General features: G+C 71.2%; 118 protein-coding genes and 1 tRNA gene. 66 read left to right on the forward strand and 53 right to left on the reverse strand.

The features are described 5' to 3' along the window. Both VHW64_RS11025 and VHW64_RS11030 read left to right on the forward strand, forming a co-directional pair. Positions 1-649 (forward strand): S1 RNA-binding domain-containing protein (locus VHW64_RS11025; protein ID WP_329650602.1); only part of this gene is annotated, 649 nt, incomplete at its 5' end. Continuing rightward, complete coding sequence (locus tag VHW64_RS11030; RefSeq protein WP_329650603.1) at positions 646-1,992, forward strand: pitrilysin family protein; 1,347 nt, start codon at positions 646-648, stop codon at positions 1,990-1,992. The genes VHW64_RS11025 and VHW64_RS11030, both read left to right, overlap by 4 nt. Positions 1,993-1,998: 6 nt before the next feature. On the opposite strand, the gene VHW64_RS11035 is transcribed toward VHW64_RS11030, so the two are convergent. The 3 genes from VHW64_RS11035 to VHW64_RS11045 all read right to left on the reverse strand — a co-directional run bounded on the left by VHW64_RS11035 (position 1,999) and on the right by VHW64_RS11045 (position 4,407). Continuing rightward, positions 1,999-2,727 (reverse strand): hypothetical protein, encoded by a 729-nt coding sequence (locus tag VHW64_RS11035; RefSeq protein ID WP_329650604.1) that lies wholly within the window; start codon positions 2,725-2,727, stop codon positions 1,999-2,001. Positions 2,728-2,731: 4 nt separating this feature from the next. Then, the gene (locus VHW64_RS11040) at positions 2,732-3,214 is read right to left on the reverse strand and encodes a sigma-70 family RNA polymerase sigma factor (RefSeq protein ID WP_329650605.1); all 483 of its coding nucleotides are present in this window, start codon (positions 3,212-3,214) and stop codon (positions 2,732-2,734) included. Between the two features lie 134 nt (positions 3,215-3,348). Next, on the reverse strand, positions 3,349-4,407 hold the full coding sequence (locus VHW64_RS11045) for a zinc-dependent dehydrogenase (RefSeq protein WP_329650606.1): 1,059 nt from the start codon (positions 4,405-4,407) through the stop codon (positions 3,349-3,351). A 165-nt stretch (positions 4,408-4,572) separates the two neighbouring features. Between VHW64_RS11045 and VHW64_RS11050 the strand changes: the two genes are divergently transcribed. Beyond that, entirely contained in the window at positions 4,573-6,591 is a 2,019-nt protein-coding gene (locus VHW64_RS11050; RefSeq protein ID WP_329650607.1) for a PTS mannitol transporter subunit IICBA, read from the forward strand. 71 nt (positions 6,592-6,662) lie between these two features. Here the strand turns inward: VHW64_RS11050 and VHW64_RS11055 are convergent, their stop codons facing one another. Beyond that, on the reverse strand, positions 6,663-7,178 hold the full coding sequence (locus tag VHW64_RS11055) for a class I SAM-dependent methyltransferase (protein ID WP_329650608.1): 516 nt from the start codon (positions 7,176-7,178) through the stop codon (positions 6,663-6,665). A 227-nt stretch (positions 7,179-7,405) separates the two neighbouring features. On the opposite strand from VHW64_RS11055, the gene dapB reads away from it, so the two are divergent. Beyond that, the gene (dapB, locus tag VHW64_RS11060; protein WP_329650716.1) at positions 7,406-8,143 is read left to right on the forward strand and encodes a 4-hydroxy-tetrahydrodipicolinate reductase; all 738 of its coding nucleotides are present in this window, start codon (positions 7,406-7,408) and stop codon (positions 8,141-8,143) included. A gap of 40 nt (positions 8,144-8,183) precedes the next feature. On the opposite strand, the gene VHW64_RS11065 is transcribed toward dapB, so the two are convergent. The 4 genes from VHW64_RS11065 to VHW64_RS11080 all read right to left on the reverse strand — a co-directional run bounded on the left by VHW64_RS11065 (position 8,184) and on the right by VHW64_RS11080 (position 10,112). Next, positions 8,184-8,495, reverse strand: a complete 312-nt coding sequence (locus VHW64_RS11065) for an AzlD domain-containing protein (protein WP_329650609.1) — start codon at positions 8,493-8,495, stop codon at positions 8,184-8,186. Continuing rightward, positions 8,492-9,217 (reverse strand): AzlC family ABC transporter permease, encoded by a 726-nt coding sequence (locus tag VHW64_RS11070; RefSeq protein WP_329650610.1) that lies wholly within the window; start codon positions 9,215-9,217, stop codon positions 8,492-8,494. The genes VHW64_RS11065 and VHW64_RS11070 overlap by 4 nt, the downstream gene beginning before the upstream one ends. Positions 9,218-9,244: 27 nt before the next feature. Further along, positions 9,245-9,466 (reverse strand): hypothetical protein, encoded by a 222-nt coding sequence (locus VHW64_RS11075; RefSeq protein WP_329650611.1) that lies wholly within the window; start codon positions 9,464-9,466, stop codon positions 9,245-9,247. A 103-nt stretch (positions 9,467-9,569) separates the two neighbouring features. Beyond that, complete coding sequence (locus tag VHW64_RS11080) at positions 9,570-10,112, reverse strand: GNAT family N-acetyltransferase (protein ID WP_329650612.1); 543 nt, start codon at positions 10,110-10,112, stop codon at positions 9,570-9,572. Between the two features lie 261 nt (positions 10,113-10,373). Between VHW64_RS11080 and paaA the strand changes: the two genes are divergently transcribed. From paaA to paaE, 5 genes are read left to right on the forward strand one after another with little or no spacing between them, the layout of a single operon-like run. Further along, positions 10,374-11,243, forward strand: coding sequence for a 1,2-phenylacetyl-CoA epoxidase subunit PaaA (paaA, locus tag VHW64_RS11085; protein WP_414690486.1), 870 nt, complete (start codon positions 10,374-10,376; stop codon positions 11,241-11,243). Beyond that, positions 11,240-11,551: a 1,2-phenylacetyl-CoA epoxidase subunit PaaB gene (paaB, locus tag VHW64_RS11090; RefSeq protein WP_329650614.1), complete on the forward strand. Its 312-nt coding sequence runs from the start codon at positions 11,240-11,242 to the stop codon at positions 11,549-11,551. The genes paaA and paaB overlap by 4 nt, the downstream gene beginning before the upstream one ends. Then, a complete protein-coding gene (gene paaC / locus VHW64_RS11095) occupies positions 11,551-12,291 on the forward strand; it encodes a 1,2-phenylacetyl-CoA epoxidase subunit PaaC (RefSeq protein WP_329650615.1) in 741 nt (246 codons plus the stop codon). Before paaB ends, paaC begins: the two co-directional genes overlap by 1 nt. Next, positions 12,288-12,782: a 1,2-phenylacetyl-CoA epoxidase subunit PaaD gene (gene paaD / locus VHW64_RS11100; protein ID WP_329650616.1), complete on the forward strand. Its 495-nt coding sequence runs from the start codon at positions 12,288-12,290 to the stop codon at positions 12,780-12,782. The genes paaC and paaD overlap by 4 nt, the downstream gene beginning before the upstream one ends. 3 nt (positions 12,783-12,785) lie before the next feature. Beyond that, positions 12,786-13,847 (forward strand): 1,2-phenylacetyl-CoA epoxidase subunit PaaE, encoded by a 1,062-nt coding sequence (gene paaE, locus VHW64_RS11105; protein WP_329650617.1) that lies wholly within the window; start codon positions 12,786-12,788, stop codon positions 13,845-13,847. Positions 13,848-13,865: 18 nt separating this feature from the next. On the opposite strand, the gene VHW64_RS11110 is transcribed toward paaE, so the two are convergent. Continuing rightward, complete coding sequence (locus VHW64_RS11110) at positions 13,866-14,474, reverse strand: DUF3043 domain-containing protein (RefSeq protein ID WP_329650618.1); 609 nt, start codon at positions 14,472-14,474, stop codon at positions 13,866-13,868. 130 nt (positions 14,475-14,604) lie between these two features. Here VHW64_RS11110 and VHW64_RS11115 point away from each other — a divergent pair, with 130 nt between their 5' ends. The 4 genes from VHW64_RS11115 to pspAB all read left to right on the forward strand — a co-directional run bounded on the left by VHW64_RS11115 (position 14,605) and on the right by pspAB (position 17,275). After that, entirely contained in the window at positions 14,605-15,423 is an 819-nt protein-coding gene (locus VHW64_RS11115; protein ID WP_329650619.1) for a PspA/IM30 family protein, read from the forward strand. After that, positions 15,420-15,698, forward strand: coding sequence for a PspA-associated protein PspAA (pspAA, locus tag VHW64_RS11120; protein ID WP_329650620.1), 279 nt, complete (start codon positions 15,420-15,422; stop codon positions 15,696-15,698). Before VHW64_RS11115 ends, pspAA begins: the two co-directional genes overlap by 4 nt. A gap of 69 nt (positions 15,699-15,767) precedes the next feature. After that, the gene (htpX, locus tag VHW64_RS11125) at positions 15,768-16,703 is read left to right on the forward strand and encodes a zinc metalloprotease HtpX (protein WP_329650621.1); all 936 of its coding nucleotides are present in this window, start codon (positions 15,768-15,770) and stop codon (positions 16,701-16,703) included. Continuing rightward, positions 16,700-17,275 (forward strand): PspA-associated protein PspAB, encoded by a 576-nt coding sequence (gene pspAB / locus VHW64_RS11130; RefSeq protein WP_329650622.1) that lies wholly within the window; start codon positions 16,700-16,702, stop codon positions 17,273-17,275. Before htpX ends, pspAB begins: the two co-directional genes overlap by 4 nt. Before the next feature lie 174 nt (positions 17,276-17,449). Here the strand turns inward: pspAB and VHW64_RS11135 are convergent, their stop codons facing one another. Then, positions 17,450-18,325, reverse strand: a complete 876-nt coding sequence (locus VHW64_RS11135; RefSeq protein WP_329650623.1) for a GNAT family N-acetyltransferase — start codon at positions 18,323-18,325, stop codon at positions 17,450-17,452. Positions 18,326-18,415: 90 nt separating this feature from the next. Between VHW64_RS11135 and VHW64_RS11140 the strand changes: the two genes are divergently transcribed. Then, entirely contained in the window at positions 18,416-19,501 is a 1,086-nt protein-coding gene (locus VHW64_RS11140; protein ID WP_329650624.1) for a glycerate kinase, read from the forward strand. Positions 19,502-19,629: 128 nt separating this feature from the next. Then, complete coding sequence (locus VHW64_RS11145) at positions 19,630-19,983, forward strand: iron-sulfur cluster assembly accessory protein (protein WP_329650625.1); 354 nt, start codon at positions 19,630-19,632, stop codon at positions 19,981-19,983. Between the two features lie 94 nt (positions 19,984-20,077). On the opposite strand, the gene VHW64_RS11150 is transcribed toward VHW64_RS11145, so the two are convergent. Beyond that, the gene (locus VHW64_RS11150) at positions 20,078-20,305 is read right to left on the reverse strand and encodes a hypothetical protein (protein WP_329650626.1); all 228 of its coding nucleotides are present in this window, start codon (positions 20,303-20,305) and stop codon (positions 20,078-20,080) included. Between the two features lie 109 nt (positions 20,306-20,414). Here VHW64_RS11150 and VHW64_RS11155 point away from each other — a divergent pair, with 109 nt between their 5' ends. The 6 genes from VHW64_RS11155 (at position 20,415) to VHW64_RS11180 (ending at position 27,052) form a co-directional block, all read left to right on the forward strand. Beyond that, positions 20,415-21,389, forward strand: a complete 975-nt coding sequence (locus VHW64_RS11155; RefSeq protein ID WP_329650627.1) for a carbohydrate kinase family protein — start codon at positions 20,415-20,417, stop codon at positions 21,387-21,389. Between the two features lie 286 nt (positions 21,390-21,675). Continuing rightward, a complete protein-coding gene (coxB, locus tag VHW64_RS11160; protein WP_329650628.1) occupies positions 21,676-22,440 on the forward strand; it encodes a cytochrome c oxidase subunit II in 765 nt (254 codons plus the stop codon). Continuing rightward, positions 22,437-24,185: a cytochrome c oxidase subunit I gene (gene ctaD, locus VHW64_RS11165; protein ID WP_329650629.1), complete on the forward strand. Its 1,749-nt coding sequence runs from the start codon at positions 22,437-22,439 to the stop codon at positions 24,183-24,185. Before coxB ends, ctaD begins: the two co-directional genes overlap by 4 nt. Continuing rightward, positions 24,182-24,580, forward strand: a complete 399-nt coding sequence (locus VHW64_RS11170; RefSeq protein WP_329650630.1) for a cytochrome c oxidase subunit 4 — start codon at positions 24,182-24,184, stop codon at positions 24,578-24,580. The genes ctaD and VHW64_RS11170 overlap by 4 nt, the downstream gene beginning before the upstream one ends. A gap of 126 nt (positions 24,581-24,706) precedes the next feature. Next, positions 24,707-25,924 (forward strand): L,D-transpeptidase, encoded by a 1,218-nt coding sequence (locus VHW64_RS11175; protein WP_329650631.1) that lies wholly within the window; start codon positions 24,707-24,709, stop codon positions 25,922-25,924. Between the two features lie 162 nt (positions 25,925-26,086). After that, positions 26,087-27,052 carry a hypothetical protein gene (locus tag VHW64_RS11180; RefSeq protein WP_329650632.1) on the forward strand — a complete coding sequence of 322 codons (966 nt, stop codon included), beginning with the start codon at positions 26,087-26,089 and terminating at the stop codon, positions 27,050-27,052. Positions 27,053-27,134: 82 nt separating this feature from the next. Here VHW64_RS11180 and VHW64_RS11185 read toward each other — a convergent pair whose 3' ends face one another. Genes VHW64_RS11185 through VHW64_RS11200 form a run of 4 tightly spaced genes read right to left on the reverse strand, consistent with a single transcriptional unit; the run spans position 27,135 to position 31,480 of the window. Continuing rightward, positions 27,135-28,886, reverse strand: a complete 1,752-nt coding sequence (locus tag VHW64_RS11185) for a ubiquinol-cytochrome c reductase cytochrome b subunit (RefSeq protein ID WP_329650633.1) — start codon at positions 28,884-28,886, stop codon at positions 27,135-27,137. Between the two features lie 2 nt (positions 28,887-28,888). Continuing rightward, positions 28,889-29,992: a ubiquinol-cytochrome c reductase iron-sulfur subunit gene (locus tag VHW64_RS11190; protein ID WP_329650634.1), complete on the reverse strand. Its 1,104-nt coding sequence runs from the start codon at positions 29,990-29,992 to the stop codon at positions 28,889-28,891. Continuing rightward, positions 29,989-30,858, reverse strand: a complete 870-nt coding sequence (locus tag VHW64_RS11195; RefSeq protein WP_349256878.1) for a cytochrome c — start codon at positions 30,856-30,858, stop codon at positions 29,989-29,991. The genes VHW64_RS11190 and VHW64_RS11195 overlap by 4 nt, the downstream gene beginning before the upstream one ends. A gap of 16 nt (positions 30,859-30,874) precedes the next feature. Next, positions 30,875-31,480 carry a heme-copper oxidase subunit III gene (locus VHW64_RS11200; RefSeq protein WP_329650718.1) on the reverse strand — a complete coding sequence of 202 codons (606 nt, stop codon included), beginning with the start codon at positions 31,478-31,480 and terminating at the stop codon, positions 30,875-30,877. Between the two features lie 110 nt (positions 31,481-31,590). Here VHW64_RS11200 and VHW64_RS11205 point away from each other — a divergent pair, with 110 nt between their 5' ends. After that, positions 31,591-32,022, forward strand: coding sequence for a hypothetical protein (locus VHW64_RS11205; RefSeq protein WP_329650635.1), 432 nt, complete (start codon positions 31,591-31,593; stop codon positions 32,020-32,022). 3 nt (positions 32,023-32,025) lie between these two features. Next, entirely contained in the window at positions 32,026-33,054 is a 1,029-nt protein-coding gene (gene trpD / locus VHW64_RS11210; RefSeq protein WP_329650636.1) for an anthranilate phosphoribosyltransferase, read from the forward strand. Between the two features lie 301 nt (positions 33,055-33,355). Here trpD and VHW64_RS11215 read toward each other — a convergent pair whose 3' ends face one another. From VHW64_RS11215 to VHW64_RS11235, 5 genes are all read right to left on the reverse strand, one after another. Further along, complete coding sequence (locus VHW64_RS11215) at positions 33,356-34,747, reverse strand: hypothetical protein (RefSeq protein WP_329650637.1); 1,392 nt, start codon at positions 34,745-34,747, stop codon at positions 33,356-33,358. A 67-nt stretch (positions 34,748-34,814) separates the two neighbouring features. After that, positions 34,815-35,519, reverse strand: a complete 705-nt coding sequence (locus VHW64_RS11220) for a glycosyltransferase family 2 protein (protein ID WP_329650638.1) — start codon at positions 35,517-35,519, stop codon at positions 34,815-34,817. A gap of 64 nt (positions 35,520-35,583) precedes the next feature. After that, positions 35,584-36,444: a DUF3097 domain-containing protein gene (locus VHW64_RS11225; protein WP_329650639.1), complete on the reverse strand. Its 861-nt coding sequence runs from the start codon at positions 36,442-36,444 to the stop codon at positions 35,584-35,586. Between the two features lie 50 nt (positions 36,445-36,494). Continuing rightward, positions 36,495-36,698 (reverse strand): hypothetical protein, encoded by a 204-nt coding sequence (locus tag VHW64_RS11230; protein WP_329650640.1) that lies wholly within the window; start codon positions 36,696-36,698, stop codon positions 36,495-36,497. A 97-nt stretch (positions 36,699-36,795) separates the two neighbouring features. Further along, positions 36,796-37,647 carry an MBL fold metallo-hydrolase gene (locus tag VHW64_RS11235; RefSeq protein ID WP_329650641.1) on the reverse strand — a complete coding sequence of 284 codons (852 nt, stop codon included), beginning with the start codon at positions 37,645-37,647 and terminating at the stop codon, positions 36,796-36,798. A gap of 111 nt (positions 37,648-37,758) precedes the next feature. Between VHW64_RS11235 and hrcA the strand changes: the two genes are divergently transcribed. Genes hrcA through VHW64_RS11250 form a run of 3 tightly spaced genes read left to right on the forward strand, consistent with a single transcriptional unit; the run spans position 37,759 to position 40,740 of the window. Continuing rightward, complete coding sequence (gene hrcA, locus VHW64_RS11240; RefSeq protein WP_329650642.1) at positions 37,759-38,775, forward strand: heat-inducible transcriptional repressor HrcA; 1,017 nt, start codon at positions 37,759-37,761, stop codon at positions 38,773-38,775. 45 nt (positions 38,776-38,820) lie between these two features. Further along, positions 38,821-39,990 carry a molecular chaperone DnaJ gene (gene dnaJ, locus VHW64_RS11245; protein ID WP_329650643.1) on the forward strand — a complete coding sequence of 390 codons (1,170 nt, stop codon included), beginning with the start codon at positions 38,821-38,823 and terminating at the stop codon, positions 39,988-39,990. Between the two features lie 12 nt (positions 39,991-40,002). Further along, the gene (locus VHW64_RS11250; RefSeq protein WP_329650644.1) at positions 40,003-40,740 is read left to right on the forward strand and encodes a 16S rRNA (uracil(1498)-N(3))-methyltransferase; all 738 of its coding nucleotides are present in this window, start codon (positions 40,003-40,005) and stop codon (positions 40,738-40,740) included. Between the two features lie 109 nt (positions 40,741-40,849). Here the strand turns inward: VHW64_RS11250 and VHW64_RS11255 are convergent, their stop codons facing one another. Further along, the gene (locus VHW64_RS11255; protein WP_329650645.1) at positions 40,850-41,896 is read right to left on the reverse strand and encodes a hypothetical protein; all 1,047 of its coding nucleotides are present in this window, start codon (positions 41,894-41,896) and stop codon (positions 40,850-40,852) included. Then, on the reverse strand, positions 41,893-42,432 hold the full coding sequence (locus VHW64_RS11260) for a SigE family RNA polymerase sigma factor (protein ID WP_329650646.1): 540 nt from the start codon (positions 42,430-42,432) through the stop codon (positions 41,893-41,895). Before VHW64_RS11260 ends, VHW64_RS11255 begins: the two co-directional genes overlap by 4 nt. Positions 42,433-42,561: 129 nt before the next feature. On the opposite strand from VHW64_RS11260, the gene VHW64_RS11265 reads away from it, so the two are divergent. The 4 genes from VHW64_RS11265 (at position 42,562) to VHW64_RS11280 (ending at position 45,838) form a co-directional block, all read left to right on the forward strand. Further along, entirely contained in the window at positions 42,562-42,900 is a 339-nt protein-coding gene (locus VHW64_RS11265; RefSeq protein WP_329650647.1) for an HIT domain-containing protein, read from the forward strand. 79 nt (positions 42,901-42,979) lie between these two features. Next, entirely contained in the window at positions 42,980-44,002 is a 1,023-nt protein-coding gene (locus tag VHW64_RS11270; protein ID WP_329650648.1) for a PhoH family protein, read from the forward strand. Beyond that, positions 44,002-44,529, forward strand: coding sequence for an rRNA maturation RNase YbeY (gene ybeY / locus VHW64_RS11275; protein WP_329650649.1), 528 nt, complete (start codon positions 44,002-44,004; stop codon positions 44,527-44,529). Before VHW64_RS11270 ends, ybeY begins: the two co-directional genes overlap by 1 nt. Before the next feature lie 7 nt (positions 44,530-44,536). Beyond that, entirely contained in the window at positions 44,537-45,838 is a 1,302-nt protein-coding gene (locus VHW64_RS11280; RefSeq protein ID WP_329650650.1) for a hemolysin family protein, read from the forward strand. 32 nt (positions 45,839-45,870) lie between these two features. Here the strand turns inward: VHW64_RS11280 and VHW64_RS11285 are convergent, their stop codons facing one another. Next, positions 45,871-46,386, reverse strand: a complete 516-nt coding sequence (locus tag VHW64_RS11285; protein ID WP_329650651.1) for a glycine cleavage system protein R — start codon at positions 46,384-46,386, stop codon at positions 45,871-45,873. 106 nt (positions 46,387-46,492) lie between these two features. On the opposite strand from VHW64_RS11285, the gene VHW64_RS11290 reads away from it, so the two are divergent. The 4 genes from VHW64_RS11290 to VHW64_RS11305 are packed head-to-tail and all read left to right on the forward strand — an operon-like array spanning position 46,493 to position 50,506. Then, positions 46,493-46,840 carry a cytidine deaminase gene (locus VHW64_RS11290; RefSeq protein ID WP_329650652.1) on the forward strand — a complete coding sequence of 116 codons (348 nt, stop codon included), beginning with the start codon at positions 46,493-46,495 and terminating at the stop codon, positions 46,838-46,840. A gap of 35 nt (positions 46,841-46,875) precedes the next feature. Further along, positions 46,876-47,763: an aldo/keto reductase gene (locus VHW64_RS11295; protein WP_329650653.1), complete on the forward strand. Its 888-nt coding sequence runs from the start codon at positions 46,876-46,878 to the stop codon at positions 47,761-47,763. 49 nt (positions 47,764-47,812) lie between these two features. After that, positions 47,813-49,198: an FAD-binding oxidoreductase gene (locus VHW64_RS11300; RefSeq protein ID WP_329650654.1), complete on the forward strand. Its 1,386-nt coding sequence runs from the start codon at positions 47,813-47,815 to the stop codon at positions 49,196-49,198. Continuing rightward, positions 49,199-50,506, forward strand: a complete 1,308-nt coding sequence (locus VHW64_RS11305; RefSeq protein ID WP_329650655.1) for a class I SAM-dependent methyltransferase — start codon at positions 49,199-49,201, stop codon at positions 50,504-50,506. Here VHW64_RS11305 and VHW64_RS11310 read toward each other — a convergent pair. Beyond that, positions 50,491-51,567 carry a phosphatase PAP2 family protein gene (locus VHW64_RS11310; RefSeq protein ID WP_329650656.1) on the reverse strand — a complete coding sequence of 359 codons (1,077 nt, stop codon included), beginning with the start codon at positions 51,565-51,567 and terminating at the stop codon, positions 50,491-50,493. The genes VHW64_RS11305 and VHW64_RS11310 overlap by 16 nt on opposite strands. 46 nt (positions 51,568-51,613) lie before the next feature. Between VHW64_RS11310 and VHW64_RS11315 the strand changes: the two genes are divergently transcribed. Then, on the forward strand, positions 51,614-52,375 hold the full coding sequence (locus VHW64_RS11315) for a siderophore-interacting protein (RefSeq protein ID WP_329650657.1): 762 nt from the start codon (positions 51,614-51,616) through the stop codon (positions 52,373-52,375). Next, the gene (gene era / locus VHW64_RS11320; RefSeq protein ID WP_329650658.1) at positions 52,368-53,315 is read left to right on the forward strand and encodes a GTPase Era; all 948 of its coding nucleotides are present in this window, start codon (positions 52,368-52,370) and stop codon (positions 53,313-53,315) included. The genes VHW64_RS11315 and era overlap by 8 nt, the downstream gene beginning before the upstream one ends. A gap of 58 nt (positions 53,316-53,373) precedes the next feature. Here the strand turns inward: era and VHW64_RS11325 are convergent, their stop codons facing one another. Continuing rightward, entirely contained in the window at positions 53,374-54,216 is an 843-nt protein-coding gene (locus VHW64_RS11325; protein WP_329650659.1) for a septum formation family protein, read from the reverse strand. 94 nt (positions 54,217-54,310) lie between these two features. Between VHW64_RS11325 and VHW64_RS11330 the strand changes: the two genes are divergently transcribed. Continuing rightward, on the forward strand, positions 54,311-54,877 hold the full coding sequence (locus VHW64_RS11330) for a GNAT family N-acetyltransferase (RefSeq protein ID WP_329650660.1): 567 nt from the start codon (positions 54,311-54,313) through the stop codon (positions 54,875-54,877). Between the two features lie 217 nt (positions 54,878-55,094). Here the strand turns inward: VHW64_RS11330 and VHW64_RS11335 are convergent, their stop codons facing one another. The 3 genes from VHW64_RS11335 to VHW64_RS11345 are packed head-to-tail and all read right to left on the reverse strand — an operon-like array spanning position 55,095 to position 58,062. Continuing rightward, positions 55,095-56,063: a GNAT family N-acetyltransferase gene (locus VHW64_RS11335; RefSeq protein WP_329650661.1), complete on the reverse strand. Its 969-nt coding sequence runs from the start codon at positions 56,061-56,063 to the stop codon at positions 55,095-55,097. Next, positions 56,060-56,818 (reverse strand): SAM-dependent methyltransferase, encoded by a 759-nt coding sequence (locus tag VHW64_RS11340; RefSeq protein ID WP_329650662.1) that lies wholly within the window; start codon positions 56,816-56,818, stop codon positions 56,060-56,062. The genes VHW64_RS11335 and VHW64_RS11340 overlap by 4 nt, the downstream gene beginning before the upstream one ends. Positions 56,819-56,877: 59 nt before the next feature. Further along, positions 56,878-58,062 (reverse strand): M48 family metallopeptidase, encoded by a 1,185-nt coding sequence (locus tag VHW64_RS11345; protein ID WP_329650663.1) that lies wholly within the window; start codon positions 58,060-58,062, stop codon positions 56,878-56,880. A 241-nt stretch (positions 58,063-58,303) separates the two neighbouring features. Between VHW64_RS11345 and leuA the strand changes: the two genes are divergently transcribed. Then, positions 58,304-60,055 (forward strand): 2-isopropylmalate synthase, encoded by a 1,752-nt coding sequence (gene leuA / locus VHW64_RS11350; RefSeq protein ID WP_329650664.1) that lies wholly within the window; start codon positions 58,304-58,306, stop codon positions 60,053-60,055. On the opposite strand, the gene VHW64_RS11355 is transcribed toward leuA, so the two are convergent. Beyond that, positions 60,039-60,587, reverse strand: a complete 549-nt coding sequence (locus tag VHW64_RS11355) for a GNAT family N-acetyltransferase (RefSeq protein ID WP_329650665.1) — start codon at positions 60,585-60,587, stop codon at positions 60,039-60,041. The two genes, leuA and VHW64_RS11355, sit on opposite strands and share 17 nt — an antisense overlap. A gap of 89 nt (positions 60,588-60,676) precedes the next feature. Here VHW64_RS11355 and recO point away from each other — a divergent pair, with 89 nt between their 5' ends. Together recO and VHW64_RS11365 are read left to right on the forward strand one after the other, a co-directional pair. Then, positions 60,677-61,405, forward strand: a complete 729-nt coding sequence (recO, locus tag VHW64_RS11360; RefSeq protein WP_329650666.1) for a DNA repair protein RecO — start codon at positions 60,677-60,679, stop codon at positions 61,403-61,405. Then, the gene (locus VHW64_RS11365; RefSeq protein WP_329650667.1) at positions 61,402-62,181 is read left to right on the forward strand and encodes an isoprenyl transferase; all 780 of its coding nucleotides are present in this window, start codon (positions 61,402-61,404) and stop codon (positions 62,179-62,181) included. Before recO ends, VHW64_RS11365 begins: the two co-directional genes overlap by 4 nt. Positions 62,182-62,189: 8 nt before the next feature. Here the strand turns inward: VHW64_RS11365 and VHW64_RS11370 are convergent, their stop codons facing one another. Further along, complete coding sequence (locus tag VHW64_RS11370) at positions 62,190-62,669, reverse strand: Lrp/AsnC family transcriptional regulator (protein WP_329650668.1); 480 nt, start codon at positions 62,667-62,669, stop codon at positions 62,190-62,192. Positions 62,670-62,858: 189 nt separating this feature from the next. On the opposite strand from VHW64_RS11370, the gene VHW64_RS11375 reads away from it, so the two are divergent. The 4 genes from VHW64_RS11375 to VHW64_RS11390 are packed head-to-tail and all read left to right on the forward strand — an operon-like array spanning position 62,859 to position 67,087. After that, positions 62,859-64,037, forward strand: a complete 1,179-nt coding sequence (locus tag VHW64_RS11375) for an ABC transporter ATP-binding protein (protein WP_329650669.1) — start codon at positions 62,859-62,861, stop codon at positions 64,035-64,037. Positions 64,038-64,042: 5 nt separating this feature from the next. Further along, positions 64,043-65,293 carry a spermidine/putrescine ABC transporter substrate-binding protein gene (locus VHW64_RS11380; RefSeq protein ID WP_329650670.1) on the forward strand — a complete coding sequence of 417 codons (1,251 nt, stop codon included), beginning with the start codon at positions 64,043-64,045 and terminating at the stop codon, positions 65,291-65,293. Further along, positions 65,293-66,168: an ABC transporter permease gene (locus tag VHW64_RS11385; protein ID WP_329650671.1), complete on the forward strand. Its 876-nt coding sequence runs from the start codon at positions 65,293-65,295 to the stop codon at positions 66,166-66,168. The genes VHW64_RS11380 and VHW64_RS11385 overlap by 1 nt, the downstream gene beginning before the upstream one ends. Next, positions 66,161-67,087, forward strand: coding sequence for an ABC transporter permease (locus VHW64_RS11390; RefSeq protein WP_329650672.1), 927 nt, complete (start codon positions 66,161-66,163; stop codon positions 67,085-67,087). Before VHW64_RS11385 ends, VHW64_RS11390 begins: the two co-directional genes overlap by 8 nt. A 109-nt stretch (positions 67,088-67,196) precedes the next feature. Here the strand turns inward: VHW64_RS11390 and VHW64_RS11395 are convergent, their stop codons facing one another. The 14 genes from VHW64_RS11395 to VHW64_RS11460 form a co-directional block, all read right to left on the reverse strand. Beyond that, a complete protein-coding gene (locus VHW64_RS11395; RefSeq protein WP_329650673.1) occupies positions 67,197-67,616 on the reverse strand; it encodes a transcriptional repressor in 420 nt (139 codons plus the stop codon). Next, positions 67,603-68,604 (reverse strand): metal ABC transporter permease, encoded by a 1,002-nt coding sequence (locus VHW64_RS11400; RefSeq protein ID WP_329650674.1) that lies wholly within the window; start codon positions 68,602-68,604, stop codon positions 67,603-67,605. The genes VHW64_RS11395 and VHW64_RS11400 overlap by 14 nt, the downstream gene beginning before the upstream one ends. Continuing rightward, on the reverse strand, positions 68,604-69,401 hold the full coding sequence (locus tag VHW64_RS11405; protein WP_329650675.1) for an ABC transporter ATP-binding protein: 798 nt from the start codon (positions 69,399-69,401) through the stop codon (positions 68,604-68,606). The genes VHW64_RS11400 and VHW64_RS11405 overlap by 1 nt, the downstream gene beginning before the upstream one ends. Continuing rightward, positions 69,398-70,324: a metal ABC transporter substrate-binding protein gene (locus tag VHW64_RS11410; protein ID WP_329650676.1), complete on the reverse strand. Its 927-nt coding sequence runs from the start codon at positions 70,322-70,324 to the stop codon at positions 69,398-69,400. The genes VHW64_RS11405 and VHW64_RS11410 overlap by 4 nt, the downstream gene beginning before the upstream one ends. 82 nt (positions 70,325-70,406) lie before the next feature. Then, positions 70,407-71,216, reverse strand: coding sequence for a GntR family transcriptional regulator (locus VHW64_RS11415; protein WP_329650677.1), 810 nt, complete (start codon positions 71,214-71,216; stop codon positions 70,407-70,409). A gap of 22 nt (positions 71,217-71,238) precedes the next feature. Further along, positions 71,239-72,006 carry a 3-oxoacyl-ACP reductase FabG gene (fabG, locus tag VHW64_RS11420; protein WP_329650678.1) on the reverse strand — a complete coding sequence of 256 codons (768 nt, stop codon included), beginning with the start codon at positions 72,004-72,006 and terminating at the stop codon, positions 71,239-71,241. Positions 72,007-72,027: 21 nt separating this feature from the next. Continuing rightward, positions 72,028-73,014 carry a phosphotransferase enzyme family protein gene (locus VHW64_RS11425; RefSeq protein WP_329650679.1) on the reverse strand — a complete coding sequence of 329 codons (987 nt, stop codon included), beginning with the start codon at positions 73,012-73,014 and terminating at the stop codon, positions 72,028-72,030. A 7-nt stretch (positions 73,015-73,021) separates the two neighbouring features. Next, the gene (locus VHW64_RS11430; RefSeq protein WP_329650680.1) at positions 73,022-73,714 is read right to left on the reverse strand and encodes a microcompartment protein; all 693 of its coding nucleotides are present in this window, start codon (positions 73,712-73,714) and stop codon (positions 73,022-73,024) included. A 2-nt stretch (positions 73,715-73,716) separates the two neighbouring features. Continuing rightward, positions 73,717-73,977: a BMC domain-containing protein gene (locus tag VHW64_RS11435; protein ID WP_422656607.1), complete on the reverse strand. Its 261-nt coding sequence runs from the start codon at positions 73,975-73,977 to the stop codon at positions 73,717-73,719. Positions 73,978-74,018: 41 nt separating this feature from the next. Then, entirely contained in the window at positions 74,019-74,333 is a 315-nt protein-coding gene (locus VHW64_RS11440; protein WP_329650682.1) for a EutN/CcmL family microcompartment protein, read from the reverse strand. Further along, positions 74,330-74,833: a hypothetical protein gene (locus VHW64_RS11445; RefSeq protein WP_329650683.1), complete on the reverse strand. Its 504-nt coding sequence runs from the start codon at positions 74,831-74,833 to the stop codon at positions 74,330-74,332. Before VHW64_RS11445 ends, VHW64_RS11440 begins: the two co-directional genes overlap by 4 nt. Next, a complete protein-coding gene (locus VHW64_RS11450; protein ID WP_329650684.1) occupies positions 74,830-75,483 on the reverse strand; it encodes a microcompartment protein in 654 nt (217 codons plus the stop codon). Before VHW64_RS11450 ends, VHW64_RS11445 begins: the two co-directional genes overlap by 4 nt. Beyond that, positions 75,476-77,113, reverse strand: coding sequence for an aldehyde dehydrogenase family protein (locus VHW64_RS11455; RefSeq protein ID WP_329650685.1), 1,638 nt, complete (start codon positions 77,111-77,113; stop codon positions 75,476-75,478). Before VHW64_RS11455 ends, VHW64_RS11450 begins: the two co-directional genes overlap by 8 nt. A gap of 25 nt (positions 77,114-77,138) precedes the next feature. Continuing rightward, positions 77,139-78,416, reverse strand: a complete 1,278-nt coding sequence (locus VHW64_RS11460) for an aspartate aminotransferase family protein (protein ID WP_329650686.1) — start codon at positions 78,414-78,416, stop codon at positions 77,139-77,141. Between the two features lie 226 nt (positions 78,417-78,642). Here VHW64_RS11460 and VHW64_RS11465 point away from each other — a divergent pair, with 226 nt between their 5' ends. The 6 genes from VHW64_RS11465 to VHW64_RS11490 are packed head-to-tail and all read left to right on the forward strand — an operon-like array spanning position 78,643 to position 85,922. Further along, positions 78,643-80,229, forward strand: a complete 1,587-nt coding sequence (locus VHW64_RS11465) for an APC family permease (RefSeq protein WP_329650687.1) — start codon at positions 78,643-78,645, stop codon at positions 80,227-80,229. Between the two features lie 17 nt (positions 80,230-80,246). Further along, a complete protein-coding gene (locus VHW64_RS11470) occupies positions 80,247-81,299 on the forward strand; it encodes an acetamidase/formamidase family protein (RefSeq protein ID WP_329650688.1) in 1,053 nt (350 codons plus the stop codon). Then, a complete protein-coding gene (locus VHW64_RS11475; protein WP_329650689.1) occupies positions 81,296-81,721 on the forward strand; it encodes a heme-binding protein in 426 nt (141 codons plus the stop codon). The genes VHW64_RS11470 and VHW64_RS11475 overlap by 4 nt, the downstream gene beginning before the upstream one ends. Continuing rightward, positions 81,714-83,975 carry a propanediol/glycerol family dehydratase large subunit gene (locus tag VHW64_RS11480; protein WP_329650690.1) on the forward strand — a complete coding sequence of 754 codons (2,262 nt, stop codon included), beginning with the start codon at positions 81,714-81,716 and terminating at the stop codon, positions 83,973-83,975. Before VHW64_RS11475 ends, VHW64_RS11480 begins: the two co-directional genes overlap by 8 nt. Further along, complete coding sequence (locus VHW64_RS11485; protein WP_329650691.1) at positions 83,972-84,340, forward strand: diol dehydratase small subunit; 369 nt, start codon at positions 83,972-83,974, stop codon at positions 84,338-84,340. Before VHW64_RS11480 ends, VHW64_RS11485 begins: the two co-directional genes overlap by 4 nt. A gap of 7 nt (positions 84,341-84,347) precedes the next feature. Further along, entirely contained in the window at positions 84,348-85,922 is a 1,575-nt protein-coding gene (locus VHW64_RS11490; protein WP_329650692.1) for a diol dehydratase reactivase ATPase-like domain-containing protein, read from the forward strand. A gap of 60 nt (positions 85,923-85,982) precedes the next feature. Here VHW64_RS11490 and VHW64_RS11495 read toward each other — a convergent pair whose 3' ends face one another. Further along, positions 85,983-87,377 (reverse strand): aminotransferase class I/II-fold pyridoxal phosphate-dependent enzyme, encoded by a 1,395-nt coding sequence (locus VHW64_RS11495; RefSeq protein WP_329650693.1) that lies wholly within the window; start codon positions 87,375-87,377, stop codon positions 85,983-85,985. A 61-nt stretch (positions 87,378-87,438) separates the two neighbouring features. On the opposite strand from VHW64_RS11495, the gene VHW64_RS11500 reads away from it, so the two are divergent. From VHW64_RS11500 to VHW64_RS11540, 9 genes are all read left to right on the forward strand, one after another. After that, positions 87,439-88,929 carry a CoA-acylating methylmalonate-semialdehyde dehydrogenase gene (locus VHW64_RS11500; protein WP_329650694.1) on the forward strand — a complete coding sequence of 497 codons (1,491 nt, stop codon included), beginning with the start codon at positions 87,439-87,441 and terminating at the stop codon, positions 88,927-88,929. 13 nt (positions 88,930-88,942) lie between these two features. Next, a complete protein-coding gene (locus VHW64_RS11505) occupies positions 88,943-90,325 on the forward strand; it encodes an aspartate aminotransferase family protein (protein ID WP_329650695.1) in 1,383 nt (460 codons plus the stop codon). A 332-nt stretch (positions 90,326-90,657) separates the two neighbouring features. Beyond that, positions 90,658-92,328: a hypothetical protein gene (locus VHW64_RS11510; protein WP_329650696.1), complete on the forward strand. Its 1,671-nt coding sequence runs from the start codon at positions 90,658-90,660 to the stop codon at positions 92,326-92,328. A 133-nt stretch (positions 92,329-92,461) separates the two neighbouring features. Next, complete coding sequence (locus VHW64_RS11515; RefSeq protein ID WP_329650697.1) at positions 92,462-92,782, forward strand: antibiotic biosynthesis monooxygenase family protein; 321 nt, start codon at positions 92,462-92,464, stop codon at positions 92,780-92,782. 58 nt (positions 92,783-92,840) lie between these two features. Further along, complete coding sequence (locus VHW64_RS11520) at positions 92,841-94,244, forward strand: glycine--tRNA ligase (RefSeq protein WP_329650698.1); 1,404 nt, start codon at positions 92,841-92,843, stop codon at positions 94,242-94,244. Between the two features lie 46 nt (positions 94,245-94,290). After that, positions 94,291-94,953 (forward strand): hypothetical protein, encoded by a 663-nt coding sequence (locus VHW64_RS11525; RefSeq protein ID WP_329650699.1) that lies wholly within the window; start codon positions 94,291-94,293, stop codon positions 94,951-94,953. Positions 94,954-95,079: 126 nt separating this feature from the next. Next, complete coding sequence (gene dusB / locus VHW64_RS11530) at positions 95,080-96,207, forward strand: tRNA dihydrouridine synthase DusB (RefSeq protein WP_414690487.1); 1,128 nt, start codon at positions 95,080-95,082, stop codon at positions 96,205-96,207. Positions 96,208-96,383: 176 nt separating this feature from the next. Beyond that, positions 96,384-97,253 carry a mucin-2 protein gene (locus VHW64_RS11535; protein ID WP_329650701.1) on the forward strand — a complete coding sequence of 290 codons (870 nt, stop codon included), beginning with the start codon at positions 96,384-96,386 and terminating at the stop codon, positions 97,251-97,253. Between the two features lie 24 nt (positions 97,254-97,277). Further along, positions 97,278-98,540, forward strand: coding sequence for a deoxyguanosinetriphosphate triphosphohydrolase (locus VHW64_RS11540; RefSeq protein WP_329650702.1), 1,263 nt, complete (start codon positions 97,278-97,280; stop codon positions 98,538-98,540). A gap of 43 nt (positions 98,541-98,583) precedes the next feature. Here the strand turns inward: VHW64_RS11540 and VHW64_RS11545 are convergent, their stop codons facing one another. Genes VHW64_RS11545 through VHW64_RS11560 form a run of 4 tightly spaced genes read right to left on the reverse strand, consistent with a single transcriptional unit; the run spans position 98,584 to position 100,686 of the window. After that, positions 98,584-98,868 (reverse strand): hypothetical protein, encoded by a 285-nt coding sequence (locus VHW64_RS11545; RefSeq protein WP_329650703.1) that lies wholly within the window; start codon positions 98,866-98,868, stop codon positions 98,584-98,586. After that, positions 98,865-100,031, reverse strand: a complete 1,167-nt coding sequence (locus VHW64_RS11550) for a YihY/virulence factor BrkB family protein (protein ID WP_329650704.1) — start codon at positions 100,029-100,031, stop codon at positions 98,865-98,867. Before VHW64_RS11550 ends, VHW64_RS11545 begins: the two co-directional genes overlap by 4 nt. Next, entirely contained in the window at positions 100,028-100,267 is a 240-nt protein-coding gene (locus tag VHW64_RS11555) for a DUF3618 domain-containing protein (protein ID WP_329650705.1), read from the reverse strand. Before VHW64_RS11555 ends, VHW64_RS11550 begins: the two co-directional genes overlap by 4 nt. After that, positions 100,264-100,686: a phage holin family protein gene (locus VHW64_RS11560; protein WP_329650706.1), complete on the reverse strand. Its 423-nt coding sequence runs from the start codon at positions 100,684-100,686 to the stop codon at positions 100,264-100,266. Before VHW64_RS11560 ends, VHW64_RS11555 begins: the two co-directional genes overlap by 4 nt. A 94-nt stretch (positions 100,687-100,780) precedes the next feature. Here VHW64_RS11560 and dnaG point away from each other — a divergent pair, with 94 nt between their 5' ends. From dnaG to VHW64_RS11585, 6 genes are all read left to right on the forward strand, one after another. Beyond that, on the forward strand, positions 100,781-102,691 hold the full coding sequence (dnaG, locus tag VHW64_RS11565; RefSeq protein WP_329650707.1) for a DNA primase: 1,911 nt from the start codon (positions 100,781-100,783) through the stop codon (positions 102,689-102,691). Between the two features lie 5 nt (positions 102,692-102,696). After that, a complete protein-coding gene (locus VHW64_RS11570) occupies positions 102,697-103,191 on the forward strand; it encodes a hypothetical protein (RefSeq protein WP_329650708.1) in 495 nt (164 codons plus the stop codon). Between the two features lie 74 nt (positions 103,192-103,265). Further along, a tRNA-Asn gene (locus VHW64_RS11575) sits at positions 103,266-103,341 on the forward strand. A 149-nt stretch (positions 103,342-103,490) separates the two neighbouring features. Beyond that, a complete protein-coding gene (locus VHW64_RS20315; protein ID WP_414690485.1) occupies positions 103,491-103,835 on the forward strand; it encodes a helix-turn-helix domain-containing protein in 345 nt (114 codons plus the stop codon). A gap of 350 nt (positions 103,836-104,185) precedes the next feature. Continuing rightward, positions 104,186-104,368 (forward strand): hypothetical protein, encoded by a 183-nt coding sequence (locus VHW64_RS11580; protein ID WP_329650709.1) that lies wholly within the window; start codon positions 104,186-104,188, stop codon positions 104,366-104,368. 139 nt (positions 104,369-104,507) lie between these two features. Next, positions 104,508-106,010, forward strand: coding sequence for a hypothetical protein (locus VHW64_RS11585; protein ID WP_329650710.1), 1,503 nt, complete (start codon positions 104,508-104,510; stop codon positions 106,008-106,010). 44 nt (positions 106,011-106,054) lie between these two features. Here VHW64_RS11585 and VHW64_RS11590 read toward each other — a convergent pair whose 3' ends face one another. The 4 genes from VHW64_RS11590 to VHW64_RS11605 form a co-directional block, all read right to left on the reverse strand. Then, on the reverse strand, positions 106,055-106,513 hold the full coding sequence (locus VHW64_RS11590; RefSeq protein WP_329650711.1) for a type II toxin-antitoxin system death-on-curing family toxin: 459 nt from the start codon (positions 106,511-106,513) through the stop codon (positions 106,055-106,057). 615 nt (positions 106,514-107,128) lie between these two features. Next, positions 107,129-107,821, reverse strand: coding sequence for a response regulator transcription factor (locus VHW64_RS11595; protein ID WP_329650712.1), 693 nt, complete (start codon positions 107,819-107,821; stop codon positions 107,129-107,131). Further along, positions 107,818-108,942: a histidine kinase dimerization/phosphoacceptor domain-containing protein gene (locus VHW64_RS11600; protein ID WP_329650713.1), complete on the reverse strand. Its 1,125-nt coding sequence runs from the start codon at positions 108,940-108,942 to the stop codon at positions 107,818-107,820. Before VHW64_RS11600 ends, VHW64_RS11595 begins: the two co-directional genes overlap by 4 nt. Then, entirely contained in the window at positions 108,939-110,072 is a 1,134-nt protein-coding gene (locus tag VHW64_RS11605) for a sensor histidine kinase (protein ID WP_329650714.1), read from the reverse strand. Before VHW64_RS11605 ends, VHW64_RS11600 begins: the two co-directional genes overlap by 4 nt. 235 nt (positions 110,073-110,307) lie before the next feature. Between VHW64_RS11605 and VHW64_RS11610 the strand changes: the two genes are divergently transcribed. Continuing rightward, a complete protein-coding gene (locus tag VHW64_RS11610; protein ID WP_329650715.1) occupies positions 110,308-110,949 on the forward strand; it encodes a hypothetical protein in 642 nt (213 codons plus the stop codon). The last annotated feature ends 528 nt before the right edge of the window (positions 110,950-111,477 follow it).

Raw genomic sequence — 111,477 nt, forward strand, 5'->3', positions numbered from 1 at the left:
GCTCCAGCTCGACACCAAGCTCGACGGCATCCCCGCCGAGGTGCTGGCCGCGGCTCTCACGCAGGCCCGCGACGCCCGCCACACGATCCTCGAGGTCATGGGCGAGGCGATCGACGGTCCCGAGGAGATGTCGGTCCACGCTCCGCGGATCATCAGCATCAAGGTGCCCGTCGACAAGATCGGCGAGGTCATCGGCCCCAAGGGCAAGGTGATCAACCAGATCCAGGACGACACCGGCGCGAGCCTGTCGATCGAGGACGACGGCACGGTCTACATCGGTGCCAGCAACGGCGAGGCGGCCGAGGCCGCGCGCGCCGCGGTGAACGCGATCGCCAACCCGACGATGCCCGAGGTCGGCGAGCGCTACCTCGGCACGGTCGTGAAGACGACGAACTTCGGTGCGTTCGTCTCGCTGCTGCCGGGCAAGGACGGCCTGCTGCACATCACCAAGCTCCGCGCGCTGGTGGGCGGCCGACGCGTCGAGAACGTCGACGACGTCGTCTCGGTCGGCCAGAAGATCCAGGTCGAGATCGGCGAGATCGACGACCGCGGCAAGCTGTCGCTCGTCCCGGTCGTCGAGGACGACGGGGCCGGCGCGGGCGCCGACGACTCCGCGGCGGAGTCGAGCGAAGCCGCGGACGCCGAGTGACCTTCCAGGCAACCGCGACGACCGGCCGGCAGCCCGCTGCCGGCCGGTCGCCGGTTACCCGGCCCGCAGGAAGCACGCGCACCCTGCTGCGCGAGGACGGCGGAGTCATCCGGCGTACGACGCTGCCCAGCGGGCTGCGCATCATCACCGAGCAGGTCCCCGGACAGCGCTCGGCGGCGATCGGCGTGTGGGTCGGCGTCGGGTCTCGCGACGAGTCGCCGGCGCTGCACGGCTGCTCGCACTTCCTGGAGCACCTGCTCTTCAAGGGCACTGCCGACCGGTCCGCCCTGGACATCTCGGTGGAGCTGGACGCCGTGGGAGGTGAGTTCAACGCCTTCACCGCCAAGGAGTACACCTGCTTCCACGCGCGGGTGCTCGACGAGGACCTCCCGCTCGCGGTCGACGTCCTCGGAGACATGATCACGGCCTCGCTGCTCACCGCCGACGACGTCGACGCCGAGCGCGACGTCATCCTCGACGAGATCGCTATGCACGACGACGACCCCGACGACGTCGCCCACAACCTCTTCGCCGCCCAGGCCTGGGGCGACTCGCCCCTGGGCCGTCCGATCGCCGGCACCGTCGCCTCCATCGAGGCGATGACCCGCGACCAGATCCGGCGGTTCTACCAGCGTCACTACCGCCCCGAGCGGATGGTCGTGTCGGTCGCGGGCAACGTCGACCACACGCAGGTCGTCCGTCTCGTGCGGGCGGCCTTCTCCCGGCGAGACTTCCTCGCCGGCCGGGCCGAGCCGGTCGCCAAGCGCCAGACCGCCCGGCCTCGCAAGGTCACCACGGGGCTCGCCGAGGCCACGCGTCACTTCGAGCAGGTCAACGTCGTGCTGGGCGTGCAGGGCCTGACCAGGTCCGACCCGCGGCGCTTCGCGCTCGGCGTGCTGAACGCCGCGCTGGGCGGGGGCACCTCGAGCCGGCTGTTCCAGGAGGTCCGCGAGAAGCGCGGCCTGGCCTACTCGGTCTTCTCCTTCGCCAGCCAGCACGTCGACGCCGGCCTGGTGGGGGTCTCGGTGGGCTGCCTGCCCACCAAGCTCCAGCAGGTGCTGGACGTCGTCCGCGCCGAGCTCGGCAAGATCGGTCAGGACGGCATCGACGCCGATGAGCTCGCTCGCGGCAAGGGCCAGCTCAAGGGTGGTCTGGTGCTCGGACTCGAGGACTCCGCCTCCCGGATGACCCGCCTGGGCAAGTCCGAGCTGGTCGACGACGAGCTGCTCAGCATCGACGAGGTGCTCACCCGGATCGAGGGCGTGACGCTGGACGACGTGCGCAGGCTCGCCGCCGACCTGTTCTCGCAGCCCGAGGTGCTCGCGATCGTCGGACCCGCCTGAGACCTCTCAGCCCGCGGTGACGTGGACGATCCCGTAGAAGCCGGGCTCCGACATCGGACCGTCGAGGGTCCACAGCACCTTCTGCGCACCGAGGTCGTCGGGCACGTGGACGCGCATCGCGAAGGTGACCGGCGTCTGCGCCGGCAGGGTCGGGCGGAAGTCGCTCATCGTCCCGTCGGAGCGGGGCACGCTGGCGTAGTACGGCACCTGGGCGCAGTTGAGCCGACGGGTGATGCCGTGGGTCCCGAAGCCGATCGAGTAGTTCGGGCACGGGTGCAGGCTCACCCGCGCGCTCGACTCCAAGGTGACGGTGAAGGTCAGCACGTCGCCGGGATGGAGCGTCCCGCCGATCTTCCCGGTGGCGAAGATGCCGTCGTACGGCGTGACCAGACGGCCGTCGACCCGGTGTCCGACCTTGGCGTGGCCACGACGGCTCGCCCGGAAGGGGACGACCTCGTCGGCAACGCGGGTGCCGTGCGTGACCGGCGTGCTGGAGGGGCGCTCAGAGGGGGCGTCGTTGCTGCCGAGCGTCACCCGGACCAGGGCGACGGTGCCGCCGCCGACGACCAGCGTCACGGCCGCGGCGACGGCGACCGGCTGCCAGCGCGGGCGTCGCCGGACGGATCCGGGCAGCCGATCCACCGGAACCGCGGGAGGCGCAGGCTGCTCCGCCCGCCAACGGCGCCCCGCGGCGGCGAGCCGGCGGTCCATCTGCTCGTCCAGCTGCTCGTCCATGAGGTCATCCATCGTCGTCTCCCACCAGTTCGCGGAGTCGGGCCCGGGCCTGGAACAAGGTCGCCTTGACCGTGCCGGGCGCACAGCCCATCACCTCGGCGACGGCGGCGACGTCCAGGCCCACGAAATAGTGCAGGTCGACCGCCTGACGCTGCCGGCGGCTGAGCCCGTCGACCGCGCGCTCGAGGTCGAGGTCGCGACCGCTCGGCTCGGCGACGCCGTGGTCGACCAGCTCGACGAGCACCGCCGCCGGTCTCCGGGTCCGGTGGCGTCGGCACCGGTCGGCGAGGATCGCGACCAGCCATCCTGCCGGAGTTCCGCGACTCTCGTCGTAGGTCGACCACCGCTGCCAGGCACGGATGAGCGCCTCCTGCACCACGTCGTCGCGGTCGTCGGCTGCCACCTGCCGGGCGGCGTACCTCGCCAGGATGGGCAGGGAGGGCTCGACCCAGTGCGCGAAGTCCGTCGGCGTACCGCCCTCGGCCATGTCCCGCCCTTTCGGAGAACAGGGTCTCCACAGGGTGCTACGCCGTCAACGCGGGTTCGGGTTTAGTCCAGCCCCAGATCCTTCGCCCGCCGAGCGCCCCCGTCGGTCGAGCCGGTCGAGACCACCCCCGTCGGTCACGGCTCGACGGTGACCTTGATGGCCTCGCCGTTGGCGACGATGTCGAACGCCGAGAGGACGTCGTCGAGGGGGATGTGGCGCGTGATCAGGTCCTTGACCGGGACCTGGCCGGTGGAGATGTACGCCAGCGCCCGCTTGTTGTGCTCGGGCGCCGAGCCGTTGGCGCCGTGGATGTGCAGCTGGCGGTAGTGCACGAGGTTGGAGTCGCAGGTGATCGTCGGGTTGGTCTTCGGCAGCCCGCCGAAGAACGAGATCCGCCCGTTGCGGGCAGCCATCGAGATCGCCTGCTCCTGGGTGATGTTCGCGGCCGTGGCCGTGATGACGATGTCGGCCCCACGGCCACCGGTCAGCTCCATCACCCGGCCCACCACGTCGACCTGGGAGCCGTCGATGGTCTCCTCGGGCTTCACCGCGTCGGCCGACATGGCGAGCCGGTCGGCGTTGACGTCGACCAGGTAGACGGGCCCGCACTCGTGGACCCCGCGGGCGATCCGGATGTGCATGCAGCCGATCGGGCCGGCGCCGAAGACCACGACCGTGTCCCCGGGCTCGATGCCCAGCAGCTCCTGGGCGTTGATCGCGCAGGCGAACGGCTCGGCCGCCGAGGCCTCGTCGTACCCCACGTTGTCGGGGATGCGGTTAAGACCGTCGACCTTGAGCACCTGCCGGGGCACGGTCATGTACTCGGCGAACCCGCCGTCGTACTGGTAGCCGACCGAGGTCTGGTTCTGACAGACGGCCATCCAGCCCTTGCGGCACTCGTAGCACTCCCCGCACGGCACGGCGGCGATCACCTGCGCCCGGTCCCCGACCTTCCAGTCCGAGTCGTAGGTCGCGTTGACGTCGGCGCCGACCTCGACGACCTCGCCCGCGATCTCGTGGCCGATCGTGCGCGGGGGAGTGAGGTTCTGGTGACCGTTGTGCAGGATCTTCACGTCCGTGCCGCAGGTGGAGCAGTTGCGCACGCGGAGCTTGACCTCGCCGGGACCGCAGTCGGGCTCGGGCACCTCCTCGAGCCGCACGTCCTCGGGGGCGTAGAAGCGCAGAGCCTTCATGGGTCAGGGGTCCTTTCGACGCGGTGATGAGGGGACGGTACCAAAAAACAACACTAACGGGCACAAAAATCGTGCCCGGATACTTGGCAACGTGCCCGTATGTGTTGCAGACTGCGCTCATCGGGGCGTGATGAGCGTCACGTCCCGCTACCGAGAGGAACCCACATGGCCTCCATCGCCATGCCCCCCGCCCGACCGGGGGCACGTGTGCGGGTGCAGCAGTTCGGCACCTTCTTGTCCAACATGGTCCTGCCCAACATCGGCGCCTTCATCGCCTGGGGCCTGATCACGGCGTTCTTCATCCAGACCGGCTGGATCGCGCTGATCGGCCAGCATCTCTTCCACGTCAGCCCGACCACGCACGGCTACGGCTTCGTGTCGGTGCTCGGCGGCTGGCTGAACCCCGACGGCACGCCGATGCACACCAGCGCCGGGATCGTCGGCCCGATGATCACCTACCTGCTGCCGCTGCTGATCGGCTACACCGGCGGCCGGATGACCTACGACAACAACATCCGCGGCGGAGTCGTCGGGGCCATCGCGACGTTCGGCGCCATCGCCGGCGGCAGTGTCCCGATGTTCATGGGCGCCATGGTGATGGGCCCGCTGGGCGGCTGGAGCATGAAGAAGCTCGACGCGCTGTGGTCGCACAAGATCCGACCCGGCTTCGAGATGCTCGTCAACAACTTCTCGGCCGGCATCTGGGGGATGATCCTCGCCCTGGTGGGCTTCGGCGCGGCGGCACGGTTCGTCGACTGGTTCAGCACCATCGCGTCCAACGTGGTGCAGACCCTGGTCAACCACCACCTGCTCCCGCTGACCTCGATCTTCATCGAGCCGGCCAAGATCCTGTTCCTCAACAACGCGGTCAACCACGGCGTGCTCACACCTCTGGGGCTCGACCAGTCCCAGCAGCACGGCAAGTCGGTGCTGTTCCTGCTCGAGGCCAACCCTGGGCCGGGTCTGGGGATCCTGCTGGCCTTCTGGATGTTCGGCAAGGGCGCCGCCAAGGCGTCGGCCCCGGGCGCCATCCTGATCCAGTTCATCGGCGGGATCCACGAGATCTACTTCCCCTACGTCCTGATGAAGCCGCGCCTCGTCCTGGCCTGCATCCTCGGCGGGATGACCGGGGTCGCGACGAACGTGGTGTTCAACTCCGGCCTGCGCTCGCCCGCCTCGCCGGGGTCGATCATCGCCGTCTGGCTGGCCGCTCCTCCGGGAAGCCTGTTCGGTGTGACGCTGTCGGTGATCCTCGCGGCGACCGTGTCGTGCCTGGTCGCGTCGTTCCTGCTCAAGATCGACCGCGACGAGGAGGGCGGGGACCTGATGGCCGCCACCGCGCAGATGGAGACGAACAAGGGCAAGAGGTCCTCGGTCGCGGCGACGCTCACCAGTGCCGGTGCGGCCGGCGTCGTCCGCTCGATCGTCTTCGCCTGCGACGCGGGGATGGGCTCGTCCGCGATGGGCGCGTCCGTGCTGCGCAGGAAGATCAAGGACGCCGGACACGACGGGGTCACGGTCGTCAACAAGGCGATCTCCGACCTCACCGACACCTTCGACCTCGTGGTCAGCCACCAGGACCTCGCAGACCGGGCGGCGCAGCGAACACCGTCGGCGGTGCATGTCGAGGTCGACAACTTCATGGCCAGCCCTCGCTACGACGAGATCGTCGAGCTGATCGGTGAGGCCGGCGCGAACGGGACCGCGACAGCCGCCGGAGCGCATCAGGCGGTCGCGGCGCAGGAGCCCACCGGTTCCGTCCTGGCCCCGAGCTCGATCGTGCTCGGCGGCCGGGCCAGGAGCAGGGACGATGCGATCGACGAGGCGGGCCGGCTGCTGGTCGCCGCCGGCGCCGTCGACGAGAGCTACGTCGCCTCGATGCACGACCGCGAGACCTCGGTGTCGACGTTCATGGGCAACGGCCTGGCGATCCCGCACGGGACGAACGACGCGAAGTCGTCGATCCACCGGACCGCGCTGTCGTTCGTCCGGTACGCCGAGCCGGTGGACTGGAACGGCAAGCCGGCGGAGTTCGTCGTCGGTGTCGCCGGCGCCGGTGACGACCACCTCGCGCTGCTGTCCCGGATCGCCGGGGTCTTCACCGACTCCGCCCAGGTCGAGGCGCTGCGCGCGGCGACGACCCCGGCGGAGGTGACCGCGATCCTGGAGGCCGTCAAGGTCTGACGCCTCGTCCTCGTAGGTCGTCCGCCTCACGCCGGGCTAGGCCCGGGCTGGGGCGGAGGACCCGCGTCGGCCTAGCGCCGGCCGAGGATGGCGACGACGGGTGGGGCCAACTGGTCGACCACCGAGACGCGGAAGCCGCCCTGGGCGAGCGCCGCGGAGGTCTTGCGGACGATGTTGGGCACCAGCTCGGGCTGGGTCGTCTCGTAGTAGAGGTACACCGCGCCGCCGGGCAGGACGCGCTCGTGCAACAGGGCCACCTCGTCGGCGCAGTCGCGGACCCAGAAGAGGTTCACGTTGAAGGCGAACACCTTGTTCAGCCGCTTGACCGGCACGCGGAGGGTCGCCAGGTCGATCTGACGCACCGTGAGACGGCCCGCGTCGACGAACTTCTGGTTGCGTCGACGGGTGCGGTCGACGCCCGACTCGGACCGGTCGATCGCGAAGAGCTTCCCGGTCGTGAGTCGCTGGCAGATCAGCTCGGCGCCGTACCCCGGGCCACAGCCGATCTCCAGGACGTTGTCGCCGGGTTGCGGGTCCATCAGCTCGACGGCCCAGATCATCCGGGGCGGGACCTGCTGGACTGGCATGCGCTCAGCCTGCCAGATCGCGCGGTCGTCGCCGTCGACACACCCTGGTGCCGCGCGCACGAAGTCATGGAACGGTTGCGCGACGCCAGGGCGCGCACCTCGCTGCGTTGGCGTCGCTTGCGGTAGGCCCGGTAGCCCTTCGCGACGCCGCCTTGCGTTGCACGCACCCCGACGCCACGAACCGTCCGAGCATTTCGCGCCCACGTCACTAGAGTCGGCGCGTGACCATCAAGGTGGGCGTGCTGGGGGCCAAGGGCAGGGTCGGGTCCGAGATCTGCCGTGCCGTCGACCGGGCGACCGACCTGAGGCTGGTCGCCGGCATCGGCTCCGACGACGAGGTCGACTCGCTGGCCCTGGCCGACGTCGTGGTCGACTTCACCCGGCCGGACGCCGTCATGGACAACCTGCGGTGGTGCCTCGGCCGCGGTCTGCACTGCGTGGTGGGCACGACCGGCTTCGACGAGGCCCGGCTCGACGAGGTGCGCGGACTGCTGGCCGACGCGCCCGGGGTCGGCGTCGTGGTGGCGCCAAATTTCTCGGTCGGCGCGGCGCTGATGACCCGCTTCGCCGTGATGGCCGCGCCGTTCTACGAGTCCGTGGAGATCGTCGAGCTCCACCATCCGGACAAGGCCGACGCCCCGAGCGGTACGTCGCGACGTACCGCGGAGCTGGTGGCCGCGGCCAGGCGCGAGGCCGGCCTCGAGCCGGTGCCCGATGCCACGGTCACCGCTCTCGAGGGCGCCCGGGGTGCCGACGTGGAGGGGATCCACGTCCACTCGGTCCGTTCGCGGGGTCTGGTCGCCCACCAGGAGGTGCTGCTGGGTGCGGCGGGGGAGACCCTGACGATCCGTCACGACTCCATGGACCGCGCGTCGTTCGTGCCGGGGGTGCTGGTGGCGGTCCACGCCGTCGTCGCGCGACCCGGCCTGACCCTCGGGATCGAGGAGCTGCTCGGCCTCGACTGAGAGCGAGGGTCTGCTGGGCAGGGTTGGGCGGGAGGCAGCGCTACCAGCCGGGGAACACCAGTCGCAGCAGCGCCGCGGTCGCCGCGGCGACGAACACCACGACGAGGAACGGCGCGCGCAGCAGCAGCGCCACGACGGCGGCCCCCAGCCCGGCGGCGCGGGCGTCGAGGGTCAGCCGGGTGCCGTCGGCGAACACCTGGACGGCGACGAGCGCGGCCAGCAGTGCGACCGGGATGAGATCGGCGACGCGCTCGACGAGCGGATGGTCCAGCACCCGGGCCGGAAGCGAGAGGCCGGCGAGCTTGAGCAGGTAGCAGCCCACTGCGGCGGCGAGGATGGCGGTCCAGGTCATCGCCCGGGGAGCTCCGTGCGGTCGGTGGCCGAGCGGGTGAGGATCCCGGCCAGCACCGCGACCCCACCCGCGACCAGCACGGGCACACCGGCGGCGGAGACCGGGACGACCCCGAGGGCCACGGCGGCAGCGCAGACCGCGACCACGCGGTTGCGTCGGTCGCCGAGCCGTGGCCAGAGCAGCGCCAGGAACGCGCCACCGACCGCCGCGTCCAGACCGTAGGTGCGCGGGTCGCCGATCAGGTTGCCGGCCAGGGCGCCGGCCAGGGTGAACAGGTTCCACAGCGCGAAGACCGACAGGCCGGTGGCCACGAAGCCGGTCCTGGCCAGCTCCCTGGTCGGGCGCAGCACCGACATCGCCGTCGACTCGTCGATCACGAGGTGGGCGGCCACCGGCCGACGCCAGCCGCGGAACCCCAGCATCGGCGCGAGCCGCAGGCCGTAGAGCGTGTTGCGGGTGCCCAGCATCAGGGCCGTCAGGGCGCCGGAGAGGGGAGCGCCGCCGGCCGCTGCGACACCGACGAACGCGAACTGGGACGCGCCGGTGAACATGACCAGCGACAGGGCACAGGTCTGGAGGACCGACAGGCCGGCCGCGACCGAGACGGCGCCGAACGACACGCCGTACAGCCCCGTCGCGATGCCGACACCCAGGCTGTCGCGGACGACGGCCCGGCGCTCAGCCGGCGGCGGGTCGCTCGGATCCGGGGCGGGGTCGGGCACGCTCCGACCCTAGTGACAGACCTCTGCTCACCGACGGCGCAGCACGCGGACCGGACGCGGCTCCGGCTCGTGGCTGTGCCCGAGCGCGTACGCCGCGACGAGACCGAGCAGCCCGCCGGCCAGGGCACCGCCGGAGATGGCCATCGGGAGCGGAGTCACGTGGGCGATCCACATGCCGGCCACGACACCGACGCAGAGGCTGATCGCGCCGAGCACGATCCGGTGCAGCATGGGCAGTGGTCCGAACATCGCAGCGCCCCCTCGGGGAGTCGGTGGCCAGTCAGCCGGGCCTCCATGGTGGACCCCGGATCGCCGAAAACCAAGCAGTGTCACCCGCCGGTGCACGCCGGGCTCAGGCCAGCGCGGTGTGCAGCCGGACCTGGCGGACCTGGGTGACCCCGGTGCCGTCCAGGTCGAGGGTCCGGTGGGCGGTGTCCGGTGCCCACCCGGCCTCGGTCAGGAAGCCGCGGAGCTCGTCGTCGTCGGCGACCAGCCAGGTCACCGCTCGGGTGAACCTGTCGGCGGCCAGGGTGTCGACGGCGGCCTGGAGCAGCCGGGAGCCGTGGCCCTTGCCGCGCTCCGGGGCCTCGATCGTCAGCTCCATCAGCTCGCCGTCGCTGACCGGGTCGCAGTCGGGGTCGGCCGCCGGCGTCGTGATCGCGAAGCCGACCACGCGGTTGCGCTCGAGGGCCACCAGGGCACGGTGGCGGGCGTCGACCGGGTTGGCGAGGGCCTGGCGCCACTGCTCGGCGAAGTCGGCCTGCCGGAGCTCGCCGACACCCGGCACCAGCTCGGCGTACGACGTGGACCAGGAGCGTGCCTGGATCGCGGCGATGGCCTCGGCGTCGTCCGCCCAGGCGATCCTGACCGACACGTCGGCGGTGGGTGAGCTCACGGCTGCCATCGTCGCAGCGGTGCCTCAGGAAGGGGAAAACGCGGGAGGACGACGCTGCCCGCCGGGCGCGGCACATCGTGATTGTTACACCGAGTCAGCACTCGTGCGGAAAAGTGTCATAGGGCTGGTAGCCTGGCTCTCGTGTACGGCAACGACTTCGCCGGCGACGCCGAGCGCGACGTGCGGATCCCGACCGAGGCCGACCCCGAGGCCTTCGCGGCGCTCCTGGCCGACGAGGGCCGGATCGAGCCGCGCGACGCGATGCCCGAGGCCTACCGCAGGTCCCTGGTCCGGCAGATCGCGCAGCACGCCCACTCCGAGATCATCGGCATGCAGCCGGAGGGCAACTGGATCAGCCGGGCGCCGAGCCTGCGGCGCAAGGCGATCTTGATGGCGAAGGTGCAGGACGAGGCGGGCCACGGCCTCTACCTCTACGCCGCCGCCGAGACGCTCGGCGTCGACCGGGCCGACCTGATCGACCAGCTGCACTCGGGGCGCCAGAAGTACTCCTCGATCTTCAACTACCCCACGCTGAGCTGGGCCGACGTGGGCGCGATCGGCTGGCTGGTCGACGGCGCGGCCATCACCAACCAGGTGCCCCTGTGCCGCTGCTCCTACGGGCCGTATGCGCGGGCGATGGTGCGCGTGTGCAAGGAGGAGTCGTTCCACCAGCGCCAGGGCTTCGAGATCCTGCACACGCTGTCGCACGGCACGCCCGGGCAGCAGGCGATGGCACAGGACGCCGTCGACCGGTACTGGTGGCCGTCGCTGATGATGTTCGGCCCGCCCGACGACGACTCGCCCAACTCCGCCCAGTCGATGGCCTGGGGCATCAAGCGCTTCAGCAACGACGAGCTCCGCCAGCGGTTCGTCGACATGACCGCGCCCCAGGCCGAGGCGCTCGGGCTCACACTGCCCGACCCCGACCTGCGGTGGAACGGCGAGCGCGGGCACTACGACTACGGCGACATCGACTTCACCGAGCTGTTCGAGGTGATCAAGGGCAACGGCCCGTGCAACGCCGACCGGATGGCCCACAAGCGCGGAGCGCACGAGGCCGGTGCCTGGGTGCGCGAGGCGGCCGATGCCTACGCCGAGAAGCAGGCACGCCGTACCTCCGGAGCGGCATGAGCGCCCGCGACACTGCGACTGGCTCGGTACGACGCTGGCCGCTCTGGGAGGTCTTCGTGCGTGCCCGGCGGGGGCTGTCGCACGTCCACGCCGGGTCGCTGCACGCGCCGGACGCCGAGATGGCGCTGCGCAATGCCCGCGACCTCTACACCAGGCGCGGCGAGGGGGTGTCGATCTGGGTGGTCCGGGCCGCCGACATCGAGGCGTCCACGCCCGACGAGCGAGACCCCTTCTTCGACCCGGCGGCCGACAAGATCTACCGCCACCCGACGTTCTACGACGTGCCGGAGGGGGTCGAGCACCTCTAGTGGACTCCTCCCTCTTCGACTACGCCCTCGGCCTCGGCGACGACGCGCTGGTGTCCGCCCAGCGGATGGGCTGGTGGATCAGCCGCGCCCCCGAGCTCGAGGAGGACGTCGCGCTGGCCAACATCGGACTCGACCAGCTCGGGCAGGCCCGGTCGCTGCTGGGCTACGCCGGTGAGGTCGAGGGCCGCGGACGCACCGAGGACGACCTGGCCTACCTGCGCGACGACCGCGAGTTTCGCAACGTGAAGCTGGTCGAGCGCCCGATGTCGGACTTCGGCGTGGCGATGGCCCGGCTGCTCGTCCTCTCGGCCTACCAGCTGCACCTCTACCGAGCGCTGTCCACCTGCGACGACGCACTGCTGAGCGCGGTGGCCGCGAAGGCCGTCAAGGAGGTCGCCTACCACCTCGACCACGCCGGCCAGTGGGTGCTCCGGCTGGGGGACGGCACCGAGGAGTCACACCGCAGGATGCAGGCCGCCCTCGACGCGGAGTGGCCCTACGTCGAGGAGCTCTTCGGCCCGCTCGACCCCGCCCTGGCCGGGCAGGTCGCCGACCCGGCGCAGCTGCGCGAGCCCGTGCTCGACGACGTACGGCGAGTGGTCGCGGCGGCGACGCTGGCCGTGCCCGACGTCGCGCCAGCCGTGGGCGGCGGCCGCGGCGGACAGCACACCGAGCACCTCGGGCACCTCCTCGCCGACATGCAGCACCTGCACCGATCACACCCGGGAGCGACCTGGTGACCCCGACCCGGACGATGCCCACCGCGCACGACCTGGCCGCCGCCGTGCTGGATCCCGAGCTGCCGATGGTGACCATCGAGGACCTCGGGATCCTGCGCGACGTGACCGAGGACGACCAGGGGCGCGTGCACGTCACGATCACGCCGACGTACTCCGGGTGTCCGGCGATGGAGACCATCCGCCAGGACCTCGTCGAGTCGCTGACCCTGGCCGGCTATCTCCGGGTCGACGTCGAGTTCGCGCTCAGCCCGGCGTGGACCACCGACGACCTGACCGACGAGGGACGCGCCAAGCTTGCCGAGGCCGGCGTCGCGCCTCCCGGACCGGCAGGAGCGCCTGGCGGACCGGTGCAGCTCACGCTGTCGGTGCGCTGCCCCCAGTGCGGCAGCCTCGACACCGTCGAGTCGAGCAGGTTCGGCTCGACGGCGTGCAAGAGCCTGTGGGTCTGTCGCTCGTGCCGCGAGCCCTTCGACCACTTCAAGGCGCTCTGAGGGATGTCCAAGCCGCAGTTCCACCCCTTGCGGGTGGCGGCCGTCGAGCCGCTGACCGACGACGCGGTCGCGATCTCGTTCGCGGTGCCGCCCGAGCTCGCCGACGACTTCCGGTTCGTGCACGGCCAGCACCTCACGATCCGCGGCGACGACGGGGAGCGCCGTAGCTTCTCGATCTGCACGACGCCGACGGCGCGACGGCTGACGATCGGGGTCAAGAAGCTGCCCGGGGGTGCCTTCTCGCACGGCGTGGTCGACACCCTGAGCGTCGACGACGAGCTCGACGTGATGACGCCGGCGGGTCGGTTCACCTCGCAGCTCGACCCGGACTCGGCCAAGGTGTACGCCGCGGTCGCGGCCGGCTCGGGCATCACCCCGATCATCTCGATCGTCTCGACGCTGCTCGAGCAGGAGCCGCAGTCGCAGGTGCTGCTGGTCTACGCCAACCGCACCCACCGCACGGTGATGTTCCTGGAGGAGCTGCACGACCTCAAGGACAGGTTTCCGGGCAGGTTCCAGCTGGTGCACGTGCTCTCGCGCGAGCAGCAGGACGTCGAGCTGTTCTCCGGCCGTCTGGACGCCGAGCGCCTGCGCCGGATCCTGACCGCCCTGCTCCCCGCGGAGAACGTCGACGAGTGGTTCCTGTGCGGGCCCCAGCAGATGGTGGTCGACCTGCGCCAGGCGATCCTCGACCTCGGTGTCGAGACGAGCGCCGTCCACACCGAGCTGTTCCACGCCGATCCGGTGCCCCGGGCACCGCTGGACGCCGCCTCGTCGGTCGAGGGCGCCTCGCAGGTCACGATCCGCCTGGACGGGCGAGCCACCGACCTCGTGCTGCGGCCCGACGGGGTCGGTGTCCTGGAGGCTGCCCTGGAGGTGCGCACCGACCTGCCCTTCGCCTGCCGGGGCGGGGTGTGCGGCACCTGCCGGGCCCAGCTGGTCGAGGGCACGGTGGTGATGGACGTCAACTACGCCCTGGAGCCCGAGGAGATCGCCGCGGGCTACGTCCTGACCTGCCAGTCGCACCCGACCTCCGAGCGCGTCGTCCTCGACTACGACGCCTGAGCTCGCTCGCCGGCGCCGTCACCGGTACCGCTCGGGCAGGTGCTGCCCGATCTTGACCTGGGGCTTGGGCTGGCGCAGGAACCGCACCTGCAGCGACCGCATCACGGCGTACATCGTCACGCCCTGCTGTGCGGCCTCGGGGAAGCGCCGGGTCAGCTCGCGACGCAGCTTCCAGCGGAGCCGGAGCGCGTCGACGACCACGACGAGCAGCAGGGCCGGCAGGGCGGCGCTGGAGACGGTCGCCAACGCCGTGCTCCCGACGTAGCCGAAGACCAGGAGCACCACCATCACGGGCAGCATCAGCTCCATCACCGAGAAGCTGTGGTCGACGTAGTCGCGCACGAAGCGGCGGACCTGGCCCTGGTCCCGGGCCGGCAGGTAGCGCTCCTCGCCGGTGCGCATCGCCTCGCGCATCTTGGCGGTCGAGTCGGTGCGCGTCACGCGCCGGGCGGCGGCCCGCTCCTTGCGGGTGCGGGGCACCTTGGCCTTGACCTTGTTGGCGGCTTCCGCGTCGCGTCGCGACGGGGTCGGGCGGCCCTTCTTCTGGGCGGCGGCCGAGCCCTCGGCGGCAGCCTCCGCGGAGGTGTCGGCGAAGGACGACGACTCGGACTTGGTACGACGGAACAAGGCGGCGCTTCCTGGCGTGGAGGTGGTGTGCCCGGTCGGTGCGTGAGCCCGTGCCGGCGGCGAGTGGCAAGCCTACCGTTCGCTCCACCGCGGCTGCCCCGACCTTGACGTCTACCCCTAGGGTGACCTCATGAGCATGTGGCAGCGGATCAGCCTGATCTTCAGGTCCAAGGCGAACAAGGCGCTCGACCGCGCCGAGGACCCGCGCGAGACGCTCGACTACAGCTACCAGCGCCAGCTCGACCTGCTGGCGCAGGTACGCCGCGGGGTCGCCGACGTGGCCACGTCGCGCAAGCGCGTCGAGCTCCAGGTCAACCAGCTCCAGGCGCAGTCCGACAAGCTCCAGGGCCAGGCCGAGCAGGCGATCACGGTCCAGCGCGAGGACCTCGCCCGCGAGGCGTTGACGCGGAAGTCGGGCCTGACCTCGCAGATCGCCGACCTGAAGACGCAGCAGGCACAGCTCCAGGGCGAGGAGGAGAAGCTCACCTTGGCCCAGCAGCGTCTGAGCGCGAAGGTCGAGGCGTTCCGTACCCGCAAGGAGACGATCAAGGCGACGTACACCGCGGCCGAGGCGCAGACGAAGATCAACGAGGCGATGTCCGGCATCGGCGAGGAGATGGGCGACGTCGGGATGGCCATCCAGCGCGCCGAGGACAAGACGGCTCAGATGCAGGCTCGTGCCGGCGCGATCGACGAGCTGATCGCCTCCGGTGCGCTCGACGACGCCAGCTCGGTCAACAACGGCGACGACATCTCCCGTGAGCTCGAGGCGATGAGCTCGCAGACCGAGGTCGAGGCCGAGCTGGCCCGCCTCAAGGGCGGCGGCACGCCGACCGCGATCGAGGGCGGCGCGCCCGCCGGTGGCGCGGCTCTCGAGGGCGGGGCGCAGGCCGAGACCCAGGCCCAGCCGCAGCCCGAGGCTGCGCCGGGCGATGGAGACCGGAAGTGATCGTCCGGATCCTCGGCGAGGGCCAGTTCGTGCTCTCCGACGACGCGGTCAGCTCGCTCAACGAGCTCGACGCGACCGTCGAGTCCGCGATCGAGGCCGGTGACGAGACGGCGTTCCACCAGGCCCTCGCGGCCCTGCTCGACGGCGTGCGCAGCGCCGGTGTCCCGCACGACGCGGAGTCGCTGGACTCCTCCGACCTGATCCTGCCGATGGCCGACGCGAGCCTGGGCGAGGTCAAGGACATGCTCAGCGGAGACGGCCTGATCCCCGGCTGACGCCGGCTCTCCACGCCGCGATCTGCCGGCCCGGCGACGCCGCTTGGTGCCTTCGGCGACAATGGGGCCATGGCTCGCACCCGTTTCGGCTCCGACGTCGGCCTCACCGCTCGCATGACCTCCGTCATGTTCCTGCTCGGTGCCGTGTTCGTGGCCCTGGTCGTCGTGCTGATGTTCGTCCTGCCCGCGGGTTGGACACCGATCATCGGCGTCATCGGACTCGGCATCGCCTGGGGGCAGTGGTACTTCTCCGACACCGTCGCGATGAAGGCCATGCGCGCCCGCGAGGTGACCCCGCAGCAGGCGCCCGAGCTGCACCAGATGGTCGACCGGCTCTGCGCCCTGGCCGACATGCCCAAGCCCCGGGTCGGCGTCGCGGACCTCAAGGTGCCCAACGCGTTCGCCACCGGCCGATCGCCCGAGCGGTCCGTCGTGTGCGTCACCACCGGCATCCTCGGCCTGCTCACCGCCGACGAGATGGAGGCGGTCCTCGCCCACGAGCTCAGCCACGTCGCCCACCGCGACGTGACGGTGATGACGATCGCCTCGACGGCGGGGATCCTGGCCGGCATGCTCAGCCGCGGTGCGCAGTGGGGCGCGTTCTTCGGCGGCGGCCGCCGCGACAACAACAACAACACCGGTGGGCTGCCCATCTGGCTCGTCGTGCTCGTGGTCAGCCTCGTGGTCTATGCCGTCTCGTTCTTCCTGACCCGGCTGCTCTCGCGCTACCGCGAGCTGTGTGCGGACCGGTCGGGTGCCTACCTGACGATGAAGCCTCGCGCACTCGCCTCGGCGCTCCAGAAGATCTCGGGCGGGATGAACGCGATCCCCACCGCTGACCTCCGGGCCTCCAGCGCGATGAACGCCTTCTTCATCGCCCCCGCGATCAAAGGCGTCAGCCTCAGCCAGCTCACCTCCACCCACCCCTCGCTGGAGCAGCGGCTCCAGCAGCTGGCCGCGATCGAGGCGGAGCTCAGCCGGCCGGTCGACGGCACGGCGTCGTGAGCCGTCTCTGGGGAGCCATCACCGGCCGCACGACTCCCAAGCAGGCCAACCTCGACTCGCTCTTCTTGGTGCCTTCGGCATCGGTCACGCTCCAGACGGCGGCGGGGTTCACCGCGACCGGCACCGGGTCGGTGTGCTTCCGCGCACCGGACGGCGCGGCGTACCAGCAGATCCAGGACGAGGTCGTCTCCATGCTGCGCGAGGACGCCGACAAGCCCGACGTCTCGGTGCATCACGACGACCTCGGCTTCACCTGGTTGGTCGTCGACCGGGTCGACGACGACGTCGAAGGACTCTGCACCGACCTGCACGCCATCAACTCCGGGCTGGAGGAGCAGGGCTTCGGCACCGGCCTGCTGTGCTCGCTGGTGCCGTTCCGAGACGGTTCGGGACGCAACGTCGCGCTGGTCTACCTCTACAAGCAGGGCACCTTCTACGCGTTCGCCCCGACCGGCCCGAACGTCCGCGACAACCTGCTGGAGATGCAGGTGCGCGACGCCCTGAAGGACGAGCTCCCCATGGAGCAGGACCTCCAGCGCTGGCTCGCCCTCTGGGGCGCCCCCGGCCTCTGACGCCGAGTCGGCGCATGTGCGCACCGAAATTACGCCGAGCCGGCGCAAGGGCGCACCGAAATCACGCCGAGCCGGCGCAAGGGCGCACCGAAATCACGCCGAGTCGTCATATGCCGACTCGGCGTGGGTCAGATGGGGGTGCCGAGCATGCCGGTCACGCTGCTGAAGGCGGCCTCACATGAGGGCGCCGTGAGCGAGGTACGGCGCGGGCGGGCGCATGTTCCGGAGAGCGAGGAACCCCTCCTGGTGAAGCTCGAGCCTGGCCGCGAGGCCGACGTCGACAGCCCAGGAGTTCTCCGGCGTGACGTGACCGACCATCAGCTCCGACTCGGCCGAGGCGATCGCCTCCCACAGCAGGCTGGTGGCGGTACGACGGTCGGTCGCCGCCAACAGGGCGACGCCCTGGTCGAGATAGGCATACCCCTGCGCCGACCTGGTCTCGCTGACCACGAGCCGCAGCTGCCGCATCAGGATCTCGTGGTCCGGACCGTGCGCCGAGCCGCGGATCTGCCGGTCCACGGAGTTCATCAGGTCGAGGTCGCCCTCGCCGCCCTCGCGCACGTTCTCCAGGACCGGGATCGCCGCGCGGTCGGGTGTGCCCCGCAGGAACATCTGCGGATGGAGGGTGAACCCCGCGTCGTGGTAGCGGCGTAGGGCGCGCGGGTCACTCGAGGCGTTCAGCATGCCTCGCAGACAGCCCCGGCCGTGCTCCAGCGCGGGTGCGAGGAGGGCCTTGCCGAGCCCGAGCCCCTGTGCGTCGGGCAGGACGGCGTACGACGCCAGCAGCCAGAGCTGCTCGCGGACGAAGGACACGACGACCCCGAGCAGCTGGTCGTCGCGCTCGGCGACCCAGCAGCCACCGGGGTCGTGCGAGACCAGGTGCCGGGTGCGCTCCGCCCACATCGCACCGCGCTCCGCCGGGCGGAGCTGAGGCTCGGGCCAGGCTCGCCTGAACATCCTCGTGTCGAGCTCGTGGAACCCGACCGCGGTCACCCGCTCCGCCGCCGGCACGTCGTCGACGGTCATCGGGCGGATCCGGACGTCGCTCACCCGGCCAACCTAGCCAGGCGGCGACCCCTCACAATGGCGCCATGTCGCCCAGGACCTCGGCAGGGGTCTCGCCAGAGTCGGTGGCCTGAGGTGCGCGTGCTGGTCGCCCCGGACAAGTTCGCGGGGACCCTGACCGCAGTGGAGGCCGCGACAGCGATCGCCGACGGCTGGCGGCGACGGGCCCCCGGTGACGAGCTCGACCTGGCCCCGATGGCCGACGGCGGACCCGGCTTCGTCGACGTCCTCCACGAGGCCCTCGGCGGCGAGCTGGCGGCGGTCACGGTCAGGGGTCCGCACGGCGAGAGCGTGCCGGGCACGGTGCTCCGCGTCGGGGCGCGGGCCTTCGTGGAGAGCGCCCAGGCCTGCGGCCTCGCCCTGACCCGCGGCGAGGGGGCTGAGAGCGCGTCGACCTGGGGTGTCGGCGAGCTGGTACTGCACGCGATCGACGCGGGCGCCACCGACATCGTGGTCGGCCTCGGGGGCTCCGGCACCAACGACGGCGGTGCCGGACTTCTCGGTGCGCTCGGGGCACTCGCGGATCGGCCGCTCGACCACGGAGCGGCCGGCCTCACCGGCCTCGGCACGGTCGACCTGACCCCGGCTCGAGCCCGCGTCGCAGGGGTGAGCCTGGCCCTCGCGGCTGACGTCGAGATCCCACTGGCAGGGCTGTTCGGTGCCACCAAGAGCTTCGGTGCCCAGAAGGGCATCGACGAGGAGCGGCTCCCGGTCCTCGACGCGGTCCTGGAGGGCCTCGCGGCCGCGACCGACCGGCGTACGGCGTTGGAGAAGGGCGCCGGTGCGGCCGGCGGACTCGGCTTCGCACTGCTGCTGCTGGGCGCCACCCGACGCCCCGGCTTCGACGTCGTCGCCGAGGCCGTGGACCTCGCCGCTCGCGCGCGCAGAGCCGACCTCGTGCTCACCGGCGAGGGGGCCTTCGACTTCTCGAGCCGCTCGGGCAAGGTCCCCTACGGCGTCGCGTCCGTGGCCGCCGAGGCGCTGCGCCCCTGCGTCGCGCTCGCGGGTCGGGTCCTCGTGGGTGCGCGAGAGATGCGAGCGCTCGGGATCGAGTCGGCCTACTCGCTGGTCGACCTGGTGGGAGAGGAGCGGGCGCTCGGCGACCCCGCCGGTGCGCTGGCGGACGTGGCCTCGAGGGTGGCCCGCACCTGGTCGCGCTGAGCGACACCGACGCGGATCCGATGTCGGGAGGCGCCGCCCGCGGAATAACCGCTGCTGTGCGAGAATTGCTCTTGTGAGACGCGTCTTCCCAGGCGCGCGTCCTCGACAGCGACGAAGGAGCCACGAGCATGACCGACCAGGTCACCGAGCGCCGTACCGACCAGATCAACCTGAGCCCGGTCGCGGCGGGCAAGGTGCAGAGCCTGCTCGAGCAGGAGGGGCGCGACGACCTCCAGCTGCGCATCTCGGTGCAACCGGGCGGGTGCAGCGGTCTTCGCTACCAGCTGTTCTTCGACGAGCGCAGCCTCGATGGTGACGTCGTGACCGACTTCGACGGCGTGGCCGTGGTCGTCGACCGGATGAGCGTGCCGTACCTGAACGGCGCGATGATCGACTTCGTCGACACGATCGAGAAGCAGGGCTTCACGATCGACAACCCCAACGCGACCGGCTCCTGCGCCTGCGGCGACTCGTTCCACTGAGGGGCGCCCTCGAAGCTGGCGCCCGGCGCCGACCGACGCCACCAAGCCCCGCGTCGTAGTAGACGACTCCGCGGGGCTTGGTGCCGTGCTGGCCTCAGAGGTAGACCTCGAGGACGGCGGCGAGCCGAGCGGCCGCCTCGCTGACCTCGATCTCGGGCTTGCCCACCTCGGCCGGGTAGTCGGCGTACCGCAGGCTCGGTGCTCCCTCCGCGGCGGCCTCGTCGACCAGGCTGAGAGCACGGCGGGCGACCGCGGCATCGGCCCGCATCGCGGCAGGCGTGTCGATCTCGGCATACGACGTCGCGGCGAGGGGGCGGGTCACCTGATCCACGCTAACGGCTACCCACGGGTACACCCACCCGTAGAGCCCGAGCGCGCCGCGGCCTCGCGCGATGTCGCCGAAACCTGACCCACACCCTAGGGTCCAGTGCGTGTCCTTGCTGATCTGCGGCTCGATCGCGACCGACCACCTGATGTCCTTCGGGGGGCGCTTCCGCGACTCCCTGGTGGTCGAGCAGCTCGACAAGCTGGCGGTGTCCTTCCTCGTCGACGACCTCGAGATCCGACGCGGCGGAGTGGCCCCCAACATGTGCTTCGGCCTGAGCCGCCTGGGCGTGCGGCCGGTGCTCGTCGGCGCCGCCGGCGAGGACTTCAACGACTACCGCAGCTGGCTGGACCGGCACGGCGTCGACTGCTCCTTCGTGCACGTCTCCGAGACCAGGCACACGGCTCGCTTCGTCTGCACGACCGACTCCTCGATGGCCCAGTTCGCGTCGTTCTACCCCGGGGCGATGAGCGAGGCCCGGCTGATCGAGCTCGCGCCCATCGTCGCCCGGGTGGGCGACCCGGAGTTCGTGCTGATCGCGGCCGACGACCCGGAGGGGATGCTGCGACACACCCGTGAGTGCCGTCAGCGCGGCTACCCCTTCATCGCCGACCCCAGCCAACAGCTCGCGTTCAGCGACGGCGAGCTGATCCGCGACCTCGTCGACGGCGCGGCCTACCTGTTCTCCAACGAGTACGAGTCGCACATGATCGAGGCCAAGACCGGGTGGTCCGCCGACGAGATCCTCCAGCGGGTCGGCACCCAGGTCACGACGCTGGGCGCGGACGGCGTGCGGATCATGTCCCGAGGCGCCGACGTGGTCGAGGTCAAGGCCGCGCCCGGCGTGGCGGCCGTGGAGCCGACCGGCGTCGGCGACGCGTTCCGGGCGGGCTTCCTGGCCGCGTTGCAGTGGGGCTTCGGGCACGAGCGAGCGGCCCAGGTGGGGTGCGTCCTCGCGGCGTACGTCGTGGAGACCGTCGGCACCCAGGAGTACTCCTTCAGCCACCCGCAGTTCGTCGAGCGGGTGCACTCTGCGTACGGCGAGCAGGCGGCGTCCGAGGTGGCCAGCCACCTGGTCTAGCGGTCCTCCGGACCCCCGCGACAGACACTCCGACTTACCGGCGACCCACCCGGCCGGGGCCCCTGGGGTTCGGATAGTGTGCGGGTGTCGGAGCACCAGCAGGTCACTGGAGGAGAAAGGCTCTTTCGTGGGTCGGCAAGTCCCCGCAGCCTCGGCCGCGACACCGCGACGCGCTGGTCGCCGCGGCCTCGTCCGACAGGCAGCAGTCCTCCTCGCCGGTGCCCTCCTTCTCGTCTGCCTGACCGGGTGCAGCGAGCACACGCGTCACGAGTGGCACAACTTCGCGATGCCCGACCCGGTCACCACCCAGGGACAGCACATCTTCCTGCTCTGGCGCTGGGCCTGGGTCGCGGCGCTGGCGACGGGCGGCGTGGTGTGGGGGCTCATCTTCTACGCCGCGTTCCGGTTCCGGCGGCGCAGCGACGACGAGGTGCCCGTCCAGACGCGCTACAACCTGCCGCTGGAGATCTTCTACACGATCGCCCCGATCATCATGGTCGTGGTGTTCTTCGTCCACACCGAGCGCACCCAGAACGCCATCAGGGCGAACATCCCCGACCCCCCCGTGACGGTCTACGTCGTGGGGCAGCAGTGGACCTGGACCTTCAACTACATGCCGGGCGGCGAGATCCACACGCCGGGCAACCAGGTGCTGTACAGCGTCGGCGAGGCGGGCAACCCGCCGACGCTGGTCCTGCCGGTCGGCGAGACCGTCGAGTTCAAGCTGCACTCGCCCGACGTGATCCACGACTTCGGCGTGCCAGGGTTCCTCGAGAAGGAGGACGTGATCCCCGGGCCGGCGATCGACGACAACCACTTCCAGGTCAAGCCGATCGTCACCGGCACGTTCAAGGGCAAGTGCTACGAGCTGTGCGGGGTCTACCACTCGCGGATGCTGTTCAACGTCAAGATCGTCACCGAAGCCGAGTTCCAGGCCTACCTCCAGCAGCTCCAGGCCCAGGGCAACGTCGCCGCCCAGCCCCTGCTCGGAGGCTCGCAGAGCCAGACGCAGGCCGGGCTCGGGAGCGGCTCTGAGGGAGGCTCCGAATGACCGCCACCACGCCGTCCACCGCGCCGACGGTGACCCGGCCGCGCCGTGAGCTGGGCGCCGCGATCATCAAGGTCATCACCACGACCGACCACAAGGTGATCGGCAAGCTCTACCTCGCGACGTCGTTCGCGTGGTTCCTCGTCGGTGGCGTGATGGCGCTGATGATGCGCTCGGAGCTGGCCAACCCCGGCATGCAGTTCGTCAACGACGAGGTCTACAACCAGCTGTTCACGATGCACGGCACGATCATGCTGCTGCTGTTCGCGACGCCGTTGTTCTTCGGCTTCGGCAACGCGCTGATGCCGTTGCAGATCGGCTCGCCCGACGTCGCGTTCCCCCGGCTCAACATGTTCAGCTACTGGCTGTTCCTCTTCGGCGGCCTGATCGCCGGATCCGGCTTCCTGACCCCGTCCGGAGCCGCGGACTTCGGCTGGTTCGCCTACACGCCGCTGTCGGACGCCGTCCGCTCGCCCAACGTCGGCGGTGACCTGTGGGTCATGGGCCTGTGGATGGCGGGTCTGGGCACCATCCTCGGCGCGGTCAACTTCATCACGACGATCATCTGCATGCGCGCGCCCGGGATGACGATGTTCCGGATGCCGATCTTCGTGTGGAACACGATGGTCACCAGCCTGCTGGTGCTGATCGCGTTCCCGGTGCTGGCCGGCGCGCTGCTCTCGCTCGAGGCCGATAGACGCTTAGGCGCACACGTCTTCGACACCTCTCATGGCGGACCGATCCTGTGGCAGCACCTGTTCTGGTTCTTCGGCCATCCCGAGGTCTACATCATCGCGCTGCCGTTCTTCGGCATCATCACCGAGATCCTGCCGGTCTTCAGCCGTAAGCCCGTGTTCGGCTACATCGGCCTGGTCGGGGCGACGCTGGGCATCGCCATCCTGTCGGTGGCGGTGTGGGCCCACCACATGTTCGTGACTGGCAAGGTCGACCTGCCGTTCTTCTCCGGCATGACCTTCTTAATCGCCGTACCCACGGGCGTGAAGTTCTTCAACTGGATAGGCACGATGTGGGGGGGATCCGTCTCGTTCGACACCCCCATGCTCTGGTCCATCGGGTTCTTGACGACGTTCCTCTTCGGCGGCCTGACGGGCGTCATCCTGGCCAGCCCGCCGCTGGACTTCCACGTGTCCGACTCCTACTTCGTGGTGGCCCACTTCCACTACGTCGTGTTCGGCACCGTGGTGTTCGCGATGTTCGCGGGCTTCTATTTCTGGTGGCCGAAGATGACCGGGCGAATGCTCGACGAGCGCCTGGGGAAGGTGCACTTCTGGATGCTGTTCATCGGCTTCCACACCACGTTCCTCGTCCAGCACTGGCTGGGCGTCGAGGGCATGCCCCGTCGCTACGCCGACTACCTGCCCTCGGACGGCTTCACCACGCTCAACCAGGTCTCGACCGTGGGCGCCTTCCTGCTCGGCGCCTCCACGATCCCGTTCCTCTACAACGTGTGGATCACCCGGCACGCGCCGCTGGTCGAGGTCGACGACCCCTGGGGCTGGGGTCGATCGCTGGAGTGGGCCACGAGCTGTCCACCGCCTCGACACAACTTCGACAGCATCCCGCGCATCCGCTCGGAGTCACCGGCGTTCGACCTGCACCACCCGGAGATCGCCGCCATCGAGATGGAGGACAACCACGCCATGGCGCACTCCGGCGGGTTCGCCGACGCTCCTGACGTCGAAGGCCGTGAGGAGCACCTCCGCGAACAGATGGGCGACGACTCGTGAAGGTCGAGGCCTGGATCTTCGGCATGGCCACCCTCTTCTTCGTGATCGTGAGCCCGGCGTACTGGCTGATCGCCGGTGACTGGACCGGCACCTCCGCGCTCGTGATGACCACGTTGCTGATGGCGATGGTGACCCTGTACCTCGGCTTCCACGCCGCGAAGATGGAGCCCCGGCCCGAGGATCGCAACGACGCCGAGATCGCCGACGGCGCTGGCGAGCTGGGCTTCTTCCCGCCGTACTCCTGGTGGCCGCTCTGGTGCGGCGCGGCCCTGGCGGTGATCGTGTACGGCGTCGCGCTCGGCGCCTGGTGGCTGATGATCATCGGCTTCGGGCTGGGTGCTCTCACGCTGTCGGGTTGGGTCTTCGAGTACTACCGCGGCGAGCACGCCCACTAGCGAGGCGTGAGACGCAGCAGGGCCGCTCCGGGTTGCGTGAGATTTCTCTGGGGCTGCCAATTCCGGGTCGGGGTGGGGTCCCGGGTTACCCTTGGCGCGAGCGTCTTTTGCCTTCTCAGGAGTCTGATGTCTATCACTCGCGCCCGCGTGCCGATGATTCTCGGTGCCCTCGTGGCAATCTCCATGACCGTCGCCGGCTGCGGCGCCGGGGGGTCGAAGTCTGACCACGGCTCCGGTGCGGTCAAGGACGTCCTGAACTCCTCCGCCAGCCCGCAGCCGAGCGCCAAGCCCTCGGTGCGCAGCAACGTCGCCAAGGGCGCCGCGGCGGTGCCGGTCGATCACCGGGTCCAGGTGACCGCACACAACGGCACCTTGACGTCGGTCGCTGTGAGCTCGGCGACCGGGAGCATCAGCGGTCAGCTCAGCAGCGACAAGCAGACGTGGGTCGCGGGCGGGCTGCTCGAGCCGGGTACGGCGTACACCGTGGTCAGCACGGCGACCGGCACCGACGGTCGCTCGGTGACCCGAACGACCCACTTCCAGACGCAGGCGCTGACCCTCGACCAGCAGACGTACCCCTCGTTCGCTCCGCTCCAGGGCCAGACCGTGGGCGTCGGCATGCCCGTCATCGTGAAGTTCGACGTGCCGGTCACCGACCACGCCGCGATCGAGAAGAACCTCCACGTCGTCTCCCAGCCCGCCCAGAAGGGCTCGTGGCACTGGATCAGCAACAACGAGGTGCACTGGCGGCCGGCGAAGTACTGGAAGCCCGGCACCAAGGTGACGGTGAACGCCGACATCAACGGCGTCCCGGCCGGCAACGGCATCTTCGGTCAGCTCGACCGGTCCGAGACCTTCCACATCGGCGCCTCGCACATCTACAAGGTCAACATCCAGACCGACCAGCTGCGTGTCTACGACAACGGCAGGCTGACGCGGACGATCCCGGTGACGACCGGGATGCCGGGCTTCACGACGCGGTCCGGCATCAAGGTGATCGTCGAGAAGGACCGCTACCACACGATGAACTCCGAGACGATCGGGATCGACCCCAACAGCGCGCTCGGCTACAACATCAAGAACGTCGAGTACGCCATGCGCCTGACCTACTCCGGTGAGTTCCTCCACGCCGCGCCGTGGTCGGTGGCCTCGCAGGGCCATGCGAACGTCTCGCACGGCTGCACGGGCATGAGCACGGCCAACGCGGGCTGGCTCTACGACCACTCCCAGATCGGTGACGTCGTGGACTACACCGGGTCGTCGAAGATGATGACCCTCAGCAACGGCTACGGCGACTGGAACGAGTCCTTCTCCGCCTACAAGCAAGGCTCCGCCCTCCACTGACGCCGAGTCGGCGCACAAGTACGTCGAACTCACGCCGACTCGGCGCATGAGTACGCCAAACTCACGCCGAGTCGTCCCATGACGACTCGGCGGGATGCGTTGTCCACAGGCTCGAGCTAGCTGGGTTGAGAGGGATGCCACAGCCGGCATCCACTTGGGGCCATGAACCCCACCGCCAGAGCCTTCTTGTCCGAGTCCGCGCCCGTGCCGATCGACCGGCCGTTCACCTCGAGCTGGGCCAAGGCCCACGGAGTCGACAGACGCCGACTCCGCGGCTGGGTCGAGGCGGGGCTGCTGATCTCGCCGGTGCACGGCGTCCTGTACGCCGCCCAGCTGCCCGACTCCCTAGACCTTCGACTCGCCTGTCTGAGGCTCGTCGTGCCCGAGCACGCGGTGGTCACCGATCGGACGGCCGCGTGGCTTCACGGCGCCCCCATGGTGCTCGAGCCGGGCGCGAACCTCCAGGTCCCGCGCGTCGACCTGTTCCTGCCGCCGGGAGGTCGCATCAGGCGTGGGGTCGTGCGCAGCGGCCAGCGCGAGCTCTTCGCCTCGGAGATCGAGGAGCTCGAAGGCATTCGAGTCACGACTCAGCTGCGCACGATGTGCGACCTGGGCATGAAGTTGCCCAGGAAGCAGGCGTTCGGGGCGATGTGCATGCTCTTGAAGGTCTGCGACGTCACCCTGGAGGACCTCAAGCACGAGGCGGCAGTGCGCTTCAAGGGGCACCGATGGGTCCGCCAGCTCCGGATCCTGATTCCGCTGTGCGACCCCAGGTTCGGCTCACCCGGCGAATGCGTCCTGGCGATCATCTGGATCGAGACCCCGGGCCTTCCGGCGTTCGAACCTCAGTGGGAGGTCCGCGGGCCCTTCGGGCACTACCGGCTCGATCTCGCGGTTCCCGACCTGCTCTACGCCGGGGAGTACCAGGGCGAGGAGTGGCACGGCGAGGACCGGGTCGAAGCCGACCGAGAACGGTGCGGGTGGCTGGAGCGGTCCGAGGGCTGGCAGATCGGCTACTTCTACGCCGTGGACGTGCATGGCGACGGCAAACGAGCGTCCGATCGGCTGTTGGTCGAGACAGCCGAGGCCCGACGTACCTATGCCAGCCGTCGCCGAGTCGTCATATGACGACTCGGTGTGTTTTCGGCGTCGTCTTGCGCCGAGTCGGCGTGTTTTCGACGTACTTGTGCGCCGAGTCGGCGGTGTTGTTCTAGTGCTGGCGGAGGGGGACGTCGTCGGCGTCGCGGAGGGCGTGGTCGTCGAACTCGTGCCCCGCCGCGGGGTGGTCGAGACCGGCCTCCAGCTCTTGGCTGTGCTCGGCGTGGTGCCGGGCCTCCTCGAGCTCCTCGGCGGTCGGCTTCTGGACGTTGTCGGCGTACATGCCCTTCGACAGCCTCGCCCGGATCCGGTCGGAGCGGGTGCCCGGCGCCGCGACGCCGTTCGCGTCGACCGCGGACTCGATCTCGTGCACGTGGTCACGCTCGCGGGCGGTCAGGGTGTAGGCGCGGGCGTCGCTGATGGGCAGGTGCCGCTCGCTGTAGCCGCCGTCGGGGGAGCGCATGATGATGCCGGTCTCGTAGCCGTGCAGCAGACGGTCGTTGTCGGCCCGCTGAAGGCCGATGCACCACCGACGGGTCAGGTAGAACACGATCGGCGGGACCACGAAGACCGCGGTCCGCATGAAGTACGTGATGGAGTTCAGGCTCCAGTGGAAGTGGGTGGCCAGGATGTCGTTGCCACCCGCCGCCCACAGCAGGCCGTACACCGTGACCATCGCGGCGAGGTACGACGTGCGCGTGGGTGCGTTGCGCGGTCGCTGGAGCAGGTGGTGCTCCCGCTTGTCGCCGGTGATCCACTGCTCGAAGAAGGGCCAGGCGATGATCATGCCGAACAACAGCATCGGGAGGATCTGACCGGGGATCATGACGTTCCAGGAGATCGTCACCCCCCAGATATGGGTCTCCCAGTTGGGCATGATGCGTAACAGACCCTCGGCGATGCCCATGTACCAGTCGGGCTGGGAGCCGGCGGTGACCTTGGACGGGTCGTAGGGGCCGTACTTCCAGATCGGGTTGATCGAGAGCAGCGCGCCCATCAGGGCGGTCACGCCGAAGACCATGAAGAAGAACCCGCCGGCCTTGGCCATGTAGACCGGCATCATCGGGTAGCCCACGACGTTCTGCTCGGTGCGGCCCGGCCCGGCCCACTGGGTGTGCTTGTGGAAGACCAGCAGCACCATGTGCGCCCCGATCAGGGCCAACAACAGCCCCGGGATCACCAGCACGTGCAGGATGTAGAGCCGGGGGATGACGATGTCTCCAGGGAACTCGCCCCCGAATAAGAAGAACGACATATAGGTGCCGACCACGGGTGTCGCCTTGATCAGGCCGTCGGCGATCCGCAGGCCGGTGCCCGAGAGCAGGTCGTCGGGCAGGGAGTACCCGGCGAAGCCCTCCAGGATGCCCAGCAGCAGCAGGACCGAGCCGATCACCCAGTTGAGCTCGCGCGGCTTGCGGAAGGCGCCGGTGACGAAGGTGCGCATCATGTGCACGAACATCGCGGCGATGAACAGCATCGCCGCCCAGTGGTGCATCTGCCGCATCAGCAGGCCGCCGCGGACGTCGAAGGAGATGTTGAGCGTCGAGGCGAACGCGTCCGACATCGGGACGCCGCGCAGCTGCGGGTAGGAGCCCTCGTACGTCGTCTCCGACATGCTGGGCGTGAACCACAGGGTCAAGAAGGTCCCGGTCAGCAGCAGCACGACGAAGGACCACAGCGCGATCTCCCCGAGCATGAACGACCAGTGGTCGGGGAAGACCTTGCGGGCGAAGTAGCGAGTCAGCGAGCCGACGCTGAGCCGGTCGTCGGCCCACTCGGCGACGGCACCGGCCTTGTTCGGCTTCTTGGCGGTCGCGGCCTTGCCGCGGTTGGTATCGGCGATCTTGCTGGTGTCCAGGGCCATGGTCAGCCTCGCTCCCAGAAACTCGGACCGACGGGTTGGGTGAAGTCACGCCGCGCGGCGAGGTAGCCCTCGTCGTCGACGGTCAGCTCCAGCTGGGGCAACGGCCGCGCCGCGGGGCCGAAGAGGACCTTCCCCGCATCGGCCAGGTCGAACGTCGACTGGTGGCAGGGGCAGAGCAGGTGATGGGTGGTTCGCTCGTTCAGCGAGATCGGACAGCCGACGTGGGTGCAGATCTTGGAGTAGCACACGATCCCGTCGACCGACCAGTTCAGCGTCTGCTGGGAGACGATGTCCTGCGGCAGCATGCGGTGCAGGATGACCGCCGCCTTCGCCTTGTCGACCAGCTGGTCGGTGCCGTCGACGACCAGCTGCTTGGTGTCGGGGTCGACCGCGAACAGCACCTCGGGCTCGGCGTTGACCAGGTCGCCGATCTCGAGGTCGGTCACCTTGATCGGCGTGCCGACGACGTCGCGGACGACGCGCTGGAGGCTGCGGTCCTGGGTCTTCCACCAGGCCTGCATCTCCGGGGTCCAGGTGCCGATGTCCCAGATGGTGTGGTCGAGCTTGTCACCGGGCAGCGGGCCGAGGTCGCGCAGCATGATGACCGGGAGCAGGCCGAGGACCCCGCCGGCGGCCAGCAGCGTGTTGCGGACGAGGGGACGGCGACCCAGCCCGGACTCCTCGAGCCCCGTCTGGAGGATCGCGATCGCGGCCTCCCGGTCGGCCTGCGAGGAGGAAGCCGGGTGGCGCATCTCCATGATCTCGTGGTCGCCCATCAGCTTGCGGGCCCACTGGATCATGCCGGCGCCCATGCCGAGCAGCGTCACCGCCAGGCACAGCCCCAGCGCGAGGTTGGAGGCGCCGAGGTTGCCGATCGTGTCGGGGTGGTCGCCGACGTGGAAGGCGATGTAGCTGACGATGAACCCGATCGCGCCGAGGATCGCCAGCATGAACAGCCCGGCGACCTGGCGCTCGGCCCGGCGCTCGGCCTTGGGGTCGACGTCGGTGGGTCGCCACTGGTGCTCGGGCAGCCCCGGGTCGGGGATCGGCTCGTGGGCGAGCGTCGCGTCGCCGCCGTGGGTGGTCTCGGGGAGGTTGTCGCTCACAGCTCCGCCTTCTGCTTCGACGTCCGTGCGGTGTGCGCCGCGATCCAGACTGCCACGCCGACCAGCGAGCCGATGCCGACCAGCCAGGCGAACAGGCCCTCGCTGACCGGGCCGATGTCACCCATGCCGAAGCCGCCGTACTCCGGGCTGTCCTTGAGCGAGTGGAGGTAGGCGATGATGTCGCGCTTCTCGTCGGGGCTGAGGTTGCCGTTGGAGAAGGTGTCCATGGCCTGCGGGCCGGTCAGCATGGCCTCGTAGACGTACTTGGCGGGGACGCCGGAGATCTTCGGCGCGTAGCCGCCGTGCGGCATCGCGCCGCCGGCGCCGTTGGCGTTGTGGCAGGCCGTGCAGTTGGTCAGGAAGATCTGGCCACCGCGGCTGATCGCCTCCTGGAGCTGCTCGGGGGTGAGACCGTCGGTGCTGTAGTCGGACGGGTTGGGGACCGCCGGACCCGGCCCGAGGGAGGCGACGAACGCCGCCATCGCGTCGATCTCGTCTTGGGTGTACGACGGCTCCTTGGCCTGGATCTGGGGCCCCGGCTGCACCGCGGGCATCCGCCCCGTGCCGACCTGGAAGTCGACGGCTGCGGCGCCGACGCCGACCAGCGGCGGCCCGATCTGGTTGCCGTCGAGGGTCTTGACGCCCTGGCCGTCGTTGCCGTGGCAGAACGAGCACCCGACCAGGAACAGCTGATGGCCCTGCTTGACCAGGGCGGCGGTGTTGTCGTCCTGGGCCGACGAGGACGGCGAGAACGCGGCGTACAGCCCGCCGGTGAGGACCAGGCCCATCAGGACCACGAGCAAACCGGCGACCGGTCCGCGGCGGTGCCGCGAGAGTCGTCCGAGAGAGCGGTTCAGGATTCGCACGATGGATCCCTTGCGGTCACTTGATGAGGTAGATGGTCGCGAACAGGCCGATCCACACGACGTCGACGAAGTGCCAGTAGTACGACACGACGATCGCGCTGACCGCCTGCTCGTGGGTGAACCGCTTGGCCATGAAGGTGCGGCCGAGCACGAACAGGAAGGCGACGAGCCCGCCGGTCACGTGGAGGGCGTGGAAGCCGGTGGTGAGGTAGAACATCGAGCCGTAGCCCGAGGCCGGGATCGTGATGCCCTCCTTGATCAGCGTGGCGTACTCGCTGGCCTGGCCCGACACGAAGACGGCGCCCATGCAGTAGGTGAGCACGAACCACTCGCGCAGGCCCCAGCCCTTGATCTGGAACACCGAGCCCGAGCGTCCGACCTGGCCGCGCTCGGCCGCGAACACGCCGAGCTGGCAGGTCAGCGAGGAGAGCACCAGGATCGTGGTGTTCGCCGAGGCGTAGGGGACGTCGAGGTGCGAGGTGCTCTGCGCCCACAGCTCCGGGCTGACCGCCCTGATCGTGAAGTACGACGCGAAGAGGGCCGCGAAGAACATCAGCTCGCTGGACAGCCAGATGATCGTGCCCACGCTCACCATGCTGGGGCGGTCGTGGTGTCCGTGCAGCCGGGAGGCCGGGATGGTCGTCGAAGCTGTCGCCACGGGGTCATTATGTCCCGGGGCTCCGGTCGCGGGCGACCGACCCCCCGACGACCGTGGACGGTACCCTGCTGCCCGTGAGCGACTCCCACGCAGACCAGCCGCAGCCCAAGCTGCGCGTGCTGGTCTACAGCGACGACGCCGAGGTCCGGCAGCAGGTGATCCTCGCCCTCGGACGCCGTCCCCACCCCGACCTTCCCGAGCTCTCCTACGTCGAGGTCGCCACCGAGCCGGTGGTCATCGAGAACATGGATGCCGGTGGCATCGACCTGGCGATCCTGGACGGCGAGGCCGTGCCGGCCGGGGGCATGGGCATCGCCAAGCAGCTCAAGGACGAGATCTACCGCTGCCCCCCCGTCCTGGTCCTCCTGGGCCGCCCGCAGGACGCCTGGCTGGCCACCTGGTCGAGAGCCGAGGCCGCGGTGCCGCACCCGATCGACCCCGTGCGGCTTGCCGAGGCCGTGACCGACCTGCTGCGTCCGCGCGTGCCCGCCAGCACGACGACCTGACCCGTGTCGACCACCTGGAGCGAGGTCCTCTCCGCTCTCGTCCAACGACAGGACCTCACCCCCGAGCAGACCCAGTGGGCGATGGGGGAGATCCTCTCCGGCGCGGCCACCTCGGCCCAGATCGCCGGCTTCGCCGTGGCCCTGCGCGCCAAGGGTGAGACGATCGACGAGGTCACGGGCCTGGTCGAGGCGATGTACGCCGTCGCGACGCCGCTGACGGTCCCCGGGCGCGCCCTCGACGTCGTGGGGACCGGTGGTGACCGGTCGATGAGCGTGAACATCTCCACGATGGCCGCCATCGTGGCCGCCGGCGCGGGAGCGCGCGTGGTCAAGCACGGCAACAGGTCCGCCTCGAGCCAGGCCGGCTCGGCCGACGTGCTCGAGGCGCTCGGCATCAGGCTCGACCTGCCCCCCGACCGGGTGGCGCTCCTGGCCGAGCAGGTCGGCATCACCTTCTGCTTCTCGGCGGCCTTCCACCCGGCGATGCGCCACGCGGGGGCGACCCGACGCGAGCTCGGCATCGGTACGACGTTCAACATCCTGGGTCCGCTGGCCAACCCGGTGAGGCCCACGGCGCAGGCGGTCGGCTGCGCCGACGCGCGGATGGCTCCGCTGATGGCGGGCGTGCTGGCGCGGCGAGGGGCCGACGCCTGGGTCTTCCGCGGCGACGACGGCCTCGACGAGCTGACGACGACGACGACCTCCCAGGTCTGGCAGGTCCACGACGGAATCGTCACCTCGGCGAAGGTCGAACCCGCTCTGCTCGACCTGCCGGTGGCGCGACCCGAGGACCTGCGTGGGGGGGACGTGCAGCACAACGCCGAGGTGGTCCGCCGGGTCCTGGAAGGTCAGACCGGTCCGGTGCGTGACGCCGTGCTGCTGAACGCGGCGGCTGCGCTGGCTGTCTACGAGCAGCCTGGGGTGCCTGCGGAGCAGGTGCTGCCGGCGGCGTATGCGCGTGCGGCTGAGGCTGTTGACTCGGGGGCGGCGGCTTCGGTTCTGGCGCGGTGGGTCGCGGGCTCCGCTTCGTAGGCGCTTCTTCCGGCGCCGGGGCACCTCGGAAGGCCCCCTTGGGCTGGGCTGGGCTGGGCTCGGCTCGGCTCGGCTCGGCTGGGCTGGGCTGGGCTCGGCTTGGCTGGGCAAGCTCGGCGGCGTGCGGTGGCGGTGGCAGGGCTTGGGAAGCGCCGATCAGTCCCGCCTGCTGCGCACGGCAATGCGCGCACGCCGGCTGCGTCGCAGCCGCTCGACGTGCGCCCAGCATGCCGTCGCGACCCCGCCTTGCCATCGCACACGCGTCGCGGCGCTCGCGACGGCGCCATTGATCGGCTCTGCCCTAGAAGTGGGGGGCGGTGGCGGGGGTGGGGGAGTGCCAGGTGTTGGGGGCGCGGAGCATCTCCAGGGTCGGTGATCGGTGCTCGACCTGCCATCCCTCCTGGGCGATGAGGTCCTGGGCCAGAGCCGACCATGGCCGGAGGACGGCAACGCGGGCGCCGGTGAGATGCAGGGCGTGCTGCCAGCCGGGCGCGAGCGTGATCAAGCCGTCGTTGCGGTCGAGCTCGGCGGTGGTGAAGGTGTCGCCGTAGCCGTGCATCACCAGGTCGAGCCGCGGGTAGCGCCACATCAGGTAGCCGCCGAGCGCCCAGTCGTCGAGCACCTTGGTGCCGGGCGGGAGGCTGCCCAGGGCGGGGCCGGTCCACGCGGGTTCGGCCAGCGGCTCCGACGCCGTGTGCGGGACCAGGAGGCCCAGCACGACCAGGGCCGCGGCGGCGGCGGCGAGGATGCCGCGCACCTCGCGCCCGGTTGCTCGGGGAGGCGGGGTCCCGCGAGTCACCAGCGCCTGGAGCGGGACGGCGGCGAGGGCGGCGAGCATGGCCGCGCCCAGCGGCACCGTCCGCACGGAGTACGCCCCGAAGACGCCGGCCAGGACGATCAGCAGGGTCTCGGTCCACGAGTTGTGTCCACGGCGCCACAGGCCGACCAGCGTCACGGCAAGCAGGACGGCGAAGCCGGCGGAGTCCCACGAGATCCAGTCAGGGGGCAGCCACTCGGCGAAGTACGACGTGCGCGAGCCCACCTGGGCCACAGCGCCGTACACCGCGGGGCCGACCGGGGTCAGCGCCGCCGCGACCGCGCAGGCTCCGGTCACTGCCGCCGCCCGCAGCACCACCGCTCGCGGTGCGCGGTCGAGGGCGAGCCCGACGGCGGACAGCGCGCCGACCATCAGGGCGACCGGCCACATCCCGTGCAGCATCGCCCACAGCCAGACCAGCGGCACCAGCCACCAGCGCATCCGGTGGTCGTCGAGGGTGCGGAGCCAGACCGCCACCACCACCGCCGCCGCGAGGTAGCTCACGACCTGCGGTCGCATCGACAGGCCGCTCTGCATCGCGTAGAGGGCGAGCGCGGTCAACGGCATCGCCACCAGCGGCTCGGCGCGAAGGCGGGCGCTGGCGTAGACGCCGAGGAAGAGCATCACCTCGAGCAGTCCGGACAGCCAGGCCACGCCGGCGAGGCCGAACCAGTCCTCGGTCTTGGCCATCACGACCTCGGAGAGCCACTGGGTCGGGACCCAGTCACTGGTCGCGAAGGTGCTGACGCTGCCCGGGTGTCGCAGCGACCACCGGTGCAGGAACTCGTGCCCGAAGCGCAGGTGGAAGTAGGTGTCGGTGTTGGTCAGCGGGTGCGCGGTGTTGACCAGGAGCGAGACCAGGGTGCCGACCAGCACCAGCCACGGGAAGACCCGGCGCAGGCGTGCGAGCAGGGCCCGACCTGCCTGCGGGGTCCGCGGCGCGTCAGCCTGCGGAGCGGAGCCGCTCGAGAGCGAGGTCGAAGACGATGTTGAGCGCGTTGACGTTCGACTGCCCTCGCCGCCGCGACTCATCCGCGTAGTCGATCACGACCGGCGCCTCGGTCCAAGTGAGCTCGTGCTTCGCGATCAGGCCGAGCAGCTGGCTGGCGTGAGCCATGTCGGAGAGGGTGAGGTCGATCTGGCGGACCGCGTGACGGTTGAGGACCCGGAGCCCGTTGTGGGTGTCGGTCACGTCGAGACGGGTGGTGGCGCGGGTGAAGGCGATGCCCGCGCGCAGCACCGCACGGCGTACGGCGGGAACGGCCGTGTCGGGGGTCAGGAAGCGCGAGCCGAGGACGACGTCGACCCCGGACTCGCGGGCCGTGGCCAGCAGCGCCAGCGCGTCCTCGACGCGGTGCTGACCGTCAGAGTCGAAGGTCACGACGTAGCGCATGTCCGGGTCGGTCAGCGCGAAGGCGAAGCCGGTCTGGAGGGCGGCGCCCTGGCCGAGGTTCGCCGGGTGACGGACGACGCTGGCTCCGGCGGCCCGGGCGAGCTCGGTGGTGCGGTCGCTGCTGCCGTCGTCGACCACGACCACCCGGCCGAACGCGACGCGAAGGCCGGACACGACGGTGGCGACCCGCGCCTCCTCGTTGAAGGCAGGCACGACGACCGTCACGTCGGCGTGAGAGACCTGCTGACCCGGCATGGCCGCAGACTAGGGCGGCCGGATGCCTCCTGTTCGCGGTTCGCGCGAAGTCTGACCGGACGGGTCAGCCGGCCTGGTCACAACCGGTGACGAAGTCGATGAGCTCCTCGACCCGGCCGAGCAGGGCGGGCTCGCAGTCGGCGTACGAGGACACCCGGGAGAGGATCTCGCGCCATGCTCGGGCGATGTCGGACCGGTCGGCGTGCGGCCAGCCGAGGGCGGCACACACCCCGTGCTTCCACTCGACGTCGCGGGGGACCTCGGGCCAGGTCCGCAGGCCGAGCCGCTCGGGCTTGACGCCGGCCCACACGTCGACGAACGGGTGACCGACGACCAGCACGTGCGCACCCAGGGGGGAGCCGCGGACGTCGTCGGCGATCCGGCTCTCCTTCGAGCCCGTGACGAGGTGGTCGACCAGGACGCCGACCCGGCGGTCCGGTCCGGGCGCGAAGTCGCGCAGGACGGCCACGAGGTCGTCGACGCCACCGAGGTACTCGACCACGACGCCCTCGACCCGTAGGTCGTCGCCCCACACCTTCTCCACCAGCTCGGCGTCGTGCCGGCCCTCCACGAAGATCCTGCTCTCGCGAGCGACCCGGGCCCTCCCGCCGGTGACGGCGACCGATCCCGACGCCGTGCGCCCGGACTTCGCCGGAGCAGTGCGGGTGACCGGTGCGGTGAGCACCACGGGGCGCCCCTCGAGCAGGAAGCCGGGGCCCAGCGGGAAGGTACGCCGGCGACCGCGGCGGTCTTCCAGGATCACGGTGTCGAGGTCGCGCTCGACCGTGACGATCACGCCGCAGAAGTCCGTGATGACCTCCTCGACCACCAGGCCGACGGTCGCCTCTGCCGCAGTGGCGCGGCCGCGCGCAGGAGCCTTCCAGTCGGAGGCGAGAACGTCCGAGCCGTAGCGGTCCGAGGGCACCGGGTCACGCTAGGTGGCGGTGCGAGCCGAGCCCGCGAGGCGCGCCGGGCTCAGTTCTCGCGGTCCTCGCCGTCGCCGCCCTCGGCGTGGGTGTCCTCGGAGCTGCGGGGCTCGACGTCGGCGACGACGTCGTCCGGGACGTCGTCGCCGACGGGCTCGGCGAGCGGGTTGTCCTCGCCCGGGCGCACGTCCTCGGGCAGCTCGTCGTCGGGGACGCTCATCGGGCCGTCGTCGTCCGGGCTCTGCTCGCTCATGGCTCCTGTCTAGAGCCAGACCGAGCGGTGCGCACCACCCCGACGGGTGGCCGGCCGCTCGACCCACTCAGGCCCACTCAGACCCACTCAGGCCAACTCAGGCAAGGGGCAGGGTGCGGATGCCGGCCGGCAGTGCGGCGTAGCCGCGCGTCACGGCCCTGCTCAGCGCGTCGCGGGGGAAGGGCCACTCGCCCTCGGCGAGAGCCCGCTCGACGGGTACGCCGGCCGCGGCGAGGTCGCGGATGGTCTGGGCGGTGATGGCGAGGTCCTGACGCTGCTGCTCCACGAAGTCGCGGTCGACCCGCGCCCCATGGCCCGGGACCACGACGGTCTCGCGGCCCATCAGGCTGAGGACGACGTCGAGCGTGCCCGGCCAGTCCAGGGGGTGGCAGTCATCGCCGAACCCGGGAGGTGCGCCCTCCTCGACCAGGTCGCCGGCGATCACGACATCGGCGTCCGCGACGCGGAGCACGGCGTCGCCCGCGGTGTGGCCGCGGCCGGGGTGGGCGAGCTCGACCTGCCGGTCGCCGAGGTCGAGCACGCGTACCGACGAGAACGTGTGGTCGGCGACCACGATCTCCGTCTCGACGACCTCGTCGCGGTGCGGGTCGTCGTCGTCTTGGGCGAAGAGCTCCTTGATGCGCTCGCCGGCCTCGACGGTGTGCTCGGCGGCCACCTCGTGCGCGTGGATCGGCACCGCGCCGTACGCCGCCCTGAAGGCCACGTTGCCGAAGGTGTGGTCGAAGTGCTCGTGGGTGTTGAACACCGCCGTGACCTCGCCGACGCCGAGCGCGCGCACGTCCTCGACGATCACCCGGGCGGCTCGCGCGGACGCCTGCGTGTCGACGACCAGCAGCCCCTGCGACCCGCCGACCAGGCAGACGTTCAGGTCGTACCACTCCTGGCGCGCGACCCAGACCCGGTCGGCCACCTCCTCGAAGCTGGTCATGGACCGACCCTACGGCCTCCCGGACCCGGGTAGGCTTGGCACTCCGGGACGGCGAGTGCCAGCCCGGTCGGGCCGTGATCGGCGAGTCCCGGTGCCCTGGGGAGGTGTGCGATGCAGGACGAACGCCGGCTCGCCGTGCTCCGGGCCATCGTCGAGGACTACGTCTCCACGCAGGAGCCGGTGGGCTCCAAGGCCCTGGTGGAGCGGCACGGCCTGGGCGTCTCGCCGGCCACCGTGCGCAACGACATGGCGGCCCTGGAGGAGGAGGGGCTGATCACCCAGCCCCACACGAGCGCAGGTCGCATCCCCACCGACAAGGGCTACCGGCTCTTCGTCGACCGGCTGACGACGATCAAGCCGATGACCACCGCCGAGCGACGCGCCATCGCCACGATCCTCGACGGAGCCGTCGACCTCGACGACGTCGTGCAGCGGTCGGTGCGGCTGCTGGCCCAGCTGACCCACCAGGTCGCGATCGTGCAGTACCCCTCGCTGTCGCGCTCGACAGTGCGACACGTCGAGCTGGTCCTGCTGACCCCCACCCGGCTGCTGGTCATCTTGATCCTCGGCTCCGGCCGGGTCGAGCAGCGGCTCGTCGACCTCGACGTGGCCGTGGGGGACGACGACGTCGCCGCCCTGCGCGGCCGCCTGGCGGCCGCCATCACCGGCCGCACCATCCCCGAGGCCGCCATCGAGCTGGCCGCGGCCGTGCCGCCACCGGACGTGGCCGGCGTCCACGCCGCAGTGGCCGACGTCCTGCTCGAGGCTCTGTCCGACCACCGCTCCTCCGAGCGGGTCGCGGTGGGCGGTGCGGCCAACCTGGCCCGCTTCGGCGACAGCTTCGAGGTCTCGGTGCGACCCCTCCTGGAGGCGCTGGAGGAGCACGTCGTGCTGCTCAAGCTGCTGGGCGAGGCGCAGGGCGGCGGGATGGTCACGGTCCGCATCGGCCACGAGGGTCCCTACCAGGAGTTCGCCAGCACCAGCGTGGTCTCGACCGGCTACGGCCCGGGCGACGCGGCGATCGGCAACCTCGGCGTCGTCGGGCCCACCCGCATGGACTATCCCGGCACGATGGCCGCCGTCCGCGCGGTCGCCCGCTACGTCTCGCGGATCCTCGACGAAGCCTGACCACCAGCCCCCACGACTCCGAAGGACGAAGGACGCTCACCCTCGATGCCACCCGACCAGGACCTGTACGACCTCCTCGGCGTCGCCCGCGACGCCGATGCCGACGCGATCAAGAAGGCCTACCGCCGGCTCGCGCGTCAGCTGCACCCGGACGTCAACCCCGACCCGCAGACGCAGGAGCGGTTCAAGGAGGTCTCGCGCGCCTACGAGATCCTCAGCGACCCGCAGAAGCGCGCGGCGTACGACCGTGGCGGTGACGTCTTCGGCGGCGCCGGCGGGTTCGGTGCCGGGTTCTCGTTCACCGACATCATGGACGCCTTCTTCGGAGGACAGGGCGGGCCAACGGGCCGGGGCCCGCGGCCGAGGTCGCATCGCGGACAGGACGCCCTGATCCGGATGGAGGTGTCGCTGGCGGAGGCGGCCTTCGGCGTCACCCGCGAGCTCAAGGTCGACACCGCCGTCGTCTGTACGACGTGCCGGGGCGAGGGCACCGCGCCGGGCACCCATCCGGTGCCCTGCGAGACCTGTCGAGGCAGCGGCGAGGTGGCGCACGTGCAGCGCTCCTTCCTCGGCGAGATCCGGACCCTGCGCCCCTGCTCGGCCTGTCGCGGCTTCGGCACGCTGATCCCCGACCCCTGCCGGGAGTGCTCCGGCGACGGCCGCATCCGCGCGCGTCGCTCGATCACCGTCAAGATCCCGCCCGGGGTCGACCACGGCACCCGCGTCCAGCTGGCCGCCGAGGGCGAGGTCGGCCCGGGAGGCGGGCCTCCGGGAGACCTCTACGTCGAGGTGTACGTCGAGCCGCACGAGGTGTTCAGCCGTGAGGGCACGACCCTGCACTGCGCGGTGACCGTCCCGATGACCGCGGCCGCGCTCGGGACGACACTGACGGTGCCCACGCTGGAGGCCGACCTCGAGTCGGGCGCGGGCTCGGGTCTGGAGACGTCGTTCGAGCTCGACCTCAAGGCCGGGACCCAGTCGGGCTCCGAGCTGACCTTCCGGGGTCGCGGGGTCCCCGGGCTCCGCGGTGGGCGCGGCGACCTGGTCGTCACCGTGGTGGTCGACACCCCCACGCGGCTCGACCCGCGCCAGGAGGAGCTGCTGCGCGAGCTGGCCGCGATCCGCGACGAGGAGAAGCCGGACGGCCGGCTCGGCTCCAGCCGTGGCTCGGGCTCGGTGTTCGGCCGCATCCGCGACGCCTTCAACGGACACTGAGCGGCTCCGGCGATGTCACTGCCGGTCCACTGGGTGCCGGGGCTCGACGGCGTCCGGTCCGGAGCGCGGGTGGAGATCGAGGGTGACGAGGCGCATCATGCTGTCGCCGTGCGCCGTCTGCGGGTCGGCGAGGCGCTCCTGCTCACCGACGGCGCCGGCACCCTGGTCACCGCCACGGTCGCCGAGACCGGCAAGCGGCTGCTCGTCGTGACCGCGGAGCGGATCGAGCACGTCAGCGAGCCGACGCCGTCGGTGACGGTCGTGCAGGCGCTGCCCAAGGGCGACCGCGGCGAGCTCGCCGTGGAGGTGCTGACCGAGGTCGGCGTGGCGCGGATCGTCCCGTGGGCGGCGGCGCGCTCGGTCGCCGTGTGGCGGGGCGAGCGGGCGACCCGCTCGGTCGAGCGCTGGCGGACGACGGCGCTCCAGGCCGCCAAGCAGGCTCGGCGGGCGTGGTTCCCCGAGGTTGCCGGGCTCGCCGGCACCGACGAGGTCTGCGCCCTGGTCTCCGCTGCCGGTACCGCGCTCGTGTTGCACGAGGCGGCCCGGGAGCCGCTGGCCGCGGTGGTCCCGGCTGCCGGCTCGGTCGTGGTCGTGGTCGGCCCCGAGGGTGGGCTCACCGACGAGGAGGTCGCGAGCTTCGAGAGCGCGGGTGCGCACGCCGTACACCTCGGGGCCGAGGTCCTGCGCACCTCGACCGCGGGAGTGGCCGCCGTCGCCGCTCTGCTGGCGCGGACCCCCCGCTGGGCCTGACCCTCACCCTCCCCTCACCCTCGTTGAGCGAGCCCGGAGGGCCAACTCAACGAGGGTGGGGGCCGAGGGGCCGGGGGTGTCGATCTGGGCTCTGCGACGCTCTGCCGGGTCAGCGTCCTGGGCGGAGGACGACGACGCGGGTGTCGGTGTCGACGTGGTGGCCGCCGTTGCGGGCCACCACGGTGTAGCTGCCCGGTGACACGCCGGCGATGTCGACCACGACCCGCCAGCGGTAGCGGCCGCTCGCGTCAGGGGCGCCGGCCGACAGCGCCGTCTGCGTGCGCAGGGTCTTGTCGGAGCCGGCTCCACCGGAGCGGACCAGCCGCACGACGACCCGGTCCAACGGCGCCGCGTCGGTGCCGGTCAGCACGAGCCGGGTGCCACGCGGGTGCATCCCATCGACAGCCGGGCGCGAGATGTCGATCCGCGACAGCAGATCGGCCGCTCCGCCCGGAGCCACCGGGTGACCGGTGGGCACGCCGAGCACCGACGCGACAGGCAGGCCGCCGCGCACGAAGAGCACGTCGGCACCGGAGTGCGACGCCGCCCGGAGGGTGTAGACCGCCGACTGGACGACGACGTACGCCATCCGGGCGCTCATGCTCGCCGGCCTCGCCAGGGGCGCCCGCCCGAGGTCGACCCGGATCACCCCGTCGCTCAGCTCCGCCGAGGTCAGCCATCCCGGAGACCAGCCGAGCCGGTAGTCGTGGTCGAAGGGGGTCGCCATCAGCCTGGTGACGGCCGCCCGGAGCGGCTCGAGCCCGGCGGAGACCGGCGTGTCCTGGCGGTAGAGGACGTCGCCCCGGGGGCTGTGCCCGAGGTAGTAGATCGGCAGGTCGACCAGCTTCGGGCGGCTCGTGTCCCCCGGCCCGGCCGGGTCCGAGGCGGTCATCGTCGGCAGTGCCGTGCCGCCGTTGCCGGCGGGTCCGATGCCGGGCGACTTGTCGCCGACTACCGACGTCAGGTAGGCGATCACCCCGATCACCGCCGCGGTGGCCACGATCCCGGTCGCGGCGTACCACGAGCGCGAGCGCGCCATCGGGACCACCCTCGGGCTCGGGTGCACCGACGCGCGGAGCTGGTCGATCCGGTCGGCGGGCTCGATGTCGCACACGGCGTCGGAGAGGAGGCGGCGGAGCCGGTCGTCGTCGCTCATCGCGACTCCTCGAGGACGGCGCCGAGCTCGGCTCGGAGCGCGGCGGCACCACGTGAGGCGTGGCTCTTCACCGCGCCTCGGCTGATCTGGAGGACGTCGGCGATCTCGGCCTCGGTGAGGTCCAGGTAGTAGCGCAGGGCCAGCACCTCGCGCTGACGGCGGGGGAGTCGGCGCAGCGCCTCGAGGACGGCCGCCCTCCGGGCGTGGTCGTACGTCGCGTGGTCGGCGCCCCCGGCCGGCTCGAGCGGACCTGCCCGCTCGGCGTGACGGCGTACGACCGACAGGTGCCGCAGGTGCGACCGGGAGCGGTTGACGACGCTCTGGCGGAGGTAGGCCAGGGCCCGGTCGGGGTCGTGGAGGCGGTTCCACTTGGCGTGCACCGCGATGAAGCAGTCCTGCACGATCTCCTCGGCGGTGCCCACGTCGTGCACGAGGAGCACGCCCAGGCGGACCAGCTGCCGCCAGTGGGCGGCGTAGAGCAGCTCGAGCGCTTCGTCCGCGCTCCAGCCGGACGTCTGGCCCCGCGTCGGAGCCATCAGTCGGACCTCCACATGTCCGATCACGGTAGTGGCACGCGCGCTGGGGCCCTCAGGTTTACCCCGATCGTCGCTGCCGAGGCCGCCCGCGGACCTCGCGCCGGTGGCGGCGGGTGCCACGATGGCGCCATGCCCGACTGCCTGTTCTGCCAGATCATCGCCGGCGACATCCCGGCCGAGGTCGTCGCCGAGACGTCGACGGCCTTCGCCTTCCGCGACGTCAACCCCCAGGCGCCACTGCACGTGCTCGTCGTGCCCCGGACCCACGCCGCCGACGTCGGTGAGCTCGCCGAGGTGGAGCCGGGCACCGTGCCCGAGCTGGTGCGCGTGGCCCGTCAGGTCGCCACCGAGGCCGGGCACGACAGCTACCGCCTCGTGGTCAACACCGGGGCAGAGGCCGGCCAGACGGTCCTCCACGCCCACCTGCACGTGCTCGCGGGCCGGGCGCTGGCCTGGCCGCCGGGCTGAGGCCCGAGGACCGGTCGCTGGGTCGCGGGCGGCAAAGCACTGGGTCGACGGGGGTGCCCGCCCGTAGCATGGAACCGACATGACAGAGAGCCGACAGCCAGACCAGCCCACCGACCAGGCCCCGGGTGCCCGACACACCGTCGTGGTGCCCGGCAGCATCGACATGGTCCGCCTGCTCGGGCCCGGAGACGACCACCTCGCGCTGATCGAGCGGTCCTTCGACCTGCGGGTCCACGTCCGCGGCAACCGGATCACCTTGCAGGGCGACCCGGGAGAGGTCGCCCTGGCGGAGCGGCTCCTCGACGAGCTGGTCACCCTGATCCGGGCGGGGCAGGGCGTCACCGGCGAGACCGTCGAGCGGGTCCTGTCGATGCTGCGCGCCGAGACCACCGAGCGTCCGGCCGACGTGCTGTCGCTCAACATCCTCAGCAACCGTGGGCGCTCGATCCGACCCAAGACGCTGAACCAGAAGCGCTACGTCGACTCGATCGACCGGCACACCATCACCTTCGGGATCGGTCCCGCCGGCACGGGCAAGACCTACCTCGCGATGGCGAAGGCCGTGCAGGCGCTCCAGGCCAAGCAGGTCAACCGGATCATCCTGACCCGTCCGGCGGTCGAGGCGGGCGAGCGGCTCGGCTTCCTGCCCGGCACCCTGAGCGAGAAGATCGACCCCTACCTGCGACCGCTCTACGACGCTCTCCACGACATGGTCGACCCCGACTCGATCCCCAAGCTGCTGGCGGCGGGCACGATCGAGGTCGCGCCGCTGGCCTTCATGCGCGGGCGGTCGCTGAACGACTCCTTCATCATCCTCGACGAGGCGCAGAACACCTCCGCGGAGCAGATGAAGATGTTCCTGACCCGGCTCGGCTTCGGGTCGAAGATCGTGGTCACCGGCGACGTGACCCAGGTCGACCTGCCGAGTGGGGTCAGGTCGGGTCTGCGCATCATCGAGGGCATCCTCGGCGAGCTCGAGGACGTCTCGTTCCAGCGGCTGACGGCCCACGACGTCGTCCGGCACAAGCTGGTCGGGGAGATCGTCGCGGCCTACGAGGACTACGACGCGCGCCAGCCCCGCGTCACCGGCCGCTCCGACTGATGAGCATCGAGGTCCTCAACGAGTCGGGGCTCGACCTCGACCTGACCGGGCTCGCCGCGCTCAGCAGGTTCGTGCTGGTCCGGATGCGTGTCCATCCGCTGGCCGAGCTGTGCCTCAAGGCCGTCGACGAGGACACGATGGCCGCGCTCAACCAGCAGTGGATGGAGAAGGAGGGACCGACCGACGTGCTCGCCTTCCCGATGGACGAGCTGCGCCCGGGCCTGGTCACCGAGGAGCCGGAGGAGGGCGTCCTCGGGGACCTGGTGCTGTGCCCAGTGGTCGCCGAGCGGCAGGGCGCGGCGGCGGGTCACGGCACCGGCGCGGAGCTCGAGCTGCTGACGGTGCACGGGATCCTGCACCTGCTGGGCTACGACCACGCCGAGCCCGAGGAGCACCGGGAGATGTTCGGTCTCCAAGACGAGCTCCTCGCCGGGTGGCGGGCTGCCGGCCCGGAGGCGGCGCCGTCGGGCGTCGCGGATCCCGCCACGGATCCCGCCACGGATCCCGCCACGGATCGAGGAGCGTGACCCGGCCGTGAGCGACCCGACCGGGGGACCGGCCGGACTCGTGACCGCGGGTGCCCTCGTCGTCCTCGCCGGCGTCTTCTCGGCCGCCGACGCCGCGCTCACGTCGTACTCCCGGGCTCGTGCCGAGGAGCTCGCGGACGAGGGCCGGGCCGGTGCCCGGCGGCTCGTGACCCTGCTCGACGACCGCGCGCGCTACCTCAACACCGCGATCCTCCTGCGCCTGCTGTGCGAGACCGGCGCGGCCGTCCTGCTCACCCTGGTCGTGCTGCGGTGGTACTCCGGGTCGCGCTGGCCCACGGTGCTGACCACGGTCGGGGTGATGCTGGTCGTCTCGTTCGTCGTCGTGGGGGTCGCGCCGCGCACCGTCGGCCGTCAGCACGCCGACCGGGTGGCGCCGGTGGCCGCGCTGCTCCTGACGGTGGCCACCCGCGTCCTGGGTCCGGTCCCGCAGCTGCTGATCGTCGTCGGCAACGCGATCACGCCGGGCCGCGGCTTCCGCAGCGGCCCGTTCTCGACCGAGACCGAGCTGCGCGAGCTGGTCGACTACGCCGAGGCGTCCTCGGTGATCGAGTCGGGTGAGCGGGCGATGATCCACTCGGTCTTCGAGTTCGGCGACACGATCGCGCGCGAGGTGATGGTGCCCCGTGGCGACGTCGTCTACATCGAGCGCCACAAGAACCTCCGGCAGGCCCTGTCGCTGTTCCTGCGCTCGGGCTTCTCGCGCGTCCCGGTGGTCGACGACAACCTCGACGACGTGGTGGGGTTCGCCTACCTCAAGGACGTCGTCCGCCGCGACTTCGAGGATCCCGGCGTCGAGCTGACCCAGCACGTCGACGCCGTGATGCGGCCGGCGCTCTACGTCCCGGAGTCCAAGCCGGTCGACGCGCTGCTCTCGGAGATGCAGGCCTCACGCCAGCACATCGCGGTCGTCGTCGACGAGTACGGCGGCACGGCCGGGCTCGTCACCATCGAGGACCTGCTGGAGGAGATCGTCGGCGAGATCACCGACGAGTACGACGCCGACCAGGTCGAGACCGAGTCGCTGGCCGACGGCTCGGTCCGGGTCTCCTCGCGCTTCCCGATCGACGACCTCGACGAGCTGGTCGGTGTCGACGTCGAGGACGAGGACGTCGACAGCGTGCTCGGGCTGATGGCCAAGCACCTCGGGCGGGTGCCGATCCCGGGCTCGCACGTCGAGGCTGAGGGCCTGCGCTTCGTCGCCGAGGCGGCGACCGGCCGGCGCAACAAGATCGAGAGCGTCGTCGTGAGCCGGGTTCCCGACGCCGACTCGGTGGCCTCTCGGGACTGACCATCTCCGGGAGCAGCCGGGGGAGGCGGTCCTCAGTCGGCCGACAGCGTGATGTCGACCATCAGCGCGTGGGCCAGGGCCTCGAGGGTCCCGCGCAGCTCGTCGGTGCTCGCCTCCGGCGGCGCGACCAGCACGGCGTGCGCCTCGAAGAGCAGGCCGCCGGCCATCGGGGCGGCCCGCAGGTCGGTGCTGAGCTCCTCGATCCCGATCCCCTCGGCGGCCAGGGCAGCGGAGATCTCGGCCACGATGCCGGGATGGTCGGCGCCGAGGAGCTCGAGGGTCAGCCGCTTCGACGGGACCTCGACCGGCACGTCGGTGCGCTCCAGGACGACGAGGAGGCCACTGTCCTTCAGGGCCGTCAGGTCGGCGACCAGCGCCTCGGCGCGGTCGTCCTCGACATCGAGGAGCAGGACGCCGGCGAACTTGCCGGCCAGCCGGGCCATCTGGCTGCGCTCCCAGCTGGCGCCGTGCGCGCTGATCGGCGCGGACAGGGCCGAGACCAGCCCGGGACGGTCGTCGCCGACGCAGGTGAGGGTGAACGTGGCCATGGCACAGGCTACGACCTCGCTGGGCTCTCACGCGGCCTCGTCTCGCCGGCCACTGTGCACGGACTGTCCGGGAGGTCAGCGAGGGTGAGGCGGCTAGCGTGGCGGCATGGCGGAGGTGGCAGAGGCGACGGACGACCCGGGGCTGTCGGGGGAGGATCGCAAGCTGATCACTCTGGCCAGGGCGACGATGGCGCGGACCGGGGCGCCGGAGGGTGCCGCGGTGCGCGACCTCGACGGACGCACGTACGCCGCTGCCGCGGTCTCGCTGCCCAGCCTCCAGCTCTCCGCCCTGGAGGTCTGCGTCGCGATGGCCATCTCCTCGGGGTCGCGCGGGCTGGAGGCGGCGGTCCGGCTCGGCGGCGACCGTGGGCCGGATCTGCGCGCCCTCGCCGAGTTCGCCGGCCCCGACGTCGTCCTGCACCTGGGCGACGCCCGCGGTCGGCTCGCCGACTGACGGCCGCCCGACTCCCACCTCTCGGAAGGCTCGGCATGAGCGACTCACCGGCCGCGGCGGCCGGCACCTGGACCCTGGGCGGGCGCATCGTCAACAGGCTCGGCTTCGGGGCGATGCGGCTGTCCGGGGCCGGGGGCATGGGTCGCGGCGAGGACCGCGATCCCGACCGGTCCGCCGAGGTCGTCCGTCGCGCCGTCGAGCTCGGCGTGAACCACATCGACACCGCCGAGTTCTACTTCTCGCCCACCTGCCGCGCCAACGACGTCATCCGGGCCGCCCTCGCGCCGTACGACGAGGGGCTCACCATCGTCACCAAGGTCGGCCCCGGTCGTGACCTGGCCACCGGCGCGTGGCACGACTGGGCTCGTCCGGACCAGCTGCGCGCACCCGTCGAGCGCAACCTCGCGAGCCTGGGCCTGGACCGTCTCCACGTCGTCAGCTACCGCAGCAACGGGCGCGACGACGTGCCGGCCGCCGTGGCGGCCCTGGCAGCCCTGCGCGACGAGGGCCTGATCGGGCACGTCGGGGTCTCGAACGTCGGGCCGGACGCCCTCGCCGCAGCCAGGCAGGTGACCGAGATCGTCTGCGTCCAGAACCGGCACTCGCTCGGCTACCAGCGCTCCGACACCACCGATGTCCTGGCCGAGTGCCGCGCGGCCGGTACGGCGTTCGTGCCCTTCTTCAGCATCGCCGCCCAGGCACGGGAGGCCCGCGCCGAGGAGTCCCACGACGTGGTCGGGTCCGTCGCGGCCGCCCACGGCGTCACCGCGGCGCAGATCAGGCTCGCGTGGACCCTGGCCCTGGGGCCGCACGTCCTGGCCATTCCCGGGACCGGCGACCTCGCCCATCTCCAGCAGAACGTCGCGGCGGCGGCGCTGCGACTCACCGCCGACGACCTCGCGAGGCTGTCCGCCGCCGGATGAACCGGACCTGTTCTCCGCTGGGGCGGCGCGGCGGGGTAAATTGCCGTCCGTGCTCATCGGAGAGGCCGCGCACGAGGCCGCGGTCGCGCGTCTGCGCGCGTCGTACGCCGAGATCCCCGCCGGGCAGACCGTGCGTCTGGCCAAGAAGACCTCGAACCTCTTCCGGCCCCGCGCAGCCAGCGATGCCCCCGGTCTCGACGTCTCCGGTCTCGGTGGCGTGATCTCGGTCGACACCGAGGCCCGGACCGCAGACGTGCAGGGCATGTGCACCTACGAGCACCTCGTCGACGAGACGCTCCCGCTCGGGTTCATCCCCTACGTCGTCCCGCAGCTGCGCACGATCACCCTCGGTGGTGCCGTCAGCGGCCTCGGCATCGAGTCGACGAGCTTCCGCAGCGGTCTTCCCCACGAGTCGGTGCTGGAGATGGACATCTTCACCGGTGCCGGCGAGGTCGTCACGACCCGGTCCGGCGAGCAGGGCGAGCACGGCGACCTGTTCGAGACGTTCCCCAACTCCTACGGGTCGCTCGGCTACGCCACCCGGCTGCGGATCAGGCTCGAGCCGGTGCCGTCGTACGTCAGCCTGCGGCACGTGCGCTTCGACGACGCCGGCCTGCTCTCCAAGACCATCTCCGAGATCATGGGGACCCGGCAGTACGACGGGGTCCGGGTCGACGGCCTCGACGGGACAGCGTTCCAACCGGGGGAGTACTACCTGACCCTGGCGGAGTGGACCGAGCGCGCCGACACCACGCCGTCGGACTACACCGGGCGGCAGATCTTCTACCGCTCGATTCCCGAGCTCGCGGCGTCGGGGTCCGGACACGACCTGCTGACGATGCACGACTACCTCTGGCGATGGGACACCGACTGGTTCTGGTGCTCCCGCGCCTTCGGCGCCCAGCACCCGCTGGTGCGCCGGGTCTGGCCCCGCCGCTACAAGCGCAGCGACGTCTACTACCGGATGGTCCGGCTCGACCAGCGCCTGCACGTCGGCGCCTGGCTCGACCGCCGCAAGGGCAACCCCGAGGGCGAGCGCGTCGTCCAGGACGTCGAGATCCCGGTCGACCGTCTCGGCGACTTCCTCGAGTGGTTCGACGCCGAGGTCGGGATGCGACCGGTCTGGCTGTGCCCCCTGGTGGCCGGCCGGAAGTGGCCGACCTACCCGCTGCGGCCGGGCGAGGCGTACGTCAACGTCGGGTTCTGGGGCAACGTCGGAGTGGGTCCCGAGGCGCCCGAGGCGCCACGCAACCGCGCGATCGAGTCCAAGGTCCACGAGCTCGACGGGCACAAGTCCCTCTACTCCGAGGCGTTCTACGACCGAGAGACCTTCGACGGGCTCTACGACGGCGCCAACCTCGCCCGGGTCAAGGACCGCTACGACCCCGACCACCGGCTGACCAGCCTGTACGACAAAGCCGTGAGGAGAAGATAGATGGCCAACCACAGGCCGAGCCTGACGATCGCCGATGCCTTCCAGCAGGTGCTGGACGGCTCCCTGCCGCTGCGCTTCACGGCCTACGACGGCAGCGCGAGCGGGCCCGAGGACGCGCCGTACGGCATGACCCTGAAGAACGAGCGCGGTCTGGCGTACCTCATGACGGCCCCGGGCGACCTCGGCCTGGGCCGGGCCTACGTCTCGGGCGACATCGACGTGACCGGTCTCCACCCGGGCGACCCTTACGAGGCGCTCAAGGTGCTCCAGGTCGGGCTGCGGATGAAGATGCCGTCGCCGGCCGAGCTGGTGCGCATCGTGACCGCCCTCGGGATCTCCCACCTCAAGCCGCCGCCGCCCCCGCCGCAGGAGACGCTGCCGCGCTGGCGCCGGGTGGTCGAGGGCGTGCGCCACTCGCGCAAGCGCGACTCCGAGGCGATCCACCACCACTACGACGTGTCGAACGCGTTCTACCAGCACGTCCTGGGTCCCTCCATGACCTACACATGCGCGGTGTACCCGACCGACGACGCGACCCTGGAGCAGGCGCAGTTCTACAAGTACGACCTGATCGCCCGCAAGCTCGACCTGAAGCCGGGCATGCGGCTGCTGGACGTCGGCTGCGGATGGGGCGGCATGGTCCGCCACGCCGCCGAGCACTACGGCGTCGAGGTGCTCGGCGTCACGCTCTCGCGGGAGCAGGCGACCTGGGCGCAGGAGAGGATCAAGGAGCAGGGCCTCGACCACCTCGCGGAGGTGCGGCACAGCGACTACCGCGCGGTGGGCGAGGACGGGTTCGACGCCGTCAGCTCGATCGGTCTGACCGAGCACATCGGCGTGAAGAACTACCCGGCGTACTTCGGGTTCCTGCGCGACCGGCTGCGCCCGCAGGGCCGCCTGCTCAACCACTGCATCACCCGAGCCCACAACAAGCACCAGGAGACGGGCGCCTTCATCGACCGCTACGTCTTCCCCGACGGCGAGCTGACCGGCTCGGGGCGCATCGTCACCGAGGTCCAGAACGTCGGCCTCGAGGTCCAGCACGAGGAGAACTTCCGCGTCCACTACGCCAAGACGCTGGCGCAGTGGAACAAGAACCTCGAGCAGAGCTGGGACGCCTGCGTCGCGGAGGTCGGCGAGGGCACGGCGCGGGTCTGGGGCCTCTACATGGCCGGCTCGAGGCTCGCCTTCGAGCGCAACGAGATCCAGCTGCACCACGTGCTGGCGACCAAGACCAGCGACGACGGCGAGGCGGGGTACCCCATCCGTCCGCGCTTCACCGAGGAGGCGAGCTACCCCGAGGCCTGAGCCGTGACCCGGAGCCCGGCCGCGAGACGGCGGGCCCGCAGGTGGCGCCAGGTCGCGAGGACGACGAGGGCATAGCCCACGCCGGCCAGCTCGTCGACGAGGTAGTGCTCGCCGCCGTAGAGCAGCGAGAAGCCCATCACGACCGGGTAGCAGGCGAGCAGGGCCTTGCCCCACCACCGCGCCCCGAACCAGAAGAACCCCGCCGCCAGCGTCGCGTACGCCGTGTGCAGCGACGGCATGGCCGCCACCGGGTTCACGAGGTACTGACCCTGGCTGACCAGGCCGCCGACCATGTGGAGCCCGACCGAGTCGAAGCCCTCGACGGTGTAGCGCCCGACGAAGCCACCCGGGAAGACCCGCCCGTCGTCGGCCAGCCAGGGCGGCGCCATCGGGTACAGGAAGTACGTCGCGACGCCGGCCACCGCGAGCGCGACCACCATCGACATCCAGACGCGGAAGCGGCGTCGGTCGCGGATCCACAGCACGATCGCCACGATCGGCATCACCAGGAAGTGGGAGCAGTAGACGAGGCTGACCAGCACGCCGTACCACGGCACCGCGGTGCCCGGGTGGAGGTGCTCCTGCACCCAGGTGGTCGGCATCGTGCCCATCCCGAGGCGGTCGCCGAGCCACTGGTCCACCCGGATCGGGAAGGTGACGTGCAGCGGGATGCCGAGGGAGTTGTGCACGCCGGCGATCGGGTAGTCGCCGGTCCTGACCTGCTCCGCGGAGTACGGCGATGCGTAGCCACGGCTGTAGTCGTAGGCGACGAGCACCGCCTCGAAGGGCAGCCAGTCCAGCATCATCTGCGCCCAGGCACGCCACCCGCGGCCGAGCACGACGATCGTCAGCAGCACCAGGATCGCGGCGTAGATGCCGAGCCGGTCGGTCGGCACGCCCTGGGTGGCGACGAACCACGACGCCCACCCGACGTACGCCGCGAGGGCCGCCCAGCGCACGTGGCTCCAGCGCCAGCCCAGCCAGGGCACCCGATCGGGCGTGGCGGGCGCGGGGTCCGGCACCGCCGAGCGCTCGGTCTCGGGGGCGTGGATCGCGGGCACCCGGCGATGCTAGCCCCGCGGGCGCGCGGCACTAGCCTGAGGAGCGATGACGACCAGGTCCGTGCGCTACGACGCCGTGGTGGAGCGGCGTGAGCAGGTCTCGCCGCACCTGGTACGGCTCACGCTGTCGGTGCCGGGGTTCGCGTCCACGGGGATCCCCGACGAGTGGGTCGGCCTGGTCGTCCCGGGCCAGTTCCAGTCGCGCTACTACACCGTGCGCTCCCTCGACGGGGAGCAGCTGGTGCTCGACGTCGTGACCCACGACCGGGGCCTGGTCACCGAGTGGGCCAGCGGCGAGTGCGTCGGCGACCGGCCGGTCGTCACCGCGCCTCAGGGATCGTTCTCACCACCACCGCTGGCGACCTGGCTGCTCCTGGTGGGCGATCTGACCGCGATGCCGGCGATGGCTCGCATCCTCGCCAGCGTCGACCTGCCGACTCGGGTGTGGGCCGAGGTGCCCGACGACCTCGACGGGTACCTGCCCGACGGTGCCGACGTCACCTGGCTGGAGCCGCCCGCCGAGGGTCGCTCGCGGCTGGGTGAGGTCGTCGAGGGCCTCGACTGGCCGACGGGCGAGGGCTACTTCTGGATGGCCGGCGAGTCGGCGCAGATGCGGGTGATCCGCAAGCACCTGATGCGCGCGCGCGGCCTGGCCAACGCGGCGTACGACGTCATGGGCTACTGGCGCGCGGTCGGGTCACGGCAGCCACGCGCGGTCGACCCGGGCCCGATCTGGCGGGCCGGGAAGTCGCAGGGCAGGACCGACGAGCAGATCTGGGCGGCGTACGACGAGGCGCGCGGTGTCTGACCACTCCGCGTTCGCCCAGGTCCCCGACGGCTACCGCAGCGGGTTCGCGTCGTTCGTCGGGCGACCCAACGCCGGCAAGTCGACCCTGACCAACGCGCTGGTCGGCACCAAGATCGTGATCACCTCCGACAAGCCGCAGACCACCCGCACGGTGGTCCGCGGCATCGTGCACCGACCGGATGCGCAGCTGATCCTGGTCGACACCCCCGGGCTGCACCGGCCGCGCACGCTGCTGGGGGAGCGTCTCAACGACCTGGTGCGCACGACCTGGGCGGAGGTGGACGTGGTCGCGGTGTGCTTCCCCGCCGACGAGCGGATCGGGCCCGGTGACCGGTTCATCGTCACCGAGCTGGCCAAGGTACGGCGCACGCCGAAGGTCGCGGTCGCCACCAAGACCGACCTGGCGGCGCCGCAGCGGATCGGCGAGCACCTCCAGGACATCGCCGCGCTCGGCGCGGAGACGGGCACCGACTGGGCCGAGATCGTGCCTGTCTCGGCGGTCTCGGGCGACCAGGTCGGGCTGCTGGCCGACCTGCTCGTCGGGCTGATGCCCGAGGGCCCTCCGCTCTACCCCGAGGGCGACCTCACCGACGCCCCCGAGGAGGTGCTCGTCGGCGAGCTGGTCCGGGAGGCGGCGCTGGACGGTGTCCGCGACGAGCTGCCGCACTCCATCGCCGTCGTGGTCGAGGAGATGTCGCTGCGCGAGGGGCGGCCGGACGACAAGCCGCTGCTCGACATCCGCGCCGAGCTCTACGTCGAGAGGGACTCCCAGAAGGGGATCGTGATCGGCCACCGGGGCGCCCGCCTGCGCCAGGTCGGCACGGCGGCCCGCCAGCAGATCGAGGCACTGCTCGGGACCCCGGTCTTCCTCGACCTCCACGTCAAAGTCGCCAAGGACTGGCAGCGCGACCCCCGGCAGCTCCGCAAGCTGGGCTTCTGACCTCGGGCCCGGCCACCCGCCGCATCCGTCGACGGGTGAGCTGGGGGTCAGCTGGCGGTCAGCTGGGAGTCCAGCAGACGCCGTAGGTCTGGCCGGCCCGCCACTGCTGGCGGCTGGGCCACTGGTAGGACCACGTGTAGTGCAGCGGGTCGCTGGCGACGTCGTTGGCCGCGCTCTTGCAGATCTCCTCGCCGGCCGAGCGCACCTTGTCCACTCCCGGGTAGATGCCGGGGGCGAAGCCGACGGTCCGCAGGGCCCTCCAGGCGTGGGGCGCCGCGCAGACGCGCTGCTCGAAGCCGGCCTGCCCGGGCTCCGCCGTCCCGCACATGCCGTAGTGGTCACGCCCCGCCGTCTCGGCCAGGACACCGTGCAGCGGGCCGCGCAGGAGCGCGAGGTTCTGGTCTCCGCGCAGGGCGATGGCGGTGCACACGAACCAGTGCGAGCCCACGGCGGCCTGCTCGGCCGACGGCGCGAACCAGACCGTGCGTAGCATGCTGACCCGGCGCTGGTCGAGGGTGCCGCCGACGTACGTCGCGAACCGGTGCGTGCACGCGGTCGACTCGAGGTGACGCACCTGCGCTCCGTCGACGGCGAGGTGACGGTCGAACCTCCCGACGAAGAAGGCGACGGCGGTGTGGACGCGCGTGCAGGGCGCCGGCCTCTTGGCAAGCGTCGGTGCCAGCGCCTCGTCGTACCCCAGGCGGTAGCAGCTGCCGACCTGGGGCGCCGTCGCCGGCTGGACCGGGACCTGCCCGCTCGAGGACGCGGGCGGGCCGGGAGCCGAGGAGTGCTGGCCGGGCGAGCCACCGGCGCTGGGAGGGGAGCTGCCCGACCCGGAGCACGCGGAGAGGAGCGCTGCGAGAGCCACGACGGGGACGACGACTCGCAGCGCGTGCGACATCGTGACGAACCCCCAGCGGGTCGGGACCGGACCCCGGCGAGCCTACCCAAGCGGGTCGGCGCGGCCCGCGGCACCCGTGGCCTAGCATCGCGGCGTGCTCGAGGTGCGTCCGGCGTCCCGTGCCGATCGACGCGAGGTCGTGCGCGTGCTCGCGACTGCCTTCGCCGACGATCCGGTGATGCGCTGGCTGGTGCCGACCGGTCTCCGGCTCGAGCCGCTCTTCGGTGCCCACGTTCGGATGGCCAACGCCGACCGACAGGTCGTCGACCTCGCGCTGCGCGACGGCGAGCCCGTCGGCGCGGCCATCTGGCACGAGCCCGGCTACCGCCCCGGCCCCTGGCGCCAGCTGGCATCGCTGCCGCGCTACGCCATCGCGCTGCGACGTAACCTGGGGCGCGGCGCGGAGCTGGAGAACCTCCTGCACGGCGTCCGGCCGGACGAGGAGTTCTGGTACCTCGCCGGTGTCGGGGCGGTGCATCGCGGCGAGGGGATCGGCAGCGCGCTTCTCCAGCACCGGCTCGAGCTGGTCGGCGGACCGGCGTACCTCGAGAGCAGCAAGCAGGAGAACCTCGCCCTCTACACCAGGTTCGGCTTCGAGGTCCGCGACTCGCTGCGGCCGCCGGACGGCCCGGAGCTGTGGCCCATGCGCCGCCCCCCATGACCACACAACTGGGATAGTCCCTGACAGAAGAGTCGTCTACGGCCTCGATCTCGACGTTTCTGTCAGGGACTACCCCACTGGTTGCGCAGGTTGGCTGGTCTTCTGGTCGCCACCGCCCACCTCGACGACGAGCCCCCGACGCTCAGCCGAGCGATAGTACGGATCGATCGGCTGGCTTCCCGGCGGGCCTAGGCAGTCTGGTGATCCGTACTATCGCTCAGCGGGTCTTGGTGAAGCGGACGGCCTCGGCGACCAGCCGACAGCCCAGCGCGTCGTTGATGGCGATCATCGGTGCGTTGCCGGGGGCGTTCCAGGTGTCGGCCCACGTCACGTCCGCCCGCTCCGCACGGAGCCAGTCCAGCATCGCCAGCTTGAGCCGCAGGCCCAGCCGGTGGCCGCGGTGCGGTGCCAGGACCGAGGTGTCCTCCTGGGCCGCTATCGCGGGGCGCAGCTCGTGGACGCACAGCATCGTGATCCCGGCGGGCTCGCCCGTCGCCCGGTGCCGGGCCACGACGGTGTACGGCGTCTGGTGGCGGCGGGCCAGGCTCTGCTCGTAGGCGCGGATCCGCTCCGGTGAGTACGCCTCGAACTCGCCCTCGTCCGGGGCGTCGTTGATCGCCTCGCGCAGCGGCACCAGGTCGTCGAGCAGGGAGTCCGGCGCCGGTCCGCAGAGCCGCGCCACGTCGTAGTCGCTGCTCGCCTCCTCCGCCGCGGCCACCAACGACGCCGGCTGCCGGTCGCGCACGGACACACGTCGTACCTCGTGGGAGAAGCCGGCCGCGTAGCCCAGCCGGGGGAGTGCCACCATGCCGGCCGTGCCGACCCAGGTCGGGGCACGCAGGCGGGGCCGGTCGGTGGCCGCCTCGGCCGCGGCCACGAGGGCGCGACCCACGCCGTGCCCGCGGGAGTCGGGGAGCACGGCGCCGAGGAGCTTGGCGCCGTCGAGGTTCTCGAAGAGGTTGAGCGTCAGCGCAGCGAAGCCGACCAGGCGGTCGGCCTCCCGGGCGAGCCAGAAGCCCGCGTCGGGGCCTTCGCCGTCGCGGTCGCGACAGTCCAGGAGGAACGTCTGCGCGGTGTGCCGGCGCAGCGGTACGCCGTCCAGACCGGCGTTGTCGATGGCGGCCAGCTCGGCCGCGGTCGCCAGGTCGAGCTCGGCGACGTCGACGCGCTCGATCGCGACGCTCACACCGCCACCAGGTGCAGGTAGGCCAGGCCCATGATCCCGCGGTAGCCGCCGAGGTACGCCGCGTGCTGGCGGCCGGCCAGCGCACGCACCTCCTCGGCGTCGGGGTGGTCGGGGTCGTGCTCGGCCAGCCAGCGGGCGTAGCAGGCGGTGTAGCCGGACTCGAAGGCGTCCCACTCGTCGCGGCCGGCCTCGTGCACCGCGAGCACGGCGAACCCGTGCCGCTCGGCGAGCGAGACCAGGGTCGCGATGCTGACCAGCTCGTCGTCGCGCCCGGCCAGCGGCGCCGTCGCGGCCGGGGTCGGAGGCGCGGACCAGATGCCCTCGGCGTACACGAGGCGCCCGCCGTGCGGGAGCAGGCCCCGGAGCGCGGTCAGGGCGGCGGCGTAGTCGAGCGGCTGCTGCTCGCTCACGTCGGGGCCCCAGACCTGCGACGCACCGATGCAGATGACCGCGTCGTGGCTGCCGGTCTCGGTGCGCGCGTCGCGGGCGGTGAGCTCGACCCGGCCGGCAAGGCCACGCCGATCGGCCTCCCCGCGACCGGCGGCCACCGACTCCTCGTCGAGGTCGACGCCCAGACCCCGCGCCTCGGGAGCCGCCTCGAGGACCCGGAGCAGCAGCTCGCCCCAGCCGCAGCCGATGTCGAGCACGCTCGCCGGCTCGCCTCCGGCGAGAAAGGCCACGAGTCGCTCGGCGCGCGCCTCCGAGAGCGGTGACATGAAGGTCAGGTCGAGGTGAGGCGGGCTGAAGGTCGGCATCGCGGCCCAGTCTCGGCGAACGTCGGCCTTCGCGCGAGCGTGTTTCGCGGCCGGCGGGCTCAGCGCCGGTAGCGGATGCGCTCGCCGATCGCCTTCGCCGCTGCCTCCAGGGGTCGGGCCAGCTCGCGGTCTATCGCTCCCCACTCGGCGGCGTCGGGCACGACTGCGGGTGCCTCCCAGGGTCTGCCGTCCACCAGGCGGATCCGGAGCGTCGTGGCCGGGTGGCTGGCGTCGACGCGGGTGCGCTCGCTGGTCGCGGTGGCCCGGGCGCGCGAGCGTTCCTCCGGGCCTCGGGCGGCAAGGCGCTCGGTGACGACGTGCCACATGTCGGGTCGGCGGCCGTCGACGGCGGCGGAGGAGATCGACGTCTCCACGCTCAGCTTCGCCAAGATGGTGTCCAGCAGCTCCAGAGCGCCGTCGGTGCCGGCGACGCGCGCGGCGTCGAGGTCGGCGAGCATCTCCTGTCGTCGGTGCGACGGTGCGTTGGCCCACTCGACGAGGGAGGTGTACGCACCGGTCAGCCCGCGCAGCAGCGGGAACAGCAGCGTGGACAGCACCACGGCGATGCCACCGCCCCAGAAGCCTCGCCTGGTCCCGTGGGTCGCCGCGCTCGGGGTCCGGAACACGTCGTTCCACTTGCGCAGCGTGTGCCGTGCCGTGCTCACCCAGAGGCCGTTGGTCAGGTCCCTGTGTGCCAGGTGACCGAGCTCGTGGGCGATCAGTGCCACCCGCGCCTGCGGCGGGGCGGCGACCCACAGCGGTGCGCCCAGCTCGACGAACCGTCCCCGGAGGCCGGCCCGGCCGACGGCGGCGTTGTAGGCCCTGCTGACCAGGACCTCGTCCGGGACCGGTGCGCGCACCAGCTCGCCGACCTGGCGAAGCAGAGCGAAGGTCGCCGGGGCGTCGTCGGGTCCCAACCGGGCGACGTACGCCGGCCGCTTGGGGAGCTCGGGACGTGTGCCGTAGCAGACGAGCAGGAGCACGAGCCCTGCCACGCGCTCCGGCCAGGTGTGCGGCGCGACGAGGAGGTAGAGGCCGCCGACGAGGCTGGCCAGGGTGAGCAGGTGGACAGGGAGGACGACGAGCGCCCCGACGACGCGCGTCGACCGCAGGCTTCGTGTGCTGCCCGCCTGCGCGGAGGACATCGTCCCGACGAGCCGCTCGGCGTACCCGTCGACGAGCCGCAGCCGGTACTCCTCGAACCTGTCCCGGGGGCTCCGCGCGGCGCCCTTCGTCGTGCTCACCGCGGAAGTGTGCCTGACGGGGGACGGCGATATCAGCGAAAGTCGAGATCCGGCACGCGAGGCGACCGAGCGGCAGACGCGACCGAACGCGGACTCCCGGCTCTGCTAGCCTGGCTCACCTCATGATGCGCAGCTCGCTCCTCCTTCGCTGCCGCAGCGGGGTCTGACAGAGCCGGACCTCCTCGCTGCGGAGTGATCGCGTGCGCCGGCCGCCACCCACACCAGTGAGCAGGACCGGATCATGACTCTTCAGTTCGAGGGCTTCGCCAACACCCAGAAGCCCAGCCCGATGCCCTTCGCGCGCTACCGCGCGTTCGAGCCGGTCGACCTGCCCGACCGCACCTGGCCCTCGCGTCAGATCACCCGGGCGCCCCGCTGGCTCTCCACCGACCTGCGCGACGGAAACCAGGCGCTGATCGACCCGATGAGCCCCGTGCGCAAGCTGCGGATGTTCGACCTCCTGGTGCAGATGGGCTACAAGGAGATCGAGGTCGGCTTCCCCAGCGCCAGCGAGACCGACTTCGCCTTCGTCCGCCAGCTCATCGAGCAGGACCGGGTGCCCGAGGACGTCACCATCTCGGTGCTGACGCAGGCCCGCGAGGACCTCATCGAGCGCACCGTGCACTCCCTGGTCGGGGTGCACCACGCGAACATCCACCTCTACAACGCGCTGGCGCCGCTCTTCCGCCGGGTCGTGTTCCGGGCCAGTGCCGACGAGATCAAGGACATCGCCGTCCGCGGCACCGAGATCGTGATGAAGCATTCCGAGAACGTGCTCGGCCAGACGATCATCGGCTACGAGTACAGCCCCGAGATCTTCACCGGCACCGAGCTGCCCTTCAGCGTCGAGGTGTGCGAGGCGGTCAGCGACGTCTGGCAGCCCGACGACGGCCGCGAGATCATCCTCAACCTGCCGGCCACCGTCGAGATGGCGACCCCGAACGTGTACGCCGACCAGATCGAGTGGTTCTCGCGGCAGCTGACCCGACGCGAGTTCACGACGATCTCGCTGCACCCCCACAACGACCGGGGGACGGCGGTCGCGGCGACCGAGCTGGCGATGATGGCCGGCGCGGACCGGGTCGAGGGCTGCCTTTTCGGGCACGGTGAGCGGACCGGCAACGTCTGCCTGGTAACGCTGGGGATGAACCTCTTCAGCCAGGGCGTCGACCCGAAGATCGACTTCTCCGACATCGACGAGATCCGGCGCACGGTGGAGTGGTGCACGCAGCTGCCGGTGCATCCGCGTCACCCCTACGCCGGGGACCTGGTCTACACGGCGTTCTCCGGCTCGCACCAGGACGCCATCAAGAAGGGCCTGGAGGCGCTCGAGCAGCAGGCCTCCGACGCGGCCCGGCCGGTCGGTGAGCTGCCCTGGGAGGCGCCGTACCTCCCGATCGACCCCAAGGACGTCGGCCGTTCCTACGAGGCGGTGATCAGGGTCAACAGCCAGTCCGGCAAGGGCGGGGTCGCCTACGTGCTCAAGGCCGAGCACAAGCTCGACCTTCCGCGCCGGGCGCAGATCGAGTTCAGTCGGGTGATCCAGGAGCTCACCGATGCCGAGGGGGGCGAGATCAGCCCGGCGGCGATCTGGGAGGCATTCCGCGCCGAGTACCTCACCCGCGAGTCGCCCCTGGAGCTCAGCTCCGTGCACACCTCCTCGGCAGCCGGCGAGAAGGACCGGCTCGACGTCAACGTCTACGTCGACGGCGAGCTGCACGAGCTGTCCGGTGAGGGCAACGGTCCGATCGCGGCCTTCGTGGACGCCATCAACGGCGTCGAGCGCGCGGGCGCCTCCTTCGACGTGCGGGTGCTCGACTACGCCGAGCACGCCCTCAGCTCGGGCGGCGACGCCATCGCGGCGGCCTACGTCGAGTGCGCGGTGACCGCGGCGAACGGTGAGACCGAGGTGTTGTGGGGCGTCGGGCTCGACCCCAACATCGTCACGGCGTCGCTCCGAGCGGTCATCAGCGCGGTCAACCGCGTCGCCTGACACCGTCGTTCGAGCCCGTGCCGTCGGTGGAGTCGGCACCTCCTGGACCGGAGGCAACCGGAAGGACCATCAGCTCGATCAGCTGGTCGGAGCCGGGGCGCAGCGGTTCGACCTCGCCGGTCGCGACGAACCCGTAGCGCTCGTACGCCGCCCGCGCGCCGCCGTTGGCGACGTTCACGTCGAGCTGGGCCGGCGTCCCGGCCGGGATCAGGGCGTCGAGGATCCGGCGGGCGTGGCCGCGGTGCCGGTGGGCGGCATGGGTCCACATGCCCCACACGTGCGGCGTGCCGGCGTTGTCGAAGACTCCGCCGACCGAGACCGGTCCGACCCCGTCCGCCCCGACCCCGTCGGGGCCGGCGTCGTCCACGACGTAGACGGGTCCGCCGAGGCGCTGGCGCCAGTCGTCCGCGGTGAAGGCCTGCTCGCGCTCCAGCGTCGAGCCGAAGGCATCCGGGGCGTCGGCCAGGGCGGCCAGCCGGATCTCCCGGAAGACCTCCCAGTCGTCGGGGCCCAGGCGTCGTACGGCGACCATCCTCCGAGGTTGGCAGCCCGGCGGCTCGGGCTCAAGGCTCGTGGCGCGGCGGGTGAGTGGATCGGCCGTCTGGGCGGCAGAATGGACCGGTGCCGCTCTACCGCGACGAGGCGATCGTGCTGCGCACCCACAAGCTGGGTGAGGCAGACCGGATCGTCACACTCCTGACCCGGCAGCACGGGCGGGTGCGCGCGGTGGTCAAGGGCGTCCGCAAGACGACCTCGCGCTGGGGCTCGCGGCTCGAGCCGTTCACCCACGTCGACCTCCAGCTCGCCGAGGGTCGCAACCTCGACGTGGTCACGCAGGCCGACACCCTCGACGCCTTCCCGGCACGGCTGGGCGACCACTACGACCGCTACACCGCGGGCACGGTGATGCTCGAGACCGCCGACCGGCTGGTCACCGAGGAGAAGCAGCCGGCCCTCCAGCAGTTCCTGCTGCTCGTGGGCGGCCTGCGCGCGATGACGTCGGGCGAGCACACGCCGGCCCAGGTGCTCGACTCCTACCTCCTGCGCTCGCTGGCCGTCGCGGGCTACGCCCCGTCGTTCACCCACTGTGCGCGATGCGGCGACCCGGGGCCGCACCGATGGTTCTCCCCGTCGGCCGGTGGCGCCCTCTGCGCCGACTGCCGGGTGCCCGGTTCGGCGACCCCGTCGGCCGGGACGCTGGAGGTGATGGGCGCGCTGCTCGCCGGTGACTGGCCGGCGGTCGAGGCGACCGACCGGCGGCACCTGCGTGAGGCCTCGGGGATGGTCGCGGCCTACCTCCACTGGCACCTCGAGCGGGGCCTGCGATCGCTGGAGTACGTCGAGAGGTGACCCGCTCCCGCCGCCGTCGCGACGTCCGTCCGCCGAGCCCGCACCCGTCCGGCGCCACGCCACCCGCCATCCCGGCCGCCCTGGTGCCTCGACACGTCGCGATCACCATGGACGGGAACGGCCGCTGGGCCAAGGCGCGCGGGCTGCCGCGGACCAAGGGTCACGAGATGGGGGAGGCGGCGCTCTTCGACGTCGTCGAGGGCGCGATCCAGATCGGCGTCCGGGCGATCTCGGCGTACGCCTTCTCCACCGAGAACTGGACGCGGTCTCCGGAGGAGGTCCGCTTCCTGATGGGCTTCAACCGCGACGTGATCCGGCGGCGTCGCGACGAGATGCACGAGCTCGGTGTGCGGGTGACGTGGTCGGGCCGGTCGCCGCGGCTGTGGAAGTCGGTGATCAAGGAGCTCCGGGTCGCCGAGGAGCTCACCCGCGACAACGACGTGCTCACGCTGAACATGTGCGTCAACTACGGGGGCCGCGCCGAGGTCGCCGACACGGCGCGCGCGATCGGCCGCGAGGTCGCCGCGGGTCGGCTCGACCCCGACAAGATCGACGAGCGGACCTTCGCCCGGCACCTCTACGTGCCGGGCCTCGGTGAGGCCGACATGCTGTGGCGGACGTCGGGGGAGCACCGGCTGTCGAACTTCATGCTCTGGCAGGCGGCGTACTCCGAGCTCGTCTTCACCGACGTCCTGTGGCCCGACGTGGATCGGCTGGCTCTGTGGAGGGCCATCGAGATCTACGCCCGGCGCGACCGGCGGTTCGGTCGGGCCTAGCGTCTGTCTCAGCCGGGGACGACGGCAGCCGTCTCGTCCGGCTCGGGCTCGGGCTCGTAGGCGTAGTTGAGCTTGTGCCGGGAGATGTAGATGAACGACTCGCTGCTGCGGACCCCCTCGACGGCACGCAGCCGCTCGACCAGCGCGAGCAGCTCGGCGTTGTCGGTGCACACCACCTCGATCAGGAGGTCGTAGCTGCCGGCGCTGATGACCACGTAGGTGGTCTCGGGCCACGTCGAGACGTGCTCGGCGATGGAGTTCAGGTCCTTGTTGGCCTGCACGCCGATCAGCGCCATCACCGCGAAGCCCATGTTGCCGGGGTCGGTCAGGCCGATGATCTGGAGGACCCCGGCGGAGGTCAGGCCCTGGACCCGCGCTCTGACGGCCGCCTCGGAGATGCCCAGCCGGCGGGCGATCTCGGTATAGGGACAGCGCCCGTCGCGTTGCAGCATCGCGATGATCCCGCGTGAGATGCGGTCGATCTCCATCTGCGAATTCCGTTCTTCACGCCACCATGGCCTGCGAATCTCGGACGTTGACGGGCCGTTTTGCTGAGAGATACGTTACCGCAACACCATTCGACCGTCCTCTCGGGGAGTCAGTAGGCTCGGAACAGGTCGAGTCGATCAGCCGGGCGGACGGGGCCGCCCCTGACGCACTGGCGGGAGGCAGCGGGCGTGAGCTCCGGTGAGTCCAGCACGGCGTACGACGTGGAGTTCCGGTCGGTCACCAAGCGCTTCGGCGACCTCACGGCGGTCAATGCCGTCTCGCTCCAGGTCCGCAAGGGCGAGTTCTTGTCCCTGCTGGGGCCGTCGGGGTGCGGGAAGACGACATCGCTGCGGATGATCGCGGGTTTCGAGCAGCCCGACGAGGGCGAGATCCTGATCGGGGGCCGCGAGGCCGTCGGCGTCCCTCCCTACCGCCGTGACGTCAACACCGTCTTCCAGCAGTACGCGCTGTTCCCGCACATGTCGATCCTCGACAACGTCGCCTACGGCCTGAAGCAGAAGCGGATCGGACGGTCCGAGCGGTACTCCCGGGCCCGCGAGGCTCTCGAGCTGGTGCAGCTCACGGGTCGTGACAAGCACCGGCCGTCGATGCTGTCGGGTGGTCAGCAGCAGCGCGTGGCGCTGGCCAGGGCGCTGGTGAACCGTCCGCGCGTGCTCCTCCTCGACGAGCCCTTGGGCGCCCTGGACCTCAAGCTCCGCAAGGAGATGCAGCTGGAGCTGACCCGCATCCAGCAACAGGTCGGCATCACGTTCGTCTACGTCACCCACGACCAGGGCGAGGCCCTGTCGATGTCGGACCGGATCGCGGTGATGTCGCAGGGGATCATCGAGCAGCTCGACACCCCGGCTGAGATCTACGACCGTCCGGTGACGGCGTTCGTGGCCGACTTCATCGGCGAGATGAACTTCCTCGACGGCGTGGTCAGGGCAGCCCGCGGAGGCGAGTTCGACCTCGACCTGGGCAACGGCGTGATCCTCCAGGCCCACGGCAGCCCCCGCCAGGGGGAGAAGGCCCGGGTCGGCATCCGCCCGGCGCGGCTGCACATCTCGTCCGGGTCCGCCTTCGGAGCGGTGAACACCGCCAAGGCCGTGGTCGACAGCCTGATGTACCTCGGCGACGAGGTCCAGGTGGTCGCGATGATCGAGGGCGGCACCGCGATGACCGTCCGTCAGCAGCGCACCGGCCATGACGGCTCGCCCGAGGCGATCCGCCCCGGTGACGCGATCACGATCCGCTGGGAGCCCTCGGCTCCCGTGCTGCTGGCCGGCTCCACGAACCTGGCCTCCGACCCCGACGACCCCGATGACCCCGCGCAGGACGCCCGCGCGGCCCTACCCCAGAGGTGAGCACGATGACCGACAACCGCGACCCACGCCGTCCCGACCAGCTCAGCATCCTGGCTCCCGCCGAGACCAAGCCCAAGCTCGATGCCCTCCATCGTGCCGTGGAGCGCGCCGCGGGTCACCCGATGTCGCGGCGCTCGGCCCTGGGCCTGGGCGGCCTCATGCTGCTCTCGGCGTGCGGCTCCACCTCGACCGGGCAGGCGAGTCCGGGCAGCGGCTCCTCGGCCGGGTCGGGCGGCTTGGCCGGCAAGCCGATGGAGAACCACCTGGAGATCTTCAACTGGTCGGAGTACGACGACCCGTCGACGTACAAGAAGTTCATGCAGCTGCCGGCGGAGGCCAAGGCCGGCCTGAAGATCCACGAGACCTACTACTCCTCCAACGACGAGCTGCTGGCCAAGCTCAACGCCGGTGGCACGACCTACGACATCATCGCGCCGAGCCAGAACGCCGTCGCGCAGCTGATCCAGGAGGGCAAGCTCCTCAAGCTCGACGCGGCGCTCATCCCCAACCTGTCGAACCTCGACCCGAAGTTCCTCAAGCCGTCCTACGACCCCACGGGGGAGTACCACGTGATCAAGGACTACGGGATCACGATGTTCTTCTACAACAACACCGTCGTCACCGAGCAGCCGCAGACGATGCACGATTTCTACGAGCTGCTGCCGAAGTACGTCAGCAAGGGCCGGACCAACCTGCTGGACGGCGCCGAGGAGGTCGTGCCGCTGGCGCTGAGCGCGCTCGGGATCGACGTCAACACCGACAGCAAGTCGGACTTCGACAAGGTCACCAGCTTCTTGATGTCGATCCGCAAGGGCGTCACGACGATCACGTCGTCCTCGTACATCGACGACGCCATCGCCGGCAAGATCATCTTGAGCCAGGGCTGGAACGGCGACGTGCGCCGGATCGTGCAGGGTCGCAAGAAGGAAGGCGACATCACGGCCGTGATCCCGCACGGCGCCTCGGAGATCTGGGCCGACAACTGGTGCATCCCCTCGACCGCGCCGGACCCGGTCGCGGCGCACGCGTGGATCAACTGGCTGCTCACGCCCTCGACCGCGGTGACCGAGATGGAGTACCACAACTACAACGTCCCGATCCCCTCGGCGTTGTCGCAGCTGCCGGCGTCGCTGAAGAACGACCCGCTGTTCAACGTGCCGGCCAGCTACACCGAGAACTACGAGTACATCCTGAACGTGAGCCCGCAGGTCGTGCAGGAGCGCACGAAGATCTACACCCAGTTCCGCGCCGGCTAATGGCTCATCCCGGCGACGTCGTCGGCCCGCCGCGGCGCGGCCGTCGCCGTTCCTTCAACCCGCGCTACCCGGGCTGGCTCACGACGCCGTCGCTGCTCTACTACGCCATCTTCTTCCTCGGTCCGTTGGCGATCCTGGTCGCGTTCTCGCTCGCCACGCAGACCGGCTTCAACGCGATCACCTACGGCTTCGACACCAGCCAGTACCACCTCGTGCTCGACTCGCTGTACATCCGCATCTTCGAGCGCACGCTGGTGATGGCTGCGACCGGGTCGGTGCTGACGATGCTGGTCGGCTACCCCATTGCCTACTGGATGGCGCGCTACCTCTCGACGTACAAGATGCTGGCGCTCCTCCTGGTGCTGGTGCCGTTCTGGACGTCGTTCCTCATCCGCACCTACGCGCTGAAGATCATCCTCGACCCGCACGGCTACCTCGCGAAGTACCTCGGGATCGACATCATGTACACCAAGTACGCCGTTGCGGTGGGGCTGGTCTACAACTACCTGCCGCTTTTCATCATCCCGGTCTTCGCGTCGCTGGAGCGCATGGACTGGTCGTTGGTCGAGGCGGCCACCGACCTGGGAGCCAAGCCGCTCAACGCCTTCCGGCAGATCACCCTGCGGCTGACGATGCCGGGGGTCGTCACCGGGGCGCTGCTGGTCTTCATCCCGATGTGCGGCGAGTACATCATCCCCAACATCCTCAGCGGCGGTAACTACGAGTTCGTCGGCAACGTGATCGGCGACCAGTTCGCCTCCGCGCAGAACCAGCCGTTCGGCTCGGCCCTCTCGATCAGCCTGATGATCGCGCTGTCCGGCTTCGTGGCGTTCTACATCTTCTTCGCGACCAAGGAGGAGAGGTTCGGTGCCTAGGTCCCCACGTCGTCGCGGTCGCGTCGTCACCGCCAAGCGAGCCTTCACCACCTGGGCGATCTGCGTCTTCGTCTTCCTCTACCTGCCGATCGCGGTGATGGCGCTGTTCGCGTTCAACAAGCCGTCGCCGTCGGCGCTCGCGGGCTTCCACGGCTCCAACGTGTGCGACATCCCGCCCACCCAGCTGGGCAACCTCACGGTCTGGAACGGCTTCACGACCTGCTGGTTCAGCGCCGGCCTGCACGACCCGACGTACATCCCGGCGATCGTGACGAGCGCGAAGATCGCGGCCGGGGCGTCGATCGTCTCGACCTTGCTGGGGCTGGGGGCCGCGCTGGCCCTGGCGCGCATGAACAAGCTCGTGCGGGTGCCGTTCGACTCGCTGGTCTACCTGACCCTGGTCGTCCCCGAGATCGTGATCGCCGTCGCGTCGCTGATCTTCTTCGTGCAGGTCCGGAACAACGTGCCGTTCTTCCCGGGGCTCGGCGCCTGGACGATCTTCCTCGGTCAGGTGATCTACGGCGCCTCGCTGGCGATGCTGATCATCCGGGCCCGCTTCGTCGGCATGGGCGACACGCTCGAGGAGGCGGGCTACGACCTGGGCTCGGGGCGGCTGGCGACGTTCCGCCAGATCACCCTGCCGCGGCTGCTTCCCGCGATCATCTCGGCGACCCTGCTGTCGTTCACGTTCTCCTTCGACGACTACGTGCTGCCCGCGTTCACCAACGGCACGACGAACACCTGGCCGATCGTGCTCTACTCCGCGGTGAGGTTCGGCATCACACCGGCGGTGAACGCGCTGGCCACGCTGATGCTCGCGGTGACCATCGTCGCCATCGCCCTCACCGGGCTGGTGCTGCGGCGCTCCCGGTCCGGGCGCGGCACGGACGTCCCAGCGGCCACCGTCACCCTCCGCTGACTGCTGACTGGGCACTGCTGACTGCTGACTGGGTAGTCCCTGACAGAAATGTCGTCGCCCGACCTTGATCCCGACGTTTCTGTCAGGGACTACCGGGTGGAGTCAGCAGTCAACGGAGGCGGCAGTCGGCGCAGGTCCCGACGATCTCGAGGGTGTGCGCGAGGTCGGAGAAGCCGTGCTCGGCGGCGATCGCCGAGGTCCAGCGCTCCACCGCCGGGCCCTCGACCTCGACCGTCGCTCCGCACGACCGGCAGACCAGGTGATGGTGGTGGGTCTCGGAGCAGCGACGGTAGATCGCCTCGCCGTCCTCGCGTCGCAGCACGTCGACCAGGCCGTGGTCGGCGTACAGCGCCAAGGTCCGGTAGACGGTGGCGAGCCCGATGCCCGATCCTGCTCCGGCCAGCAGCTCGTGGACCTCCTGAGCCGACCGGAAGTCGTCGACGCCGTTGAGTGCGTCGAGCACCGCCTGGCGCTGAGGGGTGGTGCGTGGCCCGTCGGCGTGGTCCGCGGGGTGCTCAGTGCTCGTCATAGTGCTGCCCCTCCCCGGTGACGTGGACGGCGTGCCGGTGGCCGTCGTGGACGTAGTCGACGTGGTCACCGTGCTCGACGGCGACGTGGCCGCAGCCGGGACCGTGGACGTGCCCGTGGGTCTCGTCCGCGGCCTCGTGGAGCGGCAGGGCCCGCGACTCGAACGGGATCCGCGCCCGCCGCCGGCTCTGCACCAGCATCCCGACGGGCGCGGTCGCCACGAATCCGGCGAGCGACACGAGCACGATCATCGCCCCCGGCGGCACGTTCAGGAACGCCGACACGACCACGCCCACGAGGGCGGCGACCAGCCCGAGGCCCATCGCGCCGAGCATGGTGGACCGGAAGCTGCGCGTGAACTGCTGTGAGGTGGCGACCGGGATGATCATCAGCGCGCTGACCAGGAGCAGGCCGACGGTGCGCATCGCGACGCTCACGGTCACCGCCGTCAGCACCGACATCATCGTGCTGTAGAGCCAGACCGGAACGCCGCTGGCCCTCGCGAAGTCCTCGTCGTAGGAGACCGCGAAGAGCTGCGGCATCAGCGCGAGGCCGATGAACAGGACGATCCCGGCGAGCACCACGGCCACCACGACGTCGTCCGGCGCGATCGTGGTGATCGAGCCGAAGAGGTAGCCCTGGAGCGCGAAGGCGCCGTTCCCGGCCATCTGCACCAGCACCAGACCACCGGCGATGCCGCCGTAGAACAGCAGCGCGAGGGCGAGGTCTCCCGAGGCCCGACCCGAGGTCCGGATCAGCTCGATCAGCAGGGCCCCGACGACGGCGACCAGGATCGCGGTGAGCGTCGGGGAGGTGCCGGTCAGCAAGCCGAGCGCGACCCCGGTGACGCAGATGTGGCCGATCCCGTCGCCCATCAGGGAGAGCCGTCGCTGCACGAGATAGGTGCCGACCGACGGTGCCGCGAGGCCGGTGACGGCCGCGGCGATCACGGCCCGGATCATGAACGGCGCCCAGAGCAGCTCCCACATCAGCGGCCACCTGCCTCGGGTCGGACCTCGAGCGGGGCCTGCCAGGCTGGCAGCGGCCCGTCGACGGGGTGGTGATGGCCGTACCCGTCACCCAGCGCGAGCTGGTCAGGCGGGCCGTCGTAGGTCACCCGACCCTCGCGGAGGGCGACGGCGCGGTCGATGAGCGGCGCGAAGGGCCCGAGCTCGTGGAGTACGACGACGACGCTGGCGCCGGCCCGGGCTCGCTCGCCCAGGGTCGCCGCGATCGCCTCCTGGCTGTCGTGGTCGACCCCGGCGTTCGGCTCGTCCAGGAGCAGGAGCTCCGGCTCGCCCGCGAGGGTGCGGGCCACCAGCGCACGCTGCTGCTGTCCGCCGGAGAGCGTGGCCACGGAGTGGCCCGCGCGGTCGGCCAGGCCCACGGACTCCAGGGCTGCCGCCACGGTCCGGCGGTCGGCGCGCGTCATCGGCCAGAACGGGCGGCGGCGGGCGATCCGACCCCCCGCGACGACCTCGCGGACGGTGGCCGGGACCCCGGCGCCGACCGTCGAGCGCTGGGGGACGTAGCCGACCCGGGACCAGTCGCGGAACCGGGGGAGCGGCGTGCCGAACATGAAGACCGACCCGTCGGTCACCGGGTTGAGACCGACCAGGGCCTTGAGCAGGGTCGACTTGCCCGAGCCGTTGGCGCCGAGCACCGCCACGACCTGTCCCGGGGCGACGTCCAGGCTGACGTCGCGGACGATCGGCCGGCCGCCGAGGGCGACGCCGACCCGCTCGAGCCGGAGGACCGGCTCGCCCGGACGCTGCGCCGTGGTCATGAGCAGTCACTCGCCTTCGCGATGGCGGCGAGGTTCTGCCGCATCAGGGTCAGGTACGTCGCGTGCGGGTCGGCCGAGGTGAGCCCCTCGATCGGGTCGAGCACGTCGGTCCGGGCACCGGTGTCCGAGGCGAGGGACTTCGCGAGGGCCGGGCTGGCCAGCGCCTCGTAGAAGACGGTGGTGATGCCGCGACCCTTCACCAGCTCGGCGATCTGGTGGATCCGCTGCAACGACGGCTCCGCATCCGGCTCGAGTCCCGCGATCGGGACGATGTCCATGCCATAGCGACGGCCGAGGTACTCGAAGGCGTCGTGGCTGACCACCAGCGTACGGATCCGGCAGGTCGCCAGGGTCGTGCGGTAGTCGTGGTCGAGCTCGACCAGCTGCTTGCTCAGCGCCCGCGCCCGGCCGGCGTAGTACGACGCGTGGGCGGGGTCGGCCTGCGCCATGGTGCGGGCGAAGGCGTTGGTCGCCGTCACCATGAGCATCGGGTTCTGCCAGAAGTGCGGGTCCTCGTTGTCCGCGGTCTCCTCGTTGTAGCCCGGCTCGGGGGCGTGCAGGGGGACCACGCTGGTGACGTCGAGCGCGTGGGCCGGGGAGTCCTGCGCCATCGCCTGGTCGATCGACGGCGCCATCCCCTTCTCGTAGAAGCCGACCCGCGCGTTGTCGACCTGGGCCGTCTGTCGCACGGTGAGCTCGTACTCGTGCGGCTCGACTCCCGGCGGCACCAGGTCGACGACGTCGTTGTAGCGCCCTGCGACCTCGTCGGCGATGAACTGGAGCGGATAGAACGACGTGACGACCGTGTGCTCGCCGTCGGTGGCCGGCCCGCACGCGGACAGGAGCGGGACGACCAGCGCCGCCACCGCACCGACCAGGCCCGCCCGCGCCACACGTCGCCCCGCGGCACCCCTTTGCATCATGAGAATCATTCTCACTGAGAATGAGAATCATTGTCAAGGATGCGGGTTCCCTGACGGGCTGCCCGGAGCGGGCGAGGGAGGGTCAGCGGGTGATGAGCTCGAAGGACTGGCGGGTGTGGTCGTGGCCGATCTGGCCGCTCCGGCTGCCGGCGTCCCCGCCGGGCTCGACGGTGTGGACGACGATCCGGGTGCGGTCGGCTCGGAAGAGGTCGTGCGAGTGCTCGAACGGCGTGCCGTCGGCGCCGCGGGTGACCCGGGTGATCGACAGCAGCGGGTCGTCACGGCCGATGCCGAGGATGGAGGCGTCGTCGGCGCCGGCGCGGACGACCTCGATCCGCTCGCTCGTCTCGCGCGGCTCGACGGAGAAGTGCTCCCCGAGCAGCGCGTACAGCGAGCCGCCGAGCTGGAAGTCCAGCAGGCCCGGGAACAGCGAGACCGGGAGCCACGCGTTCTCCAGCGAGATCGGGGCACCGTCGGCGAGCCGGATGCGCACGATCGCGTAGACGAGCTGACCCTGCTCGATCTCCAGCGCCTCGGCGGTCGCGGCGGCCGCCGGAGCCATGCCCGTGGAGAGGATCCGGGTCCCCGCGGTGATCCCCTGGGCGGACAGCAGCTCGGGGACCGAGCGGATGTGGGAGAGGTCGCGGTCGATCTTCTGGTGGCTGACGAAGGTGCCGCCGCCCCGCCCGATCACGCGGCGTACGGCGCCGGCCTGCTCCATCATCGCCAGCGCCTGGCGCAGCGACGACCGGCTGACGCCGAGCTCGAGGGCCAGGGTGCGCTCGGAACCCAGCCGCTGGCCGGGCTGCCAGCGGCCGGCGTCGATCTGTGTCTGGAGGTCGCGCTGGATCGAGTCGGCCAGCGGGCCCTTGCCGTGGGAGATGCTCGTCATGGTCGCCCTCAGCATGTCATCGTCACGATGACATCGCGTCCAGTGACTCCGGCAGCACCTGCCCGCCGTCCACGGCGATGGCCTGTCCGGTGACGTACGCCGCCTCGTCGGTGGCCAGGAACAGGCAGACGTTGGCGATGTCGTCGACGGTGCCGAGCTTCCCGGCGGGGATCGAGGCCGCCATCGAGCGCTGGTAGTCCTCGCCCAGCTCGACCAGCCCCTCGGTGAGGATGTTGCCCGGCAGTACGGCGTTCACCGTGATGGCCCTGCGCGCCAGCTCGACGGCCGCGGTGCGCATGAAGCCGAGCTGCCCGGCCTTGCTGGCGCCGTAGTGGGCCCAGCCGGGGAAGCCGGTGATCGGGCCCGTGATCGACGACGTCAGGATCACCCGGCCGTGGCCCGACTCCTCCAGGTGCGGCAGGCACGAGATGACCGAGAGCATGGTGCCCTTCAGGTTGGTGCCGAGCACCTGGTCGATGTCGGCGGCGGACATCTCGGAGAGACTCACGTCCGGGAAGATCCCGGCGTTGGCGCAGAGGACGTCGATGCCGCCGTGGCGCTCGACCGCCGCGGCGGCCATCGCGGCACACGCGTCCGGGTCGGCGACGTCGGCGGCGAACGCCGAGGCACCGCCCCCGAGCTCCTCGGCCGTCGCGCTCGCCGTGGCGCCGTCCCGGCCGACGACCAGCACGTGGGCGCCGGCCCGCACGAAACCCGCCGCGATCCCCTTGCCGATGCCCTTGCTGGCGCCGGTGACGACCACCGACCGCCCCTCGAGCGATGTGAACATCCGATCCTCCTTGGTCACGCGTCAGGTGTGGCTGGACAGGTAGTCCTCGGCCAGGTCCGCCGTCCCGGTGGCGTACGTCGGGGCGAGCTCCCGGGCGACGTCGACGTCGGCGTGCGACCCGATCCAGGCGAGCAGGAGCAGCCGTCGGAACATCACGAACGTCGCGAGCTCGGCCTCGTCGTCCGCCGACAGCGAGGCGACCCGACGGTAGCCCTCGACCCACTGCTCGGTCGCCGCCGGGACGTCGGGGTGGTCCTCCACGAAGCTCACGGCCGCGCCGAAGTCGTAGCCGAACCAGCCGAAGCCGCAGTCGTCGAAGTCGATCACGGCGGTCGGCGACCCGGGCCGAGCCAGCAGGTTGGCCAGCCGCAGGTCGGCGTGGATGAGCCCCCAGCGATCGGGGCCCCGGCCGTAGGCCGCGAGACGGTCGCGCAGCGTGGCGTCCAGACGGGCGAGCACCGGCTTCGTCGCCGCGTCAACGCCCGGCGCGTCCTGCCAGCGACCCCAGCGGGCGACCGCGCCGAGCGCCTCGTCGTAGCCCCAGGCGAAGCGGGTGAACCCGACCGGCGGCTGCCAGTCGCGTGCGTGCAGGTGGAGCCGCGCGGTCAGCTCGCCCAGCTCGGCGAACCCGTCCACCATCGAGCTCTCGTCGGGCGCCTCACCGGGCAGCCACTCGAACATCACCACCGAGCGAGGTGGCGTGGCGCCGTCGGGGTCGGCGACGGTCGTCTCGCGGTCGCCGTGACGCGCCCTCCTGACCTCGGGCGTCGTGACCACGCCGGCGGACCGCACGGCGTCGATCCATGCCAGCTCCGACCTGATCGCGCCCTCCGGGTGGTAGTCCAACCGGTGCACCCGCAACGCGGCCACCGTCTGCCCGTCGGGACCGCGCACTGCGTACGTCGCGTTCTCCGACCGGTTGACGAGCTCGGCGCTCGCGCCCTCCGGAAGGTCGTACGACGCGAGCGCCGCCTGGGCGATCCGGTCGAGCGCGGCGCGTTCGGTCACGGGAGGATCATCGCCCCTCGATGGTCCCGAGCACCCTGTCGATCGCCGCGAGTGCCGTCGAGATCGAGTCCGACTCGCCCGCGAGGTAGAGACGCCCGGCCGCGCCGATCATCGAGACATCGACCAGGGTCAGGTCCGGCGCGGCCTTCTCGGCCTCGTTCGCGGCCACCGCCGCGAAGAGCGCGGGGGTCATCTCGCACACGAGGAGAGTCTGGCCGGGCATCACCATCGAGGCCTGGCGGGTGCGGTTGACGATGATCGCGTGCTGGTCGGAGAGGTCCTCGATCACGTCGCGGTAGAGCACCTGGGGCCGGAGCTGGTCGCCCGCCCGGGCACCGATCCCGCGCAGGATCGCCTCGCCGGCACGCTCGACGTCCGCGGCCTCGGCCGAGTGCACCTCGAGCACGCCGAACTGGCGCTCGACGAACAAGATGCCCGGGTCGACGTCGGGCACGGCCTTCAGCGCGAGGTCGGTGACCCGCTCGATCGCGAGCCCCGGCGCCACCTCGACGATCAACGCGTGCTGACCGGCGTACGGCGGGTACCCGCGGGCGCGCGTCGGCGTCCCGAGGTACGCCGCGAACTGCGGCTGGAGGTCCCGGATCGGTAGGTAGACCCGCAGGTCGACCCCCGCTCCGGCCGCGTCGGGTGCCCCGACGGGGCGGGAGGCACCCGCGGACTCGGTCTGGGCGTGCGCCACGGTCAGTCGGAGGCGATCGTGAAGTGCCTGCCGACCTCGACGTGCGGCCGCGGGATGACGTGGACGGAGACCAGCTCGCCCACCGAGCCCGCCGCCTCGGAGCCGGCCTCGGTCGCGGCCTTGACCGCCCCGACGTCGCCCACGATGGTCACCGCGACGAGGCCGTCGCCGACCTCCTCGCGACCCAGGATGGTCACGTTGGCGGCCTTGACCATCGCGTCCGCGGCGGCGAGCGCCGCGACGTAGCCCTTGGTCTCGATCATGCCGATGGCGTTGTTGGCCACGGTTCTCTCCTCTTCGTTGATCACTCGCCCTGACCGGGACGCGCCGGGTCGGGGTCTGGGGTGGGGCTGGCTGGCACGGGGGAGCTCTGGGGGTCGACCGAGCCGATGATGAGCGCGTCGACGGGCGGGTGGCTCTCGCCGAACCACGCCGACGCCACGCTGCCCTGGACGACCAGGACCTCCTCGCCGACTCCGCTGCCGAGCACGTCGAAGGCGACGAACGGCGAGCCGGGGCCGTCGGGGCCGCCGGCACGCACCTCCAGGAAGGCACCGTTCGGGATCTCGCTCAACCGGCGGGTCGCCCACACGGTTCCGGTCACGGTGGCGCGGATCATCGCCTCTCCCTTCCCTCTGCTGATGACGGGGCTCGATGGATCGCGACCCCGAGTGCGCGGGCCCGGTCCCGGGCCAGCGGGGTGAGGACGGCTCGGGGGCCGACGCGCAGCGGGCGCTGCTCGCGGGCGGCGCGCTGCACGATGCGCTCGGTGACCGCGCCCCGCTCGACCTCGATCGGTCCGGCGGCCTCGCCGGTCTCGCCGGCCGGGGCGGGCTCGTCGGCGGCCAGGCGGAAGCGGATCCGCCCGGCGCGCAGGTCGGCGACGCGCGCGGGGTCCTCGGCCAGGTTGACGACCTGGGTGACCAGGTCGGCGAGGTCGCGGTCGTCGCGCACCCGCACCCGGCGTACGTCGTCCCCGGACACCGGCTCCGGCGACCGGGCAGGCTGGGCAGGCTGGGCAGGCTGGGCAGGCTGGGCAGGCTGGGGGGCACCGTCCTGCGGGAGCACCTCCCGCAGGACCTCGCGCACCATCCGGCGCAGCGCCTCGGCGTCGCTCATCGCCCGGTCCCGGCGGATCGGGCGGTCGCCGTGAGGCTGGTCAGGGCGGCCTCGGCGGCGGTGGCTGCCTGGCGGACGTCGGCCTCCTGCCCGCTGAGGTAGACCCGGCCGGTGGCGCCGACCATCCGGTAGTCGACGACCTTGATGCCCGGACCGACCGCCTTCTCCGCCTCGTTGACCGCCAAGATCGCGTACGAGGCCGGCTGCATCTCCAGCACGAACACCGACTCGCCCGGCAGGGCCATCGAGCCGAGCTTGTTCCGGTTGACCAGGAACGCGTGCTGGCTGTCGACGCGGCTCATGATGGTGCTGGCCAGGATCTGCGGCGGCACGGCCGACGACGCATCCGCGTCGAGGTGCTCGAGCACCGCGCCCGCCGCCGCCCGCACCGCGGCGTTGGGCCCGTGGAACTCCAGGTACCCGAACTGCCGCTCGACGACCAGCATCCCGGCGCTGACGCGGGCGTGCTTGAGGGCGACGTCGGTGAGTGGCTCGATGTCGAGGCCGGGGGAGACCTCGACCACCTGCGCCGCGTCGCCGGCGCGCGGCAGCGAGCCACGGATCCAGGACCCGAGGTAGCACATCGTCTGCGGCTGGAGCCGGTCCAGGTGGATGAACCCGCGCAGCCTGGTCTCACTCGGCTCAGCCACGCCGGTCACCGCCGATCAGGTCGTGGAGCTCCTCGACGATGATCCGGCGCAGCTCCTCGCGCAGGTCGCCGTCGGCGTCGGTCGAGCAGGGTGCTTCGTCGGTCGAGCTCGTCGAGACCACCGCGCCCGGTTCGTGGCGGCGCCCCGTCTCGGCACGTGCGTTCGACGCCACCGGGTACGGCGGGACCAGACCCGGCGAGACGCGCCACGGCGTGAGCTCCGCGAAGTCGCCCATCGCCACCTGCGGGTCGGCGTTGTAGGCGAGCCGTACCCAGTTCAGCAGATGGTCTGGTCGCAGGTTCTCGCCCACCGACGACCCGCCGGCGTACCCCGTGCCGATCGTCATCGTCGGTGCGAGGTTCGTCGAGATGCCGGAGCCGCCGAGGCTGTTGCCGACGTTGACCGACACCCGGAGCACGTTGCAGGCGGCTCCGAAGGCGAGGACGGTCCCGGGGTCGGTGGAGTGCACGGCGGCCGAGTGACCGGCGCCGGAGATCCGCAGCACGGCGCGCGCGGCCTTGATCCCGGCCGCGACGCTGGGCACGCGCACCAGGCCCAGCAGCGGGGTCAGCTTCTCGCGGGCCAGCACCTCCTCGGGCACCACCTGGTCGAACTCGCCCACGAGCACCTTGGTGCTGTGCGGCACCTGGATGCCGGCCTGCTCGGCGAGCCAGGTCGCCGGGCGCCCGACCACGGCCGGGGTGAAGCGGTCGTGGGGGAAGACCAGCTCGCGCAGCCGCTGCGCCTGGTCGGCGTCGAGCAGGTACGCGCCGGCCGAGCGCAGCGCCCGGCCGAAGGCGTCCGCCACGGACTCCTCGACGATCACCACCGACTCGTTGGTGCACAGGCAGGAGTTGTCGAACGACTTGGAGTCCACGATCCGCTGTGCTGCTGCGCGGAGGTCGGCGGTCGCATCCACGAACGCCGGGACGTTGCCCGGCCCGACGCCGAGCGCGGGGTTGCCCGAGCGGTACGCCGCGCGGACCACGGCGTTGCCTCCGGTCGCCACGATGACGCTGGTCCGCTCGTCGGTCATCAGGGCGTCGATCAAGGGGATCGTCGGCTCCGTCACGACCTGGACGACGCCGGCCGGAGCGCCGGCGGCCTCGGCCGCGGCCGCGAGCGTGCGCGCCGCGTCGGCGCACACCCGCTTGGCCATCGGGTGCGGGCTCACCACGACCGCGTTGCGCGTCATCAGGCTGAGCAGCACCTTGAAGTAGACGGTGGCCACGGGGTTGGTCGACGGAGTCAGGGCGAGCACGACGCCCGCGGGTCGCGGGACCTCGACGATCTTGGCGTCCGGGTCGACCCGGGGGGTCACGAAGTCCGAGCCGGCGTAGTGGTCGAGCACGCCGCGGGAGCAGGCCTCGTTCTTCAGGCGCTTGTGCTCGACGACGCCGAACCCGGTCTCGGCGACGGCCCGCTCGGCGTACTCCTGCGCATGCTGGACGGCGGCCACGGCGACGGCCTCGAGGATGCGGTCGACGGCCGCCTTGTCGAGCGTGCGGAAGGCCCGCGAGGCCCATTCGGCCCGCTCCAGCATCGCTCGCGCCTGGGGTACGTCGGTGGGCTCGGGCTCCAGCTCGGCCCAGGTCGGGCCGGGCGCTCCGAGCGCGGTGGTCTCGCTCATGGGGTGCGGCTCGTCGGGGTGCTGGTCATGCCGCACGCGCCGCGGCGTCGGTGCGGGCACGGCCGATCGCGACCGCCACCCGGTCGAGCAGCTCCTCGGCGAGGTCGGGGTTCAGCAGGAGCCCGGGCTTGAACTGAAGCACCCGTGGGTCGAGCGTGGAGAAGATCGCCCAGACGCCGTGCTCGTAGAGGTGGCGGCTGACGATCATCGCGCCGCGTGGGTGGTCGAACTCCAGGCCGATCACCAGGCCGTCCTGGCGGATGCCGCCGAACCACCCCGGGTTGTCGTCGCGGATCTGGAGCAGCCCCTCGCGGAGCAGCTCGGCGAGGTAGTGGACCATCGACCGGGTCTCGGGGCGGTTGCAGATCTCCAGGGTCTTCATGGCCGCGATGCAGCCGACCTCGGCGCCGCCGAAGGTCGACATGTGGGCGAACCCGTCCTCGGTGAGCCAGCCCGCGCACCGCTCGCTGACCAGGACCGCGGCGATCGGGTACATCCCGCCGGACAGCCCCTTGCCGGTGACCAGGATGTCCGGCTCGATGCCGTGCTTGGTGATGCACCAGAGCTCGCCGGTGCGCATCAGACCGGTCTGCACCTCGTCGGCGACGTAGAGCGCGTCGTAGCGCTCGCAGAGCCGCTTGACCGCCTCGAGGTAGCCCGGGTCCGGCAGCGGGAAGCCGTACGTCGCCGGGATCGACTCCATCAGCACGGCCGCGACGTCGCGCGCGCGCAACGCCTCCTCCATGGCCTCCAGGTCGTTGAAGGGCACCTGGGCGACCTCGTCGGGGCGGTCGGCCAGGAAGAGCTTGGCGAAGCGGTCGTCCCCGGCGGTGACGGCCAGTCCGGTGTGACCGTGGTAGGCCTTCACGATCGAGACGATCCTGCGCTTGCCGGTCGCGTGGCGGGCGGTCTTGATCGCGATGTCGATCGCCTCTCCGCCGCCGCTGGCGTAGATGACCTTGGTGAGGCCCGCCGGCGCCGAGGCGATGAGGGCCTCCGCGAGCGCCGTCCGGGCGAGCGAGGGGAAGTGGTGGTTGCCGATGTCGAAGCGGTGCATCGCCTGGGCGACGGCGGCGACGACCTCGCGGTTGCGGTGCCCGACGTTGTAGGTGCCGCCGTTGAGGTGGGCGTCGATCAGGCGGCGTCCGGACATGTCCCACAGCAGGTAGCCCTCGCGCCGGTCGATGACCAGCGGCGTGCCGGAGTCGATCCAGAACTGGGTCTTGCCGGGGTTCCAGAACTCGCGGGCCTTGTCGAGGACCTCCTGCTTGTCCTCGAAGGAGAAGGGACCGTAGTCGGTCATCGCGTCCCCTCCGTCCGCATGCCTGCGCTCGACTGGCCCGGATCGACCAAGATTGGTTCGACCTCATTGCATACCTTTGCGAGGAATGGTGTCAATGGTCTGTTCCCGAACAAACCTGAAACAATCAATTTCGAGCCGAAGCCTTGTGCGTGCTCGCCCGCCGGTGCGAGTCTCATGCCGCTCGGGTGACCTAGACACACCTGCTCCGAACGAAGGCGGGCCACGCATGACGAGCCAAGAGATGACGGGCAGCGAGTTCGTCGAGGTACCGGTCGACGCCGGCCACAAGCTCAAGACCGGGGCCATCGGCATGGTCGCGGTCCTGTTCATGGCGACCGCCAACGCCGCGCCGATCACGGCGATGAGCGCCAACACCCCGATCGCGGTGGGCTACGGCAACGGCCTGGCCGCCCCGGGGGGCTTCCTGTTCGCCACGATCGTGCTCACCCTCTTCGCCGTCGGCTTCGTGTCGATGGCCCGGCACGTCACGACCACCGGCGCCTTCTACGGCTTCATCTCCCAGGGCCTCGGCCAGGTGTGGGGGATGGCGGCCGGGCTCGTGGCCACCCTGGCGTACGTCGTGTTCGAGGGCTCGCTGATCGGCGTCTTCGCCTACTTCACGCAGTCGACGCTCGACTCGTGGTTCAGCGTCAAGCCGAACTGGTTCCTCATCGCCGTGGTCGGGATCGTGCTGATCGCGCTGTTCGGTCACTACGACATCAACATCGCCGCCGCGTTCCTCGGCGTCTGCCTGGTGTGCGAGGTGCTGCTCCTGGCCGCGATGGCCTTCACGGTGCTGTTCAAGGGCGGCGGTCACGACGGCCTCATGGGCAGCTCGATCAACCCGGTCAACGCGTTCAAGTCGATGTCCTCCGGGGGCAACCTTCCGGGCTCGTCCGCGTCCCTCGGTGTCTCCGGGGTCGCGGCGGGGTCCGCGGCCATCGGCGTGTTCTTCGCCTTCTGGTCCTGGGTCGGCTTCGAGACCACCGCGGTGTACGGCGAGGAGTCGCGCGACCCGAAGCGGATCGTGCCCAGGGCCACGATGATCGCGGTCGTCGGGCTCGGGCTCTTCTACACGTTCGTGTCCTGGATGGCGGTGTCCGGCACCGGCGCCAAGCAGTCCATCGCCACCTCGGCGGGCTCCAACCCGGTCGACCTGATGAAGGGCACCTTCGACCAGTACCTCGGCCACCCCTCGACGTACGTGTTCGACTTCCTGATCGTGACCGGGTCGTTCGCCTGCGCCCTGGCCTTCCACAACGCGGCCTCGCGCTACATCTACGCCATCGGCCGCGAGATCCCCTCGACGCAGAACACCCTGGGTGCGACGCACGCGCACCATGGGTCGCCGCACATCGCCTCGGCCATCCAGTCGGGGATCACCCTCGTGATCACGATCCTCTTCTGGCTCAAGATGGGCAACGACGTGGTCCAGGCCGCGTACGTCTACGAGTACGGCCTGCTGGCGGTCCTCGGCACCATGGCGATCCTGCTGGTGCAGGCGCTCTGCTCGGTCGCGGTGATCTGGTACTTCCAGGTCAAGCGCGTCCACCCCGGCAACATCGTGACCACCGGTGTGATCCCCGCGCTCGGGGCGATCGGCATGCTGTACGTCTGCTACCTGCTGTTCAGCAACCTCTCCTTCGCGGGAGGTGCCGCTTCGGGCTCGCTGCTCTACAAGTTGATCCCCTACATCGTCGGCGCGACCTTCCTGATCGGCCTGGCCTTCATGCTCTGGCTCAGGGCCCGTGATCCCGAGCAGTACCAGCGGATCGGGCGCACGGTCCTGGAGGACGCCCACGAGCGGGCCTGACCGATGCGAGCCAAGGTGTGACCCCAGCCGTCTCCTACCAGCCTGACCCGGACGCCGATCCGGCCGGGCTGACCTACACCTTCGGCGGCGTGGAGCCGGTCGCCTCCCTGGCGCCCGGCTCCGCCCTGTCCACGTGGACGTTCGACTGCTTCGGCGGCGCGGTCCGGTCGGCGTCCGACGTCGTCTCGGAGGTCTGCGACCCGAGGTACCTCAACCCGCAGACCGGCCCCTTCTTCGTCGACGGCGCCGCGCCGGGCGACACGCTGGCGGTGCACTTCGTCTCGATCGAGCCGCGCCAGGCCTTCGGCATCTCGGCGAACATCCCGCGGTTCGGCTCGCTGGTCGCCACCCCCACCACGGCCATGCTCAACGCGCCCCTCGACGAGCGGACCTGGTGGTACGAGCTGGACCTGGACGCCCGTCTGGTGCGGTACGCCGCGCTCGACTCGCCGTTCACCCTCGAGCTGCCCCTGGACCCCATGCACGGCACCGTCGGCGTTGCGCCGCCGCTCGGGGAGGCCAGGTCGTCACTCACGCCGGGCTCGTGGGGCGGCAACATGGACACCCCCGAGATGCGCGCCGGCGTGACCTGCTACCTCGGCGTGAACGTCGAGGGCGCGATGTTCAGCCTCGGCGACGGCCACGCCCGGCAGGGCGAGGGGGAGACCTGCGGGGTCGCGGTCGAGACGGCCATGGACACCGTCGTCATCGTCGACGTGGTCAAGGGCGTCTACACCGACTGGCCCCGCGTCGAGTCCGACACCCACCTGATCTCGACCGGCTCGACGAAGCCGCTCGAGGACGCCTTCCGGATCGCCCACGCCGACATGACCGGCTGGGTGGGCGCGGAGCTGGGCCTGTCGCCGCTGGACGCCTACCAGCTGGTGACCCAGGTGGTGGAGTCGCCGGTCGCCAACGTCGTGGACACCGTCTACACGATGACCGCGAAGGTCGCCAAGCGATACCTCCCCGGCGTCGCGGCGTACGCCGGCATCCACGGCCGGCTGCGCGCCCAGGCCGCGGCACTCACCTCGCCGGTCGAGCCCCTCGGGACCACGGAGCGCGCATGAGGCCGACCCTCGAGCTCGCCGAGCAGATGACGCAGGCCGCCTGCGCGGCAGCGGCGGGAGCCGGCTGTCTGGTCTCCGCAGCGGTCGTCGATGCGGGCGGTCACCTGGTCGCCTTCCGGCGGATGGACGGCGCGGAGTTCGCGGGTGCCACGATCGCGGTCGACAAGGCCTATACCGCCGCTGGCAACCGGATCGCGACCCTCGACCTGCGCGAGCAGGTGGCGCCTGGCGGTGACCTGGCCGGCTACTACGCGGCGTCCGGCGGCCGGTTCATCGCGTTCGGCGGCGGCGTCCCCCTGTGGTACGACGGGCTGGTGGTCGGCGCCGTGGGAGTCAGCGGAGCCAGCGGGGAGCAGGACCACGCGTTCGCCGGCACCGGCGCGGCACTCTGGGAAGAGGCGGCAGGCGAGCTCGATGGGTGAGGCCCAGGGTCCGAGACCTCGCCCGATCGGCCGAGTGCGCTTCATGGACGCCCAGCGGGTGAACCTCGACGGCTTCGCCGCCGAGAACACCGACCTCGGGATGGTCGCCTACGACTCACCGGCCGACCCGGCGCCGTCGCTCGTGCTGCGCGAGGGACGGGTCGTGGAGATGGACGGGCGGGCCGAGGCCGACTTCGACAGCATCGACGAGTTCGTCGCGCGCCACGGGCTCGACCTCGACGTCGCCGAGGAGGCGATGGCGGTCGACGACCTGACCTACGCGCGGATGCTGGTCGACCCGGCGGTGCCGCGCGCGGAGCTGGTGCGGCTGGCGGCCGGGATGACGCCGGCCAAGCTGGCGGCGCCGTTGGCCCTGCTGCGGCCGGTCGAGCTGATGGTCGCGATGACCAAGGTGCGTGCACGCCGTACCCCGAGCAACCAGGCCCACGTGACGAACCGCCTCGACGACCCGCTGCTGCTGGCGGCCGACGCCGCCACGGCTGCGGCGTTCGGATTCCGCGAGCTCGAGACGACCGTGCCGGTCCTCAACGACGCACCGTCGAACGCGCTCGCCGTCACCCTGGGCTCGGTGGTCGGGGCGGCCGGAGTGCTCGTGCAGTGCTCGGTGGAGGAGGCGCTCGAGCTCGAGCTGGGGATGCGCGGCTTCGTCTCCTACGCCGAGACCGTGTCGCTCTACGGCACCCACGAGGTCTTCGTCGACGGCGACGACACCCCGTGGTCGAAGGCCCTGCTGGCCTCGGCGTACGCCTCCCGCGGAGTGAAGATGCGGGTGACGTCCGGCGGCGGGGCCGAGGCGCTGATGGGCGGGGCCCAGGGGCACTCGATGTTCTACCTCGAGGCCCGCTGCGTCGCCCTGGCCCGGGCGATCGGCGCGCAAGGCGTGCAGAACGGCGGCATCGACTCGGCGTCGGTCGCGGCCTCCGTGCCCAAGGGCGTGCGGTCGCTGACCGCCGAGAACCTCATGGTGATGCTGCGCAACCTGGAGTCCTGCTCGGGCAACGACGCGCTGATGAGCGAGTCCGACATGCGTCGCACGGCGCGCACCCTCCCGACGCTGCTGGCCGGCTCGGACTTCATCTGCTCGGGCTTCGGCTCGATCCAGCGGTTCGACAACATGTTCGGTCCCAGCAACCTCAACGCCGAGGACATCGACGACTACCTCGCCATCCAGCGCGACTGGGGTGTCGACGGGGGGCTGCGCACCGCCGACGCCGACGACCTGGAGCGGATCCGCCGCCGCGCGGCGCAGGTGGCCCGCGACGTGTACGCGTGGTTCGGTCTGGCGGACTTCGGCGACGAGCAGGTCGAGCTCGCCGTCGACGCGGCCGGCTCCAAGGACCTCGGGACGACCGACACGCTCGCCGTACTCAACGCCGCGCTCACCATCAAGACCTCGGGCATGACCGGGCTCGACGTGGTCTCGGCGCTGGAGCAGTGCGGCTACCCCGACGAGGCGCGGCGGCTGCTCGACATGCTGGCGGCCCGGGTGAGCGGCGACTACCTCCAGACCGCGGCGATCTTCGACGAGTCGATGAACGTGCTCTCGCTGGTGACCGACCCCAACGACTACCTCGGCCCGGGCACCGGCTACGACCCCACCCCGGAGCGCCAAGCCGAGATCGACGCGATCCGGCAGGAGCGGTCGGTCGACGACCTGCGACGCGCGCAGGACGACCCAGCGGAGTTCGCGAGGTTCTCGGTCGTGGAGGAGGCCACGGTCGGGACCCACGCCGGCGAGGTGGTGGTCGGGCTCTCGCCGGCCGTCGGCCGGGCCATCAGTCGGACGCTGTCGGGGCTGTCGGTCTCCGAGGCGCTCGCCGAGATCCTGGCGGGCCTGGAGGAGGAGGGCTGCACCGCGCGGCTCGTACGGGTCAACGACTCGATCGACCTCGGCTCGATCGGGCTCAAGGCGGCGCGGCTCGCGGGGTCGGGCATCGGGATCGGCCTCCAGGCCAAGGGCACGGCGCTGATCCACCGACGCGACCTCCCGCCCCTGGCCAACCTGGAGCTCTACAGCGTCGCCCCGACGATCGGGCGTGCCGACTATCGCCTCCTCGGCGTCAATGCCGGGCGCCACGCGAAGGGCGCCACTCCCGACCCGGCCCGCAACCCCTACTCCGACGAGGCGATCGAGGCGCGCTACCACACGCGCGTCGTCGCCCTGGTCGCCATCGAGCGGACTCTCGCCACGGGCGCTCCGCCCGAGGAGCTCGCCTGGAAGGGGGAGCGATGAGCCCCGAGCCGCGCCGGGCCTGGTCCGGCCGGGACTCCTCCGAGCTGACCGTCGAGGGTGTCGTCGAGGGACGGCTGGGTCCCGACGACATCCGGATCAGCCCCGACACCTTGCGCCACCAGGCCGACGTGGCCCGTGCTCACGGCAACCCCCAGCTGGCGGCGAACTTCGAGCGCGCCGCCGAGCTCGCGGCGTTCGACGAGGCGGACGTGCTGGCGCTCTACGAGCTGCTCCGACCAGGACGCGCGACCGGAGCCGAGCTGAGAGCGCGAGCCGACGCGCTCGACGCGCGGTCGGCGCCGATCTGCGCGGCGTTCGTGCGCGAGGCCGCCACGGTCTACGAGCGGACCGGCCTGACCGCGTGAGCCCCCCGTGAGGCTGGTCGCCGGGATCGACATCGGGAACGCGACCACCGAGATCGTCCTGGCCCGCGTCGTCGCCGGGGCACTGAGCCCGGTGCTCGCCCACCAGGTGCCTACCCGCGGGGCGAAGGGGTCGGCGACATCGGTCACCGCGGCCGTCGCGTTGGTCCGGCGGATGAGTGAGCAGGCGGGTCAGGCACCGGCTCGCGCCGCCGTCTCGCTGCTGACGCCGGTGCAGACCGGGGTGGTCAGCGGCCTGGTCGCGGGAGCAGGGACCGGCCGGCTGGGCGTCGTACCCCTGGTAGGACGGACGCTGGTGCGGGCGGGGGCCGCCGTCGGCCGCGGGGTCTGGCTCGACCAGCTGGGCTCGGCGTCCGGGCCGCTGGTGGCCCTGGTGCCGAGCGGGACCGGGTACGCCGCCGCGGCCCGCACGCTCAACGAGACGTCGGCCCAGGTCGTCGCGGTCGCGCTGGCCGACGACGAGGCGGTGCTGGTGGGGAACCGGCTCGAGCGCCGCGTGCCCGTCCTCGACCAGGTGCCGGTCGAGCGGCTGGCGACGGCCACCGCCGTCGCTCTCGAGGTCGCGTCGCCGGGAGGCGTGCTCGCGCGCCTCGTCGACCCGCTGTGGCTGACCTCCGAGCTGGGACTCGACGACGGCGAGCGCACCGACGCGGCCCTGGCGGCGTCCCAGCTCTCCGGACAGTCCTCCGGCCTCGTGCTCCTCGAGGACGCCGCGGTCCCCGTCACCGGGCCCCCGGACGCCCTGCCGGCGGTGATCAGGACCGACGACGGCTGGCGCCTGGCCGATCCTGGAGTGCCGGTCGCCGACCTCGCGGTCGTCGACGTCACCGAGACGGCGTGGCCCCGACAGCCGGGGGAGCATCTCCTCGCCGCGGCGTACCTCGCGGGGGCCGAGACGTCGGTCGACCCCTCGGCGGAGCTGGCGGGGCGCCTCGGCATCCCGGTCGACCTGGCGCCGTCCGAGGCGGAGATGGCGGCGCTGGGTGCGGCGAGCACCCCGGGCGCCGAGTCCGATGCGGCGGTCCTGGACCTCGGCGCCGGCACCGCCGACCTCGTCACCGGCGGCTCCGGTGAGACCCGGGCGGGCTGCGGCGCGCTGCTCACGCTGGCCGTGGCCGAGGCGCTGGGGACGACGCGTGGAGCCGCGGAGTGGATCAAGCGCGGTCCGTGCGTGCGGGTCGAGGGACCGACGGTCCGCGTCACCGAGACGGGGGAGCGCTACCTCGACGACAGCACCGCGCCGGCCTCCGCGGTCGGCCGGCTCGCCGTACCCGGTCCGGCCGGGCTGCTCGGGTTCGGCGACCAGCTGCCCGCCGCCTCGTGGCGCGCGGCCCGTTGGTCGCTCAAGGAGGTCGTCCTCGGCCGGGCCCTGCGCGAGTCTGCCCTCTCCCTGCCCTCCACCCTGGTCGTCGTCGGCGGGCCGGCCGGTGACGACGAGGCCCTGACCGCGGTGTCGCGCCTGGTCCCGTCGGGCACGGTCGTCGGGCGAGGCGACGTCGCCGGCTGCCTCGGCCACCGCTACGCCGTCGCCTGGGGCCTGGCCCTCACCGCCTCCCTTCGCTGACTCGGCGCAAAGAAGCACCAAAAACACGCCGAGTCGTCCTATGCCGACTCGGCGAATGGGTCAGCGGTGGCCGGCCCAGGTACCGGCGCGGGTGGCGGCGGCGATGAGGTCGGCGAGGTCGGCGAGGCCGGTGAGGTCGGCGGGGTCGGCGAGGTCGGCCGTGAGTGGCCCCTCGGGGCGCGAGGCCTCCGGGTCGATGGACGACGTGGTGATCCGGATGTGGTCCGAGCCCGGTGGGGAGATCCAGAACGCGTCTCCGCTGGCGGCGCGCACCCCGGCGGCTGCGAGGTGCACGAGCGCGGCCCCCTGGTCGGCCACCGGGACCCACACGTTGATGCCGTCCCGCCCGGGTACGGCGACCCCGCGCGCCGCGAGTGCGTCGGCCATGGCGGCGGTCCGGGCGGCGTACGTCGTGCGAGCCCGCGCGACCAAGGTGCGCGCCGCGGGATCGGTGAGCAGGTCCAGCAGGATCGACTGCACCATCCGGCTGCTCCAGCCCTGCCCGAGGTAGCGCCGCTCGATGATCGGCCCGACGACGGCGGCAGGCCCGCCCACGGCGGCCAGCCGCAGGTCGGGTCCGTGGGTCTTGGAGAAGCTGCGCACCAGCACGGTCCGCTCGGGCAGGTAGGTGCCCAGGGAGACCGGCGGGCCGGACGGCGTACCCCCGGCGGAGTCGTCCTCGACCACCACCACGTCGCGTCCTTCGATGACGCAGCAGAGCTCGAGCGCCCGCTCCGCGGACAGCGAACGGCCGGAGGGGTTCTGGCCCCACGGCTGGAAGAACAGCACCTTCGCGCCGGCGTCCAGCGCGGCCCGGAGATCGGCGACCACCGGACCCGCGTCGTCGTAGCCGACGCCCAGGGGTACGGCGCCGGCCATCTCGAGCAGGTCCAGCAGCGGGGGGAAGCAGGGCTGCTCAACCGCGACCCGGTCGCCGAACCGCAGATGGGCGGCGACGAACTGGCTGTGTGCGTCCATGGCCCCGTCGACCACGGTGAGCGCCTCGACGGGGTTGGGCCAGGACTTCTCGATCAGCGATCGGAGGGCGGGCACGACCGGCTCCTCGAGGTAGGAGTGGGCGGTCTCGTCGCGGGGGATCCGCTGCATCGCGGCGTGCAGGTCGGGCAGCAGCCGAGGATCGGGCAGACCGGTGGAGAGGTCGACCCGGTAGCCGGCCTGGGCGTCGAGCGCGCGGCGGTAGCGCCGGGGACCGACCGACGCCTCGCGCACCCGCGTGCCGCGGCGGCCGTCGGTCTCGATGAGACCGGCCCGGGCCAGCTGCGACCAGGCGGCGCTGATGGTGGCCGGCGCGACCTGAAGGTCTCGGGCGACCCGGCGGATCGGCGGCAGCCGCTCCCCGGGACGGAGCACGCCGCGGTCGATGCCGGCCGAGAGGGCGAGCGCGATGCCCTTCGACGAGCGGTCGTCGACCGCCTCGACCAGCTCCTGCCACATGTTTTGTAACATAGCAATGAAAGCATTGCTCTAGATAGTGTCCAGTCGATAATTTCGGGGTATGACGACGCGCATCAGCCACTGGACAAATGGCAGCTCCACCCCCGGCAGCTCTGGGCGCTCCGGCGCGGTGTTCAACCCCGCCACCGGAGAGCAGACCGGCGAGGTCGACCTCGCCAGCCGCGAGGAGCTCGACCGGGTCGTCGCGAGCGCGAGCGAGGCGGCCGAGGAGTGGCGCTCGGCGTCGCTGGCCAAGCGCACCGGGGTGCTCTTCGCCTTCCGCGAGCTCCTCGCAGCGAGCGTCGACGACCTCGCGGCGATCGTCACCGCCGAGCACGGCAAGGTGCTGAGCGACGCCAAGGGCGAGATCGCGCGCGGCCTGGAGAACGTCGAGTACGCCTGTGGCGTGGCCGAGCACATGAAGGGCGGCTACTCCGAGCAGGCCGGCACCGGCGTCGACGTCTACTCCATCCGGCAGCCGCTCGGCGTGGTCGCCGGCATCACGCCGTTCAACTTCCCGGTCATGGTCCCGCTGTGGATGTGCGCCAACGCGATCGCGACCGGCAACGCCTTCATCCTCAAGCCGTCGGAGAAGGACCCGAGCGCGGCGCTCTTCCTGGCCGACCTGTGGAAGAGGGCCGGCCTGCCCGACGGCGTGTTCTCGGTCGTGCACGGCGACAAGGAGGCGGTCGACGCGATCCTCGAGCACCCGGACGTCGCCGCGGTCAGCTTCGTCGGCTCGACGCCCATCGCGCGCTACATCTACGAGACTGGCACCCGCAACGGCAAGCGCGTCCAGGCGCTGGGCGGCGCCAAGAACCACATGCTGGTCCTGCCCGACGCGGACGTCGACATGGCCGCGGACGCCGCGGTGTCGGCGGCGTACGGCGCCGCGGGCGAGCGGTGCATGGCGATCTCGGTCGCCGTGGCCGTGGGTGACGTCGCCGACCCGCTGGTCGACGCGATCGCGGCCCGTCTGCCCAAGCTGCGCATCGGCGACGGCACCGACCCCGACTCGGAGATGGGCCCGCTGATCACGCGCGAGCACCGGGACAAGGTCGCCGACTATGTCCGCCAGGGCATCGAGGCCGGCGCCACTGCGGTGGTCGACGGGCGCGAGGCCGACGTGCCCAGCGACGGCTTCTTCCTCGGGACGACGCTCCTGGACCGGGTCAGCCCGGAGATGACCGTCTACACCGATGAGATCTTCGGCCCGGTGCTGTGCGTCGTCCGCCAGGACTCCTACGACGAGGCCATCGCGCTGATCAACGCCAACCAGTTCGCCAACGGCACCGCGATCTTCACCCGCGACGGCGGAGCCGCCCGGCGGTTCCAGTTCGACGTCGAGGTCGGCATGGTCGGGGTCAACGTCCCGATCCCGGTGCCCGTGTCGTACTACTCGTTCGGGGGCTGGAAGGCCTCGCTGTTCGGCGACGCCCACATGTACGGCCCCGAGGGGATCGCCTTCTACACCCGTGGCAAGGTCGTCACGTCGCGCTGGCCCGACCCGGCTACCTCGAAGATCGACCTCGGCTTCCCCACCCACCGCTGATCGGAGGACACCCATGACCCCGACGTACGACGGCCCGCTCGCCGGCATCCCGACCGACGAGGAGTCGGTCCGCAAGCTCGACCGGGCCCACGTCTTCCACTCCTGGTCGGCGCAGGCCCTGATCGACCCGCTGCCCATCGCCAGCGCCGCTGGCTCGCGCTTCACCGACTACTCCGGCAAGGAGTATCTCGACTTCTCCAGCCAGCTGGTCAACGTCAACATCGGCTACCAGCACCCCAAGCTGGTCAAGGCGATCGCCGACTACGCCCAGCAGATGACCACGATCCAGCCGGCGTTCGCCAACGACGCCCGCTCGGAGGCGGCCCGCCTGATCACCGAGGTGGCGGGTCACGACCTCAACCAGGTGTTCTTCACCAACGCCGGCGCCGAGGCCAACGAGAACGCCATCCGCCTGGCCCGGCTCCACACCGGACGGCCGAAGATCCTCGCGATGTACCGCAGCTACCACGGCGCCACGCACGGCGTGATCGGGCTGACCGGTGACCCGCGTCGCTGGGGCACCGAGCCGCACACGATCCCGGGCATCGTCCACTTCTGGGGGCCCTACCCCTATCGCTCGGCCTTCCACTCCTCCACGCCGGAGGAGGAGACGACCCGGGCCCTCCAGCATCTGCGCGACACGATCATGGTCGAGGGCTCCGCGACGATCGCGGCGATCATCCTCGAGCCGGTGGTCGGGACCAACGGCATCCTGGTCCCCCCGCCGGGCTACCTCGCCGGGGTGCGCGACATCTGCGACGAGCACGGCATCCTGCTGATCGCCGACGAGGTGATGTCGGGCTTCGGTCGGTGTGGGGAGTGGTTCGGCATGCAGCACTGGGACGTCCGACCCGACCTGATCAGCTTCGCCAAGGGCGTGAACTCCGGCTACCTCCCGCTGGGCGGCGTAGTGATCAGCGACCCGGTCGCCGAGACCTTCCAGCAGCGCGCCTACCCCGGCGGTCTCACCTACTCCGGACACCCCCTGGCCTGCGCCAGTGCGGTCGCCTCGATCGAGATCTTCAAGGAGGAGGGGATCGTCGAGCACGCCCGCGCGCTCGGCGACGACGTGATCGGGCCCGAGCTGGCCAAGCTCGCGGACCGACACCCCAGTGTCGGCGAGGTCCGCGGTCTGGGCGTCTTCTGGGCCGTCGAGCTGGTCAAGGACCGGGCGACCCACGAGCCGCTGGTGCCCTACAACGCAGCCGGCGACGCCGCCGCCCCGATGAACGCCTTCGCCGCGGCGTGCAAGAAGCGCGGGCTGTGGCCGATGACGCACTTCAACCGCACCCACGTCGTCCCGCCGTGCACGATCACCGAGCAGGAGCTCCGCGAGGGCCTGGCGATGCTCGACGAGGCGCTGGAGACCGCAGACTCCTACTACACCGGCACCTGACCCCGACCCGTTGAGTGGCGTCTTCCGACCCGTTGAGTGGCGAGTTCTGACCAACCGAGTGGCGAGTTCCGACCAACCGAGTGGCGGGTTCCGACCAACGACACCCGCCACGTCCGGTGGGGCGTGTGCGGAGTGGCGGGCAAAGCCAGGGTTTGACCGTCGAAGCCGACCAACCTCGCCGGCGGAGCCACCGAGCTCCACCGGACGTGGCGGGTGTCGTTGGTCGGAACCCGCCACTCGGTTGGTCGGAACTCGCCACTCAACGGGTCGGAAGACGCCACTCAACGGGTCGGAAGACGCCACTCAACGGAGCGCGTCGCTAGCATCCGGTCATGGCGGGCTGCTGCGACGACTCGGGCACGGACTACTTCGATCTCGGCGACCACCACCGCGCAGTCACGACGCCCTCGAGCGAGGCGCAGACGTGGTTCGACCGAGGCCTGGCCTGGACCTACGGCTTCCATCACGAGGAGGCCCGGCGGTGCTTCGAGCGGGCGGCCGAGGCCGACCCCGACTGCGCGATGGCGCACTGGGGGATCGCCTACGTCGTGGGTCCCAACTACAACCTCGCCTGGGACGACTTCGACCCCGGACGCCTGGCCGACTCGCTGACCACCGCCCGCCTGGCCCGGGAGCGCGCCGAGCAGCTCGCCGACGGCGCCTCCGACGTCGAGCAGGCCCTGATCGCGACGCTGGCCGCGCGCTACCCGGTCACCGACGCCATCGAGGGCGATCCGGGGTGGTGCGAGGGCCACGCGGTGGCGATGCGTACGGCGTACCAGCGCTTCCCCGACGATCTGGACGTCGCCGCGCTCTTCGCCGAGGCGCTGATGAACGTCACGCCCTGGCAGATGTGGGACCTGCCCAGCGGGCAGCCGGCCCCGGGGGCGCACACCGTCGAGTGCCGGGAGGTGCTCGAGCAGGCGCTCGCCAGACCGGCCGCTCGACGACACCCCGGGATCCTCCACATGTACATCCACCTGATGGAGATGTCGCCGACCCCCGACGCCGCGGCCGAGGCGGCAGACCTGCTGCGGGACCTCGTGCCCGATGCCGGTCACCTGCGCCACATGCCCTCGCACATCGACGTGCTGCTCGGGCGCTACGACGCGGTGATCGCCGCCAACCAGGCCGCCTACGAGGCGGACCAACGCTACGTCGCCCGCGAGGGCGCGATGAACGCCTACACGCTCTACCGCTGCCACGACCTGCACTTCCTCGTCTACGGCGCGATGTTCCTCGGCGACCGTGGCCGGGCCCTCGACGCGGCCGACCGGTTGGTGGACTGCATCCCGGAGTCGCTGCTCCGCGTCGCGTCACCGCCGATGGCCGACCTGCTCGAGGCCTTCGTCGCCATCCGCGTGCACGTGATGATCCGCTTCGGGATGTGGGAGGAGCTGGCGGTCGAGCCGCTCCCGCAGGACCACGAGCTGTACGCCGCCACGACGGCCCTCGTGCGCTACGGCCGCGGTATCGCCCACAGCGCGACGGGCCGGGTCGCCGAGGGCGAGCGAGAGCGCGAGCTCTTCGTCGCCGCAGCCGCGCGGGTGCCCGCGAGCCGCACGCTGTTCAACAACTCCGTCGCCGACCTCCTCGCGATCGCCGCGCAGATGCTGGACGGCGAGCTGCTCTACCGCCGCGGCGAGTACGACGCGGCGTACGCCGCCCTGCGCCACAGCGTCGAGCTCGACGACAACCTCCCCTACGACGAGCCGTGGGGGTGGATGCAGCCGACGCGGCACGCCTACGGCGCGCTCCTGCTGGAGCAGGGGCACGTCGAGGAGGCGGCGGCGATCTATCGCGCCGACCTCGGCCTCGACGACTCGCTGCCGCGCGCGCTGCGCCATCCCGGCAACGTCTGGAGCCTGCACGGCTACCACGAGTGCCTCACCCGGCTGGGCCTGACCGACGAGGCGCCCGGCGTCAAGGCCGACCTCGACGCCGCCCAGGCCCTGACCGATGTCCCGGTGCGTGCCTCGTGCGCGTGCCGGACCGTAGCCTGAGCGCATGGCCACCTGGGTCGCGCAGCTCCCCGAGCTCCGCCGCACGTGGCGTGCCGCGGACGAGCTCGACCGCGGGGCCTCCACCCGCTTCCCGCCACGTCACTGACCAGGCCTGGTCGCTACCCTCTCGTCCGTGATCGTCGTCAACCGCTTCCGGGTGCCCGACACCGAGGCGACGACGTTCCGGGGCGGCCTCGAAGGCGCCCGTGAGGTGCTCGCCGCCCAGCGCGGCTACGTTCGCGGACGCATCGGCCGCAACGTCGACGACCCTGAGCTGTGGGTCCTCACCACCGAGTGGGAGGGCCCCGGCGCCTACCGCCGCGCCCTCTCGGCGTACGACGTGAAGCTCGCCGCCGTGCCGACGCTGAGCCGCGCGCTCGACGAGCCGAGCGCCTACGAGGTCGTCGAGCCGGGGGCCGCCCTGAACGTCGTCGAGGGCCGCTCGTTAGGCTGACGTCTTCGACTGACCACGGCAGACCGACAGCCAGCGGCCCGACCCCAGGAGCACCGACGTGGCGAAGCCACCACCCAGCACCCTCGACAAGATCATCTCGCTCTGCAAGCGACGGGGCTTCGTCTTCCCATCGGGCGAGATCTACGGCGGCACGCGCTCGGCGTGGGACTACGGCCCGCTCGGGGTGGAGCTGAAGGAGAACATCAAGCGTCAGTGGTGGCGCTTCATGGTCACCACTCGTGACGATGTCGTCGGCATCGACTCCTCGATCATCCTGCCCACCCGTACCTGGGAGGCCAGCGGCCACCTCGCGACGTTCACCGACCCGCTGGTGGAGTGCCAGTCCTGCCACAAGCGCTACCGCGAGGACCACCTCCAGGAGGACTACGCCGCCCGCAACGACGTCGCCGACCCCGACACCGTCGACATCAACGAGTCGGTGCCCTGCCCCAACTGCGGAAACCGGCACACCTGGACCGAGCCGCGGAACTTCAACATGATGCTGAAGACCTACCTCGGCGTGATCGAGGACGAGTCGGGTCTGCACTACCTGCGACCCGAGACCGCCCAGGGCATCTTCCTGAACTTCGCCAACATCGTCACCAGCGCCCGGATGAAGCCGCCGTTCGGCATCGCCCAGATGGGCAAGAGCTTCCGCAACGAGATCACCCCGGGCAACTTCATCTTCCGCACCCGGGAGTTCGAGCAGCTCGAGATGGAGTTCTTCGTCAAGCCCGGCGAGGACGAGGAGTGGCACCAGTTCTGGATCGACGAGCGCACCCGCTGGTACACCGACCTCGGCATCGACCGCGACCACCTGCGTCACTTCGAGCACCCGCAGGACAAGCTCTCCCACTACTCCAAGCGCACCGTGGACATCGAGTACGACTTCGGGTTCTCCGAGCGCGGCTTCGAGGAGCTCGAGGGGGTCGCCAACCGCACCGACTTCGACCTCCTGGCGCATGCGAAGGCATCGGGTCAGGACCTCTCCTACTTCGACCAGGCGGGCAACGAGCGCTACACGCCCTACGTCATCGAGCCGGCCGGCGGCCTGACCCGCAGCCTGATGGCGTTCCTGACCGACGCCTACACCGAGGACGAGGCACCCAACACCAAGGGCGGGGTCGACACCCGCACGGTGCTGCGGCTCGACCCCCGGCTGGCCCCGGTGAAGGTCGCGGTGCTGCCGCTGAGCCGCAACGCCGACCTGTCTCCCAAGGCGCGCGACCTGGCGGCCCAGCTGCGGGGCCACGGGTGGAACGTCGACTTCGACGACTCCGGGGCGATCGGGCGCCGCTACCGGCGTCAGGACGAGATCGGGACGCCGTACTGCGTGACGGTCGACTTCGAGACCCTCGAGGACCACGCGGTCACCGTGCGCGAGCGCGACTCGATGAAGCAGGAGCGGATCGCGCTGGACCAGGCGTCGGCGTACTTCGCCGAGCGCCTGCTGGGCTGCTGAGCCGGTTGTGGGGTCACCCCACCCATCGACCCGGCACAATGACCCGATGAGCTCACACGCAGGCTGGCGCGCCGTTCGTCCGGTGGCAGCGGTCGCGGCCGCCCTGGTGCTCGCCGGCTGCGGCAGCTCCGGGTCGTCCACCCCGAACGCCGGTGGGGGCGGGTCCCCGGGCTCCTCGACCGGCTCGTCGTCGGGCTCGTCGTCCGGCTCCGCACCGAGTGGCGGCTCCTCCGGCCAGGTCCAGGGAGTCACGCTGACGCCGCAGGGCTCCGCGCTGAACGTCGGGCAGACCGCTCGGGTGACCTGGCAGCCGCAGGGCAAGGCGGTCAGTGTCGCGGCGCTCACCGTGACCAGGCTCCAGAGGGAGCCGATCAGCGTGTTCTCCGACTGGCGGCTGGACAGGACCACCCAGCACTCGACGCCGTACTTCGTGCACGCGACCGTCCGCAACCTCGGCAACACCAACCTCGGCGGCGCGACGGTGCCGCTGTACCTGCTCGACCAGAGCAACACCCTGCTCCAGCCCTCGTCGTTCCAGGCCAGCTTCCCGAAGTGCCCCAGCCGCCCGCTGCCGAAGCTGACCAAGGGCAGGACCACCTCGGTCTGCCTGGTCTACTTCGTCGTCCACCACGGCACGATGCGCGCGGTCAGCTTCCGGCCCAGCGGCGACTTCAAGGCCATCACCTGGGCCGGCCACGTCGGCGGCTGACCCAGCCCACTCGCCACCGCCCCGGCCGCAGGTTTGGCCGCGTGCCCTGCCTCGACCGACAATCGGGCCGTGACCACGCTGACCTTGGGCTCGCTGACCGTGCCCGTGCCGGTCGTGCTCGCGCCGATGGCCGGGATCACCAACGCGGCGTACCGCCGCCTGTGCGCCGAGCAGGGCGCCGGCCTCTACGTCTGCGAGATGATCACCAGCCGGGGGCTGGTGGAGCGCGACGCGACCACCCTGAAGATGCTGGTCTTCGACGAGCTCGAGACCACCCGGTCGGTGCAGCTCTACGGCACCGACCCGGCGTACGTCGGCAAGGCCACCGAGATCCTGTGCTCCGACTACGGCGTCCACCACGTCGACCTGAACTTCGGCTGCCCGGTGCCCAAGGTGACGCGCAAGGGCGGCGGCGGCGCGCTGCCGTGGAAGCGCGGACTGCTGGGGGAGATCCTGCGAGCCGCCGTCGGCGCCGCCGAGCCGTACGGCGTGCCGGTCACGATGAAGACCCGCAAGGGGCTCGACGACGACCACCTGACCTACCTCGACGCCGGCCGGATCGCCGAGGAGTCCGGCATCGCGGCCGTCGCGCTGCACGGCCGCACGGTGGCCCAGTCCTACAGCGGCCAGGCGGACTGGGACGCCATCGCCCGGCTGGTCGACAGCGTCGACATCCCGGTCCTGGGCAACGGCGACATCTGGGAGGCGGCGGACGCCTTGGCGATGGTGGAGCAGACCGGCGCCGCAGGGGTGGTCGTGGGGCGGGGCTGTCTGGGCCGGCCCTGGCTCTTCCGCGACCTGGCCGCCGCCTTCGCCCCGGCTTCGACCCCCACTCAGCCATCTCAGCCCACCACCCAGCCCACCACCCAGCCCACCACCCAGCCCACCACTCTGCCCACCCTGGGCGAGGTCCGGACGATGATGCGCCGGCACGCCGAGCTGCTCAGCGAGCACATGGGGGAGGAGCGGGGCTGCAAGGAGTTCCGCAAGCACGTCTCGTGGTACCTCAAGGGCTTCCGGGCCGGCGGCGAGCTGCGGCACTCCCTGGCCCTGGTCGACTCCCTGGCGGCCCTTGACGCCCTGCTCGACGAGCTCGACCCGGACGAGCCCTTCCCGGTCTCCGAGCTCGGCGCGCCGCGGGGGCGCCAAGGCTCTCCGCGCTCGCGGGTGGTGCTTCCGGAGGGGTGGCTGGACGACACCGACGGCGCCTCGCTGCGCCTCACCGAGGACACCACCGAGACCACCGGCGGCTGACTCCGGACCCGGCCGGAGGCCGGCCCGGGCGTGCCCAGTCCCCGACCCGGGATTTCGGACGCCCTGCCTGGTGTGCTTGAGTGGCGTGTCCGAATCGTGACCTACGGGGAAGTCAGGCCGGACCGCCGAGATCCAGACCGCCGCCTCCGACCAACGACTGCAAGGGAATCAGCGCTGTGGCTCGCCACAAGCGGGAGACCAATGCCCGCCGGTTCGTGACCCTCACCGGGAACCACGCCGCCAAGCTCGGGATCGGCGTGGCCACGGCGGCGACGCTCCCGGTCGTCGCGCTCGGGGTGGTCCACGCCGACGGGTCCCTCGACCTCACCGCACACCAGCGAGCACCGCTGCACCTCGACCCCCGTCGCTACGACGACGTGCCGGTCTCCCGGGGGCTCGACCGGACCGCCGACCGCACCTTCCAGCAGGGGGTGGCCGCCCAGGAGGCCACCGCGCACGCCGTCGAGCAGGCCCACCTGCGGAAGTGGGCGACCGCCGACCTCGACCTGTGGTCCAGCTCGGAGCAGGTGGCTCGACAGGTCGGGCTGCTGCAGTCCGGGCAGCCGGTCCTGGTGACCGGGCGCTCCGCGGACGGCCGGCTCGAGGTGGTCGTCTCCGGCCAGTCGCGCTGGGTGACCGCGGGCTACCTCTCCGACAGCCGCCCCGGCGGCGGCACCGTGTCGGCCGGTCTCTCGATGGCGCCGTGCCCGGACAGCTCGGTGGAGTACCGCCTGACCTCTGCCGCCGTGCTCCTCTACCGCTCGGTGTGCCACGCCTTCCCCCAGATCACGTCGTACGGCGGGTGGGACGACCACGGCGAGCACGTCACCGGCAAGGCGCTCGACATCATGACCAGCGACGTCGCCCTGGGCAACCAGATCGCCGCGTGGCTCCAGGCGCATGCCGCCCAGCTGCACGTCTACGACATCTTGTGGCGGCAGCACATCTGGACACCGGTGCGGGCCTCGGAGGGATGGCGGCTGTTCGCCGACCGAGGCTCTCCCACCGCCAACCACATGGACCACGTCCACGTGTCGGTGTACTAGCCCAGGTGCCCTAGTCTCGCCTCGATGTATGACCAGGCCGCACGAGAGCGCTGGGTCGACGAGCCGCCCAAGCGGGTCGACGCCCCCGAGCGCACCCCGTTCGAGCGCGACCGTGCGCGGTTGGTGCACGCCGCCTCCAGCCGGCGGCTGGCGGCCAAGACCCAGGTGGTGGGCCCCCAGAGCGACGACTTCGTCCGCAACCGGCTCACCCACAGCCTGGAGGTCGCCCAGATCGCCCGCGACCTCGCCCGCGCGCTGGGCTGCGAGCCGGACCTCGTCGAGACGGCCGCGCTCGCCCACGACCTCGGCCACCCGCCGTTCGGGCACAACGGCGAGCGTGCGCTGGCCCTGGCCGCACGGGACTGCGGGGGGTTCGAGGGCAACGCCCAGACGCTGCGGCTGCTGACCCGCCTGGAGGCCAAGACCATCGACGCCGACGGCCGCTCGGCGGGCCTGAACCTGACCCGCGCCACGCTCGACGCCTGCACGAAGTACCCCTGGCCACTCCGAGAGGCGACGGTGCCGAGCGGCGTCCACGCCGACGGGTCGCCGCGGGTGGTGCGCAAGTTCGGCGTGTACGACGACGACCGCCCGGTCTTCGACTGGTATCGCCAGGGTGCGCCCCAGCGCCGACAGTGCTTCGAGGCCCAGGTGATGGACCTCGCCGACGACATCGCCTACTCCGTCCACGATGTCGAGGACGGGATCGTCGTCGGACGGATCGATCTGACCCGCCTCGACGAGGCGGCTGTCGTCGGGGTGGTGCGCGACTGGTACCTGCCCGACACCGACGACGGCGCCCTACACGCCGCGCTGGGCAGACTTCGCGAGGTCGCCTCGTGGCCGACGACGCCGTACGACGGGAGCCGGCGCGCTCTGGCCGCGCTGAAGAACCTCACCAGCGACGTGATCGGCCGCTTCGCGGCCCGCGCACAGGCCGCGACGCTGGCGGCGTACCCCGGCTCACGGGTGCGCTACCTCGCCGACCTCGTCGTGCCGGAGGATGCCCGTACCGAGATCGCGGTCCTCAAGGGGATCGCCGCCCACTACGTGATGCGCGCCGACGACCGCGTCCGGCTCATGCAGCGCCAGCGCGAGCTCCTCGCCGAGCTCGTCGAGGCGCTGGCCTCCGAGGCGCCGGGAGATCTCGAGCCGGCGTTCGCCGACGACTGGAAGGCCGCGTCGGACGACGCTGCGCGGCGCAGGGTCGTGGTGGACCAGATCGCCTCGCTGACCGACGCCAGCGCGGTCGGGTGGCACTCCCGCCTCCTGGGGACGACCGCCTGAGGTGCTGGCGGACGCCGTGGCCCGGAGACGGGGTCCCCAGAGATCAGGGCAGGTCGCCCTGCGGGCCTGCCATGTGGTGCGGCTCGGGCGTGCTGTCCGACCCGGTGACCTTGGCTGCCGCGGCGGAGGCGGCGTGGGTGACCTTCTCGGCCACGACGGGCGCCTGCTCCTTGGCCAGGTCAACCGCCTGGTGCGCCTTCTCCTGGACCCGCGGGTCGTTGCGAACCCCGTCCAGCCTGGCCATGATCTGGTCGTAGCGCTCACGCCCGGCGCGCGCGCCGAGCAGGTAGCCGGCGGCGAACGCCACCAACAGCTCGAGCTTCCTCATCGCGACTCCTCCTTGCTCGTGGTCCGATGGCGACCGGCCTCCTGGGGCTCGGCCTGGTCCCGGCCCTGGGTCTGCTCATCAGGGTGGTCATCCTGCTCCCGCCGGCCGTTCTCGGCGGCCTGCCCCCGGATGGCCCTGCCCCGGGCGATGTCCTTGTTCTGCTTGGTGCGTGCCTTGCGGATCCCGCGGGTGTCGCGCGCCGGGAGCTGGAGCTCCTCCTCGGCGGGCAGACCCGCCTCCAGCTCGCGTCCGCGCTCCAGCTCGGAGTCCAGCTCGGCGCCGAGCAGCAGTGCGACATTGGTGAGCCACAGCCACAGCAGCCCGACGATGACGCCGGCCAGGGAGCCATAGGTCCTGTCGTAGCTGCCGAACGCCGCGACGTACAGCGCGAAGGCGACCGAGGCCACGATCCAGATCGCGATCGCGACGACAGCGCCGACCGAGAGCCAGCGGAAGCGCGGCTGCCGGACGTTGGGGGTGGCGTAGTAGAGGATCGCCACGATCAGGACCACGAAGACCACGATCACGGGCCACTTCGCGATGTTCCAGACGGTGACCGACTGGGAGCCGAGCCCGATCACGTTGCCGATGGAGTCCGCCAGCGGACCGGACACGACCAGCATCACCAGGACGACGGCCACCAGCAGGATCGCGACCAGGGTCACCAGGAGCGTGACGGGCCGTAGCTTCCAGAAGGGCCGGCCCTCGTCGATCTCGTAGACGCGGTTCATCGCGCGTCCGAAGGCACTGACATAGCCCGACGCCGACCAGAGCGCCCCCAGGATGCCCACGACCAGGCCGATCCCGGCCGACTGCGAGGCGGCGACGTGCTCGAGGGCGGGGTGGATGGTGGAGAGCGTGCTGGGCGAGACCAGGGGCCTGAGCACCTCGATCACGTTGTCGACGCTCGACTGGCCCTGACCGACCACCCCGAGCAGCGAGATCAGGGCGATGGCGGCGGGGAAGAGCGACAGCACGGCGTAGTAGGTGAGCCCGGCGGCCAGGTCCGTGCACTGGTCGTCGCCGAACTCCCGCAGCGTCTTTCGCAGGACGTAGCCCCACGATCGCCGGGAGAGGTCGGTCGGCGAGGCCGGCTTGCGCTCGTCGTCGGGCTCGAGGACCTCGTGCTCGCGCGACTCGTCGGCGCGGGCGTCGTCGGTCATCGTCGGCGCCACCACACGAGCAGACCGAGCACGGCCACCAGCCCGGCCGCGGCGCAGACCAGCTCGGGACGTGGCTTGCCGTCGGCGGTCGTGGCGCGCGCCTTGAGATCCGCCGCGCGCTCCCGGGCCCGGGCCCTGACGTCGAGCCTGTGCGCCAGCTGGTCCACGGTCTGGGCGAGCTGCTCGCGCTGCGCCTCGATCTCGGCCTCGATCGCCGCTGGGTCCCGGTCGCTCATCGGTGCTCTCCGGTCACCACGGCGATGTCTTCCTTGACTCCCTCGATGGCCTGCTCGGGGGCCGGCGGCACCGCCTGGGCGACCTCCTTCTTGCCGACCAGTGCGGCGATGCCGGCGCCGCCGAAGAGGACGACCGCAACGATCAGGGCGGACAGCCAGTCCGGGAGTGCGTGGGCCAGCCCGAGGACCGCGGTCGCGACGACGCAGCCGATCCCGAAGAGCCCCAGCAGGCCCGCCGCACCGAACATCGCGATGCCCAGACCCGCGCGCTTCCCCTTCTCGGCCATCTCGGCCTGGGCCAGGCGCAGCTCCGACCGGACCAGCGCCGGCACCTGCTGGGTGAGGTCGTGGAGGAGTCCGCCCAAGGAGGGATCGTCGTGGGCGGTGCGGCCAGCCTCGCCGGACGTCGAGGTACTCATGCTCGCTCTGTACCCCGGTGGCAGGACCCCATCCGCTCCCGAGGCGGGTCGCACCCCAACGAGGGCGGTCGGTCCCGCGCCGTAGACTCCGCACGTGGCCGGCCGGATTCGCGAGGAAGACATCGCGGAGGTGCGGGAGAAGGTCCGGATCGACGAAGTGATCGGCGACTACGTCACGCTCCGCTCCGCCGGTGGCGGGTCCCTCAAGGGCCTGTGCCCCTTCCACGACGAGAAGTCGCCGTCGTTCAACGTCAACCCGCAGCGCCGGGGCTACCACTGCTTCGGCTGCGGGGAGGGCGGTGACGTCTTCGCCTTCTTGATGAAGATCGACGGGCTCGGCTTCACCGAGGCCGTCGAGCGGCTCGCCGACAAGGTCGGGGTCACGTTGCGGCGCGAGGAGGGCGACGTCCGCACGGAGCGGCCTCGCGGCCCGCAGCGCTCGCGGCTCGTGGAGGCGAACAAGGTCGCCCAGGAGTTCTACGCCGATGCGCTGGCCACGCCGGACGCGGTGCTCGCACGGCAGTTCCTGGGCGAGCGGGGCTTCGACCAGGAGGCCGCGGAGACCTTCGGAGTGGGCTTCGCGCCCCGCGACGGCGAGGCCCTGCTGCGCCACCTCCGGCAGCGGAGGTTCACCGACGAGGAGAGCGTCGCCGCGGGACTCGTGGCGATCGGGCGCTCGACGTACGACCGGTTCCGGGGCCGTCTGGTCTGGCCGATCCGGGATCCCAGCGGCGACACCATCGGCTTCGGGGCGCGGCGGATCTTCGACGACGACCGGATCGAGGCGAAGTACCTCAACACCCCCGAGACCACGCTCTACAAGAAGAGCCAGGTGCTCTACGGCATCGACCTGGCCCGCCGGGAGATCGCCCGGACGTCGAAGTCGGTCGTGGTCGAGGGCTACACCGACGTCATGGCCTGTCACCTGTCCGGCGTGGGCACCGCTGTGGCCACCTGCGGTACGGCGTTCGGCGACGACCACGCCCGGATCCTGCGCCGCTTCCTCAACGACCACGCGGAGTTCCCCGGCGAGGTGATCTTCACCTTCGATGGTGACGCGGCCGGCCAGAAGGCCGCTCTGCGAGCCTTCGGTGGCGACCAGAACTTCGTCAGCCAGACCTACGTCGCCATCGAGCCGACCGGGCTCGACCCCTGCGACCTGCGGCTCCAGCAGGGTGACGCGGCGGTGCGCGAGCTGATCGCGCGGCGGCAGCCGCTGTACCGCTTCGTCCTGGCCAACGTCGTGCAGCGCTACGACCTCGACCGGGCCGAGGGGCGGGTGGGTGCGGTGCGCGAGGCCGCGGCGCTCGTCCACAGCAGCCGCGACACGGCCGTGGTCGCGAGCTCCTTCGCCCGCGAGATCGCCTCGCTGACCGGGATGGACCCTGCCGAGGTCCAGGTGGAGGTGCGCCGGGCGGCCGGCCGCAAGCCGACCGGCGACCCTCGGTCGACCGGGGGACGCGAGCAGGCTCGACAGTCGCAGCCGAGGCAGCCGGGGCAGCAGGCGCAGCCGCCGCGTCAGCAGCTGCCCGACCTGCGCGACCCCAGGTTCGTCCTCGAGCGCGAGACCCTCAAGCTCGTCGTCCAGGAGCCGGTCGCCGTCGCGGGCGCGGCGCGCGACCTCGGCGCCAACGACTTCACGCATCCGACCTACCGGGCCGTGTGGGAGCTGGTCGAGCGCAACGGCGGCCTCGGCGCCGCCGATGCCGACTGGGCCGGTCGACTCCGAGACCACGCCGGCGACCAGGCCGTGGCCAGTGCCGTGTCGGCGCTTGCGGTCGAGCCGGTCCCCTCCAAGAAGGGTGCCGACGGCGCCTTCGTGGCCAACACCGTCTATCGCCTCCAGGAGCTGACCGCCCAACGGCGCATCGCGGAGGTGAAGTCGCGGCTCCAGCGCACCAACCCGGTGGAGCAGACGACCGAGTACAACCGGATGTTCGGCGAGCTCACCGCGCTGGAGCAGCACCGCCGGCAGCTGCGCGACCTGGCCCTCGGGGCGTCGTGAGGTCGGTGCGGCGCGCACGGCCATCGGTCGACGTCGCAGCGGGGGAGCGGCTGCTCGCGTGGGCTCCGCTGGCAGACGGAGGCTGGGTGGCCGGCACCCGCGACGCCCTCTACCTGCCCGGCGAGCGCCTTGCGTGGGAGCAGATCCAGGAAGCGGAGTGGGACTCCGAGGCCGACCGCCTCCGCATCGTCGAGGTGGGCACCTGGGGCTCACCTCGTCCACGACACGAGCTCACCGTGGCCGGCGGTGCCGCCAAGGACGCCGACCGGCTCCTCCAGCTCGTCCGCGAGCGGGTGACGGCCAGCGTGCTCCTCTCGCGGCATGTCGCGGTGGCCGGACGGCGCGGCGTACGCGTGGTCGCTCGGCGCGCGCCCTCCGGCCGGTCCGCCATCCGGTGGCTCTACGAGTACGACGAGCAGATCGACCCCGACGACCCGTCCGTACGCGCTGCCGCCGAGGCCGCGCTCGCGGCAGCCAGGTCCGACGTCGGTGGGCTCTGACCCGCGATCCCACGACGGGCGTGCCGGATTCGCAGCGGGTCGCGGGGCCTTGCTAACCTGTGCGGGCTCCACGATCCCCTGTAGCTCAACTGGCAGAGCATTCGGCTGTTAACCGGAGGGTTGTTGGTTCGAGTCCAACCGGGGGAGCCACCACAGCCCAGCTGACCTGCACGAACGGGTCTGCTGGGTGCTTCGCGTCCCGGGTCCCGAACGGCCTGTTCACCATTTGTCACTACATTGGCGCGGTCGGATCTCGGCCGAGCGATCGGTCGCTGGCATGGCCCGTGTGCCTCCGGTACATGGCGGCGCTCCCGCAAGGACACCAGGACTCGCCCGCTCGCGTCGTCGATCTCGCGTCCTACCACCTGCTCACCTCTGAGGAGGCGGCAGCGATTCTCGGCGTGCCGGTCGCCACCCCGCGCACGTGCCGGACGCGTCGCCGCGGCTACGGTCCGCCGGCCGTGCATCGTGGCGGCAACATCCGCTATCGGCCCGAAGATCTGTTCTCCTGGATCGAGTCGCACACAGAGACCGCGGCTGAGGACCCTCCCGACGGCGGCGACCCGCCAGCGCGGCTCGTGCGCCGGCGCCGCCCCCATGCCCGCAGCGTCATCGCTCCGGGCCCCGGTCGCCCCACCCGCTGACACCGGACCCTTCGCGCGACGTGGCCTCCGGCTGTCCGGGCACTACGTCGCAAGGACCGAACACATGTCGCGAGAACTGCTTGAGCCGGGAGCCATCGGAAGGAACCGCGCGGACTCGGCGCGCAAGCACGGGATCGGTGAAACCTCGATCGTGCATGCGTGGGAGAACGCGATCAAGCTTGCCGAGTTCGAGTGCCAGGGCGAGGAGAGGCTGTTCGTGATCGGACCTGATGAGTCGACCTGCTGGAGCTGGGGGCGGTTCCGGTCGTGGAGCCGACTCGCATCATCCACGCTGACCGATGGCGCCCCAAGTTCTACGACGCACTGTGAAGGCGGTGATTGAGACGAAGATGAGGGCCAGGAAGGACCAGACCGGGCTGGACGCGGTCGAGCCGGAGGACCTGCGTGATGCCGTGGCGGCGGCACGTGCCTCGGACGACTCGTGGACCGTGATCGGGGCGGCGACGGGCACCACGAAGCAGGCTGCCTTCCAGCGCTTTGGCAAGGACCCCGAATCAGCCGAGCATCGCTGAGACCAAGCCGGTCCCGGGCGTTGGGTCCGGATGCCGCACTCACCGCCGATGAACGACGCGGTGGCGAGAGGCCACGATCAGTCCGCTGACTGCCAGCCGATGGATGAGGCTGAACCCTCGTGTCACATGATGGACCCTCATGACACCCACGCTTGTCTACCTCCACGGCATCGGCACCGAGCACGACGATGCGTGGCGTGGCGTGGTGAGCGCCGCGCTGGTCGAGGTGGGGTATCCGGGTCTCGAGGGCATCGATTGCCGGGCCCCGAAGTACCCGAACACGTTGCGCTATCCCAGCGATGAACACCACGTTCTCCCGCCGCAGACGTCGTCCCACGTTTCGAGGAGCCAGCGCGGTGAGCTGCGGTGGCGTGTCGAGCGGGCCACGGCCGATATCGAACGCGCGCTCGGCGCCCATGCTGCGGGGTGGGCCGTTCCACTGGCTGCTGTCACGGTTCCCGCCGTGATGAGGGTGATCCCGCAGGCACGGCGCTACTTGGAGGACGATGCCACGCGCGCGAACACCCTCCATCGCGTGCTCGCCGCTCTCCCCGAGTCCGGACCAGTCGTCCTGCTGGCACATAGTCTGGGCACCGTCATCGCCGCAGACCTGCTGACCCGGCTGCCGGCAGGTATCGAGATGGTCGCCGTGATCACGGTGGGCTCGCCGGCGGGGTTGCTCGGGGTGCACAGGGGCAGTGATCGTCTGGAGATGTTGCGCGAGCCGCTGCCGCAGGTCGCCTGGTGGCTCAACGTGTGGGGCGGCGCCGACCCGGTGACGGGGTTGCGTGGGATCTCCCAGCGGTTCCCATGGGTCCTCGACATCGCGCTGCCCGGTGTGCGGCACCCCATGGAGAACTATCTGGGCTCGCCCACGGTCGCGGCCGCTGTCGGTCGGGCGTTGTTCGGGAGCCTGGGCCGGGAGCTGTCGGTGACGCAGTCGCTTCCCGAGCCAGAGATCGACGATGTCGAGCTGGACGCGTACCTTCTGCTGACCTATGCCCACTTCGTGGCAGAGCACCTGCCGGCCAAGCAGCAGGCACGCTTCCGCGGTGCCCTCGGTGTCACCCGCGCCGACCTGACCGCGCGGCTCGGGCTGACCGACGCGGGCGACCCACCTGACCCGGCCCGGTTGCGGACCCTGTCGAAGTCGACCGCGTTGATGCCGCTGCTCGGTCTGGCGATGACCAACCCGGTCGCGCCCTATGACAGCACGATCAGTGCGGCTGCTCGACGTGACGCGCTGCACGACCTCGCTGTGTGGATCGGCCTCTACAGCGGGTACGGGCGCACGCTGCAACGCGCCCTCGCCCACGCATCGATGGCGATCGCGCCGACCTGGGTTGACCGGATGTGGTTGCGGCCGCGACGGCCATCGTCGCCGGGTCGGCTGGACGCCGTCGAGCTGACCGCGATCCGAGTGGTGGCCGCAGAACTCGCTCGACAGCGCGAGGGCCTCGATCCTGACCCTCGCGTCTACGCCGCAATGGCCACCGCAGAGAGCGAGATGCGACGCGATCGCGCCCGGCTCTTGCCGTACTCCGATCCCCGCGGGCCTACGATTCGGCTCCTCGACCACCAACTCCGCACCCTGAATCGGGCGATCCGCACCCTGAACCGCAAGGGACTTGCGCCGACCTGAACGCAGGACCCGCCCGGGGGCTATAGCGGAAGCACCGAGGTGCCCTATCGGCGCGAACACTCTCCGTGACCAGTTCTCGGCGCATTGACTGGGACAACAGCGGTGCCTAGTCGCGGCATTGTGACGCGCCTTCGAAGGCGTAGCCAGTTCGTGATGTCGGGCACGTCTAGGTCTCCGGCGGCGGCCGCGAGCACGAGCGTCTCGGCTTCGTCGACGGTGTAGGCGAGGTCGCGTCCGTTGAGAAGACAGAAGACTCTGGTGGCGGCCCAGGCCAGACGCTTGTTCCCGTCCACCAGAGCCTGGTTCCTGACCAGCGAGTGCAGCAGGGCGGCTGCCTTGTCCTCTGACGTCGGGTAGGCATCGTCGCCGAAGACCGTCACCTGCGGACGACCCGCTGCCGCGGCGAGAAGGCCGAGATCCCGGACGGCGACCTCGTCGATGATCCCGGCAGCGATCTCGAGCAGGTCCTCGACGGTGAGGTGGTCGAAGTGTTCGTCGGTCACTGCGCGAGGCGCTCGAGCAGCTCACTGTCCTCGTCGCGCACGCGCTCGATCGCGCTGCGGGCGCTCGGATACGTACTGGGCGATCGCGGTCCGAGCCACCTCCTGCATGGATCGGCCCTCCTCGTCTGCTTTGGCGCGAAGGGCCTCGCTCTCGGCGTCACTGAGCCTCAGGTTCATCGCCATGTCCAAGTGGTACCAGCGCGGTACCACACGGCTGAGTCACGGTTCCAGACGCCGGCGACGTAGAGGTCGCCAACATGCCCGGCTTTCGAGTCGCGGCTTCGCGTTCTGACGTTGGCGGAACGGGTGACGTCGACGATCAGTGCTGAAGTAACCCAGGTTGAAGTCACGCCGGTTCCCGGCTACTAGACGCATCTCCTCCTCCGTGCGAGTCAGGGTTGGTTGACTCCAGAGAACTGCGAGGGAGTCGGGTGCGGCGGCGCCGCAACCCCGCGACCTTGTCGCGCCCTTTGACGCGGGCCGCGGTGCATGGACAGTGCGCGGCACGATGCCGTACTCGCACAAGGCGCCCAACGCAACGCGCCGGCCAGAACCCTCGAAACCCTTCTGAGCTGTAGCCAACGGTCTGCTGCGGCGCCACCGTGTTGACTCCGTTCAGCCTGGTAGTCCAGTGGGTGGCTCGGCGGATGGGGTGCGCCGGGTGACGACTCCGGATTCGTAGGCCACGACGACGGCTTGGACGCGGTCCCGGATGCCGAGCTTCGCCAGTATCCGGGCGACGTGGGTCTTGACGGTGGCCTCGCTGACGAACAGCTGTCCGGCGATCTCGGCGTTGGACATGCCTCGGGCGACGAGCTTGAGGACGTCGAGCTCACGCGGCGTGAGGGTGTTCAGCCCTGGGCTGAGGTTGGGTGGGGCCGCGAACTCGGCGATCAGGCGGCGGGTGATCGAAGGCGCGAGCAGTGCGTCGCCCGCGCTGACCGTGCGGACCGCTGACACCATCTGGCGCGCAGCGAGGTCCTTGAGGAGGAACCCACTCGCCCCGGCCTGTAGCGCGTTGTAGACATACTCGTCGATGTCGAATGTCGTGAGCATGAGCACGCGTGTCCTGGTGCCCCGGCCATGAGCGACGATGCGCCCGGTGGCCTCGATGCCGTCGACCCCGGGCATCCTGACGTCCATCAGGACGACGTCGGGATGAAGCTTGAGCGAAAGGTCTACAGCTTCCTGTCCGTTGGCGGCCTCACCGACGACATCGATGTCGGGTTCGCCGCTCAGGATCATCCGGAATCCTGTGCGGACGAGCGTTTGGTCGTCGGCGATCAGGACCCGGATCGACGCGGTCATGCCCAGGCCTCCACCGGCTGTGGGATCGTGATCGCGAGGTGCTCGATGCCGGAGGTGCTGAGCGTGTGTACCTCTGCCTCGCACAGGGCCGCCCACTGCCGCATCGGCGCAGTGGGCCAGCCGACGCACACGCCACCGTCGATCGAAAGCATCAGGTCGACGGAGTCCGGGGAGTAGCGAAGGGTCAGCTCGAGCGGCTGTGACGAGGGACGGTCGTCCGCCTCCTCCAGAGCCGCCTCGGCGATCCGGTACAAGCCGAGGTCGATGCTGGCCGGAACCGACCTGCCGGTTCCCTCGACGATCAGCTGCACTTCTCTTCCTGACGTCAGGCTCAGCGCCGGGAGCTGATGGATCCCCGGCAGCGGAGCGAGGGGCACCGACGGTTGCTCTTCACGAAGGATGCCGAGCACGCGGCGCATGTCGGCCAGAACCTGGGTTGCCGTCATGTCGATCGAGCCCACGCAGGCGTCAGCGGCGGAGGGGTCGGACTCCAGCATCCGTTGGGCCGCCTCGGCCCACAGCACCATTTCACTCACGCTCGCCACCACCACCGCCTGCAGCTCGAGGGCGATCCTCGCTCGCTCGTCGGTCACGGTGAGTCGCTGGAGCTCCTCGCGTTCCGCTGCGGCCCGGTCTGCGCGTCGATGGAGCGCCTGTGCCTTCTGCAGGTTGGCGCGGATGACGCGGCCAACGGCCCACGAAGCCACGGGCATGCCCAGGCTGAACCCCAGCGCGTCATGCGACGGATCCGTGAGGGACACGGTCAGGGGCGCCATCAGGGTGACAAGGAGCCCTGCCACGGCACGAGCCCGAGGCTCGTACCGGGCCACGGAGTAGGGCGGGACGAACAGCACGACCATCGGCATGTTGAGGGCGAGCACGTCCCCGTGCAGCGAGAGGACCGCGACCGAGGCGGTGGTGATGACGCAGACGGCCAGGGCCGCACGACGCCGCCACGCGAGGCACGTCATCAGGACGGCGACCGCTGCGGCATCGACCCACACAGGTGAGCCGCGCTGAGTGTTGCGTGCCACCTCGATCTCACCGGCGAGGAGGAAGATCAGGGCAAGAGCCACGTCGAAGATGTGGCTCCGCCGGCCGCGCACGAAGTCGGTGATCACTCGTCCAGCTCGTCCCGCGGAATGCTGGCGACGACCTCGAAGCCACCCTTCCGCGTTCTGCCGGCTCGCATCGTGCCGCCGTACAAAGCCAACCGCTCGGCCATGCCGACCAGCCCGTGCCCGGTGGGAGTGTCGTCGGCAGCGTGGCCGTTCACGCGTGTGGTCGCGCCGTGGTCCACGACGGCGAGGCGGACCTGCGTGGGCTCATGGCGGACCGAGACCACGGCCGCGGTCGGCCCGGCGTGCTTGATCACGTTGGTCAAGGCCTCCTGGACCACTCTGAATGCGACCAGGTCCCGCGCCGGCGAGAGATCCCGGCGGAGACCCTGAACCCGCACCTCGACTTCCACCCCCGCCGAGCGGGCGCGGTGGGCAAGCGCCTCCAGCTGGTCGAGACCTGGCTCCCCGACCGCGGACAGCTCCACGTCGGGACGCCGCATCACACCCACGATCCGACGCATCTCCATCACCGCTTCGCGACCGCACGTCGCGACCGCCTCGAGGGCACTTCTGGCTGACTCGACGTCCTGATAGGCAACACGTCGTGCCGCGATCGCTTGGATCGCCATGACGCTGATGTTGTGGGCGACCACGTCGTGCAGGTCGCGCGCGATCCGGGCCCGCTCGGCTGCAATGGCCCTGCCGGCGGCTGCCCGCTGCTCCGCCTCGGCCTCAGCGGCCTCCTGGGCCAGCGCCTGCGTTGCGGCCGTCTGGGCAGCAATGGTCCGCCCAGCCAAGTAGGGCAGCGCGAAGAAGAACAGCCACACCGAAACCAGGCCGATCACCTGGTCATCGCCAGGGGTTAACCAGATGGCCGGCAGTGCGACGAGCAGCAGCGCCAGATCCAGGTACCGACGTCGAGCACCTCCTGGTTGCCGTCCGAGCATGTAGCAGTCCAGGACGAAGACGACCGGGATCAGAATCGTCTGCGCCACGGGCGCAAGGTCGCGCAGCAGCATCACGGCTGCGCCGGCCACGATCACAGCCAACGCCGGCGCCCACCGTCGCCAGGCAACGGTCGTCGTCAGGGCAGGTCCAGCCAGAAGGCTCATCGGAGCCGGATCCCGGCCCGCGAGGAGGCCGACCATCAGAGCGGCCGTCAGCACTGCCGCCGAGGCCGCGTCGACCATCCACCACGGGGGCCGCGCGAAGCGGGAGGACTGCGCCGGGCGCATCGACCCAGGGTAGTGCCGGGCCACCGAGCCGACATCCGCCACACGATGGACGCCATCCGCCGTACGGAGTACCCGTCTCGGGCTGACGGCCGACGCGCTCGCGGTCGGTCGCCTCGACGCTGGTAAGTGACCGTCCCACGGGCGGTCTCCGCTCCCGGGGCGGAGTAGAGACCACAGCGAGGACCAGGAAATGACATCTCCGCACACCCCCAAGTCCACCCTGACCGGGCCGGCAGCAGGGCTCTTGTTCCTCGCAGCCTTCGCCCTCTCGAGTCCACCCCCCGGTGTCTCCGCGGGCGGTGCCGCAGTCGTCACGTTCTACCGGGCCCACAGCACGACCCAGCACCTCTCGGACGCCTGCTGGATGCTCGGCCTCGCCCTGCTCGTCCTGTTCACCGGGGCCCTGCGCACCCGGCTCCGCGGGGTTCCCGCGGCTGAGGGCCTAGCTACCAATGCCCTTGCGGGTGCCGCGATCACCGCTGCCGGAGGGTGTGTCTACTTCGGGTGCGACTTCGCACTGGCGGGCATGCCGGCCTCGATGGCACCGGCGGCCGCGCAGGCAGTCAACCTGCTGGCACTCCAGCTCGTCCTCCCGCTCGGTGCCGGTGTCCTCGTCCTCGGGATCGCCGCCGGACTCGCGATCCTTCGCAGCGGCCTCCTCCCCGCTTGGACCGGATGGACCGCGATCGTGCTGGGTTTCACCGGACTCGCCGGGCCTTTCGCCCTCGTGGCGTTCGGGCTCTGGGCCGCAGTGGTGGGCATCCTGGCCAGCCGCCCTCAGGCACGGGTCTCCAGCGACGCAGCCCCGCACCAGGCTCAGGCAGACGCCTGACCGGCAGGCAGCTCGCGCAGAGCTACAGCCCGCCGACCTCAAGGACCCGGAAGAAGTCGCGCTCCGACCCGCGAGGGAATGGACGCAGGTGAGATCTCGCCGGCACCCGGCATGTCCGGTCTGGCTGGAACGGCAGCAAAGGTGTGCGACATCGCACCTCCCGACGGCCTGAGGTCCAAGCCAGACCCGCGGGCCGCCACGCGAGTGGGCATCTTCGCAGTGGAGCGCCGACTCGCTGTCAGCGACGGTTGAAAACTGACCCCGGAGCGAATTCGCCCTGGAACTCGCCCGGCGGAAAGGGGTCAATTTTCGACCGGCGTTGACAGGATCGGAGGGGACCTCGACTCGTGGCTGCCGACCCAGCTCGACTGGTCGCATGAGCGGACACTGGATGCTCTCGCAGCGGCCTCGACGCGACTCGACGTCAGTGGAAGATGCTTCGCCGCCCCTGCGAGGCGAATCCCGCTGGCTTCGCCTGATGACCTGGTCGCCCGCTGATCCCACTCATGCCGCTCCGTCGCAACCTTG

The organism is Nocardioides sp. (genome assembly GCF_036267815.1).
Lineage (GTDB): Bacteria > Actinomycetota > Actinomycetes > Propionibacteriales > Nocardioidaceae > Nocardioides.

What these genes read in the sequence shown, in the direction of transcription:
- VHW64_RS11035 (WP_329650604.1), bottom strand. Translation starts at nt 2,727, where the DNA reads ATGGACGAGCAGCTGGACGAGCAGATGGACCGCCGGCTCGCCGCCGCG.
- VHW64_RS11040 (WP_329650605.1), bottom strand. Translation starts at nt 3,214, where the DNA reads ATGGCCGAGGGCGGTACGCCGACGGACTTCGCGCACTGGGTCGAGCCC.
- VHW64_RS11045 (WP_329650606.1), bottom strand. Translation starts at nt 4,407, where the DNA reads ATGAAGGCTCTGCGCTTCTACGCCCCCGAGGACGTGCGGCTCGAGGAG.
- VHW64_RS11050 (WP_329650607.1), top strand. Translation starts at nt 4,573, where the DNA reads ATGGCCTCCATCGCCATGCCCCCCGCCCGACCGGGGGCACGTGTGCGG.
- VHW64_RS11055 (WP_329650608.1), bottom strand. Translation starts at nt 7,178, where the DNA reads ATGCCAGTCCAGCAGGTCCCGCCCCGGATGATCTGGGCCGTCGAGCTG.
- VHW64_RS11065 (WP_329650609.1), bottom strand. Translation starts at nt 8,495, where the DNA reads ATGACCTGGACCGCCATCCTCGCCGCCGCAGTGGGCTGCTACCTGCTC.
- VHW64_RS11075 (WP_329650611.1), bottom strand. Translation starts at nt 9,466, where the DNA reads ATGTTCGGACCACTGCCCATGCTGCACCGGATCGTGCTCGGCGCGATC.
- paaA (WP_414690486.1), top strand. Translation starts at nt 10,374, where the DNA reads ATGCCCGAGGCCTACCGCAGGTCCCTGGTCCGGCAGATCGCGCAGCAC.
- paaB (WP_329650614.1), top strand. Translation starts at nt 11,240, where the DNA reads ATGAGCGCCCGCGACACTGCGACTGGCTCGGTACGACGCTGGCCGCTC.
- paaE (WP_329650617.1), top strand. Translation starts at nt 12,786, where the DNA reads ATGTCCAAGCCGCAGTTCCACCCCTTGCGGGTGGCGGCCGTCGAGCCG.
- VHW64_RS11115 (WP_329650619.1), top strand. Translation starts at nt 14,605, where the DNA reads ATGAGCATGTGGCAGCGGATCAGCCTGATCTTCAGGTCCAAGGCGAAC.
- htpX (WP_329650621.1), top strand. Translation starts at nt 15,768, where the DNA reads ATGGCTCGCACCCGTTTCGGCTCCGACGTCGGCCTCACCGCTCGCATG.
- VHW64_RS11145 (WP_329650625.1), top strand. Translation starts at nt 19,630, where the DNA reads ATGACCGACCAGGTCACCGAGCGCCGTACCGACCAGATCAACCTGAGC.
- coxB (WP_329650628.1), top strand. Translation starts at nt 21,676, where the DNA reads ATGCCCGACCCGGTCACCACCCAGGGACAGCACATCTTCCTGCTCTGG.
- ctaD (WP_329650629.1), top strand. Translation starts at nt 22,437, where the DNA reads ATGACCGCCACCACGCCGTCCACCGCGCCGACGGTGACCCGGCCGCGC.
- VHW64_RS11175 (WP_329650631.1), top strand. Translation starts at nt 24,707, where the DNA reads ATGTCTATCACTCGCGCCCGCGTGCCGATGATTCTCGGTGCCCTCGTG.
- VHW64_RS11180 (WP_329650632.1), top strand. Translation starts at nt 26,087, where the DNA reads ATGAACCCCACCGCCAGAGCCTTCTTGTCCGAGTCCGCGCCCGTGCCG.
- VHW64_RS11185 (WP_329650633.1), bottom strand. Translation starts at nt 28,886, where the DNA reads ATGGCCCTGGACACCAGCAAGATCGCCGATACCAACCGCGGCAAGGCC.
- VHW64_RS11220 (WP_329650638.1), bottom strand. Translation starts at nt 35,519, where the DNA reads ATGCCGGGTCAGCAGGTCTCTCACGCCGACGTGACGGTCGTCGTGCCT.
- VHW64_RS11230 (WP_329650640.1), bottom strand. Translation starts at nt 36,698, where the DNA reads ATGAGCGAGCAGAGCCCGGACGACGACGGCCCGATGAGCGTCCCCGAC.
- VHW64_RS11235 (WP_329650641.1), bottom strand. Translation starts at nt 37,647, where the DNA reads ATGACCAGCTTCGAGGAGGTGGCCGACCGGGTCTGGGTCGCGCGCCAG.
- hrcA (WP_329650642.1), top strand. Translation starts at nt 37,759, where the DNA reads ATGCAGGACGAACGCCGGCTCGCCGTGCTCCGGGCCATCGTCGAGGAC.
- dnaJ (WP_329650643.1), top strand. Translation starts at nt 38,821, where the DNA reads ATGCCACCCGACCAGGACCTGTACGACCTCCTCGGCGTCGCCCGCGAC.
- VHW64_RS11250 (WP_329650644.1), top strand. Translation starts at nt 40,003, where the DNA reads ATGTCACTGCCGGTCCACTGGGTGCCGGGGCTCGACGGCGTCCGGTCC.
- VHW64_RS11255 (WP_329650645.1), bottom strand. Translation starts at nt 41,896, where the DNA reads ATGAGCGACGACGACCGGCTCCGCCGCCTCCTCTCCGACGCCGTGTGC.
- VHW64_RS11260 (WP_329650646.1), bottom strand. Translation starts at nt 42,432, where the DNA reads ATGGCTCCGACGCGGGGCCAGACGTCCGGCTGGAGCGCGGACGAAGCG.
- VHW64_RS11265 (WP_329650647.1), top strand. Translation starts at nt 42,562, where the DNA reads ATGCCCGACTGCCTGTTCTGCCAGATCATCGCCGGCGACATCCCGGCC.
- VHW64_RS11270 (WP_329650648.1), top strand. Translation starts at nt 42,980, where the DNA reads ATGACAGAGAGCCGACAGCCAGACCAGCCCACCGACCAGGCCCCGGGT.
- ybeY (WP_329650649.1), top strand. Translation starts at nt 44,002, where the DNA reads ATGAGCATCGAGGTCCTCAACGAGTCGGGGCTCGACCTCGACCTGACC.
- VHW64_RS11285 (WP_329650651.1), bottom strand. Translation starts at nt 46,386, where the DNA reads ATGGCCACGTTCACCCTCACCTGCGTCGGCGACGACCGTCCCGGGCTG.
- VHW64_RS11290 (WP_329650652.1), top strand. Translation starts at nt 46,493, where the DNA reads ATGGCGGAGGTGGCAGAGGCGACGGACGACCCGGGGCTGTCGGGGGAG.
- VHW64_RS11295 (WP_329650653.1), top strand. Translation starts at nt 46,876, where the DNA reads ATGAGCGACTCACCGGCCGCGGCGGCCGGCACCTGGACCCTGGGCGGG.
- VHW64_RS11305 (WP_329650655.1), top strand. Translation starts at nt 49,199, where the DNA reads ATGGCCAACCACAGGCCGAGCCTGACGATCGCCGATGCCTTCCAGCAG.
- VHW64_RS11315 (WP_329650657.1), top strand. Translation starts at nt 51,614, where the DNA reads ATGACGACCAGGTCCGTGCGCTACGACGCCGTGGTGGAGCGGCGTGAG.
- VHW64_RS11325 (WP_329650659.1), bottom strand. Translation starts at nt 54,216, where the DNA reads ATGTCGCACGCGCTGCGAGTCGTCGTCCCCGTCGTGGCTCTCGCAGCG.
- VHW64_RS11340 (WP_329650662.1), bottom strand. Translation starts at nt 56,818, where the DNA reads ATGCCGACCTTCAGCCCGCCTCACCTCGACCTGACCTTCATGTCACCG.
- leuA (WP_329650664.1), top strand. Translation starts at nt 58,304, where the DNA reads ATGACTCTTCAGTTCGAGGGCTTCGCCAACACCCAGAAGCCCAGCCCG.
- VHW64_RS11355 (WP_329650665.1), bottom strand. Translation starts at nt 60,587, where the DNA reads ATGGTCGCCGTACGACGCCTGGGCCCCGACGACTGGGAGGTCTTCCGG.
- VHW64_RS11370 (WP_329650668.1), bottom strand. Translation starts at nt 62,669, where the DNA reads ATGGAGATCGACCGCATCTCACGCGGGATCATCGCGATGCTGCAACGC.
- VHW64_RS11380 (WP_329650670.1), top strand. Translation starts at nt 64,043, where the DNA reads ATGACCGACAACCGCGACCCACGCCGTCCCGACCAGCTCAGCATCCTG.
- VHW64_RS11385 (WP_329650671.1), top strand. Translation starts at nt 65,293, where the DNA reads ATGGCTCATCCCGGCGACGTCGTCGGCCCGCCGCGGCGCGGCCGTCGC.
- VHW64_RS11395 (WP_329650673.1), bottom strand. Translation starts at nt 67,616, where the DNA reads ATGACGAGCACTGAGCACCCCGCGGACCACGCCGACGGGCCACGCACC.
- VHW64_RS11400 (WP_329650674.1), bottom strand. Translation starts at nt 68,604, where the DNA reads ATGTGGGAGCTGCTCTGGGCGCCGTTCATGATCCGGGCCGTGATCGCC.
- VHW64_RS11405 (WP_329650675.1), bottom strand. Translation starts at nt 69,401, where the DNA reads ATGACCACGGCGCAGCGTCCGGGCGAGCCGGTCCTCCGGCTCGAGCGG.
- VHW64_RS11410 (WP_329650676.1), bottom strand. Translation starts at nt 70,324, where the DNA reads ATGATGCAAAGGGGTGCCGCGGGGCGACGTGTGGCGCGGGCGGGCCTG.
- VHW64_RS11415 (WP_329650677.1), bottom strand. Translation starts at nt 71,216, where the DNA reads ATGACGAGCATCTCCCACGGCAAGGGCCCGCTGGCCGACTCGATCCAG.
- fabG (WP_329650678.1), bottom strand. Translation starts at nt 72,006, where the DNA reads ATGTTCACATCGCTCGAGGGGCGGTCGGTGGTCGTCACCGGCGCCAGC.
- VHW64_RS11435 (WP_422656607.1), bottom strand. Translation starts at nt 73,977, where the DNA reads ATGATCGAGACCAAGGGCTACGTCGCGGCGCTCGCCGCCGCGGACGCG.
- VHW64_RS11440 (WP_329650682.1), bottom strand. Translation starts at nt 74,333, where the DNA reads ATGATCCGCGCCACCGTGACCGGAACCGTGTGGGCGACCCGCCGGTTG.
- VHW64_RS11445 (WP_329650683.1), bottom strand. Translation starts at nt 74,833, where the DNA reads ATGAGCGACGCCGAGGCGCTGCGCCGGATGGTGCGCGAGGTCCTGCGG.
- VHW64_RS11455 (WP_329650685.1), bottom strand. Translation starts at nt 77,113, where the DNA reads ATGAGCGAGACCACCGCGCTCGGAGCGCCCGGCCCGACCTGGGCCGAG.
- VHW64_RS11460 (WP_329650686.1), bottom strand. Translation starts at nt 78,416, where the DNA reads ATGACCGACTACGGTCCCTTCTCCTTCGAGGACAAGCAGGAGGTCCTC.
- VHW64_RS11465 (WP_329650687.1), top strand. Translation starts at nt 78,643, where the DNA reads ATGACGAGCCAAGAGATGACGGGCAGCGAGTTCGTCGAGGTACCGGTC.
- VHW64_RS11475 (WP_329650689.1), top strand. Translation starts at nt 81,296, where the DNA reads ATGAGGCCGACCCTCGAGCTCGCCGAGCAGATGACGCAGGCCGCCTGC.
- VHW64_RS11480 (WP_329650690.1), top strand. Translation starts at nt 81,714, where the DNA reads ATGGGTGAGGCCCAGGGTCCGAGACCTCGCCCGATCGGCCGAGTGCGC.
- VHW64_RS11485 (WP_329650691.1), top strand. Translation starts at nt 83,972, where the DNA reads ATGAGCCCCGAGCCGCGCCGGGCCTGGTCCGGCCGGGACTCCTCCGAG.
- VHW64_RS11495 (WP_329650693.1), bottom strand. Translation starts at nt 87,377, where the DNA reads ATGTGGCAGGAGCTGGTCGAGGCGGTCGACGACCGCTCGTCGAAGGGC.
- VHW64_RS11500 (WP_329650694.1), top strand. Translation starts at nt 87,439, where the DNA reads ATGACGACGCGCATCAGCCACTGGACAAATGGCAGCTCCACCCCCGGC.
- VHW64_RS11505 (WP_329650695.1), top strand. Translation starts at nt 88,943, where the DNA reads ATGACCCCGACGTACGACGGCCCGCTCGCCGGCATCCCGACCGACGAG.
- VHW64_RS11510 (WP_329650696.1), top strand. Translation starts at nt 90,658, where the DNA reads ATGGCGGGCTGCTGCGACGACTCGGGCACGGACTACTTCGATCTCGGC.
- VHW64_RS11525 (WP_329650699.1), top strand. Translation starts at nt 94,291, where the DNA reads ATGAGCTCACACGCAGGCTGGCGCGCCGTTCGTCCGGTGGCAGCGGTC.
- dusB (WP_414690487.1), top strand. Translation starts at nt 95,080, where the DNA reads ATGGCCGGGATCACCAACGCGGCGTACCGCCGCCTGTGCGCCGAGCAG.
- VHW64_RS11540 (WP_329650702.1), top strand. Translation starts at nt 97,278, where the DNA reads ATGTATGACCAGGCCGCACGAGAGCGCTGGGTCGACGAGCCGCCCAAG.
- VHW64_RS11545 (WP_329650703.1), bottom strand. Translation starts at nt 98,868, where the DNA reads ATGAGGAAGCTCGAGCTGTTGGTGGCGTTCGCCGCCGGCTACCTGCTC.
- VHW64_RS11550 (WP_329650704.1), bottom strand. Translation starts at nt 100,031, where the DNA reads ATGACCGACGACGCCCGCGCCGACGAGTCGCGCGAGCACGAGGTCCTC.
- VHW64_RS11555 (WP_329650705.1), bottom strand. Translation starts at nt 100,267, where the DNA reads ATGAGCGACCGGGACCCAGCGGCGATCGAGGCCGAGATCGAGGCGCAG.
- VHW64_RS11560 (WP_329650706.1), bottom strand. Translation starts at nt 100,686, where the DNA reads ATGAGTACCTCGACGTCCGGCGAGGCTGGCCGCACCGCCCACGACGAT.
- VHW64_RS20315 (WP_414690485.1), top strand. Translation starts at nt 103,491, where the DNA reads ATGGCGGCGCTCCCGCAAGGACACCAGGACTCGCCCGCTCGCGTCGTC.
- VHW64_RS11580 (WP_329650709.1), top strand. Translation starts at nt 104,186, where the DNA reads ATGAGGGCCAGGAAGGACCAGACCGGGCTGGACGCGGTCGAGCCGGAG.
- VHW64_RS11585 (WP_329650710.1), top strand. Translation starts at nt 104,508, where the DNA reads ATGACACCCACGCTTGTCTACCTCCACGGCATCGGCACCGAGCACGAC.
- VHW64_RS11595 (WP_329650712.1), bottom strand. Translation starts at nt 107,821, where the DNA reads ATGACCGCGTCGATCCGGGTCCTGATCGCCGACGACCAAACGCTCGTC.
- VHW64_RS11605 (WP_329650714.1), bottom strand. Translation starts at nt 110,072, where the DNA reads ATGGTCGACGCGGCCTCGGCGGCAGTGCTGACGGCCGCTCTGATGGTC.
- VHW64_RS11610 (WP_329650715.1), top strand. Translation starts at nt 110,308, where the DNA reads ATGACATCTCCGCACACCCCCAAGTCCACCCTGACCGGGCCGGCAGCA.